This is a genomic window from Sodalis sp. RH24, assembly GCF_047324145.1.
Classification (GTDB): domain Bacteria; phylum Pseudomonadota; class Gammaproteobacteria; order Enterobacterales; family Enterobacteriaceae; genus Acerihabitans.
In genome coordinates this window covers 3,042,761-3,157,802 of record NZ_CP178729.1, presented here as the reverse complement: position 1 = coordinate 3,157,802, position 115,042 = coordinate 3,042,761, and the positions used below count along the sequence as shown (strand labels likewise).

Genomic DNA, 115,042 nt, shown 5'->3' with positions numbered 1-115,042 from the left:
TAACGAACGGGTGGCGGCCAAGGTTTGCCGGGACGTCGGCCTGGCGGTCGACCGGGTGCTGACCGGCGATGAGATCGAGGGCATGGACGACAGGCAGCTGGCGCTTATCGCCCGGGCGACCACGGTGTTCGCCAAACTGACGCCGCTGCAAAAAGCGCGCATTGTCGGCGCCCTGCGCCGGGAAGGGCACGTGGTGGGGTTTATGGGCGACGGCATTAACGACGCGCCGGCCCTGCGCGCGGCGGATATCGGCATCTCGGTGGACTCGGCGGTGGACATCGCCAAGGAGGCGGCGGATATCATCCTGCTGGAAAAAAGCCTGATGGTGCTGGAGGCGGGCGTAATCGAGGGCCGGCGCACCTTCGTCAATATGATGAAGTATATCCGCATGACCGCCAGCTCCAACTTCGGCAATGTCTTCAGCGTGCTGGTGGCCAGCGCCTTTTTACCGTTCCTGCCGATGCTGCCGCTGCATCTACTGGTGCAGAACCTGATTTATGATATCTCGCAGATTGCCATCCCGTTCGATAAGGTGGACGAGGAGCAGCTACGGCGCCCGCAACGGTGGCGCAGCGGGGACCTGGGGCGTTTTATGGTGTTTTTCGGCCCTATCAGCTCCATCTTCGATATCCTGACCTTTTGCCTGATGTGGTGGGTATTCAAAGCCAACACGCCCGAGCAACAAACCCTGTTCCAGACCGGCTGGTTTGTGGTGGGCGTGCTGTCGCAAACCCTGGTGGTGCATATGCTGCGCACGCGTAAAATACCGTTTTTGCACAGTCGCCCGTCCTGGCAGCTTGGCATCACCACCCTGGCGGTCATCGCCGCCACCGTCGGCATGACCTTTACGCCGCTGGCCGGATTCCTGCACCTGCAGGCGCTGCCGGGCGGCTACTGGCCCTGGCTGGTGGCGATACTCGCCGGCTATATGGCGCTGGTCCAGTCCATGAAAGGCTGGTTCGTGCGCCGGTATGGCTGGCAATAAGCGCACGCCGGCGCCAAGCCTTGTCCCGCGCCGGCTAATTCTCCGCCAGCTTCAGCGGCGGCAGCTGCAGGAAAGTGTTGAGCAGTCCTTCGGCCCAGGCTTTGCGGATAGTGGCGAAGTAGGGGTGCTGCTCGGTAATGCGATACTGCTCGTCGCTGGCGAAGCTGTCGCGGCGATAGATCATCACATCCAGCGGCAGGCCCACCGACAGGTTGCTGCGCAGCGTCGAATCGATGGAAATCAGCGCGCAGCACATGGCCTGTTCCAGGGGGGTGTCAAAGGACAATACCCGGTCGATAATCGGTTTGCCGTATTTGCTCTCGCCAATCTGAAAGTAGGGGGTATCTTCCGTGGCCTCGATAAAATTGCCCTCCGGGTAGATATGGAACAGCCGGGGCCCTTCGCCGGCGATTTGCCCGCCCAGCAGGATGCTGCAGCTGAAATCGGTGCTGGAACCGCTTTGCTGCGCGCTGCTGTCGCGGAAAATAACTTCCCGCACCGTTTCGCCAATCAGGCTGGCGGCGTCGAACAGCGTGGGCACGGTCAGCAGGTTCGGCCGTTCCATATCCCGGGTGCGCAGCCGCAGCAGGTTGATGATGCTCTGGGTGGTCGCCAGGTTGCCGGCGCTTTGCAGCACCAGCGTGCGCTCGCTGTCCTGATGCAGGACATGCAGCTTACGGAAGGTCGAGATATGATCCACTCCGGCATTGGTACGGGAGTCGGAGGCAAACACCAGTCCGTCCGACAGGCGCATCGCCACGCAGTAGGTCATAGAAATATATCCTCGTTATGCAGGTTATTGTTGTTGGGCGCCGGCCTGGCTTTCCTTGCCTGGCGGGCGGCTTCCCTCGGTCTGCTCCACCGTCGCTTCTGAAAACATCTCCTCGTAGCCGCCGCCGATACGCGAGCCGCGCACCGGGCAGGCGTCGAGATAATCGAAGCCGACCGCCAGCTTCAGGTGCTGGCTGGGGTTACAGGTGTTATTGGTAATATCGAAACTCTGCCAGTGCTCGTTCAGCCACACTTCCACCCAGGCGTGCATCGCCACGTGTTTGGTGTCTTCGCTGTAAATATAGCCGCTGACGTAGCGCGCGGGGATATGCAGGCTGCGGCAACAGGCCAGGAATACATGGGAATGATCCTGACAGACTCCATGCTGGGCGGCAAATACTTTAGCCGCCGAATCCTGCACCTGGGTGGCGCCGGGGGTATAGGGCATGCGTTCACGCAGTTCCGCCATCAGTTCGCGCAGGCTTTCGTCCGCGGCGGCGGCGCGGTAATAACGCGCGGCGAAAGTGCGGATGGCCTCGTCCGCCCGCGTCAGCGGGCTGGGACGCAAGAAGACCAGCGGCGACAGCGGGCCGCATTCCTCCATGATTTCCTCGCTGTTATCGGCAATCTCCACCACGCCTTTGGCGCGGATGGCGATCACCTCATGCGGCCGGTCGAGGGTCAGCACATGCTGCAGGTTGCCGAAGCCGTCGATAACCTGCGTCGCCTGCTCCGGCAGGTTAAGCGACCATTCCATAATCCGTTGCCGGGCGGTGTTCTGCGGCGTCAGGCGTAGGTATTGCGTGCTGAATTTGACCTCGTGATCGTAGCGATAATGGGTCAGGTGATCGACGGCCAGTTTCATAACGCCTCCAGATACGTATGGTTAATGCTTTCCGCCAGCGCGTTTATCTTGCCCTGGAATTGCATCATATAAGCCTGCAACCCCAGCGCCAGCACTTCATCCAGCGTGCTGAAGCGCAGCTCCACGTTCAGGGTATGGGCCAGCCGCCGGGGCACATTGGCCCGCTGGCCGCCGATCCGCTCCAACTGCTGCACCACATCGCCCACGCAGGCGCGCAGGGAGCGCGGCATATCGTTGCGCAGCACCAGCAGCTCGGCCACCGTTTCGCGGCTGACGGGATGTTTATACAGGCTGTGGTAGGCCTCGCGGGCGCTGACCGCGCGCAGCAGGGTATCCAGGCGATAATATTCGCGCACCGGATCGGAGTCGGCATCCAGCTGCTGGTCCTTGACGCCCAGCAATTGCGCCGTGGCGTAGGCGCGCTCGATAAGCGTGCCGAGGCGGATAAAACACAGGGCGTCGTTGCGCAGCAGGGTGCCGAACATGGCGCCGCGAAACAGGTGCGCCCGTTCCTTGACCCAGTCAAAGAACGCGTCGGTGCCCACCTTGGCCACGCCCTTGCCGCGCATCAGCTTCATTTCGATCCAGGTGGCGTTAATGCTTTCCCACACCTCGGATGACAGGCTGCCGCGCACCGCATGGGCGTTGTTCCAGGCCACCTCGAAGCAACTGTAGATGCTGCTCGGATTGTGGGGGTCCAGGGCGAAAAAATTCAGCAGATTGGTCATGCTCAGGCGGGGATAATGCTCGGCAAACAGCTCGTGGGTGCCGGTCAGGTTAAGCGGCAGGGTTAAATCCTCGTTTTGCTGGCTGCGCAGCGGCATCAGCGACAGCTTATAGGTCACGTCCAATACCCGGGCAATGCTCTCGGCCCGCTCCAGGTATCGGGCCATCCAGTAGAGTTCGCTGGCGGTTCTGCTTAGCATGCGTCGTCCTCCATAATCCAGGTATCCTTGGTGCCGCCGCCCTGGGACGAGTTCACCACCAGCGAGCCGGCGTTCAGCGCCACCCGGGTTAGCCCGCCCGGCACCAGCCGCACCTCGTCGCCGGTCAGGGCGAACGGCCGCAGGTCGATATGGCGCGGCGCCAGGCCTTCCTCGACAAAGGTCGGGCAGGTGGACAGCGCCAGCGTCTCCTGGGCGATATAGTTGCTGGGGTTGGCCAGCAGCCGCTGGCGGAATTCAGCCAGTTCGGCGCGCGAGGCTTTCGGCCCCACCAGCATGCCGTAGCCGCCGGCGCCGTGCACCTCTTTCACCACCAGCTTTTCCAGGTTGGCCAGCACGTAGGACAGGGCGCTGGGATCGCGGCACTGCCAGGTGGGGATATTGCCGAGGATGGGCTCTTCGGAAAGATAAAACCGGATCATCTCCGGCACATAGGGATAGATGGATTTATCATCCGCCACCCCGGTGCCCAGCGCGTTGGCCAGCACCACGCCGCCGGCGCGGTAGACCGACAGCAGCCCGGGCACGCCCAGCGTGGAGTCGGCGCGAAAGGCCAGCGGATCGATATAGGCGTCGTCGATACGGCGGTAGATCACATCCACCTTGCACGGTCCCTCGGTGGTGCGCATATAAACCGCGCCCTGTTTGACGAACAGATCGGCGGCCTCCACCAGCTCCACGCCCATCTGCTGCGCCAGGAAACTGTGCTCGAAGTAGGCGCTGTTAAAACGCCCCGGCGTCATCACCACCACCGTCGGGTCTTCCACCGCCGTGCTTTCGCGCAGGGTTTGCAGCAGGTCGAAAGGATAGCGCTCAATGGGGGCGATATGCTGGCTGGCGAACAGATCCGGATAAAGCCGCATCATCATTTTGCGGTTTTCCAGCATATAGGAAACGCCGGACGGCGTGCGCAGGTTATCTTCCAGCACATAATAGTGCCCGTCGCTGTTGCGCACCATATCGGTGCCGACGATATGCGCATAGGTATTATTATGCAGATCGATCCCCTGCATACAGGGCTGGTACTGTTCGTTGGCCAGCACCTGCTCCGTCGGCACGATACCCGCCTTTAGGATATTCTGCCCGTGGTAGATATCATAAAGGAACGCGTTCAGGGCCTTGACCCGCTGGCGAATGCCGCGATCCATCCAGGCCCACTCTTTGGCCGGGATAATGCGCGGCACGCTGTCGAACGGGATCAAGCGCTCGGTGCCGCCTTCTTCTCCGTAGACGTTAAAGGTAATGCCAACCCGGTGAAACAACAGCTCGGCTTCTTCTTTTTTCTGCTGAATGGCCTGCCGGTCCGCCTGCTGCAGCCATTGCCAGTAAGCGCCGTAGTGGCCGCGATGTCCGCCGTCGGCCAACAGCATCTCATCAAAAAAGGGCGACCCGGAAAGATTTATTTTAATCATCTGTTTACCTTTGCTGGCCCATCAACGCTGATAAAACCCCGTTAGCAGCTCCATTGACAACCCATGCATAAAACGCGCCAGCCCGTGAACCGCGGCCACCGGAGAAAACCATGCCGCGGGGCGTCCGCCTGCATTATTTTAGTGCGCGCAACGCCGCCGTCGCCGTTTTCTCCCCAAAATGGTGCGTAAAATTAACCTGTTGCACGCGGACGCTTGCCTGCCATATACACTTGCTATATACCGTAATGACGTATAATTTGATGAATAAACAGGCTAAAGGAGAGGTTGGATGTCCACGAGTACAATCTTTATCAATAATCGCTCGCAGGCCGTGCGCATCCCGGCTGAGTTACGCTTTGCCGATGATGTGAAGGTGGTGAATGTCCGCGCGGTGGGGAATGAGCGGATTATCTCTCCCGCGCAGCACCGCTGGGATAGCTTTTTTTTGACCGACCCGGCGGTCTCGGAAGATTTTCCGGAGGAAAGACCCTCTCAACCGCAACCTGAGCGTGAGTCCTTTTAATGTATAAATATATGCTCGAGACGAATTTTGTCATCTACGTGATAAAACGGCGTCCGCTTGAGATGCTCGACCTGTTTAACGCCAATGCGGGGCGCATGGTGTTATCGTCCATTACGCTGGCCGAGCTGATGCATGCCGCGGAAAAAAGCGCGGATGCGGCGCGCAATTACCGGGCGGTGGAGAGTTTTGTTTCGCGCATGGAAGTCCTGGGGTATGGCGCGAAAGCGGCGCGGCATTATGGCGATATCCTGGCCCATCTGGAACAGACGGGCCTGCCGATAGGGGTAAACGAGGTGCATATCGCGGCCCATGCCCGCAGCGAGGGTTTGGTCGTCGTCACCAACAACCCGGCGGAATTCAGCCGGGTCGAGGGTTTGCTGATTGAAAACTGGATTAACTAAGGCGCCGCGCGCGCCTGTCATGGCCTAGCGCCGTACGGCGATGGCCTCGATTTCAATCTGCACGTCTTTCGGCAGGCGCGCCACTTCCACGCATGAACGGGCCGGGAAGGGCGCGTTATGTTCGGTGAAAAAAGCTTCGTAAGCGGCGTTGACGGTGCCGAAGTCGTTTAAATCCTTGACGAACACCGTGGTTTTAATAATATCCGCCACCTTCAGGCCGGCGGCTTCCACAATCGCCCGCACGTTGTCCAGCGATTGACGGGCCTGCGCCGCGATATCATCGGCCACCAGCCCGGTTTGCGGGTTAATGGGGATCTGGCCTGAGGTGAAAAGCATAGTGCCGAGATCGACCGCCTGAACGTAGGGTCCGATGGCGGCCGGTGCGTTTTCAGTACTGATAATACGGGACATGCTGGCTCCTGGGGTTGATAGGCGAATCAAAAAGCGTTGCCGGCCATTATAAAGACTAAACCGGCGCGTGCCCAGCTCAGGCGTTCTGGATAACCGCCTGATGCTCGAACTCTTTTTCACAATATTTGCATTTCAGGTGCACCTGGTTGTCGCGGCTTTTGACCGTAAAACCCGAGGCCACCGGCTCGCTGCGGCTGATGCAGTTGCTGTTGGGGCAGGTCAGCACGCCGTCGATGCGATCCGGCAGCGTCAGGGTCAGCTTGCGCACCACTTCATAGTTATCGATACGATTCACGGTGGCGTGGGGGGCGTACATCGCCAGCTGGTTCGCCTGCTGTTCGGTAAGGAACACGTTCTCGATCTTGATCAGATCTTTTTTCCCCAACTGGTTCGACGGCAGGTTCAACCCGATGGTGATGCGCTGATCGGTGGCGGTCAGCTTAAACAGGGTCAGCAGCTTAAAACCCACCTGCGCCGGGATATGGTCGATCACCGTGCCGCGCTTGATTGCCTCGACCTGCAGTTTATTATCCTGAGTCATTCTCTTTCCCCTTAGCCTGCCAGTTGATCGTTTAACACCAGGGACAATAACGCCTGGCGCGCGAAAATGCCGTTGCCGGCCTGCTGGAAATAATACGCGTAGGGCGTGGCGTCCACCTCGTGGGCAATTTCATCCACCCTGGGCAGCGGATGCAGCACCTTGAGATTCGCGCGCGCCTTCAGCAGATCCACGGCGCGCAGCACAAACTGAGCCTTGACGTTGGCGTATTCCGACGGATCCAGCCGTTCTTTCTGCACCCGGGTCATATACAGGATATCCAACTGCGGCATCACTTCCTCGATGGTGGCATGCACGCTGTACCCGATGCCTTTATCCGCCAGCATATTCAGGATATAGGCGGGCATCGCCAGCGCTTCCGGCGCGATCAGGAAAAAGTGATTGCCGTCGAACTTGGCCAGCGCCTGGGCCAGGGAGTGGACGGTGCGGCCATACTTCAGGTCGCCCACCAGGGCCACGTTAAGGTTATTCAGCCGTCCCTGGGTTTCCTGAATGGTAAACAGGTCAAGCAGGGTCTGGGTCGGGTGCTGGTTGGCGCCGTCGCCGGCGTTGAGGATGGGCACGCCGCCGGAAAATTCGGTGGCGAGCCGGGCGGCCCCTTCCTGCGGATGGCGCATGACGATGGCGTCGACGTAGGTGCTGATAACCGAAATAGTATCCGCCAGGGTTTCGCCCTTTTTGCCCAGGGAGGTATTGCCGGCGTCGGAGAACCCGACCACCGAGGCGCCCAGGCGGTGGATGGCGGTTTCAAACGACAGCCTGGTACGGGTGGAGGCTTCAAAAAAACAGCTGGCCACCACTTTATGTTTCAACAGCTCCGGTTGCGGACGGGCTTTCAGGCCGGCTGCGGTGCGCAGTACCAGCTCCAGCTCCTCGCGGTTCAGGTCATTAATGGAAATGATGTGTTTTTGATAAAGGGGGTTAGCCATGTATGTCCTCCTTACGGGTGTCGTTGACGCCGGCCTTGCGCAAGTGTAGATCGCGGTCCGGGATAGCGCGCAAAAAAAAGCCCCTCAACGAGGGGCCTGATACGGATAGATAAAAACGGGCAACGGGAGCAGCAACGGCAGCTGGCCGCCTGCGGGCAGGCGGCGGCAGTCATAGGCAGCAAAAATCACGCAGCTGTTCATTGATCCTCCCGGCAAATTGCCCGGAATTATACGCGCGTGCCGGCACACTTCAAGGGCCAAAACGCCGATATTTATGAATAAGCAAACGATTGGCTTGCTAATCAAAATAAGTGTTAAATAACTCTCTTTTTTCGCGCGCAATCTGATTTATAATGAAACGATATTTCATTTTAAGGAAAAATTATGATCACCGGTAATATCCATCATCTCGATCTCGTGCCTTATCTGCCCGCCAAGCTGCGTGACGCCATCGACTATGTCAAACAACACATTACCAGCGAGACGCCGCTGGGTAAGCATGATATCGACGGCGACCGGGTATTTGTGCTGATCTCCAACGACAGCACCGATCTGCTGGAAAAGCGCCGCGCCGAGTTCCACGCTAAATATCTCGATATCCAGATCGTGCTGGACGGCGTGGAAGGCATGACCTTCAGCAACCTGCCGGCGGGCAAGACGGATACCGACTGGCTGGCGGATAAGGATATTGCCTTCCTGGCCGCGGGCGAGCAGGAAAAACAGTTTGTGATGCAGGCGGGCGACTTTGTGGTGTATTACCCCGGCGAAGTGCATAAACCGCTGTGCGCGGTCGGCGCGCCGGCCCATGTGCGCAAAGCGGTGGTGAAAATCGACACCGCCCTGGTTCGCTGAACAGATAGCACGCCGGCTTATTCCCGCGCGAGCGTTGCCACCATCACCGCTTTGATGGTGTGCAACCGGTTCTCCGCCTGATCGAATACCAGGCTGTGCGCCGATTCAAACACCTCGTCGGTCACTTCCATGCCGCCGGCCAGGCCATATTGTTCGGCCATTTGTTTGCCTACGCCGGTCTGGTCGTCATGGAACGCGGGCAGGCAGTGCAGAAATTTCACCTCTGGGTTGCCGGTCAGCCGGAGCATCGCCATATTGACCTGGTAGGGACGCAGCAGGGCGATACGCTCTCCCCACAGGGCTTTCTCCTCGCCCATGGAAACCCAAACGTCGGTGTAGATAAAATCCACCTCGCGCACGCCCGCCGCGATATCCTCGGTCAGGGTAATATTGCCGCCGCGCTGTTGCGCCAGTTCGCGGCAATGGGCCACCAGCCGCTTATCCGGCCAACAGGCGCTGGGGGCGACCAGGCGTAAATCCAGGCCGGTCAGCGCCGCCGCTTCCAGCATGCTGTTGCCCATATTGTTACGGGCGTCCCCCACGTAGGCGAACGCCATCTGCGCGAAGGTTTTCTGCGGCAGGTGTTCCTGCATGGTCAGCAGATCGGCCAGTAACTGGGTAGGGTGGAACTCGGTGGTTAACCCGTTCCACACCGGCACGCCGGCATGGCGCGCCAGTGTCTCGACGATCTCCTGACCGTAGCCGCGGTATTGAATGCCGTCGTAAAGCCGGCCCAGGACCCGGGCGGTATCCTTAATGGATTCCTTATGTCCGATCTGGCTGCCGCTCGGGCCGAGATAGGTGACGCGCGCGCCCTGATCGAATGCGGCGACTTCGAAAGAGCAGCGGGTGCGGGTCGAGTCTTTTTCGAAGATGAGCGCGATATTTTTACCCGCCAGGCGCGGCGTTTCCCGCCCGGACTGTTTTTCCCGCTTCAGGCTGGCGGCCAGGGCCAGTAATTCATGGATCTCGGCGGGCGTGAAATCCAATAACTTCAGGAAATGACGGTGATAGAACTGGCTCATATGCGGCGTTCTCCGGTCTTAATCAATTGTAAATTGAATTTAAATTCACTTTATATGTATGAATATTCAATTTCAAGTGTTGATATCAATTCTTTCATGTTTAAGCTGGAGCCTTACCCCCGGCTGTGGGAAAATAGGTTCCTAACAGGCCGACCGACGCATTGAGGATTGAGGGCATGGCACATCAATTTCTGGAAGAGCAGCGTGACGAAACGCGTTTGATAATCGAAGAGCTGCTGGAAGATGGCAGCGATCCGGAAGCGCTTTACACCATCGAACACCATCTGTCCGCCGAGAATTTCGATACGCTGGAAAAAGCCGCGGTCGAAGCCTTCAAGCTGGGTTATGAAGTCACCGATGCCGAAGAGCTGGAAGTGGAAGACGGCTCCGTGCTGATGTGCTGCGACGCCGTCAGCGAAATCGCGCTGAACGCGGAACTTATCGACACCCAGGTCGAACAGCTGTTTACCCTGGCCGAGCGCCTGGGCGTCAACTATGACGGCTGGGGCACGTATTTTGAAGACGGCGAAGATGACGAAGACGACGAAGCGGATGAGGACGGCGAAGAGGGGATTGACGGCTCGGCCCCGCCGGCGCGCGGCCTTCTGGATCAGGACGACAACGGCACCCGCCACTAAGGCCATACGCGCCGTCAGATCAAAGGCTTAAGCATCGTGACTTCGCAATCCACATGTCCGGTGTGGCCCATCGGCCCGGCGATATGCCCAAACCCCAGCCGTTCATACAGCGCTATGGCCCGGGTCAGGGTGGCGGTGGTTTCCAGGTAACAGTGGGTAAACCCCTGCCCGCGGGCAAAGTCCAGCGCCTTGAGCGCCAGCTCATGGGCCAGGCCGCGTCCGCGCAGGACCGATAAAAAATACATCTTCTGCAGTTCACATATCCCCACATCCGCGCCGGCCAGCGGGGCAATGCCGCCGCCGCCGGCAATCCTGCCTTCAAACTCAATCACCCAGTACGCGCTGCGCGGCTGGCTGTAGAGCTGGTACAGATTATCCAGGTTCGGGTCGGAGACGGTATAGCCTTTATCCGCCGTCAGGCCGAACTCGGCCGATACCTGGCGAATGACGTCGGCAATGGCATGGTTATCTTCCGGCGTAATGGGGCGCACCAGAATATTGACTGAAGTAGCTGTGGACATCGTCATTACCCAAAAAAGAAAAAAGACACTAAGCGTTCTGGATTTATTGTTATGAGTAATAGCATCGCGCGGGCGGCGGATGCAAATAAATTAAACGGCGGTTAAACTTTTGTCGATTGCCGGCAAACCTCCACACGCGCTGAAAGCGGGTGTGCCGGGCCGGGAACCGAGCGAGCGCCCACGTCTTTGCACGACGGCGCGGACGTTGGCACGCGCTTATGGCTCACCTCCGTGTGAGCCATAAGCGCGCTTCTATGTCGCAGGGACGATTTACGCTCGCCCTCATGCCCGCGGGCATGGCCTGACCGGCAAACGCCCGCGGGTGACGCTTTCGTTGTCAGCTATAATTTGGCGATGGTCGCCTGCTGCTCCAGCAGCTTGGCCTTGGCGTCGGCATAACCCGCCAGTTTTTCCCGCTCTTTCGCCACCACCGCTTCCGGCGCGCGGGCGACAAAACCTTCGTTGGACAGCTTGCTCTCGATGCGCCCGATCTCGGTATCGATTTTCAGCACTTCGTTGGCCAGCCGGTCCAGCTCCAGGGCTTTGTCGATAATGCCCGCCATCGGGATCAGCAGTTCGCCTTCCTCCACCAGCTTGACGATGGAGACCGGGCCTTTCTCGCCGTCCGCCAGGATATCCAGGCTCTGCAGCCGCGCCAGCGTCTGGATAAAGCTCTTGTTATCCGCAATCCGCCGGCGGGTCAGCGCCGTGGCGCCGCGCACCAGGACATCCAGCGGTTTGCCGGGGGCGATATTCATCTCGCTGCGAATGGTGCGCACGGCGATAACCAGCTGTTTAATCCATTCCACGTCCGCCAGCGCCTGCGTATCGTCAAGCGTGGCGTCAAACTGCGGGAAGGCTTGCAGCATCAGCGTATCGTCGGTAATGCCCTTGAGCACTTTCACCCGCTGCCAGATGGTTTCGGTAATAAACGGCACTATGGGATGCGCCAGGCGCAGCAGGCCTTCCAGCACCTCCACCAGGGTATGGCGGGTGCCGCGCAATTCGGCCTCGGCGCCGCCGGTCATGACCGGTTTGGTCAGCTCAAGATACCAGTCGCAGAACTGGTTCCAGGTAAAGTCATAGAGGATATTGGCCGCCATATCGAAGCGGTAGCCGTCAAGCGCGTCGCGATAGGCTTTTACCGTACGGTTGAATTCCGCCAGGATCCAGCGGTCCGCCAGCGACAGGCTCATCTCGCCGCCATGCTGGCCGCAATCCTGGTCCTCGGTGTTCATCAGCACAAAGCGGCTGGCGTTCCACAGCTTATTACAAAAGTTGCGATAGCCTTCCAGGCGCTTCATATCCCAGTTGATATCGCGCCCGGTGGAGGCCAGCGCCGCCAGGGTAAAGCGCAGCGCGTCGGTGCCGTGCGGCTCGATGCCGTTGGGGAACTGCTTTTCGGTGCGCTTGCGGATTTTGTCCGCCAGCTGCGGCTGCATCATATTCCCGGTGCGCTTTTCGATAAGCGCCGGCAGCGAGATGCCGTCCACCATGTCCAGCGGGTCGATAACGTTGCCTTTGGATTTCGACATCTTCTGGCCTTCGTCGTCGCGGATAAGGCCGGTCATATACACGGTCTTGAACGGCACCTGCGCACGCCCCTGTTCATCCTTGACGAAATGCATGGTCAGCATGATCATGCGGGCGATCCAGAAGAAGATAATATCAAACCCGCTCACCAGCACGCTGGTGGGGTGGAAGGTCTTCAGCGCCTCGGTCGGCTCCGGCCAGCCCAGGGTGGAGAAGGTCCATAGGCCGGAGGAGAACCAGGTATCCAGCACGTCCTCGTCCTGGCGCAGCGCCACCGAGGCGTCAAGGCCGTTTTCACGGCGCACCTCGGCCTCGTCGCGTCCGACATAGACCTTGCCGGCGGCGTCGTACCAGGCCGGGATGCGATGTCCCCACCACAGCTGGCGGGAAATACACCAGTCCTGGATATCGCGCATCCAGCTGAAATACATATTTTCATACTGCTTCGGCACGAACCGGATAGCGTCGTTTTCCACCGCCTCGATGGCCACCTTGGCCAGCGGCGCGGTACGCACATACCACTGATCGGTCAGCATGGGTTCAATCACCACGCCGCCGCGATCGCCGTAAGGCACGGTCAGGGCATGGGGTTTGATTTCATCAAGCAGGCCCAGGGCGTCGAAGGCGGCGACCACCGCCTTGCGGGCGGCAAAACGCTCCAGGGAGCGGAATTCGGCCGGGATCTCGCCGCTCCAGGCGTCGCTGGCCTCGCCCAGGGTGTCGAAGACTTCCGCCTGTTCGCGGATATCGCCGTCCAGGGTCAGGATATTGATCATCGGCAGGCCGTGGCGCTTGCCGACCTCATAGTCGTTAAAGTCATGGGCCGGGGTGATCTTCACGCAGCCGGTGCCCTTGGTCATATCGGCATGCTCGTCGCCGAGGATGGGGATGCGGCGGCCGACCAGCGGCAACAGGACGAATTTGCCGATCAGGTCTTTATAGCGCGGGTCCGCGGGGTTCACCGCCACGCCGGTATCGCCCAGCATGGTTTCCGGACGGGTGGTGGCCACCACCAGGTAGTCCCGGCCGTCCGCGGTCCTGGCGCCGTCGGCCAGCGGGTAGCGCAGGTGCCACATGGATCCCTGGGATTCGCGGTTTTCCACCTCCAGATCGGAAATGGCGGTGCGCAGCTTGGGATCCCAGTTCACCAGGCGTTTGCCGCGGTAAATCAAATCCTGCTTGAACAGCTGGACGAACACTTCCTTCACCGCCTCGGACAGCCCGGCGTCCATGGTAAAGCGCTCGCGCTCCCAATCCACCGAGGCGCCCAGGCGGCGCATCTGGCGGGTAATGGTGCCGCCGGATTCCGCCTTCCACTGCCAGATTTTTTCGATAAAGGCGTCGCGGCCGTAATCGTGGCGGGTCTTGCCTTCTTCGGCGGCGATTTTACGCTCCACCACCATCTGCGTGGCGATGCCCGCGTGATCGGTCCCCACCTGCCACAGGGTGTTTTTACCCTGCATGCGCTGGTAACGCACGATAATGTCCATAATGGTCTGCTGAAAGGCATGACCCATATGCAGGCTGCCGGTCACGTTCGGCGGCGGGATCATGATGCAGAAGCTTTCTTTGCTGGTATCGTTATGCGGCTTGAAATAGCCCTGTTTTTCCCAGTGCTCGTACAGCGGCTGCTCGATATCGTGCGGGTTATATGTCTTTTCCATTATGCGTCGTATTTCACTGCGTTGGCGGCGTGGCCGTGGTCAATTGGAAGCCGACGCTGCGATAGGCTTTATACCGGTCGCGCGCCAACTGTTTTAATGCGTCTTCGTCCGGGACGAAGTCTATCACTTCATGGAAAGCGGAGGCAAAATCCGCGCACTGCGGCAGCAGGCTTATCAGCAGCTCGCGCGGCGCATTGCCGCGGCGCTTGGGCCAGCACAGCTCCACCGGCGCGCCATAGCGCGGCCCCTCGCCCGCCAGGTTATGGGGAACAAAGGCGGCCGGGTCCCGCTGCCATAAGGCTTCGTCCAGCCTCAGCGCCTGCTCCTCGTCATCACAGGCTATCAGCACCCTTTTACCGGCGCGCCAGTGGAGCGCAGCCAGATCGCAGGCCAGCCACTCCATGGGGCTAAGCCCTTCCTGGAGATCCTGCCGGTCGAGAAGATAAAAGGTTGCGTTTTTCATGTACCGTTTTAGTCAAGCCTGAGGGGGAGAACGGAAAAATAACGGGCGGCCTTAGCCGCCCGGACAAGTTTACCTTTTTTAGGCCTACTCGTCACCGTTGAGACCGGAGCGATTGAGCAGAAACTGCGCCAGCATGGAGACCGGACGCCCGGTGGCGCCCTTGGCCTTGCCCGAACGCCAGGCGGTGCCGGCGATATCCAGATGCGCCCAGCTGTATTTGCGGGCGAAACGGGACAGGAAGCAGCCGGCGGTAATGGCGCCGCCCGGCCGCCCGCCGATATTGGCCATATCGGCGAAATTGGACTCCAGCTGCTCCTGGAACTCATCTCCCAGCGGCAGGCGCCAGGCGCGGTCGCCCGACTGCTCGGCGGCGGCGATCAGCTCGTGGGCCAGCGGATTATGGTTGGACATCAGCCCGGTCAAGTGATGGCCCAGGGCGATAACGCAGGCGCCGGTCAGGGTGGCGACGTCAATCACCAGCTCGGGGTCGAAACGCTCGACATAGGTCAGCGCGTCGCACAGCACCAGCCGCCCCTCGGCGTCGGTATTCAGCACTTCCACCGTCTGGCCGGACAGGGTGGTCAGCACATCGCCGGGACGGAAGGATCGCCCGTCGACCATATTCTCGCATCCCGCCAGCACGCCCACCAGGTTCAGCGGCAGGCTCAGCTCCAGCGCCATGCGCATCACGCCGTACACGGTGGCGGCGCCGCACATATCGTATTTCATTTCGTCCATGCTGTCGGCGGGCTTGATGGAGATGCCGCCGGCATCAAAGGTCAAGCCTTTGCCCACCAGCACGATCGGACGCGCTTCCGGGTCCGGATTGCCCTTATATTCGATAACCGACATCAGAGATTCGTTTTGCGAGCCCTGGCCGACCGCCAGATAGGCGTTCATGCCCAGCTCTTTCATCTGCTGCTCGCCGATAACGCGGGTGGTGGTGGTCTTGCCGTACTTATCCGCCAACTGGCGCGCCTGGGATGCCAGGTAGGCCGGATTGCAGATATTGGGCGGCATATTGCCCAGGTCCTTCGCGGCCTTGATGCCGGAGGCGATGGCCAGTCCATGCTGGATGGCGCGCTCGCCGCCGGTAAGCTCGCGGCGGGTGGGCACGTTAAACACCATCTTGCGCAGCGGCCGGCGCGGTTCGGCCTTATTGCTTTTCAGCTGGTCGAAGGTATAAAGCGACTCTTTGGAGGTTTCCACCGCCTGGCGCACTTTCCAGTAGGTGTTACGCCCCTTGACATGCAGTTCGGTCAAAAAGCAGACGGCTTCCATTGATCCGGTGTCATTCAGCGTATTAATGGTTTTCTGGATCACCTGCTTGTACTGGCGCTCATCCAGCTCGCGTTCCTTGCCGCATCCGATAAGCAGGATACGCTCGGAAAGCACATTGGGAACATGGTGCAGCAGCAATGTCTGGCCCACCTTCCCTTCCAGTTCGCCGCGGCGCAGTAAGGCACTGATATAACCATCGCTGATTTTGTCGAGCTGTTCGGCAATCGGCGACAGACGGCGCGGTTCGAAGACGCCGACGACAATACAGGCACTGCGTTGTTTTTCCGGGCTACCGCTTTTTACACTGAACTCCATGCACTCTCCTGAATCTTAAAGACAAAGACGGCCAACCGGGATAAAATATTTCATTCCCTATCGTATCCCCCGCCTTTGCATTAACTCTTATGTGTTAATCTGAACGACGCAAAGGACGTTATTCCGGCAATAATCAGTGCGTTCTCATAGCACAGCCGAACGCTTAATGTTGTTATACTCTATCTGGCGATAAAGGTGACTAATTGATACGCATTAATAGTGCATTAGCGAAGAAATTATCGATTTTCCTGCAAAAAGACAAGTTTTCACAGGCGAAATAAGCGTGATCATCATTAGATATCTGGTTCGGGAAACCTTTAAAAGCCAGCTGGCCATCCTGTTTATCCTGCTGCTGATTTTTTTCTGTCAGAAGCTGGTGCGGGTCCTGGGCGCGGCGGTAGACGGCGATATCCCGACAAACCTGGTGTTATCCCTGCTCGGTTTAGGCGTGCCGGAAATGGCGCAGTTGATTCTTCCCCTTAGCCTGTTCCTTGGGTTACTGATGACCCTGAGCCGGTTGTATGCCGAAAGTGAAATAACCGTCATGCACGCATGCGGGCTGGGCAAGAGCGTACTGATCAAGGCGGCGCTGCTGTTAAGCGTGCTGACGGCGTTATTCGCGGCCGCCAATGTCATCTGGCTGTCGCCCTGGTCGTCACGGCACCAGGACGAGGTGCTGGCGGAGGCCAAGGCCAACCCCAGCATGGCGGCCATGGTGGGCGGGCAGTTCCAGGCGGCGCAAAACGGCAACTCCGTCCTCTTTGTCGGCAACGTCAAAGGGCAGGAATTCCAGAACGTCTTCCTGGCGCAACTGCGCCCGCATGGTAATTCGCGCCCCTCGGTGGTGGTGGCGGACCAGGGCCATATGACCCAGCGTCCCGACGGCTCGCAGGTGGTTAACCTCAATAAAGGCACCCGCTACGAGGGCACCGCGCTGCTGCGTGATTTTCGCATTACCGATTTTACCCAGTACCAGGCGGTCATCGGCCACCAGGCGGTATCGGTGAACAACAACGACGCCGAGCAGATGACCCTGCAGGCCCTGTGGCAATCCAGCCAGCCGGAAGCGCGCGCGGAGCTGCAGTGGCGCCTTACCCTTATCATATCGGTGTTTATCATGGCTATCATGGTGGTGCCGCTCAGCGCGGTCAACCCGCGCCAGGGCAGGGTATTAAGCATGCTGCCCGCAATGCTGCTGTACCTGGTGTTCTTTTTGCTGCAAAGCTCGCTGCGCTCCAACGGCGCCAAGGGCAAGCTTGATCCGGTGATATGGATGTGGCTGGTCAACCTGGCCTACCTGGGCATCGCCCTGCTGCTTAACCTGTGGGACAGCGTACCGTTCAGACGGGCGCGCGAACGTTTACATATCAGAGGAGCGGCCTGATGTTTGGAGTACTGGACCGCTATATCGGTAAAACCATCTTCAACACCATCATGATGACCCTGTTCATGCTGGTGTCGTTGTCGGGCATCATCAAATTCGTCGATCAGCTGCGCAAGGTGGGGCAGGGCGATTACTCCGCGGCGGGCGCCGGGCTCTATACCCTGCTGAGCGTGCCGAAGGATATTGAAATCTTTTTCCCGATGGCGGCGCTGCTCGGCGCGCTGATGGGGCTCGGCACTTTGGCCAGCCGCAGCGAGCTGGTGGTGATGCAAGCCTCCGGTTTCACCCGCATGCAAATCGCCGCGGCGGTAATGAAAACCGCCATCCCGCTGGTGCTGCTGACCATGGCCATCGGCGAATGGGTCGCCCCCCAGGGCGAGCAGATGGCGCGTAATTTCCGCTCGCAGTCGTTATACGGCGGCTCCATGCTGTCGGTGCAAAACGGTCTCTGGGCCAAGGACGGCAGCGATTTTATCTACATCGAGCGGGTGGTCAGCGACAACCAGCTGTCGGGGGTGAATATCTATCACTTCAACCACGAGAACCGCCTGCAGACGCTGCGCTACGCCGCCAGCGCCACCTTTACCGACGGCACCTGGCGCCTGGCGCAGGTGGATGAATCCGACCTGACCGACAGCCAGCAGATCACCGGCCGGCAAACGCTCAGCGGGGAATGGAAAACCAACCTCACCCCCGATAAGCTGGGCGTGGTGGCGCTCGACCCGGAATCACTGTCTATTTCCGGGCTATACGATTATGTCAAATATCTCAAGCAGAGCGGGCAGGAAGCCAGCCGCTACCAGCTGAATATGTGGAGCAAGATCTTCTCGCCCTTCTCGGTGGCGGTGATGATGCTGATGGCCCTGTCGTTTATTTTCGGCCCGCTGCGCAGCGTGGCGATGGGCGTGCGGATGATCACCGGTATCAGCTTCGGCTTCTTGTTCTACGTGTTGGATCAGATCTTCGGACCGCTCAGCCTGGTGTACAATATGCCGCCGCTGTTCGGCGCGCTGCTCCCCAGCATGGCCTTCCTGGTGATAAGCGTGGCGTTGCTCTTGAAGAAACGGTAAAGATATCCCGACGCGCTAACAGGCAAAACCTGTTAGCGCCGGGTTGGATTGGCGCAGGCCCATTGCATCGACCTTCAGATTCAGCTCTCTTATTACAACCGTAAAAAACTCATTTAATACTCTCGACAAACATCACCTTGGTCAGGTCGCGCAGCCATTTATGGCAGGGCGAGTGATTATGCTTGGAATGCCAAGCCTGGATGATGCTGCGTTTGCCCAAATCAAAATCGGCGCTGAAAAACTCCACCGCGATATTCAGTTTACGCAGGTTATTCACCACAAAATCCGGCACGATGGCCAGCGCGTCGGAATGGGTAATGGCGTTCATGGTGGCCATATAACCGGGCGTGGTGCCCATCACATGGCGCGTGGACCAAAAATATTTCATTGCTTCGTCCGACCCGGCCGGGTATTTTTCCTTGGTCTGGACAAAATGATATTTCAACAAGTTATCCATATTTTTATCCCCACAAATAATAGGGTGACCGCAGCGGCACATAAAATAACATTTGGCCGAGTGAATGGTGCGGATGGTAATTTCCGGATTGAGATCGCGCATTTCGCCAATGTAGAGATCAATATCGTTGGAGCGCAGGAAATCATCATCAAATTCCGAATCATGTACCATATTAATAAAGACATTCGGCGCACTGCGCTGTATTTCGCTGAATAACGAGGCGTTAAGGGTAAAGACGATGGTGGCGTTCGCCGCGATGGTGAAGGACACCGTGGTGGTATGGGGTTCAAAGGCCATATTGGTATTGAGCATCGACTCAATGCGGTTGACCAGTTGGCGCACATCCTCCTTAAGTGCGATAGCCTTGGGCGTGGGGATCAGTTTTGTGCCGCTGCGCACCAGGATGGGATCGTTGAACAGCCCCCGAATCTTATTCAGCGATTTGCTGATGGCCGGCGCGGTGACGTTCAGTTTCCTGGCCGCCAGATTTACGCTACAGTCTTCCAGCAGCGCATTGAGTACTATCAATAAATTGAAATCAAAGTTATTCATATAATTGTCATGATCTAGAACGCTGGTTTGAGGGATATCCGATAGCTAAACGGATATAAATGCAAAATAAATTATTATCCTGCTTCTACTGCTCCTATATATCGATAGCATGAGAATTATTAACGTACTGCTTTCAGTGACTAATGATTTTATCTTTTATTTTTTAACGATGACAAGGCGAAAATATCTCCAACGAAATGCCTCAGCGCCGGAGAAGGCCATAAAATGACCGCGAAAGGGCGCTGGCGCTGGCATGTCTTGCCATTATTGTTGCGTTTCATAATATAGTTAATTGAGTGTAAATAGCATGATATTAATATTATGTTTACCATGTGAAGGGCGGTTTTATGATAACCGAATATAAGCGGGGGAGGGAAACTAATACACACAAACTGACTGTGGATGTGCCTTATGTTGAACTTAGTCTGAGAATTGCAACTACCCTTTAGTATAGGTGGCGTTGTCGCCCGCGGGCATATGCCATGCCGGACGGCGTATCCGGCGCGGTAGTTCCCGCGCCTTATCCCGCGCGGTCAGGAAATGAAATTCTTGCTTTGTTTCAGCACCACATCGCAGGCCTTGGTTTTCACCTTCTGCCCCAGTTGGGAATTGCTCAGATCGTTAAGATTCACCTGGCCGTTTTTACCGGTGGTCAGCAGGCCGCCCAGGCCTTCCTGATAATCCTGGCTTTTGGCGTTGGCGGTGCTGGTAATCCCCAGCTTGCCAAGCAACTGGTCCTTCAGCGTCGAGGTGCCGTTGGCGGACAGCAGGTTATTTTTAACACAGTATTGCAGCACGCCGGCGGCATTGGTCATGCTGCTGGAGCTTAACGCCTTGTCGCCGCCGTTCAGCAGGCCCGACAGGGCGGCCAGTGAACTGGCGTTATTGCCGGTGGTGGCGCCGGCGGTGCCGGACCCGTTGCCGGTGGAGGATTTATTCAGCTCGGTAACCGCGCTGTTAACCGAATCCATCCAGTTGCCGGCCGCCTGGGCCACGCCCGAGGCCAAACCGGTGCAGAGCGCGGCGGCAACGGCCAGCGCCATTAACCTGCGGTGGGTTGTGATCATAATAAGCATACTCCTGAAATAGTCGCGCCGGACGCGCCGGCTGTTAATCTGCGAATAACCTACCCCACACGCGCGCCGCACCGCCAGCGCGGACGGGTGAAAACCCCCCGCCGGACGGCAAATTAAGACTATTCCCGACGGCCGGTGCTATCTTAAGTACAGAAACGAAACATAAACGGAACATAACGGAGTGCAGCAATGCCGGAAGGACCGGAAATCCGCCGCGCCGCCGATACCCTGCTGGCGGCGATGGCAAACAGGCCCATAACCCGTGCCTGGTTCGCTTTTCCCCACCTTAAGCCTTATGAGGACGGATTGGTGGGGCAGCATATCGAGAAAATCGATACCCGGGGCAAAGCCCTGCTGACCTGGTTTTCCAATGGCCAGGTGCTTTACAGCCATAACCAGCTCTATGGCGTCTGGCGGGTGGCCGCGGCCGGGGAATCACCGGTCACCAAACGCGATCTGCGGGTGCGCCTGGAAAACGCCGACCAGGCCATCCTGCTCTACAGCGCCTCGGATATCAAAATCCTCAGCGCCGATGAACTGGCCGCGCATCCGTTTTTACTGCGCATCGGTCCCGACGCCCTGGATATGGCCCTGACGGTGGACGAGGTCATCGATCGCCTATCGTCGCCCCGCTTTAGCGGCCGCCAGTTCGGCGGCCTGCTGCTGGACCAGTCGTTTATCGCTGGCCTGGGCAACTACCTGCGGGTGGAGATTCTCTGGCAGGCGGGCCTGACCGCGCAGCACAAGGCGCGTGATTTAAGCGCGCAGCAGCTGCGCCGCCTGTGCGAGGCCATCCTTGACATCCCGCGCTTGTCCTACGCCACCCGGGGACAAAGCGATATCAATAAGCACCACGGCGCGGTGTTCCGCTTCCGGGTCTTTCACCGTGCGGGCAAGCCCTGCGAGCGCTGCGGCCGGCCGATAGAAAAAACCACGGTGGCATCGCGGCCGTTTTACTGGTGCCCGGGATGCCAGCGGTAAAAAAACGCCGGCGCGGGATAAGATTCACATGCCGGCCGCATGAATCCGCCCGGAAGGGTGTTTTTTCAGCAGTCGGCAGCACCTGAAGCTGATTAGTATTGCGCCGGGATGCGTTAACGGTATAATGCACCTCGTTTTCCGTATACTAACTTCAGTGCCGAAGTGGCGAAATCGGTAGACGCAGTTGATTCAAAATCAACCGCCTTCGGGCATGCCGGTTCGATTCCGGCCTTCGGCACCAGTATCCTGTCCATCCCCGTCCGGGGAAGTCCAAAAAAACCTTTAAAATCAACATGCAGTCTGATTTTATCATCCTGTATCGTCCGGGAACATCCGTTGCAATCCAGACCATGCTGGGGGCATAATTGGGGGCATCCTTACTTCGATAAGAAATGTGCCCCCAATATGAAACTGAACGCCCGCCAGGTCGACACTGCAAAGCCTAAAGAAAAAACCTATAAAATGGCTGATGGTGGCGGTTTGTATCTCGAGGTCACGACTAAAGGATCAAAATACTGGCGTATGAAGTACCGACGCCCAGCCGACAAAAAAGAAGACCGGCTTGCCTTTGGCGTCTGGCCGACAGTAACGCTTGCTGAGGCACGTGCTAAGCGTGACGAAGCTAAAAAGATGTTAGGGCAGGGGATTGACCCCAAAGCTGAACAGAAAGAAGCCCAGGCTGAAAATGCGGGTGCTTACACTTTTGAAAAGATCGCCCGCGAATGGCATGCGAGTAACAAGCGCTGGAGTGATGACCATCGTTCAAGGATCCTGCGCTATCTCGAACTGTATATTTTTCCTCATATTGGTTCAGCAGATGTTCGTAAGCTGAAAACCAGCCAGCTGTTAGCACCTATTAAGGCCGTTGATGCCAGTGGCAGGCATGATGTCGCTCAGCGTCTTCAGCAGCGTGTAACTGCGATAATGCGCTATGCCGTGCAAAACGATTACATTGAATCTAATCCCGCTGTTGATATGGCTGGGGCACTTTCTACGGTTAAGGCTCGTCATTACCCCGCATTACCTTTCAACCGTTTTCCTGAGTTTCTTGAGCGCCTTGCTGCATACCGTGGGCGTAACATGACACGTATAGCTGTCGAGCTTTCATTGCTGACCTTTGTCCGTTCCAGTGAGTTGCGCTTTGCCCGATGGGATGAGTTCGATTTCAAAAGGGCTTTATGGAAAATTCCTGCTCAGCGTAAAGAGATAGAAGGAGTTCGTTATTCTCATCGTGGCATGAAGATGAAAGAGGAGCATCTCGTACCGCTAAGCCGTCAGGTTTTGGCCCTGCTGGAAAAGTTGAAGCAGTTAAGCGGTGACAACGAGAGACTCTTTCCCGGCGATCACGATCCTAAAAAAGTCATGAGCGAAAACACGGTTAACAATGCTCTTCGCGCTATGGGGTATGACACAAAAACTGAAGTTTGCGGGCATGGCTTCAGGACAATGGCACGAGGTGCGCTGGGTGAGTCGGGATTATGGAGCGATGATGCGATAGAACGGCAGTTGAGCCACTCCGAGCGTAACAATGTGCGTGCGGCATATATTCATACTTCTGAGCATTTGGATGAGCGTAGGCTTATGATTCAATGGTGGGCGGATTATCTTTATACTAATAAAAATCATTCGGTTTCTCCTTATGAATTTTCAAAATCCTGAGCCATTATGATTTTTCAAACCAAAAGACGGCACTAAATTTAAACTTAGCGCCGTTAATATTTGGTGTTGTAATACACTCCCTACCAATTCATATTCTCTTTTAACTCAATTCTTGCTGCTTCAACCAATTGAACTAGTTCCGTCAAACCATCAGTTAATTCTTGATGACTTCCTTTACTAGATTTGTAAACCAACATATTAACGTTTAGAGTCTGCTCTATTACTGGCATCATATCTTTATGGAGGCTTTTATCTGACATAACCATAAAGTGAGGCTTTACAGCACTGTGTTTGAAAAACGCATCCTCTAAAAGTAGCCTTATGTCGGGATCATTAGCGCCACAACCGATAAATAGGAAGGTATGAGTTAGACCCAAGGCATTCAAAATTTCATAGAAATCTCTATATCCAGAGCGAGCACTAGCATAATCAGATCTAGAGAAAATTAATTTTGATGTGTTGTCAATCGTGCCATGTATTTTTAGAATAACTCTTCCGCTTTCCTTAATCGCAGATGCTATATCCGAATCATAGTAATTTTTAACGCTTACTGTACCTTCTGTTTCACGAGTAACATAAGTCTCGTAAATCTTGTCAAAATTAGGAGTAACAACTATTCTACAGTCAAGTTTGAATAACTGCTCATGGATGATTGCTTTAGTAAACTGAGGGTGCAGGAACGCCTCTTTAGCAATATGGTCAAACCTACCACGAGGTAATTTAGATTTAATCAATTCGCAAGCTGTAAGATAATCCTCATTGTTTATAAGTTTTCTAATCTGCCTGACAGATGCATCTGTTAATTCAGGTAAACAATTTTCTAAAAATGCACGCCAACTAGGTGGGCGAACTCCTCTATGACCTTCGCTATTCATTGAAACGCCAGCACCTAGAAATAGAATGCACTTTCTCCTGGCTAAGTCAGATACTAAGCTTTTATCCCATTTAATCATGACTTTATCGCCTCAATATTACTCAATATTCTTTGGCAGATACTTGAAAATAATTCTCTAGCATCATTGACCTTTGAAAAGTGAGAGCCAACTACACCATCTTTATTTTTCAGAGAAAATATTGGAGAGTTTGCTAATTGCGACAATGGGATAAGGCTGTACATATTTTCTATTTGCCCCAATTCAAAATCAATATTTACTTTACTCGAGTAATTATTTATGATTTCTGCTTTTATAATCTTAGGGACTTTCAAAGCTATTTTTTCATAGGCGTTAACTTTAACTTTTTCGCCCCTAACAGTTTTACCGCGATATTGTTGCATTGCATAACCCAAAAATTGCAAATTACACTGCAAACTTTTATTATTAATTGTATATTCTTCATTTTCATCTTTTTGGTAATTTTTCAACCCACTTTTTATACCACTCATCCAGTTCTTTAGTGAGAGGTTTATATTGTTAAGTGCTAGTAGGCTAAACATATCTACGGACATTGGGATTATAAAATAATCGCAAGAAATTATGATTGCTCTGTTTAGAGCTCCTAGGGATGGGCCAACATCATACAGAACATAATCATAATCTTCATACAACGATGATAAATGAGAGAAAACAAATGTAGTCTGTATTCCTCTAGGCTTTCCAGCAACTGCTGGATCCCAGTCAGACGCTAAAAAGTCTTCACTAAGGGCTAATTTAGGATCACCAGGAATAAGATCAAAACCGAATCTATCAGTTTTTAATGGGGCAACTCGTTCGCTGACGTATCCCTTACCACGTCGAATAGGAGTCAGAAAGTTCTCTATTGTTTGCCTTTTTTCATTTCCATATATTTCTGATAACTTTTGTTCTCCAAGGCTATATGAAGTCGTATTACATTGTGGGTCGGCATCAATAACTAAAACCTTTTTATGAAGTTCAATACTCAGGTAAGCGGCAACATTACATAATAGTGTCGTCTTCCCAACACCGCCTTTGTTATTGAAAAATACTATGCTTTCCATACTAGCACCCTAATTAAATTTAATTTAAGAAGTTATGTGATTAACAGGATTTCCCACTTGCATTAGCGGTTTAGTATGGATCACTGTTAAGAAAAATTGTATCAATTTTTTTTGGTAATTTATTAGGTTGGTACGCTGCTAAAGCTCGATGAGATTCTTCATGGTTTTTTATACTTAAAGTTTGGTTTTTTAGAGTTTTTATTGGTGCAAGATTCCATTCATCGGCATAGATGACTATTTTGGGAAATAACCGATGAGTTGATTTTTTGATTGTAATCACATAACCCTTACGAATTAACCAAAAAATTCGATCAGAACTTTAATTTTTAGCATCTTTTGGAAATAGCCATTGATAATGAATTACTCTTTATAAAACCTTGTTGCGCGCGCTCGTAGCCCCGCCACGCCTGCGCACTTCATGCAGTGGTTTTCATGCACCTGCATGAGTGGCTCCTGGCCGCGCCGCAGCTGGCCTTTCCAGCCGTTCCGGGATGCCTGAAACTCATGCGTTTTCATGCAGCATAGACATGCACGCTCCCTTCGGTAATTAGCGGACACAAAAAAGCCCGGCGCGTAACCGGGCATCAGTTAGGGGTTATCTCTCTGGCTCAGAAAATTTTGCGCTTGCGCCGGTCGGTTCTGGCCCCTCTGAAAGGGTAAGCGCCGGTCAGGCTGATGACGTCATCCCGGAATTTCAGCGGCAGTTTTTTATGCGTCCACTTTTCAATGAGGTTCACTGCAAATTTTCGATACAGCGTATCTGCATCATTTGCACCTTCGATAACGCCCGGCGCATAGACTGAGCCATTACGCTCAAACTGACAGTACTTCATCCTGAGCAGACTGCTCAGTTCAACGCCATGGACGATAAAAAATTCATCAATGAGCGTGTCGATACGTTCGTCCATGATGCCCTCGTGACAGAACACGTAGGCATTGGCTTTGCGTCCGGTGGCGTCGGCCAGAGCAGGTAACTGCTTTTCTTTTTCGGCAATCAAGCCGGAAAGGTCTGATGCCGTTTCCTGCTGTTCCAGATACTCCGCGCGCAGCGCCTTCATCTCCGGCGTGACGGTGCCGACGCTCTGCTCAAGCAGTTCACGAAAGCGCGCCCGGTTGTCCTGACTTGCCTGCTCCGTTTCGGTTCTGCTCTGGCGCAACGCGCTGATGGTGTCCTCAGCGGCGGCTTCTGCCTGTTTTGCTTCCAGCCAGGCCAGCATTTTACCCTGGAGGTCCTGGACGCGGGGTTGCCAGCCAGCAGGAAGGCTCTTTACCAGCCTGGTTGTATGGCTGATAACGTCGGCCTCGGGCAGCTTCAGAAGCCACCCCGCATCCTGCAGCGGTTTCTGGCTTTTTACCACGAGCGAGCCAACGAATTCAGCGATTGTCTTCATCTCTTCTTCTGTCATGTTCTGCTGTGTCATGCTTTTTTCTCTCTGTCAGGGCTGTGCGTGGCGGTCGCGGCGGGCGCAGGCGTCGCCATAACGGCCCAGCGTCTGCGGCTGGCGAACCGGCACGTCATTCTGCTGTTCCGGCTCTGCGACCTTGGGCCTGTGCGGCTTCATGATGATTTTCTCGACGCTCTCCAGCGCGGTGAACGTGCAGGAGCAGTCGAGGTTCTGGCACTGGTACCAGGTACGCTTTACGGAGGGCGCTTCATAAGCGCTGGTGCGGGTGTGGGCTACCTGACCACATTCGGGACATTTCAGGGCCATCTCGTTTCCTGTCGGCTGGTTTCAGTAAGTCAATTGTGCCGGGTCTGGCACAGCGGCTTCTACCGGAGGGCGTTGTATGACGGACCAGACAAAAGCATTACTTCTGGCGAGCCAGGAAAGGTCTCACTGAAGCCTGTTATCAGCTTTCAGTTTTATATAAATCCTTCACTATTCTTCACCAGAAAGAAAAAAATAGTAAATACAGTAAATTAAGAGGTGATGAGTGAAAAATTAATCCTTCACCCTCTGTTCACCATTGTTCATCGTCGGGATTCCGGCCTTATTCGCCCTTTAGAATGAGTAGTTTTTAAAATCTGACTGAAGCAAACTTAAAGTTATTGGATAAAACCTTATTAGTACTCTTTAGCACTATTTAGTACTGTTCTCGTACACCTATTCTTTATGTGGTTTTTGTGCGACCTGCCAGACAGATTTCTGTTGTTGTCACCGGCAAAAATATTCGCAAAATAAAGAGCTACCCGATGCCGTACACACCTGTGCGGCGCTTAACGGATACAAAAGAGGTAGCTCATGCACACGACTTCAAACGCTCATTCTTCCGCCCCGGCGGCCCCTGTCATGCCGGTATCATTCCCGGTCCAGGAACGCTTTATGCGCCTGCCGGAGGTGATCCACGTCTGCGGCCTGTCCCGCTCAACCATTTACGACCTTATCAGCCGCAACGCTTTTCCGGCACAGGTGTCGCTTGGCGGCAAGAACGTCGCGTGGCTTGCCAGCGAAGTCAGCGCCTGGATGAATGCACGCATCGCTGCACGCAGTCAGGAACGGGCGGCATGATCTTCACCAACTGTTGAGATTTTCCGCCATGCTGCATTTTCCTGTGTTCCCCGGCTTGCGCGCCGGGGCCATTCCTTGGTACAGTCTCTTTGCTGTCGCAAAATCGGCAGCCGGGCGTGGAAACCCGAGCAAAACAAAGGCGACACCAGACGCGCCATGCGTCTTTTTTTGTGTCTGTGCCCATGTGCACCCATTTTTCGGGCGGCGGTTCTGTTTCCGCTGTGCCTTCTGCGTAATGGTGGCCCGGGCGGGGCAGCCTTCGGGCTGGCCGGTTTCCTTTGTTGCCGGTATTTCCACCCCCGTCCGGGCTGCCACCCATGAGCGTGGAAACTCTGGTGGTAGCTGTAAAAAGCTAACAAAGGAGTTTGCCCCTATGGCTGCGGTTCTTAATCCCCCATACCCTCAGTTTGTTTTCGTCTTTGCCGCCGTGCGCCGCACTGAACGCCAGCAGCGTATCCACATGCTTCGCACCGTTGCCGCTGACGAACGCGCCGCACGCCTGCTACTGTCCCGCGATTACGTGCTGTCACTTGCCGCCCGCCTGCCGGTACGGGAGGTGCGCGCATGACTCACGCCACGATTTCCCACGCCGACCTGTTACGCCTTGAGCACCTGCGTAACGCCGGGCGCTTTATAAGCGACATGACCCTGCTTCAGGAGTGCCATGAACAGCCACCGGCCACACAGCAGGCGCAGCTGAACTCGCTGATTTTCCTCATCACCGAGCAGCTGGACGGGGTGGTAAACCGCTGTCAGGACGGCTGGATGAACGGGGAGGTTGAGCCATGAGCACACGTACCCTTTCCCCCGAACTGCGTTCCGCGCTGTCCCGCCGCGCGGTGGCCTGCGCCTGGCTGACCGTCTGCCGCGAACAGAAGCGCTATCCCGGCCTGACGCTGGTGCGTCTTGAGCACGCCATTGAATCCGAGCTGGAGGGCTTCTACCTGCGCCAGCACGGACGCCAGCGCGGTCAGGAAATTGCCTGCGCGCTGCTCGACGACCTGCTGGCCGCCGGGCCGCTCAAGTCGGCCCCATGCCTGAGCTTTCTGGGGCAGGTGGTGATGGATGAACTCTGCGGGCGCCTCAAAGACGCGCCGGTGCTGCATTAGGGGAGAAAAGAATAATGAAAATGACCGTATCAGACGCGGCAAAAGCCGCACAGGGCCAGTGGCCCCGCATCCTGCCCGCGCTGGGCGTGAAGGTGGTGAAGAACCGTCATACCTCCTGCCCGGTATGCGGCGGAACCGACCGCTTCCGCTTTGACGACCAGGAGGGGCGCGGCACGTGGATTTGTAATCAGTGCGGTGCCGGTGACGGCATGGACCTGGTGAAAAAGGCCCTCTCACTGAGCCTGACCGAAGCCGCCGCGCGGGTAAACGGCCTGACCGGCAGCCTGCCAGAGGTGGACAGTACGCCTGTCGCCAGCGCGGGAGAAGATAACGAAGCCGCACGCGCCGCCGCCGTGAAGCAGGCCCGGCAGCTGGTCAGCAGTGCGCAGCAGGCAACCGGCAACGCTTACCTGTCCCGCAAGGGCTGGCCGGAGCAGCCCTGCCTGACGCTGGCGAAGCCGCAGAAAGTCGCGCTCACGGCCTATCGTGCCGGTGATTTGCTAGTTCCCCTTCACGATACGGGCGGCCAGCTGGTGAACGTGCAGCTGATTAACGCCGCGGGTGAAAAGCGCACGCTGAAGGGCGGACAGGTAAAAGGCGCGTGCCACGTCCTCAGCACCGGCAAACCGGCAGCGCGTATCTGGCTGACGGAGGGCTACGCCACCGGCCTGACGGTGCACAACCTGACCGGGGATGAGGTGTGGATTGCCCTGTCGTCCGTTAACCTCCTTTCTCTGGCTGGCCTTGCCCGTGAAAAGCACGCCGCAATGCCGCTGTTGATTGCCGCCGACCGCGACCTGAACGGCAACGGCCAGAAGAAAGCAAAGCAGGCCGCTGAAGCCAGCCACGCAGTCGTGGCCCTGCCGCCGGTGTTCGGTGACTGGAATGACGCTTTTATGCAGCACGGTGAGGAGAACACTCGGCGTGCGCTGGCCGAAGCCGCCACGCCGACCACCGCCAGTCCGTTCGACGTAATGAGCGAGGCGGAATTTTCGGCCATGAGCGCCAGTGAGAAGGCGGAGCGCGTGGCGGAGCACTACCGCAGCGCGCTGGCCGTGGACGCCAGCGGGGAAATTCTGTCACGCTACCGCTACGGCGCGTGGAAGGTGATTTCCGGGAAGCAGTTTGAGCGCGACGTGGCGAAGCTGTTTCAGCGCCTGCGCGCGCCGTTTTCGGCGGGCAAGATTTCGGGCGTGGTGGACACGCTGAAGCTGATGCTGCCGCAGCAGGCCGACCCGGCGCGCCGCCTGATTGGCTTCCGTAATGGCGTGCTGGACACCCGCACCGGCGGCTTCAGCCCGCACAGTAAAGACTTCTGGCTGCGCACGGTCAGCGAGGTGGACTACACAAAGCCCGTTCAGGGTGAAACGCTGGCAGACCATGCGCCGCACTTCTGGCAGTGGCTCGACCGCGCCGCCGGACGGGACCCGGCCAAACGCGACATTATTCTGGCCGCGCTGTTTATGGTGCTGGCGAACCGCTATGACTGGCAGCTGTTTCTGGAGGTCACCGGCCCCGGCGGCAGCGGCAAGAGCATCATGGCGGAAATCGCCACCATGCTGGCCGGAACGGACAACACCACTTCAGCAACTATCGAAACGCTGGAGTCGTCGCGCGAACGTGCGGCGGTGATTGGGTATTCGCTGATTATCCTGCCCGACCAGGAAAAGTGGAGCGGCGACGGCGCGGGCATCAAGGCGATTACCGGCGGCGATGCGGTATCCGTTGACCCGAAGTACCGCGACGCCTATTCAACCCATATCCCGGCTGTGATTCTGGCGGTGAACAACAACCCGATGCGCTTTACCGACCGCAGCGGGGGCGTGTCGCGTCGCCGGGTAATCCTGCACTTCCCGGAGATCATCCCGGCAGACGAGCGCGACCCGCAGCTGAAGGAGAAAATCAGCGGTGAGCTGGCCGTTATCGTGCGCCAGCTAATGCAGCAGTTCAGTCAGCCACAGCAGGCTAGGTCGCTGCTTCAGTCGCAGCAGAACTCTGACGAGGCCATGCGCATCAAGCGAGATGCGGACCCGATGGTGGACTTCTGCGGCTACCTGTTCACCACGCCGGAGCCAAATGCGCTCTATATGGGGAACGCCAGTATCAGGCCGCTTCAGCCCAGGCGTTACCTCTATCACGCCTATCTTGCTTACATGGAGGCCAACGGCTACAGGAACCCGCTCAGCATGAAGATGTTCAGCCTGTCGCTTGAGAACATTATGCGGGAGTACGGACAACACTACATGAAGCGCCGGACAAAGCTGGGGATACAGACAAACCTTGATCTGACAGAAGAAAGCAGCGCTGACTGGCTGCCGAAGTGCGATGACCCTGCAGCGGCATGAATATCAGAACCGGCGAAAGCCGGTTTTTTAATGCTCTTACTTCACCCCAAGTGTATGATAATCCTAAACACCTTTACCACCGTATAACCCATTGAATGTAAATTCAAAAATAAAGAGTGTATATTGTGAAGAGTTTTTTCATAAAAGAGTTTATAAATACCTTTTGCTAACACAACTTAGGTGAGGCCTCTGATGAGCGAGAGCGAAATAAAATTTCATAAAACTCAAAGGGCATTAGAATGGCTAAAGCAATTTAATGATATTGATCGACCTTATGCCAGTCTGTTACTCGAAAAATTACATTGGGTTTCATCTTATGAATTTGAAACAGCGATTCGTAACCAACTACAGACAATAAGCGATAATTCACAAGGGAGAATAGCTTTATTTGTTGAAAGAGAAGTGTCACTTAATGAAACGGTATACAGATTCAATAATGAAAAACCAAGAAGAGCTTTCGGTAAAGCTTTTGAGCAAATTAAAAATACAGATGAATCTAATGATATCGGAAGCGAAGGTATTTTAAATACGATTGCCACGAATTTTAAAAGATCTAATGCTTTAAAGTTTAGCTATTATCCCTCTGCGGAAAAAATGAGAAAAGAAAAGATAAGACATGTTGTTATCTTGACTGATACCATCGGTTCTGGCGATCAAATTCTCTCATTTATTAACTGCTTTAGTAAAACACCATCATTAAGAAGTTGGTATTCATCAAGGCATGTAAAATTCCATATCATATGCTATGCAGCCACAGAATCAGGTTTAAGGCTAATTGATAAGCATGTTTTCAAACCCATCACTCTTTATAAAAAAATATGCCCAACCATTGAAAATAGTTTTGATGCTGTAGACAAGAAAAAAATAATAAAATTATGCATTGATTATAATCCAGAATCAAAAGCAAATAAATCTTTCTTGGGTTATGGAGGCGTTTCTTCATTGATATGTTATGCACATGGACTACCTAACAATTCACCAAATATATTATTTAAAAGAACAAAGAAATGGAATCCTTTGTTTAGAGGTAGAACAGCAGTAGACTTTAAAGATGAACTACCAACGGGACCATCAATTTTAAGAGTTGATGACTACTTGAATATTTTAGGACAAAAAAGGATTGCGGCCTCAGAAAAGTTTAAAAAGCTTAATTCAGAGGGGAAGGGTTTTATATTAGTCTTATCTTCTTTATCAAGAGTTCCTAGGACAACAAACGCTATCGCTTCACGTAGCGGTTTATCATATAATCAGGTATCTGATATTCTTGTTAGACTTAGATTCTTGGACTGGATAAATGATAAAAACAGGCTAACGGATGAAGGACATATGCTTCTCGACGCATTCAGAAAAAAACCTACTAAAAAGCTTTCCATTTCCATAAGAGAGGATTATTATCCTATTACGTTGAGGAGGCCATAATGTTTCGTTTAGCGTTAACACAAGTGGCTTCACGCACTTGTCAGGTAGAGTTTAATGTCCTTTATCTGCGGGCAATATATTTTATGTGCTCATGTAATAGCTCACGCAATAGTGTAAGCAAAATCGCAACAATCCCGACTTCGTCGGATCGTCCGCTGTCTTACTTATTGTCGCGATTTTACTTACCCCTCCGGGGCCAAAGTAAATGAAAAAATGGTCTCCTCAACGTTTCCGCACTGATGCAGAGCGGAAAGACATAAAAAAAGAAATTATCGATAATTCAATTTTTTCCATCAAAAAAATCTTGTCTTTAAATAGTAATGTCACTCCAATTTTAACACTAAACCATTTGGCTTATATGGCTGGAGTTGAGTACACTTATTTGAGAGCCATTATTAACAGGCATGATTTTCATCCTTATAGATTTTTCTTGATAAGAAAGAAAGGCGGGGGGAATAAAAGAAAAATTTTCATTCCCGAGCCTCAACTTTTGAAAGTTCAGAGATTTATTCACAGTAAAATACTTATTCATATACCATCACATGAATCAAGTTTTGCCTATATACCCAACTCATCCATTTTTGATGCTGCCAATATTCACACTAATAGTAAGTGGCTAATTAAGTTAGACATAGAAAATTTCTTTGAAACAATTTCCGAGATAGACGTTTATCATATTTTCTTAGAAAATGGATTTTCAGAATTGTTATCTTTCGAACTGGCTAGAATCTGTACTTGGCCTGGACCACGTTCTTACAGAGAAAGAAAAATAGCCTTTAAGAAAAAAAATTTAAAATCTTACAAATTTTATAATGATAACAGTGAGTTGGGGAATACTCCTCAAGGTGCACCAACGAGTCCATGTCTATCTAATCTTGTTTGCAAGTCATTAGATGAAAAAATGGCTAATTTATCTGAGAGATTTACATTAAGGTATTCACGATATTCAGATGATATTGTTTTTTCTTCTGATTCAAATAAACTCTCAAGGCATGATGCTCTTGAGATTATAAGATCTGCTTATGAAATAATTAATAATTTTGGCTTTATCCCTAACAAAAATAAAACAAAGATAGTTCCACCTGGAGCTCGTAAAATTGTTTTAGGGCTAAATGTGGAAAAAGATGAAGTCGGGTTAGATAAGATGTTTAAATATAAGATAAAACAACATCTTCATTTTTGTAAACATCCGAATGTTGGACCAGTTAATCATGCAAAATTTAAAGGGTTTACATCAGTTATAGGTTTTAGAAACCATTTACATGGGTTAATTTTGTACTCAAAATCCATTGATGAGCATTTCGGTGAAAAAGCTTTAGATGAATTTAATGCTATCAAGTGGCCATTTTGATTTAGTAATCAGGTGTATAGCAATGAGAATAACCCTTATAAAATAAGTAAAATCAAAATTAAATTAAAGGATAATTTTTTTATGGACTCCGGTGCTTCTCCTTACCACGCCTGAGCCAAACGCGCTCTATATGGGAAACGCCAGCATTCGTCCGTCACGGCCGAAGCGTTATCTGTACCACGCCTATCTGGCATACATGGAAGCGAACGGATACAAGAACCCGCTCAGTATGAAGATGTTCGGGCTGTCGATGGACGGAATTCTGCGGGGATACGGACTGAACTATCTGAAGCGGCGAACAAAGCTGGGTATTCAGACCAACCTGGTTCTGACGGAGGATAGCAACACCGACTTGCTGCTAAAATGCAAAGATCCGGCAGCAATTTGAACCACCCTGAACCGGCGAAAGCCGGTTTTTTAGGCTTAAAGTACACCAGTGGTGAAGGGTATAATCAATTCAACACCCACACTTCATTATCTAATTAACTGAATATAAAGATAAATAATTAAAAGTGTAGAGTGTGAAGAATTTTTCATAAAATTTTTTTTGTGGGGGCTTGGTTCGGTTTCATGGTAGAAAACCTGACCGAGTAAAATATTTAAAGACCGTTGTACTGTTTGAAATTCTTGCCATGAATATAACTTAATGAGTTTTATGGCAACTGATAAAATTGCAGAGGGGGCATAAAAGGGGGCATCTATAATTTTTTATATTTTTTTTATAGATAAAACAGTAAATTATGTAATTGTTTGGGTCCGGCCTTCGCACCATTAGTACACTATCAGGTCACACAAGGGTGGCTTTTTTTTATGCCTGAAATTCAGTCTCCGCAAGGCTTTCCGCGCTTTTCCAGTTGACCCTAACCCAATATTCAACTCCACCCAAAACTGGAAATCCGGCACGTTAGACCCATCCCGTTGATGGAGGTGATGCCGATGCAAAAGTCCCGCTACACCCAAGAGCAGATCGCATTTGCGCTCAAACATGCCGAACTGGGTATGCCGGTACTGATGGTCTGTCGCACGCTGGAGATTTCCAATGCCACGTTTTGCATTTGACGAAAACGATTAGGCGGACTTTCCCCTCTGAATTGAATCAATTACGGCAACAGGAAGAAGGCAATGCCCGGCTGAGAAGTTGGTGGCCGACTTAAGCCTCAGCAAAGCCATGCTGCAGGATGTGCTGTCAAAAACAATCTGACGCTAACGCGGTTACGCGCATGGATCCTCGACGTGCAGACGAGCTATGGAGCCAGCCAGCGTCAGGTACGGGGTGTGCTCAACGCCAGCCGCGGTCCGGTGCGATATCGTTCGGTCGCACGTGATACTGCTACCTTATCCCAGCGCATTTGGGCGATCGCCGAGTGAATTGGCCGGTAAAATGCTCGATAAGTGGGTTTACGCGCGCCGGATAAAAATCGATTTCTCCCGACCGGGGAAACCGACGGAGAATGCCGCGGTGTAATCCTTTAATGGCCGCCACGGCAAATGCCTCAATCAGAGGAGGGTTCATGTCGCTGGGCGATGCCCGGTGCAAAATCGATGCAATTCGCATCAGCTTCTGCCTGGGTCTATCGCCCTGGCCACATTATCAGGAACGTCTGCACGATACCTTTCAGTTCGGCATCGCTTGTACCGGTCCCGGCCGCGATCAACAGGCCATCTGTGGTCGCCTTGAGCGACAACGCAAGGCTGCGGGCATCAAATTCTGATCCGAAGTCGCCCTCGGCCTGCGCCCGCTCGATCCGTTCGATGAGCCGCATGCGCCAATACGCTCCCCGTTCCAGCACATACTGCCGGACAGACTCGTCGCCCGGTGCGCTGCTGACCGAATGCACGATGCTCATGCTGCCTCGCGGATTGTCGCCTTCGGCCTGCAACGCCAGCGTACCGCGCAGAAGTTGTTCGGCCACGCCACGGGCCGTAGGCTGCTGCAAAGCGTCCAGCATGTAGGCCGACTTTTCCCGCTCATAGCGGTCAAGCACCTGGCGAAACAGTGCTTCCTTGTTGCCGAAGGCGGCGTACATGCTGGCCCGGTTGATGCCCATCGCCTTGAGCAACGTGCTGATACTGGCACCGGCATAGCCGTTCTTCCAAAACACGCGCATGGCGGCCACCAACGCGACTTCGGGGTCGAACTGGCGCGGCCGGCCGCGTGTGGTTTCACCGGGGAGAGAGCGACTTTGGCTGGGCATCAACGTTTATGATCCTAAATTCAGTTGTAGCAGTTTAATATAATTAAAGAACGAACATCCAATATTACTCCCGCCACGGCACCCCACGCATTAAGATCGGACGCGCGGCACATACCGAATCCGCGTTCGAAGGCCTCATTGATTGCTCTGCCGGAACAACGGCAACGCGCATAGGACGGCCACGACGGCCAGTGCGGCGGACGCGTAGCCGAGGAATGCCGTTCCGAGCTCGCTGATAACCCAGCCACCAACAACCGCCCCCAAACCGGTACCGGCATTGGCGGCCGACACATTAAGCGTGCCGGCCAACGCCTGGGCCTGCTGCCCATGCTGCATCACCCGGATCTGACAGATCGGGAAAAGCGCCGTATAGGCGATTCCCCAGAACGCCAAAACCGCAGACAACGGCCAATGATTGGACGCAACCGGGACGAGGATCACCATGACCACTGCCAACAGGAACAGAAAACCAACGGTGGCCCCCAGGGAATTGCGATCGGCCATGACCCCGCCCAGCCAGTTGCCCAGCAGCCCCACGATGCCGAATCCCATCATCCACCATCCCACCCACGATGGTGCAATCTCCGCAACGCCTTCCAGCAACTCGGCCAGAAATGTGTAGGAAGTGAACATCGCGGTGAAAACCAGCACGGATAGCAGGACATGCATGAGGAACCTGGACGACTTCAGTAGGCTGAGCTGGCCCGATCGTGAGGCCACGGGTACCATCGGCGGTCGCGGCATGCAGACGTGCATTAGCAGTGCAGCCAACAGGGTCAGGCCGGCCAGGACCGCAAAAGCGCCGCGCCATCCGATGGCATTGCCTATCACCGTGCCGAGCGGCACCCCGAGGACCAGGGCGGCAGAGATGCCCAGGTAGACACGCCCGACAGCACGTCCCGCGTGCCGGGGGCCGGCCAGTTGTGCGGCCGTCTCGCTGGCCGTTCCCCAGAACACGGGCAGCGCCAGCGCGGGAATGAAGCGCGCCACCGCCAATATCCAGACGTTCGGGGATATCGCTGCCATCAGGTTGGCGCCAGCAAAGATCAGTAGAATGATCGTGAACAGGCGCTTGCGTTCGCGTCCGGCCAGCCGCGCGGTTAATACCGGCCCGCAGAAGGTCACGGTGAACGCGAACAGCGATACCAGCAGCCCGGCCTGCGACGGGGTCACACCGAAGTCGCGCGCTAAGGCAGGTATCAGGCCGATGATGACAAACTCCGTGGTCACCAGCAGGAAGCCGGCAACCGCCAGGATTGCGATCGGCGCAACGGGAATATGCGCTGCGGCAGGGAGATCGCCGGGGGAAGATGGCCTTCTCCCGTCCTGTTCGGGCAAAACTGGCTTATTGTGTCCTGATCTCATCACTCATCTTTCCTTTCATAGAAACGGGTACATCACAATCACACCTAAATAAGGAATGATCATTCCATTTTTCGGCGAAAAAATAGATTGGCAGCGAACTCATAGGAAACTCCGGACGACATGGATGGTTTGCACATGACATTTACTGCGTGCCCTGTTTGATGGCATCACTCACACGCGGCAGCAAGTTCTCCTCTTTCCACCGGGTGGAGAACGCTTCCGATACCGTCCCATCCATGCGATAGAAGGCTCCCTCTGCAATTGTCGCCAGTTCCCGGCCTGTCCGCACAACAAATGCCTCATCGCGGGAGAAGTTCATAAAGAACACGTGCTGCGTTTCGGTATTCCGTAGCTTGTCGAGCGATAACGGCAGCGAGCCCGACTGCGGCACGATCACCCCCTCGGGCAACACTGGCTCGAAGCCCAAGGAGCGCAGCACATTCAACACCGGCCCAGCCACTTCATGGGCGTCATTGAAGACATAGAGCGTCTTGTCGAATAGCTCTACCAGCAAGACCCGGGGACCTTTCTGCAAGGCGCGTTCGACGAACGGAACAGATCTGGCCGTGCCTGCAGCCGTGCTCTGGGCCGACCCCGCCGCATGTGCGTGGGCGAAGAGCGTATTCGATGCCGCGACACCGGCCGACAACACCAACACCAGCGTCCCCATCTTCTGAACAACCGTTCGAAACCGGGTGTAAAGAGGTCTGAAAGGTAATATACCGAGATTCAAGGCCATCTTTTTTGAATCCTCCTGGTTGATAGATTCATGTCGCCAAGGCGGCCAATACGGCAATTGGGGAATGCCGGTGTAGAGACTCTATAATTTTCGGAACGATTGGTCAATATATCGGGCATGCGTTACCATCCAACCTTCGCATCCCATGATTTCGCTTTGACCAGACGTGAACATAGTTCTGCGCCTACCTCAAATTTTAGGCGGGTCAATGTGTATGAATTCTCAGGGAGCTAATACAGGACTTATGCACGCTTTGATACGCTGCGCATTTCAACGCACTTCAGTTCAGGCGGCAGTATCGGCAACTCGTTGTGAGGGGGGGGATTAGGATTCCACTTCATATGTTTATAAAAACCGTTTTCATCGACATATAGCCTTAATATGTCGATGCGATAAACATGTCACGCCCTCATGTTTAAAAAATCGCGTTTTATCGACACATGGCCAGAACGTGCCGATACCATAAGCCGAGAGCTGGGGCACTAGCGTACCCAGATCACCACTGTTTATTTAGGACAGTAAGCAAGGGGAGAGTATTCACTGCAGACGCGGAAAATAGCGGTCAACCCACATTGAGCACGGGTGCCGACAGCGACTTTTGCGCTTTAAGTATTAAAAACGGTGGCCGGCGGCAGTGCTTCATTAATTCAGGTCGCTGTACCAGGGCTTCTTCTGTCGGTTGCGGCTCAGACAAGGCGCGCAGGGTAAAACCACAACCCAGCAGGGTATTCACATAGTTTTGTGTCGTGCGATGGTATTTGATGACGTCGTTTATAAACCACTTCGTATGGCGTATTGACTGATCGTGATAATTATCCAGCGGCCAATGTTCGCCGGTTTCAGTGGTGATCCATCCTACCGGCCAGGCGGTACAAACCGGATGTTCAACGCTGAAAATAAAATAGCCGCCGGATTTTAGCGCCTTATAAACCTTGCGGCATATTCCCGTGTAATCCTCGACGTAATGCAAGGCTAATGACGACACCACCAGATCATAGATATTGTCATCAGCCGCAAAATCCTCCATCGAAATAGGCTGAAAGGTAATGCCCGGATCATCCGTCAGGCGTTGCGCCTCAGCCAGCATACGCGTTGACAGTTCAATTCCCGTGACATGGGCGGCGCCCTTGGCGCGGGCGTATCGCGCAAAATCGCCAAAGCCGCTGCCAAGATCGAGCACGTTCAAGTGGCTCAGTTCCGGCAGTAACGCGCGGATCGCGGGCAGCTCCAGCGCGCCGTTCAGGCCGGAGTCCTTCTGGCGTAATGTTTTATATCCTTCGAAAAAAACAGGGTCATCGTACACATTTTGCCGGGATAAATCGTTGTGCAACGCAGTCATGATACAAGTCTCCTTTGTGGTCGGTTACGTCAGCTTGCTCTGATGCTAATGAAATTAGTGGAGGGAAGCACTATTTTGATCGATGATATACCTATCAATATTCATCCGGGAGAGGGCGTTGATGACACGCATCGCGATCGATTTACCTGAAGAAGATCTCCGGCAATGAGATAATCTGGCCGCTATACGCCATCTCTCCCGGCCAGAGTTAATCAGGCAAGCCTTGTCTGGCTATCTTGCAGATAATCGTGCTGATAGTAATAATGCGTTTGGCCTATGGGCTAATAGCAACACTGACGGCATCCTCTATGAAAGTCAGGTCCGCAATCATGACTGGGAATGAGTGTTCGATGGGCTTCGTTTGACATCGCTATCAGTTTTAAAATGGCGCTGAAAAAGTCCTCGCAATCTGGTTTGACCAGTTCTGGATTCAGCGTAAAAATATGTCGGCTCCGCCCCATCTTAACAAATTGGGGGCCTTTTTGAGGGCTTCGATAGAAAGGCTTTCTAACTTACTAAAATTAAATAATTATTTGGTGTTCGATTTCGGCCTTCCCATTACTACATAATCAGGTCACCCAAGGGTGGCTTTTTCTGTCCATATTCTTCTGCAAGTTCATAATCTTCTTTTATATAAAGAAATATATCCATCTTTCCTTCCGTGTCGAGTTCTCATTCTTCCATGCTGGCCGTTTTTCATCCATTAATATCCGGTCCATGGATGCGGCTTCCCGTTTGCAACAAACAAAATCAACGCGCTCCTGCCATGGAACCTCACATCCCTGCGGAATAACGGTCAATACGGCCCTGGGCGTATGTTTACACTGGGAGAGGTGCCGACAGTGTCTATACAGATTCTTCGGGGTAAGTTCAGGGAGACGCGCTATGTTTTTTGACAGCCCGTGACTTGCGGGTAATTGCGACATACGAGATCGAGTTTGTTTTTCGGTTCGAAACCTTTATCCAGCATGCATCGCTGAACATTAGCGGCTTTGCGCAGCGTGGGCACGTAAGGCGCCGAGCCCAAAGGTTGCGGATAACCGCATTGATACATCACCGCCAGTGCTTGTTTGTCGTTTTCAACTTCATGAGAAAAATGCAGCGAGGCCCCCACTTTACGCCAAGTAATCAAGGAAAACTTGCTCACGCCGGAATCCGGCTTAATCGGATGAAACCCGCTGTCTGCGACAAAAGGCAGCGCTTCCTGCTGGCTCTGGCTCAAGGGGTGCCCCTGCTTTTGCTGGAGGCAGGCTGGTGTATCATGGTAAACACGAACGCTGCAAATTTTGAATCCGTCTTTGCGGGTAAACCCCATATTTTCCATGCATTGGTAATACAGAACGGACTCATTATCCGTTTTGGGGATATCGGAGCCGGGGAGTTGCACGCCGCATTTACCCATCGCGACGCGCACGCCGTCGATATCCGTATCAGGACGCTGCCACTGTGTTAGATCCGGTGCTGGGGGGCATCCTGTCAGCAGGAATACCGACGTCGTCAGCAGAAGTAAAGTCATCAGAATCGATTTTCGGAACATTAAAATCCCTTATTCTGTCACCCCGCGCAGGAATGTGTGGTAATCATCACGCCTCTCCAGGTTGGGGCGGGACAAATACAGTATAGGCAGCGAAAGCAACCCAGACTGAATCAGGTACAGGATATTCAGGATACGACTCGTTCACCTGTTCCCGTCCGGGAACGGGTGGATGTACTCAAAAAACATGTCACGCCATCATGTTTAAAAAATCGTGTTTTATCGACACATGGCTAAAACGTGTCGATACCATAAGCCTATCCCGGCCATATGTTTAAAAAAAAATTTCATCGACACATGGCCGAGACATGTCGATATTGTAAATACGTTCGGGCCGTATATTTAAAAAAATCATTTTTATCGACATATTCTAAAATGTTTTACGTGCGCCATCTGGATTGATCTATAACCATTTTCTAGCATACAAAACGCATTGGGTCGAAGACAAAACAGTCTATAAACTAAATGAGGCAACGCCGGAAGCGTACCTGCGCCCTGTGCAGGCGACAATTGCGGACCATTCCATCAATAATGTGCCGGATCCTGGCGGTTATGGGGGCATTCTACATACCCAAATCGTGTTAAATAACACCTCTATTTATTAATCGCGTAATAGTAAACACAAGCTGAATAATAAAAAATTTTGAATGCCTGTCGCCATAAGTAAACCCAGTCATGCTCAATTCCTTCCCAACACAAACAAACTATTGCGATCGTGTTCGCATCGTGGAATGCTTAACAATGTGCTGCGTTTATATCAATGAAATCAATAATTTTTGTTAAGTCAGGGACGGGGAATGGACAAGAATACTCAGGGGTTCACATCATACTGGCGTAACTCCTTAGCAGACGCCGAGTCTGGTAAAGGGGCATTTGAGCGTAAAGACGCGGATAAATTCATCCGGTGGATGGACATCTCCACGGGACGGCTGGATGAAGAAGTTATTAACGCATTCTTTGAGGGTGAAAGCGACACGGTAAAAACCGTCGAGGTATTGTTACGACCAAAAGCTTGGATCCGCCAGCTAAAGCATGGTAAAGAGCGAACGGCAGGCGCGCCAGGTATCGCCACACCGCTGGTGACTTCCGCTCTCCTGAACCGTGAAGGCTTTTTGTTCCCCACTGCACCTGCCACTATCCCTCGTGACCTGCTAGAACCGCTTCCCAAAGGCACCTTCTCCATTGGCGAGATGGCGCAATATGACAGATACAAAACCACGCATAATTCGACCACTTTTGGCGAGGATGACGAACAGCAACGCCGCGAGGAAAATGACGAGCAGCGGGTTAAGCGTTATGAAAAGCATCAGCAGCAGTGGCAAAGGTACCTGACTGAGACAAATAATCTCCTGGAAAGCGTGGCCGGAAAATGGATCGCCACCCACGAGCAATACGAACCGGCAGGGTATGGCTACATTATCAAAGCGAACCAGCCCAGCGGGGCCAGCCTCCATATCCTTCCTCTGTATGATCATCTGCTGATGTGTAAAAAAGAGGTTCCGTTACTGGCGTGCTTTGCCTCGACGGAAATGCCCCCCGTAGAACCTCTCCTTGCCGCCAATGCAAAGTTCAGCGAGCGTCTGGGGCATTCCGGGGACGAGTTCCCACTGGCTGTGGCGCAGCGAGACGCCCTGAGCCATTATCTCACCCAAAAGCAGGGTGATATCCTCGCCGTCAACGGCCCGCCGGGAACCGGAAAAACCACTCTGGTTCTCTCTATCATTGCTACTGAATGGGCAAAAGCTGCTCTCAATAAAACCGAACCGCCGGTGGTGATTGCCACATCAACCAATAACCAGGCAGTGACCAACATTATTGAAGCGTTCGGTAAAGATTTTGCCACTGGCACCGGAGCAATGGCCGGGCGCTGGCTGCCTGAGCTGAAAAGCTATGGCGCGTACTTCCCGTCTTCGGGCCGTAAGGCCGAGGCTGTGAAAAAATACCAGACGGATGACTTTTTTAACCGTGTTGAATCCCTGGAGTATGTTGAAGATGCGCAGGCCTTCTATCTTGCAAGGGCAAGGGTGGCGTTTCCGTCGGAGGAATGCAGTTCGCCCGAACGCGTCGTGGATCTCCTGCATGAGCGTTTAACCGAGCAGTCCGCGCAGCTCAAGCAAATCGATTCAGCATGGTACAGCCTGAGCCGCATCCGCCAGGAACGGAGCGCTATCAGCGAAGATCTTGACCAGTACATTCAGGACAAAAGTACGTTATTGCTCGACCGCACGAATGAAATTGCGCTTTTAACACTGGGCAAAAAGCAGTGGCAGCAATATCGCGCGGGTGAGTCGATGATGTATGCGTTCTTTTCATGGATCCCCGCAGTTCGTACTAAGCGCCATTATCAAATTAACCTCTTCCTGGACACTACGTTTGGCACACGAATGGCCGGGTTCCAGGGAATTGCGCCGGAAGGTATTGACGCGTATATCGACGGTTTGATTGCGCAAACGCAAAAAGAGCAGGGTGAGTATCAGCAACAAATCGATCTTGCACAGGACGTTTCCCGGCGCGAAAGCGCGGCCGTCAAGCATTGGCGCCAACTGACCGGGGCATTGGGACATTCAGGCGAAGAAGAGCTGGGCCTGGCCGGAGCTGATGAGCTTGCTGATACGCAGATTCGCTTTCCGGCGTTCCTGCTGGCGACCCACTACTGGGAAGGTCGCTGGCTGATGGATATGGCCGCTATTGATAATCTTCAAAAAGAAAAAGGCCGAAACGGCGCGAAAACAGTTAAGGCTCGCTGGCAGCGCAGAATGAAGCTCACCCCCTGTGTGGTGATGACCTGTTATATGCTGCCTTACCATATGAAAACCAGTGAATTTGCAGGTAAGGGAAAGCCATTTGATAAAAGCTATTTTTATAATCTTGCTGATCTGCTAATCGTCGATGAAGCGGGGCAGGTGCTCCCGGAGGTGGCGGCAGCCTCCTTCGCGCTGGCGAAAAAAGCGTTAGTGATTGGCGATACGGAACAAATCGCGCCTATCTGGAACAGTTTGCCCGGTATTGATATGGGCAATATGGTGGAGGAGAACATCCTCCCCGGCGGCACTCAGGAAGAGCTGACGGATGCCTATGCGCTGATGTGTGATTCAGGTAAAAGCGCGGCGTCGGGCAGCGTCATGAAGGTCGCGCAATTTAATTCGCGCTATCAGTACGATCTGGATCTGGTCCGCGGGATGTACCTGTACGAGCACCGACGCTGCTTCGATAACATCATTGGCTACTGTAACGCGCTCTGCTACCACGGCAAATTACAGCCGAAACGGGGCGCACAAAAAGAGACGCTTCTTCCGGCGATGGGTTATCTGCATATAGATGGTCTGGGTCAGCAGACAAACGGTGGCAGCCGCTACAACGCCTTTGAGGCCGGGACGATAGCGGCCTGGCTGGCGTCGCACAAAGAGGAAATCGAGCGTCATTACGACAAACCGCTGCATAAAGTGGTGGGGGTCGTTACGCCATTTTCGGCGCAGGTCAACGCCATCAAAGCGGCGTTGCGTAAGCTTGACATTAACTGTAGCGGTGATGAAGATTCCCTGACGGTCGGCACGGTGCACTCCCTGCAGGGGGCGGAAAGAGCGATTGTGCTCTTCTCCCCGGTCTATTCCAAACATGAGGATGGCGGGTTTATCGACAGTGACAGCAGCATGCTGAATGTCGCCGTCTCCCGCGCTAAGGACAGCTTTCTGGTCTTCGGCGATATGGATTTGTTTGAGATCCAGCCCGGTTCTTCGCCACGAGGATTGCTGGCAAAATACGTGTTCGCCTCAGACAGCAACGCATTGCAGTTTGAGTTTCAGGAGCGCAAAGATTTAAGCGCAGCACAAACGCAGGTCTCTACCCTGCACGGGGTGGAGCAGCATGATGCGTTTTTGAACCAGGCTTTTGACACTATCGGGAAGAGTATTACCATTGTTTCCCCTTGGTTGACCTGGCAAAAGCTGGAACAAACCGGCTTTCTGACATCAATGATTAAGGCGTGCTCGCGCGGCATTAATATCACGGTGGTGACAGACAGATATTACAATACCGAACACGCCGATTATGAAAAGCGTAAAGAGAAGCAACAGCGTCTTCACGTAGCATTGGAAAAGTTGAACGAGATGGGTATCACTACGAAGCTAGTTGAGCGCGTCCACAGTAAAATTGTGATTGGGGACGAGGGACTACTGTGCGTAGGGTCGTTTAACTGGTTCAGCGCCACGAGAGAAGAGAAGTATCAACGGTACGATACGTCGATGGTTTATCGCGGCGAGAGCTTAAAAGGTGAAATCAACACGATTTATACCAGCCTGGAGCAGCGCCAGTTGTAAGGCGAGTGCGAGTCCTTTAGATATGGAGTGAGCACCTTGAATATGTTGCATGAGCTCTGACGGTACGTTTTAGCGGTGGTGGATGCCGGTACTCACAGCGTCAACTCTGGGCCGTATTGACGCTTATTCAGTAGGGATTTTGAGGTTCCACGGCAGGGGATCTGTGATTTTATTGATGGGATGATCCGCGATAATTTCCAGCACATGGCGCAGATACGCTTCCGGCCCCACGCCGTTCAGTTTGCAACTGCCGATCAGCATATACATTAACGCCGCCCGATCGACGTCGCTGTTTTACGCCGAGTTGCCCTATTCTCAAATTTATCTTTAGTAGAACTCGGGCCTATGGGACTGTTAAAAAGGGCCGAGCCTTTTACAACGTTCTAATCAATCGGGCTGGGTTGCCGGCATAAATCCCTTTCACCGTCACGGGATTGACCACAACCCCCCCAGCCCCTATCACCGACCCGCTGCAAATGAAATCGGTTAATATCGTCGCACCGCTGCCGATGGTGACATTATCGCCAAGGCTGATTTTAATCCAACTTGCTGGATTTGGGTCTGGCGCACCACACCTGAATAAATCATTGGCGAATGTGACATTATGCCCAATAAAACAGTTCTCCCCCAATGACACGTTCTCACAAATGAACGTGTGTGACTGCACACGGCTGCCGCGCCCAATGACACATCCTTTCTGAATCTCAACGAAGGGGCCGACAAACACATCGTCATGAAGCTCACATCCATAAATGTTTGACGGTACCATCACTTTGACATTATCTCCGGTAGTCACGTCTCGTATGTCACAGTTGATAATTTTCATAACCCATCCATAGTTTATTTATTGCCGCCAATGTAAAAAGACCCACTGAGGTTGGAGATGTCAACATGGGTCAATGGAAATATACTGTGTCCAGCAGAATTAATTTATAACTCTTATCACAATTATTGTTGGCGTAAATGAAAAATAACTGATTGCGATATGAAGTTGGATGAACAACATCCAGATTTGTTATATTTTAATGCTAAAAATGCTATATGGAATGATAATAATGTTAATGCAAATATATATGCCGCTAACCTATGTCCTAATAGCGATGTATTTTACGGTGAGCAATCATGGCCTGAGCCGCAATAGTATTTACAAAGGCATATGTTATTCTTTTCTGGCCAATTTTGTGATATTGCTCGCGCCCGATAACCTAAGTATTGATAATATCACTCAAGACGGTATGTTATCGTACCTCTCTGCATCATCACTCACGATAATTATCATGCTTATCGTGTTATTTCTTTATTATCTTTGCAAAAGGGGAAAAAATGAATAATGTCAATGCAGGACCGGATAATGCTGAAGTAGCGCGTGGTATAGGTAGCGACATGGCTTGGGGCGCGACGTTCGGCGCGGTGTCCGGCGGCCCCGTCGGGGCAATGGTGGGGGCCGGTTGTGCCGCCGTGCAAAATGTGGTGCAAGGAGCGGTGAAACACGGCCCCGTGGCTGTAACTATGCCAACGGTTCCTATAGGACCTACGCCTTTCATGCCCGGCGCACCGCCGACCATCAATGGCATGTCTATAGACGAATTTTTAAAAAAACATAAAGCGCTTAATTAAGCCTTTATCAACGATTTGATTGCTTACATTCAATCTGGGAAGTCTTTTGCTGGCTGCTTTCTGCTTCTTCTCTATGTTATGCCACCCTGTTGATTAAATAACAGTGAAAGGTTAATATCATGCTTGTAGACCCCCGGTGCGACCTCTGCGCAAGCATGCCCCCGGGGGCTTGTTTTTATATAGGCTAGACAGCATTATATTTCATAATATTTTTCGGTAAATTAAAAGTATGATTTTAATCATGCAGCAACTTAATTTTTTCATTTTATATTTTAATCTAATTACATTAATTAGCTTGTTTAGATCCCTGGGTGTTATCTTTTCTTTATATCAGTACATGATGAAAGGTATTGCCTATGTCATCGGTCAGCCGTTGATGATGGTAATTAAATAAGTGGTTCGGAGCACTATTGTGATCGATCATGATACACATAAGGAATCATCCGGGAGAGGGTGCTGATGACCCGCATCGCGATCGATTTACCTGACGAAGATCTGCGGCAATGGGATAATCTGGCCGCTATTCGCCCTCTCTCCCGGGAAGGGTTAATCAGGCAAGCCTTGTCCGGCTACCTTGCAGATAATTGCACCGGTAGTAATAATAATGCGTTTGGCCTATGGGCTAAAAGCAATACTGACGGGATTTTCTTTGAAAGCCAGATCCGCCAGGAATGGAAATGAGTGTTTGATGGGCTACGTTTGATATAGATATCAGTTTTAAAATGGCGTTGAACAGAGCCTCGCAATCTGGTTTGACCAGTTATACATTCAGCGTTACAGGTCATCCGCGGGTGGCTTATTTATGCTTGAAATTCAGTCGCCGCAAGGCTTTCCACGCTTTCCCAGTCAACATAAGTACTGGATTCAATCAACATCAACTTACTGACAATAGTACAATTGTGGCTATATCCCGCTTCGATCATGTTTGTATCCGCGAGGTCGGCTGCATGGCCCACAGCCGGCGTAAAATCCTTGATATCCATATGCGCCGTCCGTTGCCAGCCAAGACCGAGACCCTGCGCCGGGCCGATACGGCGAGGCGTGCAACTACCTGGTAAGCCACTGATAGGCGTTGTGTTATTACAGCACCGATAGTTGTTTAGCCCCTCCGGTTTTTAGTACCACTGCCACTTGTGGCATCCCGCCCATTAACTCCTGGCTAGGGGATCAGGGGTTTATTCCCGGGCGCCGGCAACGCGCCGGGTAGTGGAATGCTGAAGCCTGTGACAATGATCACGGTTGTACTACGCTTAATCGTATCCCACGCCGCGGCCGCCGGCGTTCATTGATTAGCCAGGAATCAGCCAGTTGTGAAGAACAAAACCTTTATCTCACCCGCCCGGGAACAGGGGTACGCGGAGCTGGGCGACTATGCCGCGATTGGCGAGGGCCGTTCCGTGGCGCTGATCGCCCCGGACGGCGCCATTGACTGGTGGTGCGCGCCCAATATCGATTCACCGCCGCTGTTCGACCGCATACTTGATGCCGGTATCGGCGGGTATTTTCAGCTGGTTCCAGAGGGGGCCTGGCGTATGCGGCGCGGTTACCGACAGGATAGCAATGTGCTGGAAACCCATTACGAGACGGCAAGCGGCAGCGTGCGGATAACGGAATCGCTGAACAGTACCTTGGCGGGCCGCCTGCCGTGGAGCGAACTGGCGCGGCGCGTCGAGGGGCTGGAGGGGACGGTGCGCATGCTGTTGCGATTAAAGCTGGGTACGCGCGCCGAAACGCAGTCGCCCTGGCTGGATGACGCGCAGGGCATACCGGTGTTTCATCTTGGCGATCTGATGGCGATGCTGCGTTTTTCCGAGGATATCACCCTTACCGACAGCGGCGATGAAGGGGTAAGCGGCTTTTTTATTACCCACCCCGAGTCCCGCTCGCTGGTGGCGCTGGTGGCCACGGAACGGGAGCCGCTGGCGGTGCCGCCGCTGACGAAGATTGACCAGCGTATCGAGACCAGCGATCGCGCCTGGCGCGACTGGGCGGACAATCTCACCTGGGATGGCCCTTATACCGATCACGTTAAACGTTCGGCCCTGGCCCTGAAGTTCCTGTGGTATGCGCCCACCGGCGCACTGGCCGCGGCGGCCACCGCTTCGCTGCCGGAAGGGCTGGGCGGCGGGAAAAATTACGATTACCGCTATGCCTGGGTACGCGACGCCTGCCTGATCATCAAGGCGTTTGTTTATCTTGGCGCGCTGGAGGATTGCAAAGCGGCCTTCTCCTGGCTGACCAATACCATTATCCGCCATGATGGCGTACTGCGCGCCTGCTATACCCTTGAGGGCGGGCTGGTGCCCGAGGAGCGCTTCCTGCCGTTGAAAGGGTACCGGGGCACCCAGCCGGTACGGTCCGGCAATAATGCCAGCGACCAGGTCCAGCTCAGCATGTATGGCGATATGCTGGCTACCGCGCGCCTCTTTATCGATGCCGGTCATATCCTGGATCTCTCAACGTCGCGGCTGTTGGGCCATCTCGCCAACCGCTGCGCCGACAGCTGGCGCGAACAGGACAGCGGTATCTGGGAACTGCCGGAAAAACAGCATTATACGCATTCAAAGATGGCCTGCTGGCTGGCATTGGACCAGGCTGTCGCCCTGGCGGACGCGGGCCATATCGAACCGACCTGGAAAGGGCGCTGGCAACGGGAGCGCGACCGCATCAGCGCCTGGATTGAGCGGCACTGCTGGTCTGAACAGCGCCATGCGTATACCTTTTACGCCGGCAGCGACAGGCTGGACGCAGCCATCGCGCTGACCCACTATTATGGCAGCAAGGTCAATCCGGCACGCATGCTCTCCACGCTTGGCGTTATCCAGCGGGAACTTGGCGAGGGCGGCCCGCTGGTTTATCGCTACTCCGGCATGGACAAAGAGGAAAGCGCATTTGTCGCCTGCGCCTTTTGGCTGGTGGAAGCGCTGGCGAATATGGGGCGCCAGGCGGCGGCGGATAACGCCATGGAAGAGATTTTAGCGACGCTTTGCCAGACGGGGAATGTGCAGGTCTTCAATGAGATGTTTGATACTAAAACCCAGACCTGGCGCGGCAATATGCCGCAGGGCTTGAGCCATCTGGCGCTGATCTGCGCGGCAAAAGGACTGGCCGGGGGCGCTACCGGGCAAGGGCAGGCCCTGACCCGATCGCCGCCCGCGGATAAGGCGTAGGTGTTCAGAGATAAATCCTTGTCCGGAGCGGAGTGATGGCGCCCGTGATGGCCGGGCGGCTGCGATAATAATAGCGCCGGCAGCGTCCTTCGGGAAGGGAACCTGGGCCAAGGTTGCCTTTACAAAGGCTTCAGGCGCGCCGGCTGCTGACAATCCAATAAAAAATCAAAAAAGGAATGCGGCGGGTTTTTATCATTCCCGCCGTCAATGTCGCTTTTGAAAACGTTTATTGCTGATGAAGGTTTTTATTTGTGAGTAATTTATATGATTTTTTCTTTAATAAGATATTAATTTAGCTATTGTATATTAATCAATTTTTTAATCGTGAATTCTGCAAGGTAATTTATATATTAAATATATGTTATTAGTGTTTACAATAGCCTGGTGTGTATTTTGGGTTAACAACGCGAGTGCTATATAAAAATATCTTTAAAATATCCATTATCATCATTGGGGGAAATAAAGTGAACACTATTTTTCCATCGCTATGGCCGCCGCAGGCGTACCCTGACTATGAAAAGAAAGGCCATAACAAATTAAATAATAATTTAACTGCCGGGTACCTATACCACCATGCCCCGCAGCGAAAGAATGCCATTCTTAGCGGAGAAGAACTTTTCCATAGGGCGCACGTTCTCAAACAAGAAAGCAGCCGGCAGCTTGATGATAAGTCTCGCCAAATAGCCACGCTAAATCAGCCCCAAAATATTTTCGAGCGCATCCTCTATGGTCTTTTGCTGGTGTCCTCCTTAAAAGTAGCACAGCAACATCAGGTAAAACCACCGGCAATGTCTTCTTCTTTCCCACGGCCATTCCTCCCTCCGGAGCGAAGGATAAAACGCGAGGCTTTGCCAGCCCTGCACGATTACGCCGCCGAAAGAAATTATCGCCTTGCCACATACCTTAATAAAAATATAGGCGTCGGAATTAATCCCGACTTCACGGATGATAAACATCTGGCCATAATAATTATCGACAGCATCGATCGGCATCCGGAGCTTATGCCTGATGTTGCCCGGCTGACGTTGTACGGCAGTCAGCTCTATGGAGAACGCAGGGGAGAGACACTCAGGCCTTTACAGCAAAAGGGACTGATAGGACAACTGCTTTGCCAGCTTATTTTCAGAGAAGACAATATCGCTCTGCGCATAGCGAAATTATTTGATGCTAATCGCAGCATCACGCACCAGGCGTTTGCCGCCCTGGTGGAAACATGGCCGTTGTCAGAAAGTTATGTGCGGAATAAATGGTTGTGGCAGGAAAAGTACGAGGCAATGGAAATTCCGACGCTGTATCTGAAAAGCTATTTTCACGTCAAGGACCAGCCGGCATGGATGGCGCAAAATCAGACTGCCATCCTTGATCTCGATAATTTGTGGGTCGGCAGCCTGACCTGGACATTATTGCATTTCGGCGCCCGGGCAATTGTGCTTGATAACCCGGATAACCTTATATCGTCATCCCTGTCATCCCTGATTGAATTAGGTATTGGCCTGGTCAGTACATCCTGGCATGGCTTGCTGGCCACAAGCGCGGAATCGACAATGTATCTGGGATTGGTGTTGTATTATTTGCGCGCCCGCCCTGAGCTGAGCATTGGGCAGATAATGGCCGAGGGTAGCTTGGATGAAGTGTTTGCCTGGTTTAAGGCCGATCTGGAAAAGCGGCATCTCACCGCGCAACATCTTTATGACAGTTTTAGCTATTACAAAATCAATTTTCAACGGCCCGTATGGCGTTCGCGCAAGTCGGCGGCGGAGGAATTACTCAAGCAGCACTGCGGCAGCGCGCAAGCTCTCATTATGGGCTATGACAATCTGGATAGACATGACCCCCCATCGCATGCTCCGGACCCTGTCGGGCAGTTAATGAGATCGTCCACGGCCCGGCAATGCGTGGCTAACGGTGCGTCGATCCCGAATCTGGATACTTTTTATCGTCGGGAGGTGGACCGGTTCGCGATGAAAATCCGCGCCCTGGACACGGCGCTGCTGGAAGCGGTATTTATGCCCAGTGATGTTCTTGATGATAATCTACAAGCGGATGATGAGCGGTTTCTGCAAGGAGCGGAAATTAAATGGGTGGCCCCGCGGCTGACTCAGCGCCGGACCATACAGGATATGTTTTATTCAAATAAGCCTATTCATTATCTTAGTAAACCGGATACGTTTTTTTTCCAGGGCGGTCAGGGGAGCGATCGCCGGCTATTTGCACTTCGGATCACAGATATGGGCTATCTGCTGCGCAAGATTGCGGTTAATGATCCGCATCTTGGCACCCTGATGCCGTTTATGGCGGACTGGCCGCTCCCGGAGCGGGTCTCGCAGCACGAATTTACCCTTCTGCCATTAAATAATACCGGCATCTCAAAAGAGCCGAATGAAACATTGTCCCTGTTTCTGGAGCGTTATGCCGATTTCCATTACCAGCTTTACCGGCTCAAAATCCATGAAATGGGGTACGAAGAGGAGAAGTCTGGTTTTCATCAGCTTATGGCATCGTTGCCGGGGCTTATCATCCCTTTCTATGGTTGTGCCAACGCCCTGCACGCCGGACAAGCCCAGGATGCCTTTACCTCATGCCTGATGGACGGCGCTCTGGTGGGCTTGCCGCTGGTGTTTACCGGCGTCAGGGCCGGTCTGGGGTTGTTCAGGAGCGCGGCGATTGGCGCCGCCAGGACCTTGAGCGGGCCGGTATTCAGCGCCTCGGGACAAGAAGTCTTCAGGAATATAGTGCCGACAAGGATACAACTCGCCGGGGGTATCGAGGCTACCCACGCCCAATTATGGCCATTTATGGATACCGTGGGAAAAGGCATACTGAAAAGTGTCGACCCTGGTTTTGCCGCCGCCCGATCGCTGAGTATATTGACTAAAGGCCTGTATCTGGCCCTCCTTGGCAGGACGACCGTCGGGGTGGTGGCGTGGCGATCCAATATTGCAAAAGTGACCAGCGGACTGCCGAAATTTGTGCCCGCAATCCACGTACAGGATGCAAAAATAGTCTTTGGCGCCGAGGGCAGGGTCCCTTTAACCGTGGCCATCAAGGGCGTCATCTATCCTGTGGCGAAAGTACAAAACAGCAGCATAGTGGCGGTTGAGACCGGTGAGCGTACCCTCGACGGCAAGCTGCTGTTTGTCCAAATGGATCTGCAAAGCCAGTTCGGTATTTATAAGAAATACTATTGTCTGGAAACGGGTAGTGCCGTGTGTAATCTGGCCGAATATAGCCTGCCGGATTTCAGGATTGAAAAAAATGCCGAAATACCTCCTGCAACAGAGGTGCAGCTTTTTTGGCCGCTTTCCAGCAGCACGCCTATTTATTTGTTGGTTGTGCATCCGCTCCATATTCTGGATATAGCCGACAAGACATGGGTGATGTTTGAGATCAACGGCAGACGCTGGGCTTTCTCCAGGGACAATGGCACCCTGATGCCGGCGGATAATCTCGATGATGCGCAGGTGCGCGTCCGCCGAAGCGGCGAAGCCATTGCCATGATCCACACGGGCGATAACGACCGGACATTCTCGCTGCGTTTCACGCCAATGCGGCATCAAAAAAAGCGCGAAGCCGCTCTGCCGCGGGTTTTGGACTGGCATCAGTTATTGACTAACTATACGCTCAATGAAGATGAATCCACGGGTTTTAACGCCCTGATCCATGACGAAACGCACCTGGACGTGCAGATAGGCGATGCGCGCTATTTATTATTGCCCGAAAAAAACGCCGCCACCTTCCTGATGTGCCACCCGGCGCAGGCTAACGCGCCGGTGTTCCGGGTGGCATATCAGGTTGGTAAGGGCGATTTCGTTTTTGCCTCGCCGTGCGAACCGCTCAATGCCCACCATATCGGTGAATTATTGCGCCGGAAAATTGCCGATCATCCCCAGGCCACCCAGGAGCCTTATATTAATATCCTGTTGCCGCCTTTGGTGAACGGCGCCTTCCGCTACGGCAATAAAATGTTCCTTAATCTCGGCGGGCGGTTTTTACATATCGCGCCGTTTAACGGGGTTTATCACACACTGTCCCTGGACGAGGGTGAGGCGGGGGCCGTTAATAGTTACTGGACCCTGCGTTATGAATTATTTACGGGCTGCTTCGATATCATTGACATAAGCGACCGACCTCCCGCGCCCGGTCATGACGCAGGCTCGCTCTCGCGGTTTGAGAAACTCGCCGCACGGACATATGCAAAAAGCAGGTTTCCCTCCCTGGCGGCGCTTTGCCGCAGGGAAAACGCGACTCAGGACGCGGCGTTGGCCCAGGGGCATCCGCTTCGTACCCGCTTACGGCAGGTGGCGTTGCTGCTGCGTCTTGATCCGCTGCGGCGAGACGAGATCCTGCACGCCTCAAGCAGTGCGCTGCGTACCTTTAAAATGGATAAAACCCTGCCGGCGGAGTGGACGGCGGAATACCCGCCTTTGGCGCTCTGGGCCACGTTGGTTAATGTGGTGGCGGCCTGCCAGCGCGACCGTTCGCAAGGCAACCCGTGGTCAAGCAGGCAATTGGCTTTCATCGCTGATCATCCATGGCACTTTTTCCCGCCGTTATTGATAACCCAAGGCCCCGATTGCAGAGCAACCCTCATTAACGAAGACGCGGCCCATGAAGTTATTTTCGAGCAGAAAGGAATAGCGCTGGCGCCATTGGCATCGGAAACGGGATACCGTCGCTGGTTTCCGGCCCCGGGCGGCAATCAGCCGACAATAGTGACCAAATTCATCCTGGCGGAGACACAGCAGCCCATTTTCTGGGTGGACGGGGATAACCAGATCTGGGCGCAGACGCCCGACGGCGTTAAAACCCGGCTATATCGGCAAGCCAGCCACCATCCCGTCGACGATATTATCGTTTCACCGGACGGCGATATCGTCGTATTGGTTACCGAGCGCACACAAGGCAGGATCCGGGCCTTATATTATCATCTGCCGTTTATGGGCAGTCCGTCGGCGGGACAGGATAAAGAATTCTTCGAAGAAGCCTTGCTGACGGGTATCTTTGTCCCCGGCCGGGCGTTGTGGGTTACAAACCAGGGCGATTTATACGCACCATGGGAAAAGCACTGGTCTTTTTTGGAAGACGACCATCCACGCTGGGCGACGCCTGAGGGTTTCCAGCCGGATTTTGTGTCCCCCGACCAGCGTTTTCTTGGTTTTGTTAAGCGCGATGTGAATATGGCCGACCATGAAATCCTGTTACATGATACGACCAACAATAAACAACACCTATTGCCACGCAGCCAGCCCTTATTCTGCGAGGGCATTGGATTGGGCAGAATGGTGAGCGCCGCGTTCTCAGCCCTGAACGCGCTGGTGGCGGTAGGTTTTGCCGATGGTTATATTGAAATATTCCGTATTGGCGGCGGCGAGGAGACCGGAGGCGTTTTTTCGCTTGGTTATGCGCGGCTGCCGATGGGCCGGTTCATCCTGACGGATACGGTTCTGCCCAAACCAAAACAGATGGTGATGAAATTTAACAATGCTTTTGACCAATTGCTGGTGTTCCACGATGTGGGTGATTTCCGGGCAGACCATCAGGGCAATGGGACCTACGCTGTTTCAGAGATCTCCCTGGCGGAATTATAGACAGGTTCGTTCGTATCATTCCGGCTCAAACTTCCCGGCGTGGCCCATGGCCTGGCGGGAGAGCCGCTCATCAGCTCAGCATAAAGTCGATAAGCAGCGGGACCTGCGCCATGATCATTTCCTTGCCGTAATGGACCGGCAATCCGGCCTGGGCGGCGTTGGCCAGCAGAGGCGTTTGCTCCGGGAACACCACAATATCGCACACCACCGTGGAGGCATCCAGGTAGCGCAATGAAAAGGGCTGTGCGGTATCGCCGCCCATGCCGACGGAGGTGCCGTTAATGGCGATATCCACCTCCCGGGGAAATTCATTGCCCTGCTCAATTAACACTCCGGGATAAAGGGACCGCAGCTGTTGACACAGCGCGGAGGCTTTACCGGCGGTGCGATTGAAGATAACCAGCCGACGGGCGCCATGGGCGGCCACCGCAAAGGCAATCGCCGCCGCCGCGCCGCCGGCGCCGGCCAGATAAACGCTTTTGCCCCGGATGCCATATCCCCGTGTTTGCAAACCGGCGACAAACCCTTCCCCATCCATCATGGTGCCGCTTAACCGGCCGTCGGGAGCGCGCTTAAATACGTTACAGGCTCCGATGGCCCTGGCTGAGTCGGAAACCCTATCCAGCAGGGGCAACACGTTGCGCTTGTGCGGCATGGTGACGACCGCGCCGCAAAAATTGCGACAGGCCTTCAGCCCGTTAATGGCGTCCGCTAAACCGGCGGAGTCGACATGCAAAGGGATCATCAGCGTGTCCGTGATCCGTCGCTCGCGCAGCGCGGCATTGATTAACATGGGGGATTTAGCCTGTGCCACCGGATCGCCGATAATGCCCAGGAACCGCAGGTTGCCGTTGACCGTATTGCGTTCGTCCATGCCCGTGCCCGTGAATGATTGCGTGTTATCTGAGCATAAAACAAAAGCCCGCGGGCTGCATCAGCAAGAGAGAATTTGCCCGATGAGAGGGAAGGGGGTTTGTACCGTTAGCGCAGCGTATTCAGCGGCATAGGCGCGCCGGCGCGCGGTTCGCGTGGCGCAAGAAATCAAGCGGAATAGGCAATAATCCGGAAGGATCGGACTGACGCCGGCCCGCCGGGCGCGTGTAAAGTCAGGGAACGCAATTCAATCAACTGGGAGAGATGTATGAAGACTATCGGTTATGCGGCGCTGAAGGCCGGTACCCCACTGGCGCCCTTTTCCTTTGAACGGCGCGCCCTGCGCGGCAATGATGTGGCGATTGAGATTTTGTACTGCGGCGTTTGCCATAGCGATCTCCACCAAAGCCGGGACGACTGGCAAGATTGGGGGCCGACGACCTATCCTTGCGTTCCGGGCCATGAAATCATCGGCCGGGTGATTGAGATCGGCGCCGGCGTTACGCGCCACGCCGTTGGTCAATTGGTGGCGGTGGGAACTATTGTCGACAGTTGCCAGCATTGCGACCAGTGCCGCAAAGATCAGGAACAGATGTGCCGGGAATACCCCACGGTGACCTATAACGGCCACGATCGCCTCACCGGCGAGATCACCCGCGGCGGTTATTCCAAGCATATCGTCGTGCGGGAAGAGTTTGTCCTGACATTGCCGCAGGGGCTCGATCCGGCCCGCGCAGCGCCGTTGCTTTGCGCGGGTATTACCGTTTATTCCCCGTTACGTACCTGGAACGTTGGACCCGGGACCCGGGTCGGGGTCATCGGCATCGGCGGTCTTGGTCACCTGGCGGTTCGGCTGGCCGCGGGCCTGGGCGCCGCGGTGACGGTGATTACCCGCACCGGTGAAAAAGCGGCGGAAGCAACAGCGCTGGGCGCGGAAAAAATGCTGCTGTCCACATCACGAGACGATATGGCGGCGGCAGGGGCTTCTTTTGACGTGATTATCGATACCATTCCCGTTTCTCATGATGTGTCGCCCTACGTGCAACTGCTGGATATTGAAGGCGCGCTGGTGATTGTCGGCAATTTGGGGAATATGGCGGGCTTTAGCAGCCTGCCGTTGATTATGGGACGCCGGCGCATAACCGGTTCACCCTCGGGCGGTATTGCCGAAACCCAGGAAATGCTGGATTTCTGCGCCAGGCAAAACATCCTTCCCGACTGTGAAATCATTCCCATACAGCATATCAATCATGCTTTTGAACGTATGGAGCGTGGCGAGGTGAAATATCGCTTTGTGATTGATATGGCATCGCTGGATATGGCCTAGGTTGTTTCAGGCGTAGGGAACAGGCCGGCATCAGCCGCTACCTTTTTATTGATGGGTTTATACCCTTTGGCCCCTGTCCGCTGTAACAGGACAGGGGCCTTATTATTTTATGCGCTTTCCTTGGATGGCGGGCCATTCCCCCGGACACTTTAACCGGCGGCGCGCGAGGTTTTTTCCCTGGTCCCGGCTGAGCCTCCATACGCAAGCCCACCGTTGCCGTGGCATTATTCTTATTTTTCGCGACCGTGGTTTTTTTGGCTAACAGTCGGTTTGGTTAGCGCGTTGATAATATATATCATTCTCATCTGTGACGTGACATGCGCGTAATAATCCGTTCCCGGCGATGGCGACTGCTGAAAAATAGCGGCCGCCCTGGAAAGAGGAAAATTCCATAACAGACGGATTTAATGTGAATTTTTTATAGAGTTGCATAAAACATAAATATAATCTAATGAAACAGCTCCCCGCTTCGCTTAATTTCCGGATTGGCGCCACGCCAAACAATCATTATCACTGGCATAAAAAGAGCCGGCGCGTTGATGGTAAAAGTTTATTTTTTTATTTTTCCATGGCAGGGTGCGATGATAACGCTATGAATAAAATGGTTTTTTTATAAAGTCAAAAATATCGATTCAAACTTGCGCTTATCTTAAGATGCGCTACATTTTAATAGGTACAACAAGCGAGACATTAACTAAACAATTAACATCAAGCACCCTCTAATGTTATGAGTGTTGCGCAGAGTTGCAGGAGAATATTCTTATGGCCGCGCAGTGATAGGGCGGGGGAAGATTACTGGACCCTGTGAAATAGGGTAGTCAGCGGATTAAATATACCGCAGACGCTTTATTTATGTTAAGAGTATCATCCGCGCTGGGGGTTAATTGTTCATCTTTAATGCGGTGAGATAAATTATTCGATGGCACCCATCCATTTAAACCCGGTCAATGTAAACCAGGCTAAAGTGCCAGGCGTATTTATCATCACGGGCATAAAATGACGCAATGACAGCTATATTAAGCAATGGAACATTATTGTATGCCTGCAACGTATCATATTTCATAGCCTGGGCGAAATGGCATTGGAAAATAAAGAAATTGACGCTGCACCGTGCAGGGCAGGGTTGTTAGGTACTCTCTTTTCCCCCATGTTTTTTGCCGGATAACCACAAAATGAAAGCGCGGCTGCAGAAATATTTTCTTTTTTCCGCGCGCCGTATCTTGTTAACCATTACTTCAAATTCAAGGCCCGGTTTTTTTTGGCACGGCAGCTAAGCCACCCTACCTCCCTGGTGCATACGTTCCTGGCAAAAAGACCACGGATACCACGACAGGCAGGTTTGTTTAATCAATTGAGAGGTGAATCATGACTTACGAAGAAAATTACCACGATTGGCTTCGTGACGCGCACGCCATGGAAAAACAAGCCGAAAGCATGCTGGAAAAAATGGCCGGCCGGCTGGAGCATTATCCCGATCTGAAGGCGCGTCTTGAACTGCATAGAGAAGAAACCCGTCAGCAACTGGTGCTGCTGGAGGACGTGATTGATCGTAATAACATTTCCCGTTCAACCTTAAAAGACGTCATGGGGAAAATGTCGGCCTTTGGGCAGGCGGTGGGCGGCATGACCGCCGAGGACGAAGTGGTTAAAGGCGCCATCAGCGGTTATGTCTTTGAGCATTTTGAAGCCGCTTGCTACACATCGCTTATCGCCGCCGCCAAGCTGGCCGGGGATGTTGAAGGCGCCAGGGTTTTTGAGCAAATCCGCGAACAGGAACTCGCCATGGCCGAATGGGCCTTTACCCATCTGCCGAATGTCACGGAACAGTTTATGGTGCGTTCCGCCACGCCCGATGTCGAGGCGAAAAAATGATCTTGCCGGATAAAGCGACAGGTTGCTTCGTCCGTGGTGAGAATAAGGGAAAACCGGCATGGAAGCATTGAAAATAATAACTTTTGTCGGGAGTGAGCATGTTTAGACACGTAAAACAACTTCAATTTACCGTTCGTGTCGCCCAGCCTAATCCAGGGCTGGCGAATCTTCTGCTGGAGCAATTCGGCGGTCCGCAGGGCGAGCTGGCGGCGGCGTGCCGCTATTTCACCCAGGGCCTCGGGGATGAAGATCCGGGACGCAAGGATTTGCTGCTGGATATCGCCACGGAAGAACTGAGCCATCTGGAAATTATCGGCTCATTGGTCGGCATGCTTAATAAAGGCGCCAAGGGCGATCTGGCGGAAGGCACCGAACAAGAGGCGGAATTGTATCGTTCATTAACCGGCAACGGCAATAGCAGCCATACGACGGCATTGCTGTATGGCGGCGGACCGGCATTAACGAATTCCGCCGGCGTGCCCTGGACCGCGGCGTATATTGATACCATCGGTGAAGTGACCGCCGATCTGCGATCGAATATCGCCGCCGAAGCGCGGGCGAAAATCATCTATGAACGTCTGATTAATCTGACGGACGATCCCGGGGTAAAGGATGCGTTGGGTTTTCTGATGACGCGTGAAGTGGCGCACCAGATTTCGTTTGAAAAGGCGTTGTATTCCATTCGCAATAACTTTCCGCCGGGCAAGCTTCCGCCTATTGAAAAATATGCCACCACGTATTTTAATATGTCGGATGGCGGCGAGGTGCGCGGTAGCTGGAACTCGGATGAAAACTTCGCGTACGTCGCAGATCCCGCGCCGGCGGTTGACGGGGGGGATGGCGGCGCCAGCGTGGCGCTGCCGCCCAAGCAGCAGGCCAATGTGGATACCCTGACGCTGCGTACCCAATCCGATCCGCAGGTGAATCCCATCACCGGCGCGGAAATCGGCGCGGTGCCCCCGATTGAAAACGAGGCGGCCGGGCAGACCAAACCCGCGAAGAAAAGCAAGAAAAAATAAAAACCCCGCGGTTTACCCACGGCATCTTTTGCCGTGGGTAAACCGCTGCTATTGGCGTTATTGGCTTATAATAGGTGAGCTGGCCTGGAAAACATCTTTGCCCATTGCTTCCCGTCACGCTGCTTAATGCCTCTCATCAATAAGGCTATCTTTATTACACGGGCAGGATCCTGGCCAGACTGAGCAACCAATGTTATCCCTTAATTACCGTGCCTGGGCGTGAGCGCAGCAATGCGGCTTATCGCGACGTCTCAGGACGGTGGCAACGGCTAAAAGCCCCTCTCAGGAGAGCCGGGCAAGCAGAGGTAAGCATGGGCGATATGCACGCGTTTATACTGGCAAGGATACAGTTTGCCTTTACCGTTTCTTTTCATATCATTTTCCCCGCTATCACTATCGGTCTGGCCAGTTTCCTGGCGGTGCTGGAAGCCCTATGGCTTAAAACCCGGCGGGAAAGCTATCGCGATCTTTATCATTTCTGGCTAAAAATATTTGCCATTAATTTTGGTATGGGCGTGGTCTCGGGTCTGGTTATGGCCTATCAATTCGGCACCAACTGGAGCGGGTTTTCGGCTTTTGCCGGATCCATCACCGGCCCTTTGCTGACCTATGAAGTCCTGACCGCCTTTTTCCTTGAAGCCGGATTTCTCGGCGTTATGCTATTTGGCTGGGATAGGGTGGGGCCGGGATTACATTTCTTTTCCACCTGTATGGTGATGCTGGGCACGATAATGTCCACGTTCTGGATCCTGGCCTCCAATAGCTGGATGCATACGCCGCAGGGGTTCGAGATTGTCAACGGCCAGGTTATCCCGGTGGATTGGCTGGCGGTGATTTTTAATCCCTCGTTTCCTTATCGATTGCTGCATATGACCATCGCCGCGTTTCTGGCCTCCGCTTTTTTCGTCGGCGCCGCCGGCGCCTGGCATTTGCTGCGCGGCAATAATAGCGCGCCGGTACGTATCATGTTTTCAATGGCGATGTGGATGGCGCTGTGCGTCGCCCCCATACAAGCTTTTGTCGGCGACGCGCACGGTCTTAATACGCTTGAACATCAGCCCGCCAAAATCGCCGCCATAGAGGGGCATTGGGAGAATACCGCCGGCCGGGCCACGCCGCTGATTGTGTTCGGCTTGCCCGACATGCGCGCGGAAAAAACGCGCTTTGCGCTGGAAATACCTTATCTCGGCAGTCTTATTCTTACCCATAGCCTGGACAAGCCCATTCCCGCGCTGAAGGATTTTCCGCCGGATGAACGTCCGAACTCCACCATTATCTTTTGGTCATTCCGGATCATGGTCGGCCTGGGCTTATTGATGATCACCGTGGGCGTCGCCGGCCTGTATTTGCGCTGGCGCGGCACATTATTTCACAGCCGCCCGTTTCATCAATTTGTTTTATATATGGGCCCTTCAGGGTTGCTGGCGATCATTGCCGGCTGGTTTACCACTGAAATAGGCCGCCAGCCATGGGTTGTTTATGGCCTGCTGCGTACCAGGGACGCGGTGTCGGCCCACGGCGCGCTGCATATGAGCATCAGCCTGCTGGCGTTTATCGTGGTTTATTTTGCCGTCTTTGGCACCGGCATTATCTATATGCTCCGGCTTATCAGGCAGGGGCCGCAATCCAGCAGCGGACGGCACGCGCCGGAAGGCGGCCCCGGACAGAAGCGGACGCCGGCCCGGCCGTTGTCGGCGGCGGACAATGGCGCCGCCGGCGACGAGGGTTTTCCTGAGGGGAGACACTAATTATGGGCATCGATCTTCCGCTGATTTGGCTGATCATCATTATTTTCAGCATCATGATGTATGTGGTCATGGATGGTTTTGATCTGGGCATCGGCCTGCTTTTTCCGCTGGTGAAAGAACGCCACGATCGCGATGTTATGATGAATACCATTGCGCCGGTGTGGGATGGGAATGAAACCTGGCTGGTGATGGGCGGGGCCGGATTATTCGGCGCATTCCCGCTTGCCTATTCGGTGATTCTGGACGCGTTGGCAATCCCACTTACCCTGATGCTTATCGGATTGATATTTCGCGGCGTGGCGTTTGAATTCCGCTTTAAGGCCGCCCCGGAGCGCCAGCATATCTGGGATAAATCATTTTTTGCCGGTTCCCTTATCGCCACCTTTTCGCAAGGGGTGGTATTGGGCGGGTTTATCAATGGCTTTACGGTGCAGGCGCGCCACTACAGCGGCGGCGTCCTGGACTGGCTTACGCCGTTCAGCCTGTTTTGCGGCCTGGGGCTTATGGCGGCCTATGCCTTGCTGGGCAGCACCTGGTTAATCATGAAAACCGGTGACCGGCTGCATAGTGACATGAAACGGTGGGCCGGGCTGTTAACCCTGGCGTTGCTGGCCATTATCGCCATTATCAGCGTCTGGACGCCTTTGGCGCAGCCGGCGATTGCGCATCGCTGGTTTAGCCTGCCGAATGTGTTTTTCTTTTTACCCGTGCCGGTGTTGGTATTACTCACGGCCTGGGCGCTGCGGCGCGCGATTATGCGGGACGATACCCATTATTCACCTTTTCTGCTGACCCTGTTTCTTATTTTTATGGGCTATAGCGGCCTGGGCATCAGTATCTGGCCTCATCTTATCCCGCCGTCGATTACCTTTCGGGACGCCGCCGCGCCGCCGCAGAGCCAGGGATTCATGCTGGTCGGCGCCTTGTTTATTATTCCCCTGATCCTGGTCTATACGTTTTGGAGTTATTATGTGTTCCGGGGCAAGGTTAGCCATAATGAAGGCTACCATTGAGGGGGACAGAGCTATGGCGCTGATACGAAAAATGAAACATTCACCGTCCTTGCCGTCCTGGTGGGGCCGTATATTTTGGCTGGTGGTGATTTGGTGTGGCAGTGTGATGGCGTTGTTTATTGTTTCTCTGATATTAAGAATGATAATGAGCATGGCAGGATTGAAAATAGCCCACTGATAAAATATTAGACCAGTAGGCATAACAGACATGCTTCTCTGGCAGGCTTTTTTTGGGTACGCCGCCAGGGCATGGCGTTTATTTATGATGGCCTCCTTGAAATAATGAAGTGCGGACACATAATGATATTGTAGTCTTATAACGATAAGATGTGATGACGTTTTTCCCTGGTGAAGTTTTGCCCGCCACCACTCGCTCCGTTGTGGAACGGCGGGATTTTTTTATCTCAAACTATCATATTATTCGCGATGTTTATGCGGGTATCGCGTTTCACCAAATTCTAAGCTTAATTTACCGCTGACGCTTCTGCCGGCGAAAGCACGGCGCATGGCAATAATAAAATATTGCCTGTTTTTTATGCGTTTACCCGTCAGGTTGCCGGGAATATAAATAAGAAATTTTCTTTAATTTTTTTACAAAATGTAACGGCAACAAATAACAATTTGAATAGGAATGCTTTTTATGAAAAATAAGCAAACCTTGCGTTTTGGGCATAATGCGCTAAAGTTAAAAATGTAAGACGCGCATACACTTTATCTCCTGATATACCTACAGATAAAGGTATGCAAATAAGTAAACCATGAATAAGAGGAATATTATTATGACCGAACATCGTGGTGGTTCAGGTAATTTCGCTGAAGATCGTGAAAAAGCCTCCCAAGCCGGTAAAAAAGGCGGCCAGAATAGTGGCGGTAATTTCAAGAACGATCGTGAAAAAGCGTCTGAAGCCGGTAAGAAAGGCGGTCAGAACAGCAGCCGCAGCTAGTGCTGTTCAGTGCAAAACGCACTATCAACAGAGGTAAGTGCCTATAAAGATGTAAGTACCTATACATAGGTGCCTATAACTCTGTTACCCCGGCGCGTTGACTGCCGTCCGTGCCGGGATTTAATTTTACAAGCAAGAATGACGGCTTATTTTTATTATCCGTGTTGGCCATCCGTAGCGTGATGTTACCAGTTGATTTTCGCATTCGTGAACGTGATTTGCCCCGCCGGCTATCCTCTTCATCACCGCCTGCTTTAGCCCATCATGCAGTATTTTCCTGATCTCAGCACCGCGCCTTTAAAACCTTGCTCTCTAAACGCTAGCCCAGCGCTCCGGTATGCCGTTGCAGGCAAAGCACCAGCGCGTCGAAGGTCGCTTTGCAGCGCGGGCTGGCGCGCAGATCCTCATGCACGATGATCCAGGTGGGCAGGATAAACCCGTACTGTTGCGGCAGTACGCGCACCAGGTCCCCTGCCAGCGCCGTTTGGCATATGCCGATGCCGCAGCCGGCGCGGATAAGCGCCAGTTGGGCCAGATCGCTGTCGGTGCGAAAGGTGAAGGCATCGCGCGTCCATACCGGCAACTGCCTGCGCGCGGCCCGCAGATAAGGCGTTTCTTCATCGAATCCGATCAGCGCATGCCGGGTCAGGTCGGCGGGCGCGGACGGTACGCCGTGCCGGCGCAGATAGTCGCGATGCGCGTAGAGGCCGAGCTTCACATCGCCCACGCGTCTGGCGATAAGCGATTCCTGTTTGGGCGGGGTCATACGAACGGCAATATCGGCTTCGCGCCGCAGTAAGTCCTGTACCCGGTTAGTGGTCACCAGTTCAAGGCGCAGCAGCGGATGCGATTGTTTTAGCTGCGCCAGCATTGGCGGCAATACTTCCGTCCCTATCACTTCGCTGGCCGAAATCCGTACCGTACCGGCGATTTCCCGGCCACGGCCGGTGGCCGCCCTTTCCAGCGCCGCGGCGGTATCGCGCATGGTTTCGGCATACCCCCGTAAGGCTATTGCGCCCTCCGTCGGGGATAAGCCGTTACGCGATCGGATAAACAAGGGCTGGCCGAATGAGGATTCCATGGCGGCGATATGGCGGCCCGCTGTTGGTTGGGTAATGCCCAGGGCACGCGCCGCGCCTGAGAGCGACCCTTCGGTGAGCACGGCGAGAAAAGTGCGGTAGTATTCCCAGCCGATAGTTGAGCCCATAAACTCCCCTCTCTTGTTGACCATACATAAATGTATAGGTTGTAGCCTGACATAGACAATTTCTTTTATACGCCGCCGCATTAAAATTCTCTTATAACCCTTGGGGAGAAATGCGATGAACATAACGGACAATCCGGCGCATACGGCTTTGGTCCTTGGCGCGACTGGCGGCATTGGCGGCGAAGCGGCGCGCAAATTGCATCACGCCGGCTGGCAGGTGCGGGCGCTTTACCGGCAGGCGCCGGCCGCCGGCGAATACCGGGACGGCATCCACTGGCTGCGCGGCGACGCGATGAACCCCGGGGATGTGATGCGCGCGGCGCGGGGTTGCGGCGTGATTGTCCATGCCGTTAATCCGCCGGGCTACCGACGCTGGGCAGAGCTGGTGCTGCCGATGATCGACAATAGCATCCGCGCCGCCGTCGCCGAAAACGCCACCATTATGCTGCCGGGCACGGTTTACAATTATGGACCGGATGCTTTTCCATTGCTGAATGAAGATGCCCCGCAGCATCCGCTGACCCGTAAGGGCGCCATTCGCGTCGAGCTTGAACGGCGTTTGCAGGCGGCGGCCGATCGGGGGGCGCGGGCCATCGTGGTGCGGGCCGGGGATTTTTTTGGCCCACGAGCGGGCAATACCTGGTTCTCGCAAGGCGTGATCAAACCGGGACGGGCGGTGAAGGTGATCAATAGCCCCGGGAAGGCCGGTATCGGCCATCAGTGGTGTTATCTGCCGGACATCGCCGAGACGATGGTGGCGTTGCTGGCCCGGCGTGAGACATTATCACCTTTCAGCACCTTCCATATGGCGGGGCACTGGGATGATGACGGCATGCAAATGGCGCACGCTATTCGCCGCGTGGTCATGCGCCACGGCGGGCAGCCAGCGTTGCGCGCTTTTCCGTGGTGGCTTACCTCGCTGTTGGCGCCGGTGGTGCCCACCCTGCGTGAACTGCAGGAAATGCGTTATCTCTGGCGCCAGCCGGTTAGGCTTGATAACAGCCGCCTGCAGGCGATGCTGGGCAGCGAACCCCATACGCCGCTGGAGCTGGCGGTGGAAACAACGCTGATGGGCTTGGGGTGTCTTACAGCCCATTGAGGGAAATGCCGGCCCCGGGCGGCCATGATATCACGGCCTCACACACCGGACGCGCGGGGCACCGACGGAGTGATGGTTCCGGCCCCGCGGATACCGTTATTGCCGATCTTATTATGTGATGACCCTCTATGTCCCCGCCGTTACATCGCGTCCAGGCCTCGACAGGATGCCGGATTCGGCCCTATAGTAAGTTGCATAATACAACTATATGGGCAATTTGCATGACAGAGGATGATCTGCCGCTGGTTGACGGCATTCGCGCGGCCTCGCGCCAGATGGTGCGTAAACTGGGGTTTATGCAATCAACCCTGGCTGCAACCGACTATCCGCCTTCGGCTGTGCATGCCATGGTGGAAATTGGCGCGCGGGGCGATATGACGGCGGCGCAGCTCACTGAGCTGCTGGGCCTGGAAAAGTCCAGCGTCAGCCGCATGGTGCGTAAGCTGATTAACGCCGGGGAAGTAAAAGAAACCGCCAGCGCCGTCGATGGGCGCGTCAAACTCCTGGCCTTAACCGCGGCGGGCCAGCGCACCCGGGCCGTTATTGAGGCGTTTGCGCGGCAACAAGTAAGGGCGGCATTGGAACGCATGCAGCAAGCGGAGCGGCAGGCGGTTGCCCGGGGTTTGGCTCTTTATGCCCAAGCCCTGACGTCCCATGGCCAGGCGCCAGCGCAGATCGCCGCGCCGGTGCGTATAGATACGGGTTATCAGCCCGCCGTTATCGGCCGCATCGTACAAATGCATGCGCATTTTTATTCCCGTCATACGGGGTTCGGCCAGTTTTTTGAAGCTAAGGTAGCCAGCGGTTTGGCTGAATTTACCGCCAGGCTGGCGCACCCTGACAACCAATTATGGACCGCCGTCGACAGCGGGCGGATCGTGGGTTCGGTCGCCATTGACGGCGAGGATCTGCCCGGGCGGCAGGCACATTTGCGCTGGTTTATCGTGGAAGAGGGCCTGCACGGGGCGGGTATCGGCCGGCGTTTGCTGCAAGAAGCGCTGGCGTTCTGCGACCGCCGGGCTTTTACCGCCACCCAGCTGTGGACTTTCAGCGGGCTGGATGCGGCGCGGCGTCTTTATGAGTCACAGGGTTTTGTCCTGGCCGAGGCGTCTCCCGGCCGGCAATGGGGCCGGGAAGTGATGGAACAGCGTTTTGTGCGGCCCTGTCACGCGGATTAGCATCACCACAATTTATAATCATCCGCCGCGCAGCATCAGCCCCGGACACCCGGGGCGGTGCCAGGGCTAAAACCTACTCTTTCGGCGCCGGCGCCAGGCCCGCGTAATGCATGCCGGCGCTGGCGACGATATCGCGCCGCGCCAGATAGCGATAGCAGCCGGCGCCCAGAAAGACGCCGATAAACCAGCTGAAGTTCGCCACCTGATGCAGGCTGGGGGTAAAGCTTATCGCCAGCCCTATCAGCACCGCCGGCGCCAGGGCCATGATCGCCTTGGGGTTAAAACCATTATTATACCAATAACGGCCGGACGGCGTGGCGTTGAACAGGTCGTCCACCCATACCTTGCCGCGCTTGATAAAATAGAAGTCGGCGATCAAGATCCCGAACAGCGGGCCGATAAACGCGCCCAGCACGTCCAGCGTGTAATGGATAAGCTCCGGCGACTGGAACAGATTCCACGGCGTCAGCAATACCGAGCCCACCGCCGCGATCATGCCGCCGGTGCGAAAGCTGATTTTCTGCGGCGAACAGTTGGAAAAATCGAATGCCGGCGAGACAAAGTTCGCCACGATATTAATGCCTATCGTCGCGATAATCATGGTCAGCAGGCCCAATGCCACCGCCACGCTGCTGCCGACCCGGCTGACGGTTTCAATCGGATCGGTAATCATCTGGCCGAACAGACTCTGGGTACCGGAGACGATGACCACGGTGACAATGGAAAACAGCAGGAAATTGAACGGCAGGCCCCAGCGGTTGCCCCGGCGGATTTCATCCATGCTTTTACCGTAGCGGGAGAAATCGCCGAAGTTCAGCAGCGGTCCCGAAAAATAGGAGACCACCAACGCCACCGCGGTGAGCATTTCCCAGGCCTGCTGGCCCGGGGTCAGCGCTTTGCTGCTCAGGGTAAAGGAGATATTGCTTATCCCGGTCTGGAACAGGATCCAGCCGGCCAGCGCCAGCATCACCACGTAGACCGCCGGTCCGGCAAAATCGATAAACTTCTTGATGGCGTTCATGCCGTGCCAGAACACCATCGCCTGGAGCAGCCACATCACGCCAAAACAGAGCCATCCCAGCGTGGAAAGCCCCAGCCAGTGGCTTTGCGTCAGCGCCTGTAATGACGGCACGAATTTCAGCAATACCAGCATCAGGGCGTTCGCCGCCAGATAGGTCTGGATGCCGTACCAGGCAAAGGCGATAAGCCCGCGGATCACCGCCGGGATATTGGCGCCGAATACGCCGAATGCCTGGCGGCAGATCACCGCGTAGGGCACGCCGGCCATCTGGCTGGGTTTCGCCACCAGGTTGGCGCAGATTTGCACGATGCAAATGCCGAGCAGCAGGCATAACAATACCTGCCAGCTCGCCAGTCCCAGGGTGAAAAAGCTGGCGGCCACCACGTAGCCGCCCATGCTGTGCACGTCCGACATCCAGAATGAAAAAATATTGTACCAGCTCCAGTCCTGCTGGCGGGTAGGGGCTAAATCCTCGTTGCAGAGCTTGGGGCTGTAACGGCTGTGATCGGTGGATCCAATGCTATCGCTTACCTGATGAGTGTTTGGCATGAAATGTGCTCCTCTTATCACTACCCTTGGATGTCGGTACTGAGGAATGATTTGCAGGATCCAGGCCAATGCGACAAAATGTGTATACTTAATTTTTAATTTTGGTATACGGAAATAGATCTCTATCGTATACAGGAGCGGTGAATGTCCAGTTGGTACGGCCTGAAAAGTACTGTTTTTTCGCAGGATAAGGACGATGAGATTTATCACGCCATAGTTAAAGCCATCGTCGAGCATCAGCTGCCGCCCGGCAGCAAATTGCCGGAGGAGGCGCTGGCGGCGGCCTTCGGCATCAGCCGTACCGGCATTCGCAAAGTGCTGCAGCGCCTTGCCGCAGTGCATTTGATCCGGCTTACGCCCAAGCGTGGTGCGCAGGTGATCACCCCGGGGGTGGATGAGGCGCGTCATGTCCTGCTGACCCGCCGCATGCTGGAGTGCGCGAATTTACCGCAGGTGGCGGCACACTGCGAGGCGGTGCATATCAGCGCGCTGGAGGATCTGCTGGCCGGGGAGGCGAGGGCGCATGAAGAGCGGGACGGCGCCACCGCGATTCGTCTTTCCGCGCTGTTCCATGTGCAGCTGCAGGCGATTTCCGGCAACGAGGTGCTGACGCAAATGGTCTCGCAGCTCACCCTGCGCTCCTCGCTGGTGATTGCCGCTTATGGCGCGCCGTGGCAGCAGGGTTGCCGCTGCCATGATCACCAGCAGCTGGTCGCGGTGTTAAAGGCGGGGGATACCCCATCGCTGGTGCGGCAGATGGAACAGCATTTCGACGATATCCTGGCGAATCTTCATTTCGAGCGCAGCGGCGAAACCACGCCGGACTTTGCGCGCTTATTCTCGCCGGCGGTAAAAGGGTAGTACTTGCCCGGTTCCGGCCCTGGGCGGCACAGAAATCTGGCCGCCCGCCCGGGCGTAACCGGATAACCATCGCCGTATATTCGGTGCAGGCACAGGTAGAAAGGAGCCGCGATAATGGCCGCTTGTCGTATACAATTAATCAATCCCAACACCAGCGTTGCCATGACCGAGCGGATCCAGGCGGCCGCGCGGCGCGTTGCCGCGCCGGGCACCGATATCGTCGCGGTCTGTCCGGCGGAGGGCGTGTCGTCGGTGGAAGGGCATTTCGACGAAGCGGTGGCGACCATGGGCGTGCTGCAACGGGTGAAACAGGGCCGCGAACAGGGGATGAACGGGCATGTGATCGCCTGCTTCGGCGATCCGGGCCTGCTGGCGGCGCGGGAACTGGCCGGCGCGCCGGTGGTCGGCATTGCCGAGGCGGCGATGCATATGGCGACCCTGGTGGCGACCCGTTTTTCGGTGGTCACCACCCTGCCGCGCACGCTGGTTATCGCCCGCCAGCTATTGCACAGCTACGGTTTCGAGCGGCACTGTTCCCGGCTGCGCGCCATTGATTTACCGGTGCTGGCGCTGGAGGATCATTCGGGGCTGGCGCAGCAGCAGGTGCGGGAGCATTGCATCCGGGCCAAGCGGGAAGACGGTATCGGCGCCATTATACTGGGCTGCGCCGGAATGGCCGACCTGGCGCAGGAACTGACCGGGGAACTGCAACTGCCGGTGATAGACGGCGTCAGCGCCGCCATCAAGCTGATTGAATCCCTTTACGCCATGGGATTGTCCACCAGCAAATACGGCGATCTGGATTATCCCCTGCCAAAAGAGATCAGCGGCCATTTTAACGGGCTGAACCTGTAGACCAGCCCGTAAAAACCCGGCATTTAACGTTGCCCGCTGTGGCCTGCGTCGTCAGCCGTCAGGCCGCTTTTTGGCAGGCGGCGGTCGCCGCTACCACGCCGCTTTGCTCCAGCGCCCGCGCGGCGCGCAGGCAGAGATCCTCACGCCACGGCGCGGCGATCAGCTGCACGCCGATCGGCATCCCGCCCGCGATGGTGAGCGGTACGGTCACCACCGGCAGACCCAGAAACGACACCGGCTGGGTCAGCATGCCCATGCTGGCGCGCACCGGCAGCGCCTGGCCATTAACGGTAAACGTGTCCTGGCCGATAAGCGTGGCGCAGCAGGGCGTGGCCGGCGCCAGCAAAATATCCCAGTGGACGAATAGCGGCTGGATGCGCTCCTGCAAATAGCGGCGAAAACGCTGCGCCTGGATATACCACGCGGAAGGGAGCATCGCGCCGGCCAGCAGGCGCTCGCGCGACAGCGGCTCAAAACGGTGCGGTTCCCGCCGCAACGCCGGCAGGTAACGGTTGCCTCCCTCCGACGCGCTGAGGATAAAGGCCGCCGAGCGGGCGAGCGCCGCCTCGGGGAACATCACCTCTTCGTCCGCGCCCAGCGCCCGGGCGACGGTGTCCAGCGCCCTGGCGGCATCCGCGTCGCACCAAGCGCGGAAATACCCGCCCAGCACCGCGCAGCGCAGCCCCTTCTGTCCCCGGTCCAGCAGCGGCAGCGTCGGGCTGACCGGCCGGTCGGCCTGGAACCCGTCCCCGGGGTCAATGCCCTGCAACGCGTCATAGACCGCGCTGAGATCTTCACAGCACAGCGCCATCGGCCCGATATGATCCAGACTGGCGACAAATGAATGCGTACCGCCGCGCGACAGCCGGCCGAAGGTGGGTTTTAAGCCCAGGATGCCGCACAGTGACGACGGCACCCGGATGGAACCGTTGGTATCGCTGCCCAGGGAAAACTTCACCAGCCCGGCGGCCACCGCGGCGGCCGACCCGCCGGAGGAACCGCCGGCGATGCGCGCCGGGTCGCGTGGATTGCGGGTAGCGCCATAATGGCTGTTCTCGGTGGTAAAACCATAGGCGTAGGCATCCATATTCAGCATGCCGGACAGCAGGGCGCCGCTGCCGGCCAGTTTGGCCACCGCCCAGGCGTCCCGCTGCGCCGCGGCGCGATCGCTGTACAGGCTGGCGCCGGCCAGGGTGGTTTCGCCCGCCACGTCAAACAGGTTTTTCACGCCATAAGGGACGCCCGCCAGCGGCGGCAGGGGGGAGCCGGCACGGCGCAGCGCGTCCAGGGCGTCGGCTTCGCTTAACATTCTCTGCGCCGTGACCCGGGTCCAGGCGTTCAGCGCCGGATTGGCGGCGTCGATGGCGTCCAGGACGGCGCGGGCGATCTCACGGGCCGATACCTCGCCCCCGGCCAGCAGGGCGGTGATCTCGGCTATCGATAATGACGCCAGGGTGGTGATGTTCATGCCTTATAGACTCCCGCCACGTCCAGCCGGTCATCCAGCGGAAAGGCCATCAGTGGGGCCGCCATGGCGGCGATGCGCTCAAACTGCGCCAGCAGCTCCGCGCGCCTGGCGTCATCAAGCTTAAGCGCCAGCACGCTTTCCATCTGGCGGATATAGGCCGCGCAATCGATGGGAACGGCATCGCCAGGCGGGGAATCGTTTGGCATTGAGTCGCCGGGCGCTGAATCGCCCGGTACTGAAACCATGGGTACCGCATCGGTCGGAATCAAGGGCTTATCCATCAGGTTCTCCAGGTTTTGCTAACACTAAAATCCGGCGGCGCTGCCGTTGCTGCGCGGGTCAAACGCGCCCTCCAGCATCCCGTTGGTATGGCGCACTATCGCGCCGGCGTGTCCGACCGCTTCGCTGAAATCCGGCAGGGACTCCACCTCGTGGCCGAGCACGCGCAGGGCATCAAAGGTGGCGCCGCTAAAACGCCCTTCGAGTTTCAGGGTATCGGTGGCCTGCCCCCAGGTCCGCCCCAGCAGCCAGCGGGGCGCGTTGACGGCTTGCTGCAACGGCATGCCCTGCATGATATGGCGGGTAAATATCGCCGCCTGGGTCTGCGGCTGGCCGTCCCCGCCCATGGCGCCGTAGACCATGACCCGGCCGTCATGCAGCTTTGCGGCGGCCGGATTAAGCGTATGGAACGGATATTTGCCCGGCGCCAGCGCCCGCAAATGCCCGGGCTCCAGGCTAAAGGCGGCGCCGCGGTTTTGCCACAATATACCGCTTTTCGGCAGCACCACGCCGCTGCCGAATTCGTGGTAAATGCTCTGGATAAAGGACACCGCCAGCCCGCTGCTGTCCACCGTGCCCATCCATACCGTATCCCCCGGCGCCAGCATACTGCCCCAGGGCGCGGCGCGTTCGGCGTCCACCCGGCGCGCCAGGCCGTCCAGGAAAGCGGGCGCCAGCAGGGCGTCAGGATCGCAGGCCAGGTGCGCCGGGTCGGTGATAACTTCATCGCGCAGCGCGAACGCCAGCTTGGTGGCCTCGACGATGCGATGGATGGTCTGGGTTTCAGACTGCGCGGCCATGGACAGGCGATCGGTAATGCCGAGGATGGCCAGCGACACCAGGCCCTGGGTGGGTGGCGCCAGGTTAAACAGCTCGCCTTTGCCGTGCGCCAGGCGCAGCGGGGCGCGCCGTCTGGCGCGGTAAGCGGCCAAATCCGCGGCGGTGACCGGCATGCCGATCGCCTTCATTTCCTGGGCCATGCCGGCGGCTACCGGGCCGCGGTAAAAACTGTCCAGTCCCTGCTCCGCCAGGGCGATAAGGGTTTCGGCGAGCCGCGGCTGGGTAAAGCGGCTGCCGGCCAGCGGAATCTCCCGATGGGGAAAAAACACCCGGGCAAAATCCGCCCGGCCCGCCAGTTCGGAGAATTTGGCGCGGGAAGCCTGTTCCTGCGACAGGGAAACCGGCATGCCGTCGGCGGCATAACGGATGGCGTCCGCGAGCAGGCTTGATAGCGGCAGCCGCGGGTAGCCCATTTCCGCCGAGAGCGACAGCGCCTCAGCCCAGCCGGCCACCGTGCCCGCCACCGTCAGCGCCGACATCGCGCCGCGATGGGGGATAAGCGCCTCATCCCGGTAAAAATCGAAGGTCGCCAGCGAACCCGCCGGGCCGCCGGCATCGATGGCGACCGGCTCGCCGCGCGGCGGCACGATAAGCCAGAAACCATCGCCGCCCAGGCCGTTCATATGCGGGTAGACCACCGCGATGGACGCGGCGGCGGCCACCATCGCTTCAATGGCGTTGCCGCCCGCGCGCAGGACGGCCAGCGCGCTTTCACTGGCAAGATGATGAGGCGTTACCGCCATGCCCATCGGCGCCATGGAACTGTTGTTCATCGTGGTCAATATCTCTTGTTAACGGGCGGAGGCTGGCAACAGTTAAGCAAGAGGCGTTCCAACCCGCGCCGCCGGATTCATTTGCCTGCGCCGCGGCAGGATATGCTAGGGTAATATGAAACAAAGGTTGCAGCCGGGAAGGAGATATGAAGCAATTCGATGAGCGCCTGCGCGCCGCTTATGCGCAGCTTTCACCGCAGGAACAGCGGGTCGCCGCGTTTATCCTCGATCATTTCGACGATCTGATCAGTTATAACAGCGCGGAGCTGTCGCGTTTAAGCGGCGTCTCCAAGGCGACCGTCAGCCGGCTGTTCAAACGCCTGGGTTATGATAACTATCGCCAGATGCGCGACGAACTGCGGGTGTTGCGCCAAAGCGGGATGCCGTTAACCGATAGCCGCGACGCGGTCCAGGGCAACACGCTGTTGTCACGGCATTACAAACAGGAAATGGCTAACCTGACCTACTGGGTCAACCGGCTGGACGGCGCGCAGTTTTCCGCGGTGATAACGGCGATGGATAATGCCCGGCGTCTGTGTCTGGTGGGCTTGCGCAACAGCTATCCGGTGGCGATGCACCTGCGCCAGCAACTGCTGCAGGTGCGCGGGCGGGTGAGCCTGCTGCCGCAGCCGGGGCAGACGCTGGCCGAAGAAATAGTGGATCTGACCGCCGAGGATATGGTGGTGGTGGTGGCGTTTCGCCGGCGCACGCCGCAAATCCGGCCGTTATTATTGCAGCTTAAAAATAACGCCGTGCCGGTGCTGCTGATAAGCGAGCCCCAGGCGCAGGCGCTGATTCCGCTGGCGCGCTGGCATATCGCCGCAACGCTTGACAGCGTATCGGCGTTTGATTCCTACTCGTCTGCCATGAGCCTGGCGAACCTTATCAGCAACGCATTGCTGCATCATACCCTGGCCCAGGGACGGGCGCGCATCCACAGTATCGCCGATGGGTATGGCGAACTGGATGAGCTTGAACCCCGGGGTTCATAAAAAAACAGCGCGACATAGCGGTGCGCTTGCACTTTATGGGTGCGTTATTTTCCCGCCGCAGGGCCAAGGCTTTGCCATTCCCGTTAGCATAACCCCGCTTATGGCGGGGCTGGCCTGATGTTTCCCCCCGGTGTTCCCCGGCGTGAATCAATGGTTTCATTTGGCACATTAGTTGCAGATAATTAGCCTGAGAATCATTTGTTTCATTACTTCATCTTGGGAACCCGGTATGCAAATCAGAAAACAGCTTATAGCCCTGGCGGGCGCGGTCCTGTTGTTTACCCAGGCGGGGGCGGCCCTGGCCGATCAGTTACAGCAAATCCAGCAGCGCGGCGTGCTGCGGGTCGCCATTCCACAGGACTTCCCCCCTTTTGGGTCGGTCGGCACCGATCTGCAGCCCCAGGGCTACGATATCGACATGGCGCGTTACCTGGCCGACAAGATGAAGCTGAAATTGCAGCTGGTGCCGGTGACCAGCGCCAACCGGGTGCCTTATTTGCAAACGGACAAGGTCGATCTGGTGATTTCCAGTTTGGGTAAAAACGCCGAGCGCGAAAAAACCATTGATTTCAGCCGCGCTTACGCGCCGTTTTTCCTCGGCGTCTTCGGGCCGAAGGACGACGGGCTGAAAGCGCCGGCGGAACTGGCCGGCAAAACGGTGGGGGTGACCCGCGGCGCGGTGGAGGATATGGTGCTGACCGATCTGGCGCCGAAGGATGCCCAGATCAAGCGTTATGAAGATAACAACACCACGCTGTCGGCCTATATGTCCGGCCAGGTGCAGTATGTGGCGACCGGTAATCTGGTGGTGAGCGCCATTGCCCGCCAGAACCCGGCCAAGGCGCCGGCGGCGAAATTTATGCTTAAGGACTCGCCGTGCTATGTCGGCCTGCGCAAGGATGAGCCGGCGCTGAAGGAGAAGGTTAACGCCCTGATCGACGAAGCGCTGAAAGACAATACCCTCAACAGTCTGTCCGAAAAATGGATGAAAGCGCCGCTGCCGGCCGATTTGGGCGCCTGAGGACGCCGCGCCCATGACCTATCAGCTTAATTTCGCCGCCCTGTGGCCCTATACGCCCGAACTGCTGTCCGGGCTGTGGGTGACCCTGATGCTGACCACCGCCGCCACGGCGGGCGGTATTACCCTCGGCGTGTGCGGCGCGGCTATCCGCAGCGGCCGGTATGTCGTGCCGGGCCGGTTATGGGGCGTCTATGTGGAGCTTATCCGCAATACGCCGTTTGTGGTGCAGCTGTTTTTTATCGTCTTCGGCCTGCCGGCGCTGGGGCTGAAAATGACCGCCGGCGAGGCGGCGCTGCTGGCGATGGTGGTGAATCTCGGCGCCTACAGCACGGAAATCATCCGCGCGGGCATCCAGGCCACGCCGAAGGGGCAGTGGGAGGCCGGCCGGGTGCTCGGCCTGTCGCGCGGCCAGGTCTTCCTGCGGGTGGTGCTGCCGCCGGCATTAAAACGCATCTACCCCGCGCTGGTGAGCCAGTGCGTGATCGTGATGCTCGGATCGTCGGTGGTTTCCCAGGTGTCTTATGAGGAACTGACGTTTGCCGGCAGCCTTATCCAGTCGCGTACGTTCCTGAGTTTTGAGGTGTACCTGGTGGTGACGCTGATGTATCTGATGCTGTCGCTGCTGATGCGCCAGGTATTGCTACGGGCCGGGCGCCTGATCTTCGGCGGAGAAGAGGCATGACGTCGTTTACCGACTGGGATATCCTGCGCAACCTGCTGCTGGCCGCGCGCTGGACGCTGCTGTTGTCGCTGGTGGCCTTTGCCGGCGGCGGCCTGTTGACCCTGCCGCTGATGTTGATGCGCCTGTCGCGCCGGCGCTGGCTAAAGCAGGGTGTTCGCGCCTACAGTAACCTGTTCCAGGGCACGCCGCTGCTGATGCAGCTGTTCCTGGCCTTTTTCGGCCTGGCGCTGTTCGGCATTGATGTCAGCCCCTGGCTGGCGGCGGCGCTGGCATTGACGTTGTTCACCAGCGCGTTCCTGGTGGATATCTGGTGCGGCAGTATCGATGCCCTGCCGAAAGGACAGTGGGAAGCGTCCCGCTGCCTGGGCTTAAGCTTCGGCCAGACCCTGCTGCGGGTCATGGCGCCGCAGGCCATCCGCATCGCCATTGCGCCGACGGTGGGGTTTTCGGTACAGGTGGTTAAAGGCACCGCGCTGGCGTCCATCATCGGTTTTGTCGAGCTGACCAAGGCGGGGACCATGCTCACCAACGTCACCTTCCAGCCGTTTAAAGTCTTCGGCCTGGTGGCGCTGGGGTATTTCCTGATGTGTTATCCCCTTTCCCGCCTCAGCCATTATCTGGAGAAAAAGTATCATGCCGCTGATAACCATTAACCAGGTGCAGAAATATTACGGCCAGAACCATGTGCTGAAGGGGATCGATCTGGATATCGACGCCGGCGAGGTGGTGTCGATTATCGGGCGCAGCGGTTCCGGCAAAAGCACCCTGCTGCGCTGCATCAACGGCCTGGAAGAGTATCAGGAAGGCAGCATTAAGCTGGGCGGCATGACGGTGACCCACCGTGATGCCCAGGCGCGGGAAATCAGTCGTTCGGTGGGGATGGTGTTCCAGAATTTCAATCTGTTCCCGCATATGACCGCGCTGCAAAACGTGATGCTGGCGCCGCGCCGGGTGCTGGGGAAAAATGCGGGCGAATGCCGCGAACTGGCGGTATCGATGCTGGACAAGGTCGGCCTGGGCGACCGGTTGGATTACCACCCCGCCAGCCTTTCCGGCGGCCAGCAGCAGCGGGTGGCCATCGCCCGCGCGCTGGCGATGGATCCCAAGGTGCTGCTGTGCGATGAGATCACCTCGGCGCTGGATCCGGAACTGGTGGGGGAAGTGTTGAAAGTGCTGGAAAAACTGGCCGGCGAAGGCATGACCCTGATCCTGGTCACCCATGAAATGAGCTTTGCCCGCGAAGTCGGCGACCGGGTGGCGTTTATGCACCAGGGCACGGTGTGGGAGCAGGGCGCAAGCCGAGAACTGTTCGCCCGGCCGCGGACGGCGGAACTGAAACAGTTTATTGCCTCGGTACGGGGCCTCGGCGACGCCTAGGCCTGGCTGTCCGGCGCCAGGATCTGCATCCCTGCCGCCGCCTGGATTGGGCGCGGCGGGCAGCGGGGTTCAGGACCGGTGAGGCGGATCCCCGTTGCCGACTTACTTGGCGTATTACTAAATAGATTAATAGCGTTCTCGGAAGGATAAATCATGTTGGATATTGCGAGCTATGACCAGATGAATCCGCCGGCCCGGCTGCTGATGGGGCCGGGGCCGATTAATGCCGATCCGCGCGTGCTCAGGGCGATGTCGGCCCAGCTTATCGGCCAGTATGATCCGGCGATGACCGGCTATATGAACGAGGTGATGGCGTTGTACCGCCAGCTGTTCAACACCGCCAACCGCTGGACCCTGCTGGTAGACGGCACATCGCGCGCCGGCATCGAGGCGGTGCTGCTTTCCGTTATCCGGCCCGGTGATAAGGTCCTGGTGCCGGTATTCGGCCGCTTCGGCCATCTGTTATGCGAAATCGCCCGCCGCTGCCGCGCCGAGGTACACACCCTTGAGGTTCCCTGGGGAGACGTCTTCAGCCCCGGCCAAATCGAGGACGCCGTGAAACGGATCCGGCCGCGCGCGTTACTGACGGTGCAGGGCGATACCTCCACCACCATGCTGCAGCCGCTGGCGGAGCTGGGCGATATCTGCCGCCGTTACGGCGCGCTGTTTTATACCGACGCCACCGCCTCGTTCGGCGGCAACCGTCTGGACACCGATGCCTGGGGCCTCGACGCGGTATCCGCCGGCCTGCAGAAATGCCTCGGCGGCCCGTCCGGCAGCGCGCCGGTCACGTTGAGCCCGCGCTTTGAAGAGCAGATCCGCCGCCGCAAATGCGTGGAGCAGGGGATCCGCACCGCCGATCATCGGGACGGCGATGATGAAATGATCTATTCCAACTATTTTGATCTCGGCATGATCATGGATTACTGGGGGCCGGAGCGGCTGAATCATCATACCGAGGCCACCAGCATGCTATTCGCCGCCCGGGAGTGCGCGCGCATCCTGCTGCAGGAAGGGCTGGATAACGCCATCGCCCGCCATGAACTGCACGGCGCGGCGATGCTGGCCGGTATCCAGGCCATGGGGCTGGGCGTCTTCGGCGATATACGCCATAAAATGAATAATGTGCTGGGAGTGGTGATACCCGACGGCATCAACGGCGAACAGGTACGGCAACTGCTGCTGAACGATTTCGCCATTGAAATCGGCACTTCGTTCGGCCCGCTGCACGGCAAGATCTGGCGTATCGGCACCATGGGCTATAACGCGCGCAAGGATTGCGTGATGCAGACCCTGGCCGCGCTGGAAGCGGTGCTGAACCGGCTGGGTTTTGCCAGCGGGCAGGGCGCCGGCACGCAGGCGGCCTGGGATCATTACACAGCCGCGGCGGAGGTGTAATGACGCAACCGAGAATGACGGCGGATTTGGCCGGCAGCGCCGCGCTCAGGGTGATGGCGCGCTGCGATACGCTGGCGGAAATCAGCGCGACGCCGGGCGAGCTGACGCGGGTCTATCTTTCTGCGGAACATCTGCGCGCCAATCTGCAGGTCGGCGCATGGATGCGCGCGATAGGGATGCGTGTCTGGCAGGACGAGGTCGGCAACCTGTGCGGCCGTTACGAGGGGTTGCAGCCGGCGCTGCCGGCGATCCTGCTCGGCTCCCATCTGGATACGGTGCGCAACGCGGGGCGCTACGACGGTATGCTGGGCGTGCTCACCGCCCTGGAGGTGGTGCATTACCTGTACCAGCACCGGCTGCGGTTGCCGATGGCGATTGAGGTCATCGCTTTTGCCGATGAGGAGGGCACGCGCTTCGGCATCGCCCTGCTCGGCAGCCGGGGCCTTACCGGCACCTGGCCGCCGGACTGGCTGGAGCGGCGCGACGCCGAAGGGATAAGCGTCGCTCAGGCGCTGCGCGCCGCCGGGCTGGATGCGGGACTTATCGGCCGGGCCAAACGGGAGAAAACAGCCTTCAGCGCTTACCTGGAGCTGCATATCGAGCAGGGGCCCTGCCTGGAAAATGCGGGACTGGCGCTGGGCGTGGTCTCGGCCATTAACGGCGCCAGGCGCCTGAACTGCCGCTTTACCGGCTCGGCCGGGCATGCGGGCACCGTGCCGATGGCAAACCGCGCGGACGCGCTGAATACCGCCGCGCGCTGGATAGCGCGCATCAACGATATCGTCGCCGCCCACGGCCCGGAGATGGTGGCGACGGTGGGCGAGCTGCACTGCCTGCCGGGCGCGGTAAACGTGATCCCGGGCGAGGTCCGGCTAACGCTGGATGTCCGCGGCCCCGACGACCGCGCGCTGGCGGCATTGCTTGCCGGCCTGCTGGACTGTGCCGCCGCTATCGCCGGGCAGCACGCCTGTGCCTTCGGCAGCGAGGAGTTTTACCGCATCGACGCCACGCCCTGCGATCGACGCCTGCAAGCCGTGCTGGCCGGCAGCGTGCAGGCCGTGCAGCAAAAAAGCCTGTTATTGCCCAGCGGCGCCGGTCATGACGCCATTGCCGTGGCGCAACGCTGGCCGGTGGGCATGCTGTTCGTGCGCTGCGACCGGGGAATAAGCCACCATCCCGATGAAGCGGTCGCCATGGCGGACGTGGCGGCGGCGATCCGGGCTTATCTGGAGGCGGTGCTGACGCTGGCGGAAGGCCCGGCGGGCGACGAACCCAGGCGCGACATTACCGGCGCCGGTTAGACTATGTAGTATAGGAGCAGGGCGGCGCAAGGAGGCGACCCGCACCGATAGGGCGCGCCAGGCGCATCGGGACAGAAAAATATCTTTAGCGATAAATATCTTTCAAGCATGTTCTTTATTCGCCAAACTTGAATGCGGCGGTGTTATATCTTTCGCATATAGAAATAATTATTATTGAATTGAATAAGTGATAAAAAATTTAATTTTTTAATTTAGTATATATTTTAAATTTATTTTATTAACGCATCATTATCGGCAGATACTCAAAGCAACAGGTGACATGGGGAAAGGTAGCCATTATGGTAAGCGGCGTCAGCGATACAATACCACCATCAAATCATTCACGCCATCATGAACGGTTGTTGCATAATAATATTAGTAATGCTTTTATTTCTGCTTATTCATCGATTAATAATTTAAAGGAAGATAATACTTCCATAACCGGCGACGATCTTTTCCAGCGGGCGGCGCAATTAAATACGGAGCGCGCTCATCACTGCGGGGCGGAGGAATCATTAACGCCGACAGCGCCCAAAAACCTGTGGCACAGACTCGCTTATGCTTTGCTGATGGCGTCTCCCGTCATGGGGAAGGAGGCGTTGTGGGCAACCCCCTTGCGCGGCGGGAATACGCTTTGCGTAATGTCCGCTACGCCGCGCCGGGGTCAGCGTCTCTTAGGCCTGCCGCAAGGCGGCAAGGTTAAACGCGCGGCGAAACCGGATTCGCGGCGGATCAGGACCGATAGATTCTATCTCCTGGCACTGTTTCTCAACAGAAACGCAACGGCGAGTCTCGACCCGGAAACCTGCGGCGATCTGCAACTGGCGGCAAAGTTGCTCGACGTCGTCGCCCGGCAGCCTTCCCTGATACCGGATATTGCCCGCATGGCGCTTTCCGGCAGCAATCTCTACGGCGAGCGTCGGGGGGAAACGCTCAGCTCGTTGCAACAACGCGGCCTGGTCGGGCAAATGCTGTGCCGGCTTATCTACCAGGAAGAAAGCATCCCCCTGCGCATGGCAAAATTATTTGCGGTAAATCGTCAGGTGACGCAAAAAGAGTTTGCCGCGGTAGTACGAACCTGGCCCTACGCCGAGGGCTTCGAGACAGGTGAACGGTTATGGCGGAAAAATTATGAAGCGGCGGAAATTCCTGTTCTATACCTCAACAGCCTTTATACCCTGACGGAAGGGCAGGCGTGGCACAAAAATGATTATCCCTTTTTTCTCGATCTGGATAACCTTTGGGTCGGCAGCCTGACCTGGACGTTAATACAATTCGGCGCCAGGTCTATCGCGCTGAAAGATATGGACAATCTTAACGCCACCTCTCCTTTTTCCATGATGGAATTGGGCTTGGGGCTGGTCGCTCTTTTCCGGCAAGGATTACTGGCAACCGGCGTGGAACCTACGTTTCATCTGGGCCTGCTGCTGTATTACCTGCGTGCTCGGCCGGAGCTGGACCTTGGGCAGATAGTCGTTAATGAAACGCTGGACCCTGCTTTCGCGCTTCTCAAAGAAGAATTAGAAAACAGGCATATTATCGCCCAGCGCCTGTACGACAGCGTCAGCGATTACCAGGCGGATTACCAACGCCCGGCATGGCGTACCCGTCAGGGCGCCGCGGAGGAATTGCTCAGGCAGTATTGCGGATCGGCTTCGCTTCCACTGTCAAGGAAACATGCTCCGGCTGCCAGGCATTTCCGCTATTATGAGCAGAATCCGGTACGGCAACTGATGATCCGGCCTGCCGGCCAGCAATGTGCTGAAAACGGTACGACCATACCGGATCTCGATGCCTTTTATCGCCAGGAGGTGGAAAATTTTTCCAATAAAATCAAAATCCTGGATAGCTCCCTTCTGGCTGCGGCCTTTCTGCCCAGCGATTTTCATGATCACCTCCTCCAGTCAGTGGACGTAAAGTTTCTGGAACATGCCGGCATAGACTGGGTGATTGCGAAGCTGGAGCGCATCCGGCGCGTGCCGGACATGTTTTATTCCAGCGTGCCCGTACAAAATGTGGGTAAATCCGATACGTTTTTTTTCCAGGCCCGGCTGACCCATGAGCGCCGGCTGTTTGCGTTGCGGACCACGGAACAGGGCTACCTGTTGCGCAGGATTGTTTATGACAATGCCCATCTTGAGGCACTGAAACCCTTTATGGAGGGTTGGCCGGCGCCGGGATTGCTGCCGCACTTCCGATTTTCGCTCGCGGTCCTGAATCACAACGCGCCCCTAAAACAACGAAATGAAACACTGGCGGTTTTCCTGGAGCGTTATGCCGAAATTCACTACCAATCCTATCGGCAAAAAATTTATGAACAGGGCTATCAGGCCATCGAGTCGCCTTTTCCCCGCATTTTGGATAAGGCGGCCGGCATGTTTATTCCCTTTTACACCTGTGTAAATTCTCTTATCGCGGGCCAGCAACAATCCGCCTTTACACATTGTCTGGTGGACGGCGCGCTGGTGGGGTTGCCGCTGATATTTGTCGGGGTAAAAGCCGGTCTGGGCCTGTACCGGGAGGCGGCTATCGGCGCCGCTGAAACACTGGGCGGACCGAGGTTCATCGCATCGGAGCGGGAAATTTTCGCCAACAGGGTGCCGGCCTCGACACCAATTGCCGGCGGCGTCACGGCCGCCCAAACGCAACTCGCGGGATTTATGGATGTGATGGGCAAAGAGGTGTTGAAAAGCTTCGACCCCGGTTTTGCCGCGCTGCGATCGCTGAGTCTCCTGACCAAAGGGGTCTACCTTGCGGTGCTCGGTAGAACGGCGGTTGGGCTGATACCATGGCGGTCTAGCCTGGCCAAAATCACCGGGAAAATCCCTCAGTACGTCTCTATCAATGCTACCCAGAATTATCAATTGACCTATGGGGACCAGGCAGATACACCCCTTACCATCAATGTGAAAGGGATTTCCTATTTGGTATTGCAGATACAAGACAGCAGCATGGTGGCGGCGCAGACCGGCGAGCGCATGCCCCACGGCGAATTAATGTTTTCCCAGTTGGATTTGCAGAGCCGGTTCGGCATCTATAAAAAATATTACTGCATCTATACCGGCGATGCGCAATGCCGGCTGGAGACCTATCGCCATCCGGACTTCAAGATTGAAAAGGCCGCCAATATCTCCCAGGCGCAGGAGGGACATTTTGTCTGGTTGCTTAACACCACCTTACCGATAAACCTGGTGGTGGTGCATCCTATTTATCAGGTCGAATATGTTGGCAATCGGTGGGTGCTATTTGAAATCAATGGCCGGCGCTGGGCCTTCGCCCATGACAGCGGCATTCTGATGCCGGCGGATAATACCGATGAATGGCATATCTCTCCCCCCGTGGCCGGAGATTTTATCTCGATGATTGATCGCGGCGCTGACGACAGGACTTTTAGGCTGCGCCTGATGCAGTTGCCAGGACGCCGTAAACGGGATACGGGATCGCGCAGCCTGCGCACGTGGCGTCAATTATTGACGGATTACCGGCTGGATGATGAGGGGGAAATTTCCGGATTCGCCGCCAATATTTACGATGACGCACACCTGGATGTGGCAATCGGCGAGGCAAAATTTCTCCTTGCGCCGGAAAAGAATGCCGCCACCTTCCTGTTGCGTCATCCGCGAAACGCAGCAGCGCCGGCTTTTCGCGTGGCGTATCTTCCCGACGAGGCTGATTTTGTTTTTGCCTCGCCGCTCGATCGGCTCAATTCCCACCGGATCGGCGAGGATTTGCGCCGGAAAATGGACGCTATCCCGCCGTCCACCCGGGCATTCCCCGGCGATATCCTGCAGCCGCCGCTTTTCAACGGCGCTTTCCGCTACGGTAAACGCATGTTCCTAAAAAACGGCGATCGGTTTTTATCCATCACGCCCGCCGGCGCGTATTACCATGGTCTGCCGGGGGAGGAAGGGGATAGCCATGAGGGCGTATGGACCTTACGCTATGAATTGTTCACCGGAAGTTTTGAGCTGTCCGTCCTCCGGTCGTCTTTTCACCTGCCGGGCCAGGGAGACGACGAATTCCTTTCCCGGTTTGAAAAGCTTGCCGTTCGCGCCTTTGCGAAAAAAAAATACCCCACCCTGGCGGCGTTATGCCAGCCGGGCAACATGACTGACGGCCTTTCTCCCGCGCGGCAATCGCATCTTGGCGGTCGTCTGCGCCAGGTGGCGCTGCTGCTTCGTCTTGATCCTCATCGCCGATTGGAGCTTTTGCATGCTTCAAGCGTAGCGCTGCGCGCGTTCAGGAAAGACGACCGCCTGCCGATGGAGTGGATTGCCGACTTCCATCCCCTGGCACTCTGGGCCACGCTGGAAAACGTGGCGACGGCCTGCGGCCGGCGTAACGAGGGAGAGAGCCTGCTGGCAAGCCGGCAGTTGGCGCAGTTGGCGGGACAGGAATGGGGTTTCCCGGCGCCAGTCCTGATTGCCGAAGGGCCGGAGCCCATGCTGTTTATTGTCAGCCATACACCGGTTCCGGCGGGGCCGCACCAGGAAAAAAAATTTGTCATACGGCTGTTTGTCGACCGGATAGCCATACAGGAACTCGTCAGCGAGGACGGATTCCGTCGTTGGCTGCCGCTGTTTGAGGACCCGCAGCGGACGACGGTGACCAAACATGCCCTGGCGGAAACACAGCAGCCGGTGTTCTGGTGTGATGAAGCGGATCATCTCTGGGCGCAAACACCCGACGGCGTTAAAAGACGCTTATTGCGCAATGACAGCCGCCAGCCGGTGGATGATATTATCGTTTCTCCCGACGGCGCCACGGTGGTGGTGCTTCACTTCAGCGCACCGATAACGCAGCGCGCGCTGTTTTACGCCATGCCGGCCATGGGCGCGCGGACCGGGGAGGCGGATATTGCTTATTCGAGGGAAGTCGTTGTTACCGGTTCGGTGGCCCATGGCCGGGCATGGTGGGTTACCGATCGGGGCGAGCTGTTTGTACCGCGGCAACATTATTGGTCCTTGCAGGATGACCCGCAACCCCGCTGGCGCGCGCCTGAAGGTTACCAGCCGGATTTCGTCTCCCCCGACCAGCGTTTTCTCGGTTATAGCGGGCACGGTAGCCCATTACGCCAGCATGAGATAATGCTGATCGATACCGTTACCGATAACCGCTTGATACTGCGGCGCGGACGGCCTTTCAACCTGGAGAACTTTCGCCTGGGCAAGGTGGTCAGCGTCGCGTTCTCAGCGTTGAATGCGCTGGTCGCGGTTGGTTTCTCCGACGGTTACATTGAAATATACCGTATCGATGATGAGAATAACGCCGGCATGGGCATTTCTCTTGGCGGCGTAAGCGTGCCCGAGGCACTGTTTAATCTGGCGGGCATCAGCTATCCCAAACAAAAGCAGATGGTGCTCCAATTTAATAATGCTTTTGACCGGCTGCTGGTTTTTCACGATATCGGCGAATTTAGCGCCGGTTCGCCGGGTAACGGCAGCTATGCCATGGCGGAAATCTATCTGTCGGACGCAAAAAAACCGGATAGCTGACCGGGCGATGGCGCGCCAGTGGTGATAAGGCGGCTTGCCGGCGCGCAAGGCTGCCCCGCCTCCTTCCTAAAAAACCATTGAATTAATAAATTAATTTAAAACAATGGGTTAATGTTTTTTCGGTATTTCTGAAAGTGTTTATTCTGTGATCCTGTCCCACAAATCCTAATAAAAACGTTTTTATTAGAAACGTTTTTATGGGAGGCTGGCGCTATGTTACGGCTTGGTTGCCACTCTGTTAACCTTGATTGAGGTCTGGATAACGGGGAGCGCGGAAACAACGAAGGGGAGTCATGCATGGACACAGAAGGTAGCGGGAAAAACACAGGGCAGCGCAGGACCGGGGCGCATATCTTCGCCGCCGCGCTGAAACGCCATGGCGTGGAGGTGATTTTTGGCCAAAGCATTCCGGCCGCGCTGTTTTTGGCCACGCCGGAATACGGTATCCGCCAGGTGGGCTATCGTGCGGAAAACGCCGGTACGTATATGGCGGACGCTTATGCGCGCCTGTCCCATAAGGTGGCGGTGGTCACCGCGCAAAACGGTCCGGCGGCCACCCTGCTGGTGGCCGGGCTGGCGGAGTGTTATAAGGCCTCGGTGCCGGTGGTGGCGGTGGTGCAGGATGTGCATCGCAAAATGACCGATAAAAACGCGTTCCAGGAACTGGACCATCTCGATTTGTTTAAAGGCGTGTCGAAGTGGACGCGCCGCGTTACCGACATCGACCGGCTTGATGATTATATCGACATGGCGTTTACCGCCGCCGCGTCGGGCCGCCCCGGCCCGGTGGTGATTATCGTTCCCATCGATCTGTTTAACGAGGCCGCGCCGCAACATCCCCGCCGGCATGCCTCCTCGCTCGGGCATTTTCCGCTGGATCGCACGGTGGCCGCGCCCGAGGCGATTGAAGAAGCGGCGCGCCTGCTGGCCGGGGCCGCGGCGCCGTTGATTATCGCCGGCGGCGGCGTGCATATTTCCGATGCCGCCCGGGAGGTTGCGGCGCTGCAGGATGCGGCCTGCCTGTCGGTGGCCACCACCGCCATGGGCAAAGGGGCGGTCAGCGAGGACCATGAGCTTTCGTTGGGCGTGGTCGGGTATTTTATGGGCGCGCGCGGCCGTACCCGCCATCTGCGCGATATGGTGGCCGACGCCGATGTCATCCTGCTGATTGGCAACCGTACCAACCAGAACGGCACCGATAGCTGGAGCCTGTATCCGCAGGAGGCCAAATATATCCACCTGGATATCGACAGCCAGGAAGTGGGCCGCAACTACGACGCGCTGCGTCTGGTGGGCGACGCCAAACTGACCCTGCAGGCGCTGACGGCGGCCATGAAACGGCAGGATCTCGGCAAGCGCCGCGGCGCCCGTTCCGCCATTGCCGCCAGGATTGCCGCCGCCCATGAAACCTGGCAATCGGAGGTGCAGCAAACCCTGGATCTCAACGCCCGCCCGATTCGCCCGGAACGCCTGATGCTCGATCTGGATTCCCTCTTAACGCCGGAGACGATCGTGGTCTCCGACGCCAGCTATTCCTCGATCTGGGTGGCCAATTTTCTCAAGGCGCGCGCCGTCGGCGCCCGGTTTGTTACCCCGCGCGGCCTGGCCGGCCTGGGGTGGGGATTTCCCTATGCGGTAGGCGCCAAGATCGCCCGTCCCGAGGCGCCGGTCTTCGCGCTGGTGGGCGACGGCGGTTTCGCCCATGTATGGTCGGAGCTGGAAACCGCCCGGCGCATGGGGGCCAATGTGGTGCTGGTGGTGCTGAATAATGAAATCCTCGGCTACGAAAAACACGCGGAGAAAACGCTGTTCGGCGATTATTCCGACGCCTGTGATTTCAAGCCGGTGGACCATGCCGCCATTGCCCGCGCCTGCGGCTGCGAGGGGGTGCGTATCGAGAATCCCGCTGATTTTTTACCGGCCCTGAAACACGCCTTCAGCGCCGATAACACCACCGTTATCGATGTGATTACCGAACAGCGCGCCTACCCCCCGGTGACGATGTTCGACGGGCAAAAGAACCTGGATTACTGACAGGCGGAGAGACGCTATGAAAAAAATACTGAACTCCCCCGACGCCTATGCCGATGAGGCGCTGGCGGGTATGTGCCTGGCGCATCCCCATCTCTATCGGCAGATCGGGGAAGAGGGCCGGGTCGTGGTGCGCAACGCCGGCGTCAAAAAAGATAAAGTGGCGATTGTTTCCGGCGGCGGCAGCGGGCATTTGCCTTTGTTTGCCGGTTATGTCGGCCAGGGCCTGCTGGATGCCTGCGCGGTGGGTAACGTGTTTGCCGGCCCCGCCGTGATGGACTGCATGGACGCCATTCGCGCCGCCGATAACGGCCGGGGCGTGCTGCTGTTGTTCGGCAATTACGGCGGCGACAAGATGAATTTCGCCATGGCCGCCGAGATGCTGGCGGCGGAAAATATCCGCACGGCGACGGTGCTGGCCGCCGACGACGCCGGCAGCGCGCCGCGCGCGGAACGGCACAAACGCCGCGGCGTCGCCGGCCTGGTTTATGCCTATAAAATTGCCGGCGCCAGGGCCGAGCAGCCCGGCGCCACGCTGGAATCCGTCGCCGCCGTCGCCGCGCGCGCCCTGGACAACACGGTCACGCTCGGCGTGGCGCTGTCGTCTTGTACCGTACCGGAGGCGGGCAAACCGACCTTTACGCTGGGCGACGACGAGATGGAAATCGGCATGGGCATCCACGGCGAGCCGGGCATCCGCCGCGGCCCGCTGCTAAGCGCCGATGAAATGGTGGGTGAAATGCTGGATACGCTGATTCAGGACGGCGGTTACGCCGCCGGCGACCGGGTGTCGGTCATGGTCAATTCCCTCGGCGCCACGCCGCTGGAAGAGTTGTTTATACTGTATCGCCATGTAGACCGGCGCCTGCGTGACCAGGGCATCCAGGTCGTGGCGCCCCGCACCGGCCGTTATGCCACCTCGATGGAAATGGCCGGCATGTCATTGTCTCTCATCAGGCTGGACCGGGAACTTGAATCCCTGCTGCTGGAGCCGGCCCATTGTCCCTACTGGAGTAATCTCTGATGACCAATCAGGAATTGATTGCGCTGTTGACGCGATGTACCGCCAAAATCCGCGAGGTCTCGCCCAGGCTTAACGAGCTGGACGGCCGTTTGGGCGACGGCGATTTGGGGGCGACCCTTGAGAAATGCGCGCGGTTAACCGACCAGGCCCTGGCGGCGGCGCCCGCGGATATCGCCCCGGTATTCCAGGCCGCGGCCATGGCCTGCGTGCGCGCCTCGGGATCAAGCTTTGGCACCCTGCTGGGGGTGGCGCTGCTGACCGCGGCGCAACAATGCGCCGGCAAAACCACGCTGCGGCGCGAGGATATCGCGCCTTTGCTGGAGGCGGTGCTGGCGGCGCTGATGGCGCGCGGCGGCGCAAGCCTTGGCGATAAAACGGTGCTGGACCCGCTGGATGCGGTGCGCCGGGCGCTGCAGGCGGCGGCGCCGGGCGACGATTATCACGCCCTTGCCGTCGGCGCGGTGCGCGCCACGCTGGAAGAATACCGGCAAAAACCCAATAAAATCGGCCGCGCGCGCATGTTCGCCGAACGTTCCATCGGTTTGGACGATCCCGGTATGGTGGCTTTTGCCTGTCTGGTGCACGCCGCCGCCGGCCATGCGGCAATCCCTCAGGAGGTGTCATGATGCCAGGATCCCTGGAAGGACTGAAAGTGCTCGACCTGTCGCGTTTTATCGCCGGTCCCCTGTGCGCCATGCAACTGGCCGATCTGGGCGCGGACGTGGTAAAAGTCGAGCGGCGGGGCAAGGGGGAGGACACGCGCCAGAACAAGCCGCAGCTAAACGGACAAAGCCTCTATTTCCTGTCGTTCAACCGCAATAAGCGCAGCCTGGCGCTGGATTTTCGCGACCCGCAAGACCAGGAACAGCTGCGGCAGCTGATCGCCGCGGCCGATGTGCTGATCGAAAACTTTCGCCCCGGCACCATGGAAAAAATGGGCTGCGGGTGGGAAGCCCTGAAACAACTCAACCCGCGCCTGATCATGGTACGCATCTCAGGGTTCGGCCAAACCGGCCCGCTGGCGCAGCGTCCCTGCTTTGACGCCATCGCCCAGGCGATGAGCGGCCTGATGAGCATTTGCGGCCAGCCCGACGGTCCGCCGACCATGTCCGGCACCTTTATGGTGGATTATGCCTCCGCCCTTTACGCCACCATCGGCACGCTGGCGGCGCTGAACGCCCGTCACCTGACCGGGCGCGGCCAGCTGGTGGAGGCCTGCCTGCTCGACAGCGCCATCAGCATGCTGATTTCAGCCATCCCGGAACAGGCCCAGCTTGGCAGCACCATGTCGCGCATCGGCAATCTCGATCGTTTCTCCGCGCCGGTAAACAGCTACCAGACCGGCGACGACGCCTGGATTTACCTGTCCGCCGGCACCGATACGCTGTTCGGCCGCCTGGCGCAGGCCATGGAGCGCGCCGATTTGCTGGCGGATGACCGCTTCAGCACCTATCACGCGCGCCTGGAAAACTACCGCGCCATCGACGGGGTGGTGGCGGACTGGATAAAAAACCATACCGCAGAGGACGTCGTGGCCAGGATGGATCTGGCCGGCGTGCCCTGCTCCAAGGTCGCCACCATTGACGAGGTGCTGGAGAATCCGCAGCTCAGGGCGCGCAACCAACTGGTGGACATTACGCATCCCACCGCCGGCGTCTATACCACCCATGGCGTTACCGTCGGCCTGTCGGACACGCCCGGCATGATCCGCCGTCCGCCGCCGCTGGTGGGGGAGCATACCGGCGAAGTGCTGGCCGAGTGGTGCGGCATCACCCATACCCACAAGGCGTAAACGCCGCCAGGAGGAGGATTATATGGCCCGTATCAACCCTGAACTTCGGGATCCGACCTATGAAAATGTGGTGGTCGGCGAATTAATCGGCCCGCTGGCGGTAACGGCGGATGAAGCCTATCGCCGCCGCGCCTGTTTTGCCCTGGACGACTACAGCGCGGACTATTGCCCCGCGTCCGGGCCGTACGTGCCGGCCGCCATGCTGGGCCGCGATCTGGTGGCCCTGTTCTGCAGCGTTTACGATCCCAGCCGCACGGTGGGGCTGCATCAAAAGGAAGAGATCTGGTTTGTGAACCCGGTTCCGCTAAACGCCGGGCTGCGTTACACCGGCAAATACACCGATAAATATATGAAGCGCGGCAAGGGCTATACCGTGTTTGATACCGAGGCCCGCGACGCCGATACCGGCGAACTCTACGTGCGCCAGATCAGCACCGAGATCATGCGCATTCCGGACAATATCCAGCTGGGCGCCGGCGGGTCCCGCGCCGCGCCCGCGCCGGGCCATATCGAACCGCACTGGCCCGCGCATGTGACGCCCGCGGCGAAAGCGGACGCCGCGCTGCGCCCGGGCACGCCGGTTACGCCGCTCACCAAATGCCCGGAACAGGGGCAAATGACGGTGTTTTCCGGCGGCAATACCCAGTGGTACAACATCCATACCGATATCGAGGTGGCGCTTAAGGCCGGTTTTCGCGACACCCTGGCCCAGGGCATGATGGAAACCTGCTGGGTGGCGGAAATGCTGGCCGGTTTTATCGGCCCGTCGTGGCATACCTCGGGCTGGATAAAAATGGCCTATATCAAACCGGTCTATCGTGCCGACCGTATCACCTGCAAAGCCGTGGTCCAGGACATCGTCGGGCAACGGGTGACCTTCCATGTCTGGGCCGAGAACCAGCATGGAGACATGACCGCCGTGGGGTGGGCAAGCGCCGATAAAGCACATAACGCATAACGCCGTTAGCGGTAGTTAACGGCACATCTTTATTTTTATTGTCATCACGCTCTATAAAGCGTGCGGGAAACCGCGCGCATAAAAACAACCCTACACTAATAGCTCCTGACGGAGGTTATATGACTAACGTAACGAACGAAACCGCGCAACAGCCCGCGGCGGAGAAAATAAATAAAAAGGAATTGTCGCGTGTGGCGTTTGCCAGCCTGATTGGCACTTTTATCGAATTTTATGACTACTTTATTTATGGCGCGGCGGCGGGGCTGGTATTTCCCCATCTGTTTTTCAGCGATATGCCGCCCACCGTCGCCACTATCGTTTCGTTCGCCACGCTGGGCGTGGCCTTTATTACGCGCCCCATCGGCGCCGTAATATTCGGCCATTTCGGCGATACGATCGGGCGCAAGGCGATGCTGCTGGCCTCGGTGACCATTATGGGCGGCGCGACCGTGGTCATCGGCCTGTTGCCCACCTATGAAACCATCGGCGTGGCCGCGCCCATCCTGCTGGTGATAACCCGGTTAATCCAGGGGCTGGCGGTGGGCGGCGAGTGGGGCGGAGCCACCACCATGATGATCGAATACGCGCCGCCGAACCGGCGCGGCTTTTACGGCACCTTTGTCCAGTTGGGCAACGTATTCGGCGTACTGGTCTCGACCATGGCGTTTGCGCTGGCCTCGTCATTGCCGAAGGACATCTTCCTGGACTGGGGCTGGCGCATTCCTTTCCTCGCCAGTATTTTGCTGATGTTCGTGGGCATCTTTATCCGCCTGAAAATCCAGGAACCGCCGATGTTTCGCAAAGTGCAGGCGGAACGCGAGAAAAATAAGCTGCCCATCGTCGTGGTATTTAAAAAGTTTCCCAAACAGATTTTCCTGGCGGCCGGGCTGCGCGTCAGTGAAAGCGTGGTGGGTTACCTGGTTATTAGTTTTGTCTTGCAATATTGCACCTCTCACTTTGGCATGCAGGGCAATACGGTGTTACTCGGCGTCATGATTGCGGCGGCGTCGGGGATTATCACCTTCCCGCTGTGGGGACTGCTTTCCGATAAAATCGGCCGCCGGTCGGTATTCCTCATCGGCTCCCTGGGTTCGTGCCTGCTGGCCTATCCGTTTTACTACTTGATCAACACCGGCAATATCTGGGGTATTTATGCCGGCCTGGTGCTGGCCTACAGTTTTATTGTCGGGTCGATGTACAGTATCGAACCCTGCTATTTGTCGGAACTGTTTTCCACCGAAGTACGTTATACCGGCGTCTCCGTCGGCTCGCAGATTGCCGGCATCTTCGGCGGCTTTACCCCCGCGGTCGCCACCGTGCTGGTGGCCTGGGCCGGCGGCGCATTCTGGCCCATAGCCCTGATGATTATCGTCTGCGGCCTGATTACCGCGCTGTGCGCCCTCGGGGCGGGTGAAACGCTCGGGCGCGATCTGAACAGCGATATGATGCCGGTAAAAAAGCATAAAGGTAACGCCGAATCGTACCTGCTGAAAACGCGCTAATCGCGTGTCCCGGGGCGAAGGCGCGGCGCGCCGACACCGGCCGGATGCTATCGCCCCGGCGCGCTTCACTTAACGGTTTTCTTCTTTCACGCCTGCAGCGGCGCCGGGATATCTCTGATTATGTGAATAAAAACGTTTTTTTAAGCGGGCGCGACGGTACAATAACGTTCACGAAGGTTTCCCGGCTCATCTCGCTTAAGGGTGCAAGGTTCGGATTGAATGGCAAAAAAATCGGCGCCAGGTAAGCGCCCGTCATCGACTAACAAAGTCTCCATCCACGATGTGGCCCGCGAAGCGGGGGTTGCCCTGTCCACGGTATCCAACGCGCTGAGCGGCAAGGACAATGTCAGGGCGGACACCCGGCTGAAAGTACAGGCGGCGGCCGACCGGCTGGGCTACCGGGTATCGGTGGTGGCGCGGTCCCTGCGCATGCGCCGCACCTTTACGCTGGGCGTGCTGCTGGCCGACGTGGCCAACCCGTCGTCGCCGGATTTCCTGCGCGGCATCGAGGATGTGGCCGATCAAGAACAATGCAGCCTGCTGGTGTGCAACACCGACGGCAGGCTGGAAAAACAGCTCGAGCAGATGCGCGTGCTGCTTGACCGCCGGGTGGATGGCCTGGTGCTGCTGTCGCAGCACTGCAGGCAGCCGGAGGTCAGGGAACTGCTGGCGGGCGATACGCCCTACGTGCTGCTGCAACGCCGATCGCTTGCGCATGAAGACACCTATGTCGGCGCCAATAACGAGGAAGGCATCGGCGCGGCGGTGAAGCACCTGGCTGGCCTGGGGCACCGGCGTATCGGCCTGATTCGCGGCCCCGGCGACTCCTCCACCGCCGACGAACGTTATGAGGCCTACCTCCAGGCCATGGCGGCGCATCGGCTGCCGGTGCCGCCCGGCTATGTGGTACAGGGCGATTACCATGTCATGGGCGGGTACCGGGCCGCCAAACGGTTTTTCGCCATGAACCCGCGGCCCACCGCGATACTGGCGGCCAATGATATGAGCGCCATCGGCGTGATGAATGCCGCCCATGAGGCGGGCCTGGCCATACCGGCCGATTTTTCGTTAATCGGCCTGGATGATATTGAGATGGCGTCGTTTTCGCCGATCAACCTGACCACCATTGCCCTGCAGCGGCGTGAAATGGGCGCGGCGGCCAGCACGCTGCTGATGAAAATGATCCGCCAGAAAAGCACGCCCAAGCCTAAAAAGAAAATCTTCCCGATGAAGCTTATCGTGCGCGGGTCCACCGGGCCGGCCAAAGCGGACTAACCGGCGGCGTCAGGGGCCATACTCCGCGCGCTATTCCCTGGCCGGTTCCAGGCCGGAACCGGCGCGATAATCCGGTTAAACCGATCCTGGCTGGAACAGCGTGCCGTGCGGATCGATCACCTTGCGAATCAAACGCACCTCTTCCGCCGTCGGCGGCGCGGTTGGCCGGGGCTCGCCTTCAATAACCGGCTCGAACCCCATATTGTCCAGCACCTGCTCCAGGGTAAAACCCGGATGTATCGAGCGTAAACGCATCATTTTCGACGCCGGATGGAAATCGAAAATGGCTTTGTCGGTTACGCACAGGCTGGGACCCGGGCCGGGCAGGCCGAGCGCCCGGCGGCTGTCGCCGCCGTCGAGATACCCGACGCTTGTGATAAAATCCACCTTCGGCACAAACCCGCGCCGGGACAGATCGGTGACGATAATCGGGCGTTTGATAAAAGCCAGGTGCTCGGTTTGCGCCAGGCAGCCCACCAGCCTGGTTTTCGGCGGGCTGCCGCCGCCGAGGGCGGTAATATTGAGGTTGCCGTACCGATCAACCTGCGGCGCGGACTCAAAGGACACATCAAACCGGCCGCGGGTCACCATATCGATTTTATAGCCCACATCGGCGGGGGACGCGGCGGCCGGCCAGCGGGTATAGGCATCCTGCAGCAGCGCGTCGGGAATGGCGTCAAGGGACGGGGTCAGCAGGTTGCCCCAGTAAATGGAGAATCCGGGCGCGTGCCGGAGCTGCGCCAGGCGCGCGGCGGCGATGGGGATGCCCACCGCCAGGGTAAAGGCGCGGGCGGCGGTGCCCAGGCCGACAAAACCCAGCTCGTCATCGCGCAGTTCGCGGGCGATGGCGGTTATCATCAGTTCTTCCGTGGTGTAATCATCTGCGGTCATAAGCTTATATCTCCCTGGCGACGTCAAAGGCGCGGAGCGCGGTATGGGAGCCGAATTTGTCCAGGTAGCCGGCGCGATCCCGGGTGGCGAGAATATAGTCGCGCAGGTACCGCGCCGGGCCGTCGGGCTCTTTTGCCGCCGCCAGCCAGGCTTTCAGCGCCGCCTCGTCTTCGTTATAAAACCCATCGGTGGCGGTGGGATGCGCGCCGTAAGGCGTTTCGATCACCGCCTCCACCAGGGTGTGCGGAATGTAGGTCAGCGCCGGGCGCCGGCATATTTCCGCATGGGGCACGATTTTCTCCACGGTAACGATCAGGCGCCTGGACGCGCAAGCCATCATCTGATCGATGTCATCGCTGTCGCGCACCACCGGCCACTGCACATTGCCGTATTCATCGGCCACATAGCCGTGCAGCAGGGTAAAATCCGTTTCCGCCGCTTTCAGCGCCAGGTAGGTGTCGCCGCTAAACGGACAGGTAATAGGTTTGATTTCCTCCGGGCTGCCGGCGCGCATGCCGGTGCCCAGCAGGGCTTTCGACGGCAGGAAGCTCAGCCCCATGGCCGCCGCGCGAAAGCGGGCCACGAAGGCGGATTCGGAATAATCATGGGTCTCGATCGCGCCGTCCTGCACCGCGCGGCGGAAATTGGGCGCCAGCCCGTGGCGGAAGAAACCGGCGTAAATGCCCTCCCAGCGCCGGATGGCGCCGGCGGCGGCGAGCATATCGGTGGCGAGCGTGGTCGCCCAGGTCAGCAAATGCAGGCCGGTAATATCCTGGCGGATCAGTTCGTGCACCAACGCCATCGGCTGGCGGCGCAGCAGCGAGCCGCCCAGGGCGACAGTGGCGCCCGAGGGGATACGGGACACCGCGTCGGGTAGGGTGGTCAGTTTGGATTTCATGGCGTTCCTCGTGTGGTGGCGCAGTATGGCGTCGGGAAGCCGCTTCCCCGCCCATGGGGGATCAGCACGTGATGGGGGTCGACCCGGCGGCGCAAAATGGCGAGCTCCTCGCGGGTGGGCAGCGGGGTGACCGGCGCGTCCGCAACGGACACCGGGAACCCGGTGCTGCGCCGCACGTCGTCCGGGTCGATGCCGGGATGGATGCTGACCACCCGCGCGTGGCCGGAAACGTCGTCGAAGGCGAAAATGCATTTCGGCGTCACTATCCATTCCGGCCCGCCGTGGTTCAGGCCCAGGGCCCGGCGCCCGTCCCGGCCGCCCGGATAACCGACGCCGGACACATAGTCCACCTGCCCGACCAGGCTGCGCGCCTGGTGATGGGGCATCATCAGGTATTCGCGGCCGAAGCAGGTCATATGCTCCGGCAGCAGGATGGAGCCGACCAGGCGCACGTCCGGGCGGCGATAATCGCCGATGCAGGTGCTGTTGATATTGCCCTGCCGGTCCACCTGCACGCCGGAGCCGAAACCAAAATCCACATCCCCGCGCCGTACGGCGTAGTGGCCGGGGTAACTTTGCATTTGCGCCTCGCAGGGCAGATCCTGCAAGCGGGTGTCGAATTCCGCGGTGGGCAGCGCCCTGAGGGCGGAAAAATCGGGATTAATACACCAGCCGGCCAGCAGGATGGTTAAATTGGGGGCATGGGTATGGCGGGCAAATTCCATGGCGGCCAGGGGAATGCCGGTAATATACAGGGCGGCCGCGCCGCCGGTCGCAAGACCGGTAAAACCCACTTCGCCGTCGCGAAAGCGCCTGGCGAGCGTAATGGTGATGATTTCCTCAAGCGTACAGTCATTCGCACTCATGCGGGCAGCTCCGTATTGCGCAGGGCCAGCAGGCGCGTCAGTCCGATGCGCTCCAGCCAGCCCATCGGCGTCAACGCCCGTGTTTCGTCCTGCCAGGCGGCGAATTGCCCAGGCGTCGCGCTGGCCGCCACATATTCCGCGAAGGCCGCGTCGTCGCAGTCGTAAATACCGGGCAGCGAGGTAGGGTGCGCGCCAAATGGCGCCTCGACGATATGCGTGGTGCGAAAGGCCGGGATTTCCACCAGGTGCGGCTGTTTTTGCAGCTCCCGCGGGGTGACGATTTTTTCCACGCTGACAATCACCGTATCGCAGGCGCGGGTTAAGGTGATATCCACGCTTTGTGGCAACATCTTGCGCCGGTGAAACGCCACGTTACCGTATTCGTCGCCAATCGGCGCGTGCACCAGCACCACATCCGGCCGGGCGGGCGGCACCGCCCAAAGCTGAGCGGCGGTGACGGGGCAGGTGAACGGCACGATATCCGCATTGTATTGCGCCACGCCGCTGCCGCCGAGAAAGGTGCACGGCCAGAACGGCAACCCTTCCTGGGAGGCGCGAAAGCGGTCCCAGGCCAGCAGTTCAGGATAATCCACCACCTCCAGACGGCCGGCTTCCACCGCCCGGCGGAAATTTTTCGCCAGGCCGAATTTTTCCAGTCCGACATAGGAGGTCTCGATACGCGCCACGGCCCCGGCGCCGATAAGCCAATCGGCCTCGATGGCGTTAACGATGCCGACAATGGTCAGGTTGCGCCGTTGCTGACGGACCAGTTCGCGCGTCAGGGCCATGGGCCGCTGGTAGATGGCGAACCCGCCCAGGGCGATGCGCTGCCCGTCCCTCACGGTATGCACCGCGGTTTCAAGCGTAGTCAGTTTTGTCGTGCGGCTCACTATCCCCCCTTATCCGGCGTCTTATCGCCCGTCCATCGTCAGCCCGGCAGGTTATGAATCGTATATGAGATCGATCTCATATATAATGAAAAAAAACGCCCAACGGGGCGGATGAAGCGTCGCTCTGCGGTGAATACCCGGCGGTAACGCACGTGGTCATGACGGCGGCGACCTGGTTTATAAATTATCGGGCTTTGCGCGCGCTGGCTGTGAGATCGATCCCAGTTTTAACATCGTTAACCAGTGTATAACCCGGGAGGAAACCTATGGGCCGGCGGGAAGAAGGCGCAATGAATAACACCACTACCATCACGGCGGCGGCCAAACGCCCGACGCTGCTGGATATCGCCCGCGAATGCGGCCTCTCGCGCGCGACGGTGGCCCGCGCGTTGTCCGGCAAGGGATACGTCAATCCCCAGCGCAGGCAGCTTATCCATGATACCGCCGAACGCCTGGGATACCGCACCTCGGCCATCGCCCGCGCGCTGCGCACCCAGAAATCCGCCACCATCGGCGTGCTGATTGCCGATATCACCAATCCCATCTTTCCCGAGATCGTCAAGGGCATAGACGAAGCGGTATCCGTGGACAACTACACCCTGTTTCTGTGCAACACCGATGAGGACGTCGTTAAGCAACGCGCCTTGATCCGCTCCCTGCTGGACCGCCAGGTGGACGGGCTTATCCTCATATCCCAGACCGTCGCGGATGAAGCGCTCGCATTGCTGCAGGCGGGCCCGCCCTGCGTCTTTGTCAATCGCCGGCCCGACCCCCTGTTCGGCGATTATATCGGCCCCGATAACGCCATGGGGGTGGCGCAGCTGCTGGCGCATCTTTACGCGCTGGGGCATCGCCGCATGGCCTATGTGGCCGGTCCGGCGGCGTCCTCTACCGCCCAGGAGCGGCGGGCCTGTTTTATCCGGGAAATGGCGCGCCTGGGCTGCCCCGTGCCGGAGGGATTTATTATCGCGGGGTCCTACCAGGGGGAAAGCGGGCGACTGGCCGCGGCGGCTTTATTAGCGTGCGGCCCGCCGCCCACCGCCATCCTGGCGCCCAATGACTTTGTCGCCCTGGAAATTATCGCTTTTTTAAATGAACGCGGCTTACGGGTACCGGACGATATCTCGGTGACCGGTTTTGACGATGCGTTCAAGCTGGGTGTCGGCGGCCTGTATGCGCTGCGCGCGCAGGGGCTGACCACCATCGATCAGCCAAAACGGCAGTTGGGCCGCCTGGCGGGCGAGGCCCTGCTAAAGCGCATGGCGCAGCCGGGCGCGTCGTTCGCCACCACCCTCCTGCCGACGCTATTAGCCGTCAGGGACAGCACGGCGCCGGCAAAATCCTGACCGGGCCGCCGCGTCGGCGGGCAAACGCCGGGATTAACCGTGCGCCGTTTGATAATGCCCCAGCCAGGTTTCCAGATGCGCCGCCGTCAGCGGCGGCGAGTGATAAAAGCCCTGGACTTCATCACAGCCCAGCGCGCGCAGCGATGTAAATGTGCCGGCGTCCTCGACGCCTTCCGCCAGCACGGTATAGTCCAGCGCCTTAAGCATGCTGATCACATGGCTGACGATAGTATGGCTGGCCTTGTCGGTGGTCAGGGTTTTGATAAGGGAACGATCGAGTTTGATGATATCCAGGGGCATTTTGCGCAGATAGCCGATATTGCTGTAGCCGGTGCCGAAGTCATCCAGCGAAATGGTAAAGCCCCGCTGTTTTAACCTCTCCAGGCCGTGCAGCGCCTCGGCGCTTTCCAGCACCCTTTCCGTCTCCAGGCACTCAATGCCCAGCAGCGCGGGCGGCAGCCCGCGCGCCGTTATTTTTTCCGCCAGCGCATCGGCAAAATGCGGCCGGGATAAATCGCTGACGCCGACGTTAATGGAAACCGGCAAATGTATCCCTTTTGCCGACCATTGCTTAACCTGGTCCAGGGCCGCGTTGATGACCCAGTCGGTCAGCGCGGCCATCAGGGTGGTTTTTTCCAGCAGCGGGATAAACCGGTCGGGGGTGATGTTGCCCAGCGTCGGATGCTGCCAGCGGATCAGGGCTTCGAGCCCCGTTACCCGCCCGTTGCGTAAGGCGATTTTGGGCTGGAACACCAGATACAAGCCGGGTTTGCCATGCAGGTACGGGTAGAAATCATTCAGCAGCCGGAAATCCTCTTTTTGCCGGGCGTCGCTGGCGGCGTCATACGCCATGACGCGTTTTTTGCGGCCGATGGCGTCATGCAGGGCGCTTACCGCCCGGCGCAGGATTTCGGTAGGATCCAGCTCACCCGGCGCAAAGTCGACATAACCCGCTGAAATATGCAGGTCAATGTTGATTTGCGTGTTGATATGGGCGCTAAGCCCCGCCAGGTGGTCGTTAAGCGCCGCAGGCGGTATCGGGCTGTCATCGTCCATAATCACTGCGTACCGTCCGGTGGCGACGCTATACAGCGTATCATGCCACTCCAGTTTCAGCCTGAGCAGGGTGGCCATATCCCTGAGCATATCCTCCACCACCGTCATGCCCAGGGAACGGGCGATTTCGTAGGCGAAGGGCATATCGATACAGTCAAACAACATCAGGCGATAGCGCCTGACCGCGCCGGGCGTTTGCAACAGGCGCAGATCGTTCATCAACCGCTGGCGGTTGGGCAGCAGGGTCACCGCGTCGATATAGCCAATGTTATGCCAGGCTTCCAGGAACGCCGAAACCAGCCCGGCCATAATGCGCAAGGTCGCGATCTGCTCGCTGGTAAAGAGACGGGGCTGGATATCAATCAGGCACAAGGTGCCGATAATCACGCCGTCCCGCGACCGCAGCGGCGCGCCGGCGTAAAACCTGACATAAGGCGCGCCCCGCACAAACGGGTTATCGCGAAACCGTGGGTCCAGGCGCATATCGGCGCAGACCGTGATATCGTCGGCGGCCACGGCGGTCAGGCAAAATGCGTCTTCCCGCCGCGTTTCCGTCACCGGCGCCGGAAGCGCGTAGGGCGCTTTTAGATACTGGGTATCGCCGTCGAGGATAGCGATAAAGCTGGTGGCGATGCCCAGCGTCTTGCCGGTCAGCCGGGTCATCCTGCCCAGTATTTCGTCACGATCATGCTCATCCGCTTTCAGCAGCTCAATGGCCGCCAATCGTTTTTTTTCGTCATGACTTAGGTTTGTCAGCATGATCAGGGCCCTTGCGGACGTTCCCAACGGGAAGCCGGTGTAACATCTCACCTTAACGGCGGCTATGGAATGCCGGGGTACATCTTTACCATAGCATTTCATCGGGCGACTTGCCCACACCGCTAAGGACAATATGAGGGAATCGGCCGGCGATAAACGGTTTTATTCCACACGCGGGGCGCGCAGGTGCATTAATGCCGATTTAAGGAAGAGAGGGTGCGGGTGATATCGCCGTTTAACGGTAAATACAAGGCATGCTCATTTTTTTCAAAAGAATAGAAACCATATTTTATATAAAATGCCTTGGCCCGGGGATGTTTTGCCTGCGCGTTAATAGCCCAGACCCCTATGGCGGAGTTAAGGGTATTAACGATGGCGTCGACGATAAGCGAGCCGCCCAGGCCTTTACCCTGATAACGAATATCGACCGCCAGCCGGCCAAGCAGGGCGGTGGGCACGGTCGGGTAGCGCGGCAGCTTTTGGGTGGCGGATGCCGCCAGGGCATTGATATTCACGGCGTAGGACGAGAGGGTGTAAAAGCCCAGCACGTTATTATTATTATCCGCGGCCGCATAACATTGGGTAAAGCGTTCGCGGCTTTCCTGTCCGGCATATTTCGCCAGATAAAGGTTCAGGCAGGGGACGCCGCAATCGAAATCCGTTTTGTTATGCTGGTCACCGAGCAGCGTAAAGGTCAGCGCGCGCATTATCTTCCGCCGAACTCCCTGCGCCGGCCCATGGCGTGCAGCAATCCGGCCGGCGTCTTGCGATCCTCCAGCAATGTCTCGGCGAACCGCAGCTGATCTTCCATCGCCAATTGCAGTACCGCCGCTTCTTCTATCGCCTGTTTTGCGGCGTCGTGGGTGGCGGTAATGATAAAGTCCGTCATGGTGATTCCCTGCAGGTCGGCGGCATGTTTGATTAACGCGTGAAGCGCCAGCGGAATACGGGCTTCAAGCCTGGCGGTTGTTGCCATGGTCACCCCTTTGTTCAGAACCCGGCAGTTTGCCGTACGGGAAGTCTACCTTAATCTTAGCCTGTTTATAATAACCGTTAGCGATAAAAATGACTTATTGCACATATGATCTAATAAGTAAAAATAGTTGCAAGATATTTTTATCAATTAATTATTTTAATCAGTACTCATTAATAGAAAAAATACATAACATTATGATATTACTGATATTTTTATCGCCGCCGCTTCTGTTGGCACGGCAAAATACGGCGATAATTTACAAATGAGCGAAAAAAATCGCTATTTAAATGTGATTATAACGGCGGTAATTTTTATAATATCGTCGCGACGCAATAAGCTTTTAATGCTATTTTTGCGCAAATAGAGCAATAACTTATTTAAACTATTTGTGCGGTTGGGCGCGCAACGTCACCGGGCGCCGCTTGCTAAGGCCCGGCCATTATACAAAGCTGGAATATATGCGGGGGTTTTTATGCCGGCAACGCGGTCTCAGTCATCTTATGCCGCTACGGCCGGCTATCAATCGCCGCGTACCGATACCTGGCTCAGGTGCAGCATATTGGTATTGACGATGGCGATATTCACTTCAAAGGGCGTACCGTCATCCAGATACACGACCTCATATAACTCCATCATGGCGTCATTTGGTTTTATATTCATATGTTTGATCATTTCCAGATCAGTAGCATTAAATGCATGAAAATTTTGATCACGTTTATAAACCTTTTTCCCGGTAATCCGCTCGATATAAGAATATTTGGAATTTTCCAGCTCTTTAAACTCTATTGAATTAAACAGGGATACCGGGAAATGGATATACTCCAGCGAAACCGGAATGTCGTCGAAGCTCATCAGCCGCAGTATTTTATAAACCGAATCGCTGTTTTTAATGCGCAACGCCTGGGCCATCGCGGCGTCGGGAACGGCGACAATACTGGCGGAAATCACTTTGCGGCCGGCGCGATGGCCGCCTTTTTGCGCCTGGTAATCAAAAGGAGACAGCGCATGGAACCGGCCGGATTGATTATTTTTACCGATGGAGCCGATATAGATACCCGACCCCTTGATGCGATAAATCCGGCGCTGATCGATAAGGATGCGGGTGGCTTCGCGCACCGTGGCGCGGGTTAGGCATAGCGCCCGTGCAATGGCTATTTCCGTGTCCAGTTTATCCCCGGGCTGCAGATCCGCTTCCTTTATTTTAGCGAGGATATAGTCGATAACCTCTTTTTGTTTTTCCGTAATATTGTCGGTCATCTCGTCATCTTCCGCCGGGTTATCAGATTGCGCACACCAAAGGCATAGTTTCCGGAGCGGGGAACAGAAGTCCACCAGCCGGCACGATGTGCATGATAAATGTGATCAAGTTAACAGCTTTACTGTAAAGCCATCCTGTCTGCTCATCTTTGCAAGCTTACCTCTTGTGTATAGTCACGTCCAGGTGCATTCTAAAGATGACTATACAAATTCAACATGTACATACTGCTATGGATTCTGTGTGTTTTTATCGTCTGCGTTTCAGGCTCAGGGGCAATCCCCTCGGCTTGGCAGCACCACATAAGGTTTATGGATTCAGTCGGATAGGGGAAAATCGTGGAAGAGAAGCAGCTGGCGAACGCCATAAGGTTTCTGAGCATCGATGCCGTGCAGAAGGCCAACTCGGGACATCCCGGCGCGCCGCTGGGCATGGCGGATATGGCGACTGTGTTATGGCGGAAGTTTTTAAAACACAACCCGGCCGATCCGCAGTGGATTAACCGCGACCGCTTTGTGCTGTCCAATGGTCATAGCTCGATGCTGCTGTATTCCCTGCTCCATCTGACCGGTTATGACCTCGGTATCGAGGATTTACGCAATTTCCGCCAGCTGCATGCCAAAACCCCGGGGCATCCCGAATACGGTTATACCCCCGGGGTGGAAACCACCTCCGGGCCGCTGGGCCAGGGCATTGCCAACGCGGTGGGCATGGCCCTGGCGGAAAAGACGCTGGCCGCGCAGTTTAACCGGGAAGGTTTTCCGGTGGTTGACCATTTCACCTATGTATTTATGGGCGACGGCTGCCTGATGGAGGGGATTTCGCATGAAGCCTGTTCGCTTGCCGGCACCCTTAAACTCGGCAAGCTTATCGCGCTTTGGGACAACAACAATATCTCCATCGACGGCCATGTCGACGGCTGGTTTAGCGATGATACCCCGGCCCGTTTCCGCGCCTACGGCTGGCAGGTCATCGCCGATATCGATGGCCATAACCCCGGGCAGGTGGCGGCGGCGCTGGAACAGGCCAGAAATGAACCACACCGGCCCACGCTTATTTGCTGCAAGACCACCATCGGCTACGGTTCACCCAACAAGGCCGATAGCCATGACAGCCATGGCTCGGCGCTGGGGGCGGCGGAAGTGGCGCTGGTCCGGCAAACCCTGGGCTGGACCCATGCCGCGTTCGAGATCCCGCCGGATATCTACGCCCACTGGGACGCGCGCGAAACAGGCGCCGCCGCCCAGGCGGAATGGCAACAGCTGTTTACGCGCTATCGCCGGGAATACCCCGAAGAAGCCGCCGGCTTAGTACGGCGCAGCCAGAAAATCCTGCCGGCGGACTGGCATGCCAACAGCCAGGAGTATATCCGCCGGCTGCAGGCTAACCCGGCCAACCTGGCCACCCGCCAGGCCAGCCAGAAAGCGCTTGACCAGTTTATCCAATGGCTGCCGGAACTGCTGGGCGGATCGGCTGACCTGTCGCCCTCCAATTTAACCCGCCACGGCCAGGCGCGCGATATTACGCCGGATGATGCCTCGGGCAACTATATCTCCTATGGCGTGCGCGAATTCGGCATGTCGGCGATGATGAACGGCGTGGCGCTGCACGGCGGTTTTATCCCTTACGGCGGCACCTTCCTGATGTTTATGGAATACGCCCGCAACGCCGTACGCATGGCCGCGCTGATGAAGATACGCAGCATTTTTGTCTATACTCATGATTCCATTGGTTTAGGTGAGGACGGGCCGACGCACCAGCCGGTGGAACAGCTCGCCGCATTACGTCTGACGCCGAATATGGAAACCTGGCGCGGCTGCGATCAGGTTGAGGCCGCCGTGTCCTGGCAGCAGGCCATCGAGCGTAACGACGGTCCCAGCGCGCTGGTGTTTACCCGCCAGCCGCTGGAGCAGCAGCCCAGGAACGCGCGACAGCTGGCGGATATCGCCCGGGGCGGCTACGTGCTGCGCGATTGCGACGGTGTTCCTGAACTTATCATTATCTCGAGCGGGTCGGAGATCGAGCTGGCCGTTTATGCCGCCGCCGGGCTCACGGAGCAAGGCAGGCGGGTACGCGTGGTCTCCCTGCCCTGCGTTGAACGCTTCGAAAAACAGGACGCGGCCTGGCGCGAAAGCGTACTGCCCATCGCGGTGCGTAAACGTCTGGTGATTGAAGCCAGCATCGCTGGATTTTGGCAAGGGTATGCGGGATTGGACGGCAAGGTTATCGGTATGAACAGCTTTGGCGAGTCGGCGCCGGCGGCGGTGCTGTTCGGGCATTTCGGCTTTACGAAAGATAATGCCCTGGCGGCCGCCCGCGCGCTGCTTACGGCTTAACGCGCGCCGGCGAATGCAAGGTCAATCAATTGAATGGGTTAAATATGCCAGCTTTATCAACATGGTTAAATGAAGATCGCATCCAGTATGTCAACACCGTCGGCGACTGGCGGGAGGCCATCAAACGGGTGGCCGAGCCGCTGTTACAGGACGGGACTATTTCCGCGGACTATGTGGCGAACATCATCAAGCAAAAAGAGGCCATCGGCCCTTATTTTGTAATCGCGCCGCGTATCGCCATGCCGCATGCCCGGCCGGAGGAAGGCGCCAACCGCCTGGGGTTGTCCATCCTCAAGCTGCGCGAGGGCGTGGTGTTCGGCGCGCAGGAAAACGATCCGGTTGATTTTGTAGTGATGTTCGCCGCGCCTGACGGCAACAGCCATGTGGAGCTGATTGCCCAACTGGCGGAGTTTTTGTCGGATGACGACGTGATGGCGAGCGTATTTAACGCGCGGGATCGGGCGGAATTAATCAAGATCGTGAACAGTTTTTAACTGAGTATCGACACTTATTCACTATGACCAACGAGGTGAAGCATGAAAATTATGGCGGTGTGCGGCGCAGGCTTAGGCAGCAGTTTTATGATGGAAATGAATATCAAGAAGGTCCTGAAAAACCTGAATATTTCCGCGGACGTTGAACATTCGGATCTGGGGTCGGTAACACCGGACGCGGCCGATGTGTTTGTTATGGGCCGGGATATCGCCTATAGCGCCAACCTACCTGAGAACAAGCTTATTATTGTTAACAGCATCATTGATATCAAAGAGCTGGAAACCAAGATAAGCGAATATTTTCAGAAACAATAACAGGTTATACATCTTACCGCTGAGGTTGCTATGTTTATACAAAACCTTTTACTGGTCGTGGTCGACGTGCTCAAGGTGCCGTCTATCCTGGTCGGACTGGTGGCGCTGTTCGGCCTGGTCGCCCAGAAAAAGCCTTTTCCCGACGTCATCAAGGGCACGGTCAAAACCATCCTGGGGTTTTTGGTGCTGGCCGGCGGGGCATCGGTCCTGGTCGGTTCCCTGTCGCCGCTGGGGGATATCTTCAAGCATGCCTTTGATGTGCAGGGCATCATCCCCAACAATGAAGCCATGGTGTCCATCGCCCTGGAAAAATATGGCGCCTCGACCACGTTGATTATGGCTTTCGGCATGGTGGCCAACATTATCGTCGCGCGCTTTACCCGGCTGAAATACATTTACCTTTCCGGCCATGTCACCTTCTATATGGCCTGTATGGTGGCGATTATTTTGTCGGTGGCCGGATTTACGGGCGTGCAGCTGATTTATACCGGTTCCCTGACGCTGGGCCTGCTGATGGCGATTTTCCCGGCGATGGCCCAGCCGTATATGCGCAAGATCATCGGCAACGACCAGGTGGCTTTGGCCCATACCGGCACCGTGGGTTATGTTCTTTCCGGCTGGATAGGCTCGCTGGTGGGTAAGGGATCTAAATCCACCGAAGAGATGAACATGCCGAAAAACCTGAGTTTTTTGCGCGACAGTACCATCTCGATCTCCATCACCATGATGATTATTTATTTTATTCTGGCGATTTCAGCGGGCCGGGAATATGTCGAAAGCCAGTTCAGCCATGGCCAAAACTATCTGGTCTATTCATTTGTGCAGGCGATAACCTTCGCCGCCGGCGTGTTTATTATCCTGCAGGGCGTGCGCTTGATTTTAGCGGAGATTGTTCCCGCCTTTACCGGCTTTTCGGAACGGCTGGTGCCTAACGCCCGTCCGGCGCTGGACTGCCCGATTGTCTATCCCTATGCGCCCAACGCCGTGCTGCTGGGCTTTATTTTCAGTTTTATCGGCGGGCTGGTGGGGTTGTTTTTCCTCGGGCAATTGCACTGGGTATTAATCCTGCCGGGCGTAGTACCGCACTTTTTCTGCGGCGCCACCGCCGGCGTCTTCGGCAATGCCACCGGCGGCAGGCGCGGCGCCATGGCGGGGGCCTTTGCCCACGGTGTATTAATCACCTTCCTGCCCGTGGCGCTGCTGCCGGTGCTCGGCGCCATGGGCCTGGCCAACACTACTTTCTCGGATACCGATTTTGGCGTGGTGGGGATTATGCTGGGCAACATGGCGCGCTTTATGGACCGAGGCACCATTACCATGGCGATAACCGGGGTATTTGTGCTGCTGGTGATTTATAACTTTGCCGCCAGGAAGAAGGTGGCGGTGGAGGAGAGCGAGGTGTAATCGCTCCGCCGGATATACTGAATAAGGGCCGGCGACGGCCCTTTTTATTGCTCATTTGCCCTTGGATGACGTCTCAACAACAAGGGCGCTATGCGAACTTATCTTAAAGGCCCCGGGATGCCCTGGCTCACTTTGCTTTTTATACATAATGGGTATATTTTTCATTTATACAAAATATGTATAAAACGCGTTTATACGATATTTGTATATTTTTAGAATATACTGTATATGTATAATGCGTCAGGCAGGGGGCACCTCAATGAAGGTTTACATTCAAAATCCGCACAGTTTAGGCCGCATCATCCGCGATACGCGTATCAAGAAAGGCTGGACACAGGCAGATCTTGGCCGGCAAGTCCATATGCTGCAAAAAGACATCTCGTTGCTGGAACATGACCCCGGCAGCGCCAAACTGTCTCGGCTGCTGGCGGTATGCGCCGCGCTGGAGCTGAAATTGATGGCCGAGGAAAGCATCGCTTCAAAGACCAGTGAGGACATGTGGTGATGGGCAGAAAAGCGCTGTACCAGCAGCTCTATTGTTCAATGAATGGCATCCCGGTAGGCGTGATTACCCGGCGACAGGGCAGGATGAGTTTCCAATATGTTGAAACCTGGCTAAACCACCGGCAAGGACGCCCGATTTCGCTTAGTATCCCTCTTGCGCGTGAGGAACAGCATACTGAGGCGGTACATGCCTATTTTGATAACCTTCTGCCCGATAATGATAATATCAGAAAGAAGATCGTCGACAGCCTGGGCGCGGAAAGTACCCATCCCTTTGACCTACTGGAAATCATCGGTGCTGATTGTGTAGGTGCATTATCTATAACGTCCCAAAAGCTCCAGTACACCCACCCTGAAATTACGGTGAAGAAACTGGCAACGGAAGACGTGGCACAGGTGATCCGCCAATCCCGCATTACCAATATGTTAGGTATGGAAGAAGACGATGATTTCCGTATTTCACTGGCCGGAGCACAGGAAAAAACAGCGCTGACATGGTGGGATGGTCACTGGTGCAAGCCGTACGGCCAAACGCCGACTACGCATATTATTAAGCCTTCAATAAATATGCATAAACAAATGCAGCTCGATTTATCAAATAGCGTTGATAACGAGTTCTTTTGCCTGCGGTTTTTGCAGCATATGGCTATCCCCGTCCCCCATGTTTACATACAGTCATTTGCAGAACAGAGGGTCCTAGTGGTGACGCGTTTTGATCGCCTGTTAGCGCAGGGGAAAATTTTCCGATTGCCCCAGGAAGATATGTGCCAGGCCCTCGGAAAAAGCAGCGGTAGTAAGTATCAGGATAAGGGTGGCCCGGGGGTTAAAGATATCATGGAACTGCTACTCACTTCAGCGCGGCCGATGACGGATCGCGAAATTTTTATGAAATGTCAGTTACTATTTTGGCTATTAGCCGCTATCGATGGCCATGCCAAAAATTTCAGCTTATTTCTTAGACCTACAGGATATGAGTTAACACCCATTTACGATGTCATGTCAGCTTATCCTTACTTTGGGCAAGGGAATATGCAAAAAAAGAAGATAAAAATGGCGATGGCAGTCTATGGTACAAATACCCATTATCATTGGAATACTATTTATAAAAGGCACTGGCTCTCAACTGCCGAGAAAGTTGGATATGATAAAGGTTTGATGGAAAATATTATTGATGATGTGATCACGAATACCAACACAGCATTAGAAAAAACGGCACAAGATCTCCCTGAGGGATTTAGCGAGAACATAGCAATATCCATAATTGATCATGTTAAATGCGCCTTAAGACGATTAACTGATAATTAACACATTTTTTAAGACGACAACTGCTGCGTTATTCGTCGTATTCATCAGGAATAAGACCTACGACTATCGTAGCCATAAATGCGTCTACACCATCCCGCGACCTTGTTCAAAAACGCCCGAAGGCGGCCCGCTTATACCCCATCCCGTCGCGGAAAGGGCTGGGTATCGCCGCCGGCATTAATGAATTTGGCGCCGGCGCTATCGGAGATATTCCCGCCGCCGATTAACCCATCACCCACCTGCATCGCTGACTCATGGTCGGGCAGTCCACCGCCGATCATCAGGCCGGCCGGGCCGGGTAGCGGGACGTCACCCCAACGAATAAAGGCGAAGAAACGACAGCGCGTTACGTTGATGTCGGTGTAATAATAGTACCAGAATCAAAATCATATGTAGTAATATGTAATCATTGATTATAAGCAAACTAATGATTGTAGTCATGCATACAGGAAAGTGGGATGGCAACATATGATTTTGTAGTAGGGAATAGCTATACCAAAAATGATCTTTATACCCTGTGCCGTATTCCCGTAGAAAAGCAAAAAGGCAGTTGGAATACCGGCTATACCCAGTACGATGGGGATTGGTTTATTTTTTGTAATATCGGCATACCGGGGCGTACGGGCCATAACTATGGCAATAGATTCGTTGGGGATGATCTGTTGTGGTATGGCAAGACCGACTCCCATATCAATCAGCCTTCCATCAAATCAATGCGGGATGGAATCGGCAATAATTTCATCTTTTATCGCACCGACGATCGCTCCCCCTTCACCTTCGCGGGCACCGCCAAGGCGATACAGGTGCGCGATATACGACCGGTTGAAATCCTATGGGGGTTTCTACAATCGGGAGAGCAACGCGTTGAGGTGCTGGCGCAAGAAGAGGTGGAGCCGGAAAAGTTCTATGAAGGCGCCACTAAAACGATTTCAGTGAATATCTATGAACGCAACCCCCAGGCGCGTAGGCTGTGCATCGATAAACATGGCGTGTCTTGTGCCGTATGCGGGTTTAACTTTGCCAAGGTCTATGGGGAGATCGGTAAAGGTTTTATCCACGTCCATCATCTCAAGCCGCTGGCTGGGATTGGGGCGGAGTATCAACTCGACCCCGTTGAAGATCTGCGCCCCGTATGTCCGAATTGCCATGCTATGCTGCATCGGCGCAAACCGCCCTATTCTATTAATGAACTAACTGAATTACTAAAAGATAATATTTCCCAGTAAAGCGATTCAAATGTCGCGCTCACTTAACATGTCATCGTTATGATGTGAGCGTGCTTGAAAAATATTGTTGAATAAGCCATGCCGAACTTGTGTGCATTGTCTATATTGACTTTTTGAAGGATAAACATTAGGGTTACCTCATGCGCTGACCGCTGGAGAAACAATGTCATTGATCGTGTTGATACTTTCAGTATCATTAATGGGCTTTTACTTTAAGAATAAAACCGAATTAAATAAAACGATTAATTTTATAAATGTATTTTCCATATGTATGACCCTGTTTTTTATTACTTATTTTATCAGAAATTATAGCTCATCGTCGCCTGAGTTGATTATGTCATTTGATGTATTTATAACTATTTTTTTCATAAGTTTATTCATTGCTGCTTTTGCACACTTAATGTTTTTAAGAATTAAACCTTATTGATATTGGTGAGATTATAAATAAATGGAATTTCATTAACATTTTTTACAAAAGGAGATAATTATGATCAGACCACAGTTTGGTATTACCCCTAACCCAGCCTGCAATCAACCCAATCCCGTGGGCAATACTAATTACAATACCAATGGTTTATTGCCTTTAGGAATAGGCATTGGAACAACGGTTATGAGGGCTATTCCCACTCCTGTAGGCGTCGGAATTGCGGTTGCCACCGATGTGTTAGGCAGGGCCGCGAATCATATGCCTATTAGTGCGCCCATGCCTAACGTACCGATGAATCCCAGTTGGGTTGGGAATAAATAATTTTTTAAGGGCCTAATGAGTTATTAGGCTCTTAAGTCATCGCATTAAATTTCTCGATTAAATCATTTAATTTACCCTATCCACTTTGCGATGGCGGCTGCAATTATCGATTAAACGGATAGCGCACGATCTTATCCTGCTTTTTTCCCTCGCCCGGGAGCCTTGCCACCCGAGCGTGCCGGCTTGCCCGCGGCCTGTGCCCCCATCCCCGTAAATCGCGTTAACGCCGGCTGAGCGTTGCGATCCCGCTTTTTGCCCGTCCTGAGCTCATCCACGGTGGCCGGCGGAATCAAGCACTCCCTGCGGTTGCCGATCAGCTGCTTCATATCCATTGCCGTCAGCGCCTCGCGGATCAGCGGCCAGTTGGCCGGGTCGTGATAACGCAGCAGCGCTTTATGCAAGCGCCGCTGGCGCTCGCCGCGCGGGATCACCACCTCTTCGCTGTGATAATCCACCTTCGCCAGCGGATTTTTACCGCTGTAATACATGGTGGTGGCGCTGGCCAGCGGCGAGGGGTAAAAATTCTGCACCTGGTTCAGCCGGAAGCGGTTTTTCTTCAGCCACAGCGCCAGGTTCACCATATCCTCGTCGCGGGTGCCGGGATGCGCTGCGATAAAATAGGGGATCAGGTATTGCTCCTTGCCGGCCTGCCGGGAATAGGTATCGAACAGCTGCTTAAAGCGCTGATAGCTGCCCATGCCCGGTTTCATCATCTTGGCCAGCGGACCTGCCTCGGTATGCTCCGGCGCAATCTTTAAATAACCGCCAACGTGATGCTCCGCCAGTTCCTTAATATAACGCGGGTCCGCCACCGCCAGGTCGTAACGCACGCCCGAGGCGATCAGGATCTTCTTGACGCCCGCAAGCGCCCGGGCGCGGCGATAAAGTTTGATGGTCGGCTCGTGGTTGGTATCCATATGCGGGCAGATTTCCGGATAGACGCAGGATGCCCGCCGGCAGGTCTGCTCGGCGCGCGGCGCCTGGCAGCGCAGCATATACATATTGGCGGTGGGGCCGCCCAGATCGGAGATCACGCCGGTAAAGCCCGGCACGTTGTCGCGGATTTGCTCGATTTCCCTTGTAATGGAGGTTTCCGAGCGGCTTTGGATAATGCGGCCTTCATGTTCGGTAATCGAGCAGAACGCGCAGCCGCCAAAGCAGCCGCGCATAATATTCACCGAGAAGCGGATCATATCGTAGGCCGGGATAGCGGTATTGCCATAGGCCGGATGCGGCACGCGCTGGTAAGGCAGGGCAAATACCGAGTCCATTTCTTCCGTCAGCAGCGGAATGGCCGGCGGGTTGATCCAGACATAGCGGTCGCCGTGTTTTTGCATCAGGGCGCGGGCGCAGCCGGGATTGGTTTCATGATGCAGGATGCGCGAGGCATGGGCGTACATCACCTTGTCGTTCCTGACCTTTTCAAACGAGGGCAACAGGACGTAGGTTTTTTCCCAGGGCTTGGGTTTGGGCGCGCGCACGCTTACCGGCCGGGCGTCGCCGGCGTTTACCGTCCGGGTGGCGCAGGGCAGGTCGTCGCCGTAAGGATTAACCATGGGCTCGATACGCCCCGGCGCATCAAGGCGCGTGGAATCGACGCCGGTCCAGCCGGGCAGCGCCGTTTTACGCAGTACGGCGGTATTACGCACATCGTTGATATCAGCGATGGGCTCTCCCGCCGCCAGGCGGTGGGCCACTTCCACCAGCGGACGCTCGCCGTTGCCGTAAATGAGCATATCGGCCTTGGCATCCACCAGTACCGAGCGGCGCACGGTATCCGACCAGTAGTCGTAATGGGCGATACGGCGCAGGCTGGCCTCGATGCCGCCCAGCACCACCGGCACATCGCTGAACGCCTCCTTGCAGCGCTGGGTATAGACCAGCGTGGCGCGGTCCGGGCGTTTGCCGGCGAGATTGCCAGGCGTATAGGCATCGTCATGGCGCGCTTTACGATCCGCCGTGTAGTGGTTGATCATCGAGTCCATATTGCCGGCCGTAACGCCAAAAAACAGGTTCGGCTTGCCCAGGCGCATAAAGTCCGCTTTGCCGCGCCAATCCGGCTGGGCGATGATGCCCACCCGAAAGCCCTGCGCCTCCAGCATGCGGCCGATTATCGCCATGCCGAAGCTTGGATGATCGACATAGGCGTCGCCGGTGACCACGATAATATCGCA

At 56.0% G+C, this 115,042-nt stretch carries 98 protein-coding genes, 1 tRNA gene and 4 pseudogenes (2 of these 103 cut by a window edge); 61 read left to right on the top strand and 42 right to left on the bottom strand.

What is annotated here, in order from left to right:
- Nucleotides 1-985 carry the end of a magnesium-translocating P-type ATPase gene (mgtA, locus tag ACL2XG_RS14400; RefSeq protein WP_410012546.1) on the top strand. Its footprint begins 1,727 nt before the window's first position, so the window shows 985 of its 2,712 coding nt (coding positions 1,728-2,712); its start codon lies off the left edge, out of view; it ends in the stop codon at nt 983-985.
- Between the two features lie 34 nt (nt 986-1,019).
- On the opposite strand, the gene ACL2XG_RS14395 is transcribed toward mgtA, so the two are convergent.
- From ACL2XG_RS14395 to ACL2XG_RS14380, 4 genes are read right to left on the bottom strand one after another with little or no spacing between them, the layout of a single operon-like run.
- Nucleotides 1,020-1,757, bottom strand: a complete 738-nt coding sequence (locus ACL2XG_RS14395; protein WP_410012545.1) for a peptidase — start codon at nt 1,755-1,757, stop codon at nt 1,020-1,022.
- 24 nt (nt 1,758-1,781) lie between these two features.
- Nucleotides 1,782-2,621, bottom strand: coding sequence for a transglutaminase domain-containing protein (locus ACL2XG_RS14390; RefSeq protein WP_410012544.1), 840 nt, complete (start codon nt 2,619-2,621; stop codon nt 1,782-1,784).
- The gene (locus tag ACL2XG_RS14385; RefSeq protein WP_410012543.1) at nt 2,618-3,547 is read right to left on the bottom strand and encodes an alpha-E domain-containing protein; all 930 of its coding nucleotides are present in this window, start codon (nt 3,545-3,547) and stop codon (nt 2,618-2,620) included. Before ACL2XG_RS14385 ends, ACL2XG_RS14390 begins: the two co-directional genes overlap by 4 nt.
- Nucleotides 3,541-4,977, bottom strand: coding sequence for a circularly permuted type 2 ATP-grasp protein (locus ACL2XG_RS14380; RefSeq protein WP_410012542.1), 1,437 nt, complete (start codon nt 4,975-4,977; stop codon nt 3,541-3,543). Before ACL2XG_RS14380 ends, ACL2XG_RS14385 begins: the two co-directional genes overlap by 7 nt.
- 289 nt (nt 4,978-5,266) lie before the next feature.
- Between ACL2XG_RS14380 and vapB the strand changes: the two genes are divergently transcribed.
- Nucleotides 5,267-5,500, top strand: coding sequence for a type II toxin-antitoxin system VapB family antitoxin (vapB, locus tag ACL2XG_RS14375; protein ID WP_410012541.1), 234 nt, complete (start codon nt 5,267-5,269; stop codon nt 5,498-5,500).
- The gene (gene vapC / locus ACL2XG_RS14370) at nt 5,500-5,901 is read left to right on the top strand and encodes a tRNA(fMet)-specific endonuclease VapC (RefSeq protein ID WP_410012540.1); all 402 of its coding nucleotides are present in this window, start codon (nt 5,500-5,502) and stop codon (nt 5,899-5,901) included. Before vapB ends, vapC begins: the two co-directional genes overlap by 1 nt.
- A gap of 24 nt (nt 5,902-5,925) precedes the next feature.
- Here the strand turns inward: vapC and ridA are convergent, their stop codons facing one another.
- The 3 genes from ridA to pyrB form a co-directional block, all read right to left on the bottom strand.
- Nucleotides 5,926-6,312: a 2-iminobutanoate/2-iminopropanoate deaminase gene (gene ridA / locus ACL2XG_RS14365; RefSeq protein WP_410012539.1), complete on the bottom strand. Its 387-nt coding sequence runs from the start codon at nt 6,310-6,312 to the stop codon at nt 5,926-5,928.
- 76 nt (nt 6,313-6,388) lie between these two features.
- Nucleotides 6,389-6,853: an aspartate carbamoyltransferase regulatory subunit gene (pyrI, locus tag ACL2XG_RS14360; protein WP_413721888.1), complete on the bottom strand. Its 465-nt coding sequence runs from the start codon at nt 6,851-6,853 to the stop codon at nt 6,389-6,391.
- Nucleotides 6,854-6,864: 11 nt separating this feature from the next.
- The gene (gene pyrB / locus ACL2XG_RS14355; RefSeq protein ID WP_410012537.1) at nt 6,865-7,800 is read right to left on the bottom strand and encodes an aspartate carbamoyltransferase; all 936 of its coding nucleotides are present in this window, start codon (nt 7,798-7,800) and stop codon (nt 6,865-6,867) included.
- A 384-nt stretch (nt 7,801-8,184) separates the two neighbouring features.
- Between pyrB and ACL2XG_RS14350 the strand changes: the two genes are divergently transcribed.
- Nucleotides 8,185-8,652, top strand: coding sequence for a YhcH/YjgK/YiaL family protein (locus ACL2XG_RS14350; protein WP_410012536.1), 468 nt, complete (start codon nt 8,185-8,187; stop codon nt 8,650-8,652).
- Nucleotides 8,653-8,669: 17 nt separating this feature from the next.
- Here ACL2XG_RS14350 and argF read toward each other — a convergent pair whose 3' ends face one another.
- Nucleotides 8,670-9,677 (bottom strand): ornithine carbamoyltransferase, encoded by a 1,008-nt coding sequence (gene argF, locus ACL2XG_RS14345; RefSeq protein WP_410012535.1) that lies wholly within the window; start codon nt 9,675-9,677, stop codon nt 8,670-8,672.
- 176 nt (nt 9,678-9,853) lie between these two features.
- Between argF and rraB the strand changes: the two genes are divergently transcribed.
- Nucleotides 9,854-10,315 (top strand): ribonuclease E inhibitor RraB, encoded by a 462-nt coding sequence (gene rraB, locus ACL2XG_RS14340; protein WP_410012534.1) that lies wholly within the window; start codon nt 9,854-9,856, stop codon nt 10,313-10,315.
- A gap of 14 nt (nt 10,316-10,329) precedes the next feature.
- Here rraB and ACL2XG_RS14335 read toward each other — a convergent pair whose 3' ends face one another.
- From ACL2XG_RS14335 to pepA, 4 genes are all read right to left on the bottom strand, one after another.
- Nucleotides 10,330-10,836: a GNAT family N-acetyltransferase gene (locus ACL2XG_RS14335; protein ID WP_410012533.1), complete on the bottom strand. Its 507-nt coding sequence runs from the start codon at nt 10,834-10,836 to the stop codon at nt 10,330-10,332.
- Nucleotides 10,837-11,177: 341 nt separating this feature from the next.
- Complete coding sequence (locus tag ACL2XG_RS14330; RefSeq protein ID WP_413721889.1) at nt 11,178-14,033, bottom strand: valine--tRNA ligase; 2,856 nt, start codon at nt 14,031-14,033, stop codon at nt 11,178-11,180.
- 13 nt (nt 14,034-14,046) lie between these two features.
- Nucleotides 14,047-14,496, bottom strand: a complete 450-nt coding sequence (locus ACL2XG_RS14325) for a DNA polymerase III subunit chi (RefSeq protein WP_413721890.1) — start codon at nt 14,494-14,496, stop codon at nt 14,047-14,049.
- Nucleotides 14,497-14,580: 84 nt separating this feature from the next.
- Nucleotides 14,581-16,092 carry a leucyl aminopeptidase gene (gene pepA, locus ACL2XG_RS14320; protein ID WP_331122916.1) on the bottom strand — a complete coding sequence of 504 codons (1,512 nt, stop codon included), beginning with the start codon at nt 16,090-16,092 and terminating at the stop codon, nt 14,581-14,583.
- A 283-nt stretch (nt 16,093-16,375) separates the two neighbouring features.
- Between pepA and lptF the strand changes: the two genes are divergently transcribed.
- A complete protein-coding gene (lptF, locus tag ACL2XG_RS14315; RefSeq protein WP_410012530.1) occupies nt 16,376-17,476 on the top strand; it encodes an LPS export ABC transporter permease LptF in 1,101 nt (366 codons plus the stop codon).
- Nucleotides 17,476-18,546 carry an LPS export ABC transporter permease LptG gene (gene lptG / locus ACL2XG_RS14310; RefSeq protein ID WP_410012529.1) on the top strand — a complete coding sequence of 357 codons (1,071 nt, stop codon included), beginning with the start codon at nt 17,476-17,478 and terminating at the stop codon, nt 18,544-18,546. Before lptF ends, lptG begins: the two co-directional genes overlap by 1 nt.
- Before the next feature lie 109 nt (nt 18,547-18,655).
- Here the strand turns inward: lptG and ACL2XG_RS14305 are convergent, their stop codons facing one another.
- Nucleotides 18,656-19,555, bottom strand: a complete 900-nt coding sequence (locus ACL2XG_RS14305) for a LysR family transcriptional regulator (protein WP_410012528.1) — start codon at nt 19,553-19,555, stop codon at nt 18,656-18,658.
- Nucleotides 19,556-20,088: 533 nt separating this feature from the next.
- The gene (locus ACL2XG_RS14300; protein ID WP_410012527.1) at nt 20,089-20,622 is read right to left on the bottom strand and encodes a DUF2501 domain-containing protein; all 534 of its coding nucleotides are present in this window, start codon (nt 20,620-20,622) and stop codon (nt 20,089-20,091) included.
- A 198-nt stretch (nt 20,623-20,820) separates the two neighbouring features.
- Between ACL2XG_RS14300 and nei the strand changes: the two genes are divergently transcribed.
- From nei to ACL2XG_RS14285, 3 genes are all read left to right on the top strand, one after another.
- Nucleotides 20,821-21,612, top strand: coding sequence for an endonuclease VIII (gene nei, locus ACL2XG_RS14295; RefSeq protein ID WP_413721891.1), 792 nt, complete (start codon nt 20,821-20,823; stop codon nt 21,610-21,612).
- Nucleotides 21,613-21,768: 156 nt separating this feature from the next.
- Nucleotides 21,769-21,853: transfer RNA gene (locus tag ACL2XG_RS14290), tRNA-Leu, on the top strand.
- A gap of 164 nt (nt 21,854-22,017) precedes the next feature.
- Complete coding sequence (locus tag ACL2XG_RS14285; RefSeq protein WP_413721892.1) at nt 22,018-23,271, top strand: tyrosine-type recombinase/integrase; 1,254 nt, start codon at nt 22,018-22,020, stop codon at nt 23,269-23,271.
- Between the two features lie 80 nt (nt 23,272-23,351).
- Here the strand turns inward: ACL2XG_RS14285 and ACL2XG_RS14280 are convergent, their stop codons facing one another.
- The 4 genes from ACL2XG_RS14280 to ACL2XG_RS14265 form a co-directional block, all read right to left on the bottom strand.
- Complete coding sequence (locus ACL2XG_RS14280; RefSeq protein ID WP_413721893.1) at nt 23,352-24,224, bottom strand: SIR2 family protein; 873 nt, start codon at nt 24,222-24,224, stop codon at nt 23,352-23,354.
- Complete coding sequence (locus tag ACL2XG_RS14275) at nt 24,221-25,228, bottom strand: ParA family protein (RefSeq protein ID WP_413721894.1); 1,008 nt, start codon at nt 25,226-25,228, stop codon at nt 24,221-24,223. Before ACL2XG_RS14275 ends, ACL2XG_RS14280 begins: the two co-directional genes overlap by 4 nt.
- A gap of 608 nt (nt 25,229-25,836) precedes the next feature.
- Nucleotides 25,837-26,649 (bottom strand): hypothetical protein, encoded by an 813-nt coding sequence (locus ACL2XG_RS14270; protein WP_413721895.1) that lies wholly within the window; start codon nt 26,647-26,649, stop codon nt 25,837-25,839.
- Between the two features lie 15 nt (nt 26,650-26,664).
- Nucleotides 26,665-26,940, bottom strand: a complete 276-nt coding sequence (locus ACL2XG_RS14265) for an ogr/Delta-like zinc finger family protein (protein ID WP_413721896.1) — start codon at nt 26,938-26,940, stop codon at nt 26,665-26,667.
- Nucleotides 26,941-27,471: 531 nt separating this feature from the next.
- Here ACL2XG_RS14265 and ACL2XG_RS14260 point away from each other — a divergent pair.
- From ACL2XG_RS14260 to ACL2XG_RS14215, 10 genes and pseudogenes are all read left to right on the top strand, one after another.
- A complete protein-coding gene (locus tag ACL2XG_RS14260; protein WP_413721897.1) occupies nt 27,472-27,738 on the top strand; it encodes a helix-turn-helix transcriptional regulator in 267 nt (88 codons plus the stop codon).
- A pseudogene (locus ACL2XG_RS14255) lies at nt 27,698-28,087 on the top strand (ash family protein); the annotation flags it as partial. The gene ACL2XG_RS14260 and the pseudogene ACL2XG_RS14255, both read left to right, overlap by 41 nt.
- A gap of 24 nt (nt 28,088-28,111) precedes the next feature.
- Nucleotides 28,112-28,306, top strand: coding sequence for a host cell division inhibitor Icd-like protein (locus ACL2XG_RS14250; RefSeq protein WP_413723527.1), 195 nt, complete (start codon nt 28,112-28,114; stop codon nt 28,304-28,306).
- Nucleotides 28,303-28,527, top strand: coding sequence for a hypothetical protein (locus tag ACL2XG_RS14245; protein ID WP_010257714.1), 225 nt, complete (start codon nt 28,303-28,305; stop codon nt 28,525-28,527). The genes ACL2XG_RS14250 and ACL2XG_RS14245 overlap by 4 nt, the downstream gene beginning before the upstream one ends.
- Entirely contained in the window at nt 28,524-28,847 is a 324-nt protein-coding gene (locus tag ACL2XG_RS14240; protein WP_413721898.1) for a DUF5375 domain-containing protein, read from the top strand. Before ACL2XG_RS14245 ends, ACL2XG_RS14240 begins: the two co-directional genes overlap by 4 nt.
- Nucleotides 28,848-28,861: 14 nt before the next feature.
- Nucleotides 28,862-31,192 (top strand): phage/plasmid primase, P4 family, encoded by a 2,331-nt coding sequence (locus tag ACL2XG_RS14235; RefSeq protein WP_413721899.1) that lies wholly within the window; start codon nt 28,862-28,864, stop codon nt 31,190-31,192.
- Between the two features lie 192 nt (nt 31,193-31,384).
- Complete coding sequence (locus ACL2XG_RS14230) at nt 31,385-32,611, top strand: hypothetical protein (protein WP_413721900.1); 1,227 nt, start codon at nt 31,385-31,387, stop codon at nt 32,609-32,611.
- A 205-nt stretch (nt 32,612-32,816) separates the two neighbouring features.
- Nucleotides 32,817-33,962 (top strand): reverse transcriptase family protein, encoded by a 1,146-nt coding sequence (locus ACL2XG_RS14225; RefSeq protein WP_413721901.1) that lies wholly within the window; start codon nt 32,817-32,819, stop codon nt 33,960-33,962.
- A gap of 97 nt (nt 33,963-34,059) precedes the next feature.
- A pseudogene (locus tag ACL2XG_RS14220) lies at nt 34,060-34,350 on the top strand (winged helix-turn-helix domain-containing protein); the annotation flags it as partial.
- A 548-nt stretch (nt 34,351-34,898) separates the two neighbouring features.
- Nucleotides 34,899-35,021 carry a transposase gene (locus ACL2XG_RS14215; RefSeq protein ID WP_413721902.1) on the top strand — a complete coding sequence of 41 codons (123 nt, stop codon included), beginning with the start codon at nt 34,899-34,901 and terminating at the stop codon, nt 35,019-35,021.
- A 512-nt stretch (nt 35,022-35,533) separates the two neighbouring features.
- Here ACL2XG_RS14215 and ACL2XG_RS14210 read toward each other — a convergent pair.
- From ACL2XG_RS14210 to ACL2XG_RS14185, 6 genes and pseudogenes are all read right to left on the bottom strand, one after another.
- Complete coding sequence (locus ACL2XG_RS14210; RefSeq protein WP_413721903.1) at nt 35,534-36,157, bottom strand: TetR/AcrR family transcriptional regulator; 624 nt, start codon at nt 36,155-36,157, stop codon at nt 35,534-35,536.
- 135 nt (nt 36,158-36,292) lie between these two features.
- A complete protein-coding gene (locus ACL2XG_RS14205) occupies nt 36,293-37,522 on the bottom strand; it encodes an MFS transporter (protein ID WP_413723528.1) in 1,230 nt (409 codons plus the stop codon).
- Between the two features lie 142 nt (nt 37,523-37,664).
- Nucleotides 37,665-38,261: a hypothetical protein gene (locus ACL2XG_RS14200; protein ID WP_413721904.1), complete on the bottom strand. Its 597-nt coding sequence runs from the start codon at nt 38,259-38,261 to the stop codon at nt 37,665-37,667.
- 562 nt (nt 38,262-38,823) lie between these two features.
- Nucleotides 38,824-39,600, bottom strand: coding sequence for a class I SAM-dependent methyltransferase (locus ACL2XG_RS14195; protein ID WP_413721905.1), 777 nt, complete (start codon nt 39,598-39,600; stop codon nt 38,824-38,826).
- An 883-nt stretch (nt 39,601-40,483) separates the two neighbouring features.
- Entirely contained in the window at nt 40,484-41,137 is a 654-nt protein-coding gene (locus ACL2XG_RS14190) for a hypothetical protein (RefSeq protein WP_413721906.1), read from the bottom strand.
- A gap of 12 nt (nt 41,138-41,149) precedes the next feature.
- Nucleotides 41,150-41,317, bottom strand: a pseudogene (locus ACL2XG_RS14185) (Fic family protein); the annotation flags it as partial.
- Between the two features lie 614 nt (nt 41,318-41,931).
- On the opposite strand from ACL2XG_RS14185, the gene ACL2XG_RS14180 reads away from it, so the two are divergent.
- Nucleotides 41,932-45,450: an AAA domain-containing protein gene (locus ACL2XG_RS14180; protein WP_413721907.1), complete on the top strand. Its 3,519-nt coding sequence runs from the start codon at nt 41,932-41,934 to the stop codon at nt 45,448-45,450.
- 123 nt (nt 45,451-45,573) lie between these two features.
- Here ACL2XG_RS14180 and ACL2XG_RS14175 read toward each other — a convergent pair.
- A pseudogene (locus ACL2XG_RS14175) lies at nt 45,574-45,732 on the bottom strand (transposase domain-containing protein); the annotation flags it as partial.
- Nucleotides 45,733-45,823: 91 nt separating this feature from the next.
- Nucleotides 45,824-46,276 carry an acyltransferase gene (locus ACL2XG_RS14170; RefSeq protein WP_413721908.1) on the bottom strand — a complete coding sequence of 151 codons (453 nt, stop codon included), beginning with the start codon at nt 46,274-46,276 and terminating at the stop codon, nt 45,824-45,826.
- Between the two features lie 159 nt (nt 46,277-46,435).
- On the opposite strand from ACL2XG_RS14170, the gene ACL2XG_RS14165 reads away from it, so the two are divergent.
- From ACL2XG_RS14165 to ACL2XG_RS14155, 3 genes are all read left to right on the top strand, one after another.
- The gene (locus ACL2XG_RS14165; protein ID WP_413721909.1) at nt 46,436-46,591 is read left to right on the top strand and encodes a hypothetical protein; all 156 of its coding nucleotides are present in this window, start codon (nt 46,436-46,438) and stop codon (nt 46,589-46,591) included.
- A 182-nt stretch (nt 46,592-46,773) separates the two neighbouring features.
- Nucleotides 46,774-47,067: a hypothetical protein gene (locus ACL2XG_RS14160; protein ID WP_410012520.1), complete on the top strand. Its 294-nt coding sequence runs from the start codon at nt 46,774-46,776 to the stop codon at nt 47,065-47,067.
- Nucleotides 47,068-47,526: 459 nt separating this feature from the next.
- Nucleotides 47,527-47,748 carry a hypothetical protein gene (locus ACL2XG_RS14155; RefSeq protein WP_413721910.1) on the top strand — a complete coding sequence of 74 codons (222 nt, stop codon included), beginning with the start codon at nt 47,527-47,529 and terminating at the stop codon, nt 47,746-47,748.
- Nucleotides 47,749-47,867: 119 nt separating this feature from the next.
- Here ACL2XG_RS14155 and ACL2XG_RS14150 read toward each other — a convergent pair whose 3' ends face one another.
- Nucleotides 47,868-48,050 carry a hypothetical protein gene (locus ACL2XG_RS14150; protein WP_410012518.1) on the bottom strand — a complete coding sequence of 61 codons (183 nt, stop codon included), beginning with the start codon at nt 48,048-48,050 and terminating at the stop codon, nt 47,868-47,870.
- A 327-nt stretch (nt 48,051-48,377) separates the two neighbouring features.
- Between ACL2XG_RS14150 and ACL2XG_RS14145 the strand changes: the two genes are divergently transcribed.
- Both ACL2XG_RS14145 and ACL2XG_RS14140 read left to right on the top strand, forming a co-directional pair.
- A complete protein-coding gene (locus tag ACL2XG_RS14145; protein WP_413721911.1) occupies nt 48,378-50,237 on the top strand; it encodes a glycoside hydrolase family 15 protein in 1,860 nt (619 codons plus the stop codon).
- A 464-nt stretch (nt 50,238-50,701) separates the two neighbouring features.
- Entirely contained in the window at nt 50,702-55,825 is a 5,124-nt protein-coding gene (locus tag ACL2XG_RS14140) for a hypothetical protein (RefSeq protein ID WP_413721912.1), read from the top strand.
- A 70-nt stretch (nt 55,826-55,895) separates the two neighbouring features.
- Here ACL2XG_RS14140 and ACL2XG_RS14135 read toward each other — a convergent pair whose 3' ends face one another.
- On the bottom strand, nt 55,896-56,699 hold the full coding sequence (locus ACL2XG_RS14135) for a shikimate dehydrogenase family protein (RefSeq protein ID WP_413721913.1): 804 nt from the start codon (nt 56,697-56,699) through the stop codon (nt 55,896-55,898).
- 267 nt (nt 56,700-56,966) lie between these two features.
- On the opposite strand from ACL2XG_RS14135, the gene ACL2XG_RS14130 reads away from it, so the two are divergent.
- From ACL2XG_RS14130 to ACL2XG_RS14100, 7 genes are all read left to right on the top strand, one after another.
- A complete protein-coding gene (locus ACL2XG_RS14130; protein ID WP_410012514.1) occupies nt 56,967-58,025 on the top strand; it encodes an NAD(P)-dependent alcohol dehydrogenase in 1,059 nt (352 codons plus the stop codon).
- Nucleotides 58,026-59,390: 1,365 nt separating this feature from the next.
- On the top strand, nt 59,391-59,897 hold the full coding sequence (locus ACL2XG_RS14125; protein ID WP_410012513.1) for a ferritin-like domain-containing protein: 507 nt from the start codon (nt 59,391-59,393) through the stop codon (nt 59,895-59,897).
- 98 nt (nt 59,898-59,995) lie between these two features.
- Nucleotides 59,996-60,916 carry a manganese catalase family protein gene (locus ACL2XG_RS14120; protein ID WP_413721914.1) on the top strand — a complete coding sequence of 307 codons (921 nt, stop codon included), beginning with the start codon at nt 59,996-59,998 and terminating at the stop codon, nt 60,914-60,916.
- A 311-nt stretch (nt 60,917-61,227) separates the two neighbouring features.
- A complete protein-coding gene (locus tag ACL2XG_RS14115; protein WP_413721915.1) occupies nt 61,228-62,664 on the top strand; it encodes a cytochrome ubiquinol oxidase subunit I in 1,437 nt (478 codons plus the stop codon).
- A 2-nt stretch (nt 62,665-62,666) separates the two neighbouring features.
- Nucleotides 62,667-63,677 carry a cytochrome d ubiquinol oxidase subunit II gene (cydB, locus tag ACL2XG_RS14110; protein WP_413721916.1) on the top strand — a complete coding sequence of 337 codons (1,011 nt, stop codon included), beginning with the start codon at nt 62,667-62,669 and terminating at the stop codon, nt 63,675-63,677.
- Nucleotides 63,634-63,855: a DUF2474 domain-containing protein gene (locus ACL2XG_RS14105; protein ID WP_413723556.1), complete on the top strand. Its 222-nt coding sequence runs from the start codon at nt 63,634-63,636 to the stop codon at nt 63,853-63,855. Before cydB ends, ACL2XG_RS14105 begins: the two co-directional genes overlap by 44 nt.
- A gap of 601 nt (nt 63,856-64,456) precedes the next feature.
- Nucleotides 64,457-64,621, top strand: a complete 165-nt coding sequence (locus ACL2XG_RS14100; RefSeq protein ID WP_410012508.1) for a general stress protein — start codon at nt 64,457-64,459, stop codon at nt 64,619-64,621.
- 319 nt (nt 64,622-64,940) lie between these two features.
- Here the strand turns inward: ACL2XG_RS14100 and ACL2XG_RS14095 are convergent, their stop codons facing one another.
- Nucleotides 64,941-65,828: a LysR family transcriptional regulator gene (locus ACL2XG_RS14095; RefSeq protein ID WP_413721917.1), complete on the bottom strand. Its 888-nt coding sequence runs from the start codon at nt 65,826-65,828 to the stop codon at nt 64,941-64,943.
- Between the two features lie 115 nt (nt 65,829-65,943).
- Between ACL2XG_RS14095 and ACL2XG_RS14090 the strand changes: the two genes are divergently transcribed.
- Together ACL2XG_RS14090 and ACL2XG_RS14085 are read left to right on the top strand one after the other, a co-directional pair.
- Nucleotides 65,944-66,927, top strand: coding sequence for an NAD-dependent epimerase/dehydratase family protein (locus tag ACL2XG_RS14090; protein ID WP_413721918.1), 984 nt, complete (start codon nt 65,944-65,946; stop codon nt 66,925-66,927).
- A gap of 221 nt (nt 66,928-67,148) precedes the next feature.
- Complete coding sequence (locus ACL2XG_RS14085) at nt 67,149-68,105, top strand: GNAT family N-acetyltransferase (RefSeq protein WP_413721919.1); 957 nt, start codon at nt 67,149-67,151, stop codon at nt 68,103-68,105.
- 73 nt (nt 68,106-68,178) lie between these two features.
- Here ACL2XG_RS14085 and ACL2XG_RS14080 read toward each other — a convergent pair whose 3' ends face one another.
- Nucleotides 68,179-69,675 (bottom strand): NCS1 family nucleobase:cation symporter-1, encoded by a 1,497-nt coding sequence (locus ACL2XG_RS14080; protein ID WP_413721920.1) that lies wholly within the window; start codon nt 69,673-69,675, stop codon nt 68,179-68,181.
- A gap of 144 nt (nt 69,676-69,819) precedes the next feature.
- Here ACL2XG_RS14080 and ACL2XG_RS14075 point away from each other — a divergent pair, with 144 nt between their 5' ends.
- On the top strand, nt 69,820-70,536 hold the full coding sequence (locus tag ACL2XG_RS14075; protein WP_410012503.1) for a GntR family transcriptional regulator: 717 nt from the start codon (nt 69,820-69,822) through the stop codon (nt 70,534-70,536).
- Between the two features lie 114 nt (nt 70,537-70,650).
- Nucleotides 70,651-71,391, top strand: a complete 741-nt coding sequence (locus ACL2XG_RS14070) for an aspartate/glutamate racemase family protein (protein ID WP_413721921.1) — start codon at nt 70,651-70,653, stop codon at nt 71,389-71,391.
- Nucleotides 71,392-71,449: 58 nt separating this feature from the next.
- On the opposite strand, the gene ACL2XG_RS14065 is transcribed toward ACL2XG_RS14070, so the two are convergent.
- The 3 genes from ACL2XG_RS14065 to ACL2XG_RS14055 form a co-directional block, all read right to left on the bottom strand.
- Nucleotides 71,450-72,859 carry an AtzE family amidohydrolase gene (locus tag ACL2XG_RS14065; protein ID WP_413721922.1) on the bottom strand — a complete coding sequence of 470 codons (1,410 nt, stop codon included), beginning with the start codon at nt 72,857-72,859 and terminating at the stop codon, nt 71,450-71,452.
- A complete protein-coding gene (hpxX, locus tag ACL2XG_RS14060; protein ID WP_413721923.1) occupies nt 72,856-73,065 on the bottom strand; it encodes an oxalurate catabolism protein HpxX in 210 nt (69 codons plus the stop codon). The genes ACL2XG_RS14065 and hpxX overlap by 4 nt, the downstream gene beginning before the upstream one ends.
- Nucleotides 73,066-73,164: 99 nt before the next feature.
- Complete coding sequence (locus ACL2XG_RS14055) at nt 73,165-74,751, bottom strand: gamma-glutamyltransferase family protein (protein WP_413721924.1); 1,587 nt, start codon at nt 74,749-74,751, stop codon at nt 73,165-73,167.
- A 146-nt stretch (nt 74,752-74,897) separates the two neighbouring features.
- Between ACL2XG_RS14055 and ACL2XG_RS14050 the strand changes: the two genes are divergently transcribed.
- The 15 genes from ACL2XG_RS14050 to ACL2XG_RS13980 all read left to right on the top strand — a co-directional run bounded on the left by ACL2XG_RS14050 (nt 74,898) and on the right by ACL2XG_RS13980 (nt 95,599).
- Nucleotides 74,898-75,743, top strand: coding sequence for a MurR/RpiR family transcriptional regulator (locus ACL2XG_RS14050; protein WP_410012499.1), 846 nt, complete (start codon nt 74,898-74,900; stop codon nt 75,741-75,743).
- Nucleotides 75,744-75,972: 229 nt separating this feature from the next.
- Nucleotides 75,973-76,764 carry a transporter substrate-binding domain-containing protein gene (locus ACL2XG_RS14045; protein ID WP_410012498.1) on the top strand — a complete coding sequence of 264 codons (792 nt, stop codon included), beginning with the start codon at nt 75,973-75,975 and terminating at the stop codon, nt 76,762-76,764.
- Between the two features lie 13 nt (nt 76,765-76,777).
- Nucleotides 76,778-77,446, top strand: a complete 669-nt coding sequence (locus ACL2XG_RS14040) for an amino acid ABC transporter permease (protein ID WP_410012497.1) — start codon at nt 76,778-76,780, stop codon at nt 77,444-77,446.
- Nucleotides 77,443-78,099 carry an amino acid ABC transporter permease gene (locus ACL2XG_RS14035; RefSeq protein WP_410012496.1) on the top strand — a complete coding sequence of 219 codons (657 nt, stop codon included), beginning with the start codon at nt 77,443-77,445 and terminating at the stop codon, nt 78,097-78,099. The genes ACL2XG_RS14040 and ACL2XG_RS14035 overlap by 4 nt, the downstream gene beginning before the upstream one ends.
- Nucleotides 78,080-78,823 carry an amino acid ABC transporter ATP-binding protein gene (locus ACL2XG_RS14030; protein WP_413721925.1) on the top strand — a complete coding sequence of 248 codons (744 nt, stop codon included), beginning with the start codon at nt 78,080-78,082 and terminating at the stop codon, nt 78,821-78,823. Before ACL2XG_RS14035 ends, ACL2XG_RS14030 begins: the two co-directional genes overlap by 20 nt.
- A 153-nt stretch (nt 78,824-78,976) precedes the next feature.
- The gene (locus ACL2XG_RS14025) at nt 78,977-80,221 is read left to right on the top strand and encodes a pyridoxal-phosphate-dependent aminotransferase family protein (protein ID WP_413721926.1); all 1,245 of its coding nucleotides are present in this window, start codon (nt 78,977-78,979) and stop codon (nt 80,219-80,221) included.
- Entirely contained in the window at nt 80,221-81,522 is a 1,302-nt protein-coding gene (gene hpxK / locus ACL2XG_RS14020; protein ID WP_413721927.1) for an allantoate amidohydrolase, read from the top strand. Before ACL2XG_RS14025 ends, hpxK begins: the two co-directional genes overlap by 1 nt.
- A 569-nt stretch (nt 81,523-82,091) precedes the next feature.
- Nucleotides 82,092-87,017, top strand: a complete 4,926-nt coding sequence (locus tag ACL2XG_RS14015; RefSeq protein WP_413721928.1) for a hypothetical protein — start codon at nt 82,092-82,094, stop codon at nt 87,015-87,017.
- Between the two features lie 297 nt (nt 87,018-87,314).
- Nucleotides 87,315-89,051, top strand: a complete 1,737-nt coding sequence (locus ACL2XG_RS14010) for an acetolactate synthase catalytic subunit (protein WP_413721929.1) — start codon at nt 87,315-87,317, stop codon at nt 89,049-89,051.
- Between the two features lie 16 nt (nt 89,052-89,067).
- Nucleotides 89,068-90,072: a dihydroxyacetone kinase subunit DhaK gene (locus ACL2XG_RS14005; RefSeq protein ID WP_413721930.1), complete on the top strand. Its 1,005-nt coding sequence runs from the start codon at nt 89,068-89,070 to the stop codon at nt 90,070-90,072.
- Entirely contained in the window at nt 90,072-90,698 is a 627-nt protein-coding gene (locus tag ACL2XG_RS14000) for a DAK2 domain-containing protein (RefSeq protein WP_410012489.1), read from the top strand. Before ACL2XG_RS14005 ends, ACL2XG_RS14000 begins: the two co-directional genes overlap by 1 nt.
- Nucleotides 90,695-91,864: a CaiB/BaiF CoA transferase family protein gene (locus ACL2XG_RS13995; protein WP_410012488.1), complete on the top strand. Its 1,170-nt coding sequence runs from the start codon at nt 90,695-90,697 to the stop codon at nt 91,862-91,864. The genes ACL2XG_RS14000 and ACL2XG_RS13995 overlap by 4 nt, the downstream gene beginning before the upstream one ends.
- A 22-nt stretch (nt 91,865-91,886) precedes the next feature.
- Complete coding sequence (locus ACL2XG_RS13990; RefSeq protein WP_410012487.1) at nt 91,887-92,822, top strand: MaoC family dehydratase; 936 nt, start codon at nt 91,887-91,889, stop codon at nt 92,820-92,822.
- A gap of 119 nt (nt 92,823-92,941) precedes the next feature.
- Complete coding sequence (locus ACL2XG_RS13985; RefSeq protein ID WP_410012486.1) at nt 92,942-94,324, top strand: MFS transporter; 1,383 nt, start codon at nt 92,942-92,944, stop codon at nt 94,322-94,324.
- A 219-nt stretch (nt 94,325-94,543) separates the two neighbouring features.
- The gene (locus ACL2XG_RS13980) at nt 94,544-95,599 is read left to right on the top strand and encodes a LacI family DNA-binding transcriptional regulator (protein WP_413721931.1); all 1,056 of its coding nucleotides are present in this window, start codon (nt 94,544-94,546) and stop codon (nt 95,597-95,599) included.
- Nucleotides 95,600-95,674: 75 nt separating this feature from the next.
- Here ACL2XG_RS13980 and ACL2XG_RS13975 read toward each other — a convergent pair whose 3' ends face one another.
- The 4 genes from ACL2XG_RS13975 to ACL2XG_RS13960 are packed head-to-tail and all read right to left on the bottom strand — an operon-like array spanning nt 95,675 to nt 99,144.
- Nucleotides 95,675-96,490: a CoA-transferase subunit beta gene (locus tag ACL2XG_RS13975; RefSeq protein ID WP_413721932.1), complete on the bottom strand. Its 816-nt coding sequence runs from the start codon at nt 96,488-96,490 to the stop codon at nt 95,675-95,677.
- 4 nt (nt 96,491-96,494) lie between these two features.
- On the bottom strand, nt 96,495-97,388 hold the full coding sequence (locus ACL2XG_RS13970; RefSeq protein ID WP_413721933.1) for a CoA transferase subunit A: 894 nt from the start codon (nt 97,386-97,388) through the stop codon (nt 96,495-96,497).
- Nucleotides 97,385-98,254: a hypothetical protein gene (locus ACL2XG_RS13965; RefSeq protein ID WP_413721934.1), complete on the bottom strand. Its 870-nt coding sequence runs from the start codon at nt 98,252-98,254 to the stop codon at nt 97,385-97,387. The genes ACL2XG_RS13970 and ACL2XG_RS13965 overlap by 4 nt, the downstream gene beginning before the upstream one ends.
- A complete protein-coding gene (locus ACL2XG_RS13960; RefSeq protein ID WP_413721935.1) occupies nt 98,251-99,144 on the bottom strand; it encodes a CoA transferase subunit A in 894 nt (297 codons plus the stop codon). Before ACL2XG_RS13960 ends, ACL2XG_RS13965 begins: the two co-directional genes overlap by 4 nt.
- Nucleotides 99,145-99,434: 290 nt before the next feature.
- Between ACL2XG_RS13960 and ACL2XG_RS13955 the strand changes: the two genes are divergently transcribed.
- A complete protein-coding gene (locus tag ACL2XG_RS13955; RefSeq protein WP_413721936.1) occupies nt 99,435-100,490 on the top strand; it encodes a LacI family DNA-binding transcriptional regulator in 1,056 nt (351 codons plus the stop codon).
- A 33-nt stretch (nt 100,491-100,523) separates the two neighbouring features.
- On the opposite strand, the gene ACL2XG_RS13950 is transcribed toward ACL2XG_RS13955, so the two are convergent.
- The 4 genes from ACL2XG_RS13950 to ACL2XG_RS13935 all read right to left on the bottom strand — a co-directional run bounded on the left by ACL2XG_RS13950 (nt 100,524) and on the right by ACL2XG_RS13935 (nt 104,538).
- Nucleotides 100,524-102,305, bottom strand: a complete 1,782-nt coding sequence (locus ACL2XG_RS13950; RefSeq protein ID WP_413721937.1) for an EAL domain-containing protein — start codon at nt 102,303-102,305, stop codon at nt 100,524-100,526.
- 191 nt (nt 102,306-102,496) lie between these two features.
- Entirely contained in the window at nt 102,497-103,012 is a 516-nt protein-coding gene (locus ACL2XG_RS13945) for a GNAT family N-acetyltransferase (RefSeq protein ID WP_413721938.1), read from the bottom strand.
- The gene (locus ACL2XG_RS13940) at nt 103,012-103,281 is read right to left on the bottom strand and encodes a DUF1778 domain-containing protein (protein WP_413721939.1); all 270 of its coding nucleotides are present in this window, start codon (nt 103,279-103,281) and stop codon (nt 103,012-103,014) included. Before ACL2XG_RS13940 ends, ACL2XG_RS13945 begins: the two co-directional genes overlap by 1 nt.
- A 519-nt stretch (nt 103,282-103,800) precedes the next feature.
- Entirely contained in the window at nt 103,801-104,538 is a 738-nt protein-coding gene (locus ACL2XG_RS13935; RefSeq protein ID WP_410012476.1) for a GntR family transcriptional regulator, read from the bottom strand.
- A gap of 333 nt (nt 104,539-104,871) precedes the next feature.
- Between ACL2XG_RS13935 and tkt the strand changes: the two genes are divergently transcribed.
- From tkt to ACL2XG_RS13895, 8 genes are all read left to right on the top strand, one after another.
- Nucleotides 104,872-106,872 (top strand): transketolase, encoded by a 2,001-nt coding sequence (tkt, locus tag ACL2XG_RS13930; RefSeq protein ID WP_410016655.1) that lies wholly within the window; start codon nt 104,872-104,874, stop codon nt 106,870-106,872.
- Between the two features lie 44 nt (nt 106,873-106,916).
- The gene (locus ACL2XG_RS13925) at nt 106,917-107,366 is read left to right on the top strand and encodes a PTS sugar transporter subunit IIA (protein ID WP_413721940.1); all 450 of its coding nucleotides are present in this window, start codon (nt 106,917-106,919) and stop codon (nt 107,364-107,366) included.
- A gap of 42 nt (nt 107,367-107,408) precedes the next feature.
- Nucleotides 107,409-107,681, top strand: coding sequence for a PTS sugar transporter subunit IIB (locus ACL2XG_RS13920; protein WP_410012474.1), 273 nt, complete (start codon nt 107,409-107,411; stop codon nt 107,679-107,681).
- A gap of 30 nt (nt 107,682-107,711) precedes the next feature.
- Nucleotides 107,712-109,085, top strand: coding sequence for a PTS ascorbate transporter subunit IIC (locus ACL2XG_RS13915; protein ID WP_413721941.1), 1,374 nt, complete (start codon nt 107,712-107,714; stop codon nt 109,083-109,085).
- Nucleotides 109,086-109,344: 259 nt separating this feature from the next.
- Entirely contained in the window at nt 109,345-109,590 is a 246-nt protein-coding gene (locus tag ACL2XG_RS13910; RefSeq protein WP_413721942.1) for a hypothetical protein, read from the top strand.
- Nucleotides 109,590-110,894, top strand: coding sequence for a type II toxin-antitoxin system HipA family toxin (locus tag ACL2XG_RS13905; RefSeq protein WP_413721943.1), 1,305 nt, complete (start codon nt 109,590-109,592; stop codon nt 110,892-110,894). Before ACL2XG_RS13910 ends, ACL2XG_RS13905 begins: the two co-directional genes overlap by 1 nt.
- Nucleotides 110,895-111,352: 458 nt before the next feature.
- On the top strand, nt 111,353-112,120 hold the full coding sequence (locus ACL2XG_RS13900) for an HNH endonuclease (protein WP_413721944.1): 768 nt from the start codon (nt 111,353-111,355) through the stop codon (nt 112,118-112,120).
- A 487-nt stretch (nt 112,121-112,607) separates the two neighbouring features.
- On the top strand, nt 112,608-112,868 hold the full coding sequence (locus tag ACL2XG_RS13895; protein ID WP_413721945.1) for a hypothetical protein: 261 nt from the start codon (nt 112,608-112,610) through the stop codon (nt 112,866-112,868).
- 131 nt (nt 112,869-112,999) lie between these two features.
- Here the strand turns inward: ACL2XG_RS13895 and ACL2XG_RS13890 are convergent, their stop codons facing one another.
- Nucleotides 113,000-115,042: the 3' portion of a YgiQ family radical SAM protein gene (locus ACL2XG_RS13890; protein WP_413721946.1), read on the bottom strand. It continues 129 nt past the right edge of the window; only the last 2,043 of its 2,172 coding nucleotides appear in the window; its start codon lies off the right edge, out of view — the gene reads right to left on this strand; the stop codon is at nt 113,000-113,002.

What these genes read in the sequence shown, in the direction of transcription:
- ACL2XG_RS14150 (WP_410012518.1), bottom strand. Translation starts at nt 48,050, where the DNA reads ATGGATATCAAGGATTTTACGCCGGCTGTGGGCCATGCAGCCGACCTC.
- ACL2XG_RS14130 (WP_410012514.1), top strand. Translation starts at nt 56,967, where the DNA reads ATGAAGACTATCGGTTATGCGGCGCTGAAGGCCGGTACCCCACTGGCG.
- ACL2XG_RS13985 (WP_410012486.1), top strand. Translation starts at nt 92,942, where the DNA reads ATGACTAACGTAACGAACGAAACCGCGCAACAGCCCGCGGCGGAGAAA.
- argF (WP_410012535.1), bottom strand. Translation starts at nt 9,677, where the DNA reads ATGAGCCAGTTCTATCACCGTCATTTCCTGAAGTTATTGGATTTCACG.
- ACL2XG_RS14200 (WP_413721904.1), bottom strand. Translation starts at nt 38,261, where the DNA reads ATGGCCTTGAATCTCGGTATATTACCTTTCAGACCTCTTTACACCCGG.
- ACL2XG_RS14070 (WP_413721921.1), top strand. Translation starts at nt 70,651, where the DNA reads ATGGCCGCTTGTCGTATACAATTAATCAATCCCAACACCAGCGTTGCC.
- ACL2XG_RS14245 (WP_010257714.1), top strand. Translation starts at nt 28,303, where the DNA reads ATGACTCACGCCACGATTTCCCACGCCGACCTGTTACGCCTTGAGCAC.
- ACL2XG_RS13950 (WP_413721937.1), bottom strand. Translation starts at nt 102,305, where the DNA reads ATGCTGACAAACCTAAGTCATGACGAAAAAAAACGATTGGCGGCCATT.
- hpxX (WP_413721923.1), bottom strand. Translation starts at nt 73,065, where the DNA reads ATGCCAAACGATTCCCCGCCTGGCGATGCCGTTCCCATCGATTGCGCG.
- ACL2XG_RS14125 (WP_410012513.1), top strand. Translation starts at nt 59,391, where the DNA reads ATGACTTACGAAGAAAATTACCACGATTGGCTTCGTGACGCGCACGCC.
- ACL2XG_RS13910 (WP_413721942.1), top strand. Translation starts at nt 109,345, where the DNA reads ATGAAGGTTTACATTCAAAATCCGCACAGTTTAGGCCGCATCATCCGC.
- vapB (WP_410012541.1), top strand. Translation starts at nt 5,267, where the DNA reads ATGTCCACGAGTACAATCTTTATCAATAATCGCTCGCAGGCCGTGCGC.
- ACL2XG_RS14330 (WP_413721889.1), bottom strand. Translation starts at nt 14,033, where the DNA reads ATGGAAAAGACATATAACCCGCACGATATCGAGCAGCCGCTGTACGAG.
- ACL2XG_RS13940 (WP_413721939.1), bottom strand. Translation starts at nt 103,281, where the DNA reads ATGGCAACAACCGCCAGGCTTGAAGCCCGTATTCCGCTGGCGCTTCAC.
- ACL2XG_RS14065 (WP_413721922.1), bottom strand. Translation starts at nt 72,859, where the DNA reads ATGAACATCACCACCCTGGCGTCATTATCGATAGCCGAGATCACCGCC.
- ACL2XG_RS14120 (WP_413721914.1), top strand. Translation starts at nt 59,996, where the DNA reads ATGTTTAGACACGTAAAACAACTTCAATTTACCGTTCGTGTCGCCCAG.
- ACL2XG_RS14000 (WP_410012489.1), top strand. Translation starts at nt 90,072, where the DNA reads ATGACCAATCAGGAATTGATTGCGCTGTTGACGCGATGTACCGCCAAA.
- ACL2XG_RS14035 (WP_410012496.1), top strand. Translation starts at nt 77,443, where the DNA reads ATGACGTCGTTTACCGACTGGGATATCCTGCGCAACCTGCTGCTGGCC.
- ACL2XG_RS14015 (WP_413721928.1), top strand. Translation starts at nt 82,092, where the DNA reads ATGGCGTCTCCCGTCATGGGGAAGGAGGCGTTGTGGGCAACCCCCTTG.
- ACL2XG_RS14210 (WP_413721903.1), bottom strand. Translation starts at nt 36,157, where the DNA reads ATGCCCAGCCAAAGTCGCTCTCTCCCCGGTGAAACCACACGCGGCCGG.
- ACL2XG_RS14285 (WP_413721892.1), top strand. Translation starts at nt 22,018, where the DNA reads ATGAAACTGAACGCCCGCCAGGTCGACACTGCAAAGCCTAAAGAAAAA.
- ACL2XG_RS14380 (WP_410012542.1), bottom strand. Translation starts at nt 4,977, where the DNA reads ATGATTAAAATAAATCTTTCCGGGTCGCCCTTTTTTGATGAGATGCTG.
- ACL2XG_RS14215 (WP_413721902.1), top strand. Translation starts at nt 34,899, where the DNA reads ATGCAAAAGTCCCGCTACACCCAAGAGCAGATCGCATTTGCGCTCAAA.
- ACL2XG_RS13990 (WP_410012487.1), top strand. Translation starts at nt 91,887, where the DNA reads ATGGCCCGTATCAACCCTGAACTTCGGGATCCGACCTATGAAAATGTG.
- ACL2XG_RS14025 (WP_413721926.1), top strand. Translation starts at nt 78,977, where the DNA reads ATGTTGGATATTGCGAGCTATGACCAGATGAATCCGCCGGCCCGGCTG.
- ACL2XG_RS14240 (WP_413721898.1), top strand. Translation starts at nt 28,524, where the DNA reads ATGAGCACACGTACCCTTTCCCCCGAACTGCGTTCCGCGCTGTCCCGC.
- ACL2XG_RS13900 (WP_413721944.1), top strand. Translation starts at nt 111,353, where the DNA reads ATGGCAACATATGATTTTGTAGTAGGGAATAGCTATACCAAAAATGAT.
- ACL2XG_RS14385 (WP_410012543.1), bottom strand. Translation starts at nt 3,547, where the DNA reads ATGCTAAGCAGAACCGCCAGCGAACTCTACTGGATGGCCCGATACCTG.
- ACL2XG_RS14040 (WP_410012497.1), top strand. Translation starts at nt 76,778, where the DNA reads ATGACCTATCAGCTTAATTTCGCCGCCCTGTGGCCCTATACGCCCGAA.
- ACL2XG_RS14155 (WP_413721910.1), top strand. Translation starts at nt 47,527, where the DNA reads ATGACCCGCATCGCGATCGATTTACCTGACGAAGATCTGCGGCAATGG.
- ACL2XG_RS14275 (WP_413721894.1), bottom strand. Translation starts at nt 25,228, where the DNA reads ATGGAAAGCATAGTATTTTTCAATAACAAAGGCGGTGTTGGGAAGACG.
- ACL2XG_RS13975 (WP_413721932.1), bottom strand. Translation starts at nt 96,490, where the DNA reads ATGACCGCAGATGATTACACCACGGAAGAACTGATGATAACCGCCATC.
- ACL2XG_RS14395 (WP_410012545.1), bottom strand. Translation starts at nt 1,757, where the DNA reads ATGACCTACTGCGTGGCGATGCGCCTGTCGGACGGACTGGTGTTTGCC.
- ACL2XG_RS14080 (WP_413721920.1), bottom strand. Translation starts at nt 69,675, where the DNA reads ATGCCAAACACTCATCAGGTAAGCGATAGCATTGGATCCACCGATCAC.
- ACL2XG_RS13955 (WP_413721936.1), top strand. Translation starts at nt 99,435, where the DNA reads ATGAATAACACCACTACCATCACGGCGGCGGCCAAACGCCCGACGCTG.
- ACL2XG_RS14165 (WP_413721909.1), top strand. Translation starts at nt 46,436, where the DNA reads ATGAAGTTGGATGAACAACATCCAGATTTGTTATATTTTAATGCTAAA.
- ACL2XG_RS13970 (WP_413721933.1), bottom strand. Translation starts at nt 97,388, where the DNA reads ATGAAATCCAAACTGACCACCCTACCCGACGCGGTGTCCCGTATCCCC.
- ACL2XG_RS13905 (WP_413721943.1), top strand. Translation starts at nt 109,590, where the DNA reads ATGGGCAGAAAAGCGCTGTACCAGCAGCTCTATTGTTCAATGAATGGC.
- ACL2XG_RS14075 (WP_410012503.1), top strand. Translation starts at nt 69,820, where the DNA reads ATGTCCAGTTGGTACGGCCTGAAAAGTACTGTTTTTTCGCAGGATAAG.
- ACL2XG_RS13945 (WP_413721938.1), bottom strand. Translation starts at nt 103,012, where the DNA reads ATGCGCGCGCTGACCTTTACGCTGCTCGGTGACCAGCATAACAAAACG.
- ACL2XG_RS14280 (WP_413721893.1), bottom strand. Translation starts at nt 24,224, where the DNA reads ATGATTAAATGGGATAAAAGCTTAGTATCTGACTTAGCCAGGAGAAAG.
- pyrI (WP_413721888.1), bottom strand. Translation starts at nt 6,853, where the DNA reads ATGACTCAGGATAATAAACTGCAGGTCGAGGCAATCAAGCGCGGCACG.
- ACL2XG_RS14085 (WP_413721919.1), top strand. Translation starts at nt 67,149, where the DNA reads ATGACAGAGGATGATCTGCCGCTGGTTGACGGCATTCGCGCGGCCTCG.
- ACL2XG_RS14135 (WP_413721913.1), bottom strand. Translation starts at nt 56,699, where the DNA reads ATGGACGAACGCAATACGGTCAACGGCAACCTGCGGTTCCTGGGCATT.
- ACL2XG_RS14325 (WP_413721890.1), bottom strand. Translation starts at nt 14,496, where the DNA reads ATGAAAAACGCAACCTTTTATCTTCTCGACCGGCAGGATCTCCAGGAA.
- lptG (WP_410012529.1), top strand. Translation starts at nt 17,476, where the DNA reads ATGTTTGGAGTACTGGACCGCTATATCGGTAAAACCATCTTCAACACC.
- nei (WP_413721891.1), top strand. Translation starts at nt 20,821, where the DNA reads ATGCCGGAAGGACCGGAAATCCGCCGCGCCGCCGATACCCTGCTGGCG.
- ACL2XG_RS14180 (WP_413721907.1), top strand. Translation starts at nt 41,932, where the DNA reads ATGGACAAGAATACTCAGGGGTTCACATCATACTGGCGTAACTCCTTA.
- ACL2XG_RS14350 (WP_410012536.1), top strand. Translation starts at nt 8,185, where the DNA reads ATGATCACCGGTAATATCCATCATCTCGATCTCGTGCCTTATCTGCCC.
- ACL2XG_RS14270 (WP_413721895.1), bottom strand. Translation starts at nt 26,649, where the DNA reads ATGACACAGCAGAACATGACAGAAGAAGAGATGAAGACAATCGCTGAA.
- cydB (WP_413721916.1), top strand. Translation starts at nt 62,667, where the DNA reads ATGGGCATCGATCTTCCGCTGATTTGGCTGATCATCATTATTTTCAGC.
- ACL2XG_RS14105 (WP_413723556.1), top strand. Translation starts at nt 63,634, where the DNA reads ATGTGTTCCGGGGCAAGGTTAGCCATAATGAAGGCTACCATTGAGGGG.
- ridA (WP_410012539.1), bottom strand. Translation starts at nt 6,312, where the DNA reads ATGTCCCGTATTATCAGTACTGAAAACGCACCGGCCGCCATCGGACCC.
- ACL2XG_RS14300 (WP_410012527.1), bottom strand. Translation starts at nt 20,622, where the DNA reads ATGATCACAACCCACCGCAGGTTAATGGCGCTGGCCGTTGCCGCCGCG.
- ACL2XG_RS13995 (WP_410012488.1), top strand. Translation starts at nt 90,695, where the DNA reads ATGATGCCAGGATCCCTGGAAGGACTGAAAGTGCTCGACCTGTCGCGT.
- ACL2XG_RS14045 (WP_410012498.1), top strand. Translation starts at nt 75,973, where the DNA reads ATGCAAATCAGAAAACAGCTTATAGCCCTGGCGGGCGCGGTCCTGTTG.
- ACL2XG_RS14170 (WP_413721908.1), bottom strand. Translation starts at nt 46,276, where the DNA reads ATGAAAATTATCAACTGTGACATACGAGACGTGACTACCGGAGATAAT.
- ACL2XG_RS14260 (WP_413721897.1), top strand. Translation starts at nt 27,472, where the DNA reads ATGCACACGACTTCAAACGCTCATTCTTCCGCCCCGGCGGCCCCTGTC.
- ACL2XG_RS14055 (WP_413721924.1), bottom strand. Translation starts at nt 74,751, where the DNA reads ATGAACAACAGTTCCATGGCGCCGATGGGCATGGCGGTAACGCCTCAT.
- ACL2XG_RS14225 (WP_413721901.1), top strand. Translation starts at nt 32,817, where the DNA reads ATGAAAAAATGGTCTCCTCAACGTTTCCGCACTGATGCAGAGCGGAAA.
- ACL2XG_RS14160 (WP_410012520.1), top strand. Translation starts at nt 46,774, where the DNA reads ATGAATAATGTCAATGCAGGACCGGATAATGCTGAAGTAGCGCGTGGT.
- ACL2XG_RS13980 (WP_413721931.1), top strand. Translation starts at nt 94,544, where the DNA reads ATGGCAAAAAAATCGGCGCCAGGTAAGCGCCCGTCATCGACTAACAAA.
- ACL2XG_RS14095 (WP_413721917.1), bottom strand. Translation starts at nt 65,828, where the DNA reads ATGGGCTCAACTATCGGCTGGGAATACTACCGCACTTTTCTCGCCGTG.
- ACL2XG_RS13915 (WP_413721941.1), top strand. Translation starts at nt 107,712, where the DNA reads ATGTTTATACAAAACCTTTTACTGGTCGTGGTCGACGTGCTCAAGGTG.
- ACL2XG_RS13935 (WP_410012476.1), bottom strand. Translation starts at nt 104,538, where the DNA reads ATGACCGACAATATTACGGAAAAACAAAAAGAGGTTATCGACTATATC.
- ACL2XG_RS14005 (WP_413721930.1), top strand. Translation starts at nt 89,068, where the DNA reads ATGAAAAAAATACTGAACTCCCCCGACGCCTATGCCGATGAGGCGCTG.
- ACL2XG_RS13925 (WP_413721940.1), top strand. Translation starts at nt 106,917, where the DNA reads ATGCCAGCTTTATCAACATGGTTAAATGAAGATCGCATCCAGTATGTC.
- ACL2XG_RS14235 (WP_413721899.1), top strand. Translation starts at nt 28,862, where the DNA reads ATGAAAATGACCGTATCAGACGCGGCAAAAGCCGCACAGGGCCAGTGG.
- hpxK (WP_413721927.1), top strand. Translation starts at nt 80,221, where the DNA reads ATGACGCAACCGAGAATGACGGCGGATTTGGCCGGCAGCGCCGCGCTC.
- ACL2XG_RS14230 (WP_413721900.1), top strand. Translation starts at nt 31,385, where the DNA reads ATGAGCGAGAGCGAAATAAAATTTCATAAAACTCAAAGGGCATTAGAA.
- ACL2XG_RS14195 (WP_413721905.1), bottom strand. Translation starts at nt 39,600, where the DNA reads ATGACTGCGTTGCACAACGATTTATCCCGGCAAAATGTGTACGATGAC.
- ACL2XG_RS14050 (WP_410012499.1), top strand. Translation starts at nt 74,898, where the DNA reads ATGAAGCAATTCGATGAGCGCCTGCGCGCCGCTTATGCGCAGCTTTCA.
- ACL2XG_RS13965 (WP_413721934.1), bottom strand. Translation starts at nt 98,254, where the DNA reads ATGAGTGCGAATGACTGTACGCTTGAGGAAATCATCACCATTACGCTC.
- ACL2XG_RS13920 (WP_410012474.1), top strand. Translation starts at nt 107,409, where the DNA reads ATGAAAATTATGGCGGTGTGCGGCGCAGGCTTAGGCAGCAGTTTTATG.
- ACL2XG_RS14115 (WP_413721915.1), top strand. Translation starts at nt 61,228, where the DNA reads ATGGGCGATATGCACGCGTTTATACTGGCAAGGATACAGTTTGCCTTT.
- ACL2XG_RS14190 (WP_413721906.1), bottom strand. Translation starts at nt 41,137, where the DNA reads ATGTTCCGAAAATCGATTCTGATGACTTTACTTCTGCTGACGACGTCG.
- ACL2XG_RS14090 (WP_413721918.1), top strand. Translation starts at nt 65,944, where the DNA reads ATGAACATAACGGACAATCCGGCGCATACGGCTTTGGTCCTTGGCGCG.
- ACL2XG_RS14100 (WP_410012508.1), top strand. Translation starts at nt 64,457, where the DNA reads ATGACCGAACATCGTGGTGGTTCAGGTAATTTCGCTGAAGATCGTGAA.
- ACL2XG_RS14205 (WP_413723528.1), bottom strand. Translation starts at nt 37,522, where the DNA reads ATGAGATCAGGACACAATAAGCCAGTTTTGCCCGAACAGGACGGGAGA.
- ACL2XG_RS14030 (WP_413721925.1), top strand. Translation starts at nt 78,080, where the DNA reads ATGCCGCTGATAACCATTAACCAGGTGCAGAAATATTACGGCCAGAAC.
- ACL2XG_RS14335 (WP_410012533.1), bottom strand. Translation starts at nt 10,836, where the DNA reads ATGTCCACAGCTACTTCAGTCAATATTCTGGTGCGCCCCATTACGCCG.
- vapC (WP_410012540.1), top strand. Translation starts at nt 5,500, where the DNA reads ATGTATAAATATATGCTCGAGACGAATTTTGTCATCTACGTGATAAAA.
- rraB (WP_410012534.1), top strand. Translation starts at nt 9,854, where the DNA reads ATGGCACATCAATTTCTGGAAGAGCAGCGTGACGAAACGCGTTTGATA.
- ACL2XG_RS14305 (WP_410012528.1), bottom strand. Translation starts at nt 19,555, where the DNA reads ATGAATAACTTTGATTTCAATTTATTGATAGTACTCAATGCGCTGCTG.
- ACL2XG_RS13895 (WP_413721945.1), top strand. Translation starts at nt 112,608, where the DNA reads ATGATCAGACCACAGTTTGGTATTACCCCTAACCCAGCCTGCAATCAA.
- pepA (WP_331122916.1), bottom strand. Translation starts at nt 16,092, where the DNA reads ATGGAGTTCAGTGTAAAAAGCGGTAGCCCGGAAAAACAACGCAGTGCC.
- ACL2XG_RS14390 (WP_410012544.1), bottom strand. Translation starts at nt 2,621, where the DNA reads ATGAAACTGGCCGTCGATCACCTGACCCATTATCGCTACGATCACGAG.
- pyrB (WP_410012537.1), bottom strand. Translation starts at nt 7,800, where the DNA reads ATGGCTAACCCCCTTTATCAAAAACACATCATTTCCATTAATGACCTG.
- ACL2XG_RS14010 (WP_413721929.1), top strand. Translation starts at nt 87,315, where the DNA reads ATGGACACAGAAGGTAGCGGGAAAAACACAGGGCAGCGCAGGACCGGG.
- ACL2XG_RS14250 (WP_413723527.1), top strand. Translation starts at nt 28,112, where the DNA reads ATGGCTGCGGTTCTTAATCCCCCATACCCTCAGTTTGTTTTCGTCTTT.
- ACL2XG_RS14265 (WP_413721896.1), bottom strand. Translation starts at nt 26,940, where the DNA reads ATGGCCCTGAAATGTCCCGAATGTGGTCAGGTAGCCCACACCCGCACC.